Here is a 107546-nt window from a genome sequence, read left to right as displayed (position 1 = left end):
GACACACCCGCCCTGTTCCAGGGTGGCGAGGACGCCGACGTCGGCGAGGTCAGCTTCAACGCTCGCGCGAACTTCGAGGATGCGACGGAGGCGGACTACGTCCGTGTCGTCTCCTGTAACACGACCGGCCTCTCACGGGTCATCGCTCCCCTCGAGGAGGAGTACGGCGTCAAGAAGGTCCGTGCGACGCTGGTCCGTCGCGGCGGCGACCCCGGCCAGACCGGCCGCGGGCCAATCAACGACATCCTGCCGAACCCGGTCACCATCCCGAGCCACCACGGCCCCGACGTCAACACCGTCATGCCCGAGATCGACATCGACACGCTCGGCATGAAGGTACCCGCGACGCTGATGCACACCCACAGCCTCAACGTCGAACTCGAGACGACGCCCTCGACCGACGAGGTCTACGAGCTGCTCGACTCCCAGTCGCGGACGTTCGTCGTCCCCGAGGAGATGGCCATCGACGGCGCCGGCAAGCTGAAGGAGTACGCCATGGACGCCGGTCGCCCGCGCGCCGACATCTGGGAGAACGCAATCTGGGGCGAGTCCATCACGATGGAGGGCCCCGACCTCTACCTGTTCCAGGCCATCCACCAGGAGTCCGACGTCGTCCCCGAGAACGTCGATGCCATCCGCGCCGTCGTCGGCGAGACGGACAAGTACGACAGCATCGAGACGACGAACGAGTCGATGGGAATGGGACTGTAAAGGACAGAAAGTTTTTCACCTGACGGGGGCTAGCCCCTCCCATGCGCCGTGACGACCGTGACGAACCGTTCGACGACTTCTTCAGGGAGATCGAACGGATGATGAACGAGATGATGGGTGACCGGTCGGTAGACATGCACTACGACGGCGACGCGGGGTTCGGGGCTGATACACACGTAGACATCCACGAGACGGACGAGGAGATACGTGTCATCGCCGACATGCCCGGTGTCGAGAAGGAGAATATCAAACTCGAGTGCGACGGTGAAGCGCTCACCATCGGTGCCGAGAGCGAGCACCGACAGTACCACGAGCGTGTAGAACTCCCCACCCGAGTCGACGAACACTCCGCGACAGCGACCTACAACAACGGTGTCCTCGAGGTCGTCTTCGAACGAGCGGACACGTCTGCGGACATCGACCTGAACTGACGCCGCCGGTCGAGTAGAGACGGCATCACCACACTTCTTTCGCCCGCCGCCGAACCACGTCCGCGAGCCTGTCGTAGAACCCCGACTCGTACTTGTCGGCGTCGTCGATGGTCGGGCGCGCGTTCGTCTCGTTGACCAGGACGCGCTCGTCCGTCACGAGCAGGTCGACCCCGAGGAACGAGATGTCGAGCACGTCGGCCACGCGCTCTGCGAGCCGCCTGTACTCGGCGTCGAGGTCGACGGGTATCGCCTCGGCACCCCGGTGGACGTTGTGCTTCCACCGGCCGGCAGCCCGGTCGTCGTCGGACAGTCGGCGTTCGACCGACCCGACGTACTCTCCGTCGAGAACCATCACGCGGTAGTCACGCGCGTCGGGAACGTACTCCTGTATCAGGAACGACCGGTCACCGGTCGCGCGATAGTCGTGGACGAGGTCGAGGTAGTCCGTGACGCCGAGGAACGAGTCGAGGTCTGCGACCTTCGCGACGCCGACCCCCCGCGTCGTCGAGTTCGGCTTGAGGACGACCGGCCCGTCGAACTGCTCGAACGTAGCCGCCAGCTCGGACTCGTCGACCTGGTTCGAGACGAGTACCGAGTCAGGGACCGGAACGCCCGCCTGCCCGAGTGCAGCGAGCACACCCGCCTTGTTCCGCGACGTGAGCACGGCGTCCCTGTCGTTCAGCCACGGCACGTCGAGGAGCGCGTCGGCGACGCCGCCCTCCATCAGCCGACCGGGGTAGACGAAGCCGACGTCGAACTCGTCGGCCGAGAACGGCGCGGCCGCCGGCGTAAGGGGGACCACTCGCTCGTCGACCTGTACGTGATGAACGCGGACGCCACGCTCGGAGAGCGGGTCGCGCATGCGCTCGAACGTCTCCGCACGGTTCACGACGGCGAGGTCGACCATGCGATGGCGTTCGAGCGCGAAGCAAAAAACCGTCCGTTTACGCGGTCGGTCTGGCGCTTACGCGATGAGTTCTTCTTCGCCGCGCTCGACGACGATGCGGCACGGCGGCGACACCTTGTTGTACGCGCGACGCAGCGCGTCCTTGACGACCGGTGCCTGCTCGACCGTACACCAGCACGTGAACAGCCGGTCGCCCTTCTGACAGCGTGCGGCCGTGCCGACGATCTTCCCGAACGCCAGCCGCATCCCGTCGGAGACACGGTCCGCACCCGCACCCGTCGCCTGCTTGTTCTCGCGCAGGACCTGGTGGGGGAACTTCCGCAGGATCATGTAGTACGTGCCCTCGCCGAGCTCCTTGATGAGGTGGCGGTTCGCAGACAGCCGCGACGCCTCCATCGAGCCGTGGCGGATCTGACACTCCTCTTCGAGCACCAGCGAAATCTGAACCGGCCAGTCGTCGGGCTCCGAACTCGTGTCGCCCATCTTGTGCTGGGCGATCTTCGAACCGGGGATTCCTGTGATGTACTCTCGTCGTGTGTACGCGGGCTTGTCGATTTCCCGGTACATCGAGGCGGGTTTGTCGGACATGGTTATTACGGGAAACTGAGACCGACAGCGGGGTTAAAGCCTTCGAAGCGTCCGGGCCACTGCGTCCCAGCAGGTGCCAATCGAAAACGGGAGATAGAAGCAGGAGGACGGAGAGCCTACGTGTCAGCTCAGGCGGTCGAGTACGTGTTCCCGTTCTTACTGATGTAACCTTCCTTCGCGAGAGATTTCAGGACGCTCAGGAGTGCCAGCTTCTGCATTCCCAGCGAATCCTGTATCTCGTCGACAGTGGCCTCGTCAGCCACTGAGAGGAAGAAGTAGACGAGTTTGGCGCGCGGCGAAGTGATGGTTTCCGGGAGCGGCTCGAACGCGGACTTGGTGACGGACTGTTGGATGCTCATTGTGTATGTCAGGTCGCTTTTCTACAATATAAATCTATCCAGGGGTGAGTGGAATGCATTAATATGTCATTAATTGTCAATCGATACGCTGGAACATGCGTGTTGATGTTGTGCACACATCTACAGCTCGGTGTCTAGTGAGGACGAACCCTCCGACGCCGAGGGGAGAAATCACTGTTCGTGGGTGTACGGAACACGGACGGCGGCCGTGCAGCCACTCACGGCCGCCATTGTGAGCACGAGTCAGTGGTACACAGGAACCAACCGTGCGAACGCAAGGGAACGATTCGTGCGAGCACGTGCCACATGACCACTGCAATCTCAAAGACGGGTTTGTGTATAAAAATACTACGCACTGGCGCAATTTTCGTCCACCAATCCGAGTTTAATAAACATACTCTTCTAATTATCCACCCTATACAAACAGATTTGTAAAAATCGCTCGTTATCGGAGTGGAACTGTCTGTTCGTCAGGCCGGCTGCTCGGAGAGCTCCCGCTCTGGTGTACAGTCATCTGGAAGAATGTGCGGTTCGAACAGACGCCGATCGAAAGACCGAGACGGCTGTCGGACGATTACCGGGTGTAAAACGGTGTTGCTACAGAATTACAGGCGGGTGACGTTCGTCGCTCGCGGACCCTTCGGGGAGTCCTCGATGTCGAACTCGACCTCCTGTCCCTCTTCGAGGTCCGGGCCGCCGACGTCTTCCATGTGGAAGAACACGTCCTCGTCCGCATCCTCAGTGTCGATGAAACCGTAGCCGCCTGTGTCGTTGAAGAAGTCAACCTTCCCTTTTGCCATTGCTTTTGATTCAAGTGGCCGCCAACGGATAACCCTTCCGAAGGGGCTGCCACCCCCCAATCACGCGGAAAAGAAGGCTACAGCGGCGGCTCTGGGGAGTAGTTTCCGCTGAAAAGTCGCCCCGGATGGGGCCGACCGATGCGCTCCGATGCCGCAGGATTACCGCGAACCGGGGAACCGTCGCTCCGTGTGTTGACTCAGCCGATTACAGACGGGTGAGGTTCTTGGCACGGGGACCCTTGGGCGAGTCCTCGATCTCGAACTCGACCTCCTGGCCCTCCTCGAGGTCCGGGCCGCCGACGTCTTCCATGTGGAAGAACACGTCCTCGTCCGAATCCTCAGTCGTGATGAAACCGTAGCCGCCTGTGTCGTTGAAGAAGTCAACCTTACCTTTCGCCATTTCAAGTGAAAGGACGCACGGCAGCCCGTTAAGCTTTGCGAGACATGCACCATTCCGCTAGAATGGGTGAGGCGGAGGGTCAGAAGCCTCTGTTCGGCCGTCCGAACCCACCGAGCAGGGGATAACCGTTCTACGCGTGAGCGAACCGTCCCGCTTTCCGGACAGTCTGTGTACGAACGCGGCGACGAGCTATCTCGCAGCACCGGCCACCTCAGTCCCGGTGGAGATAGTGGAACGTCGCGCCGAGGACGAGACCGTAGATGAGGTGCCACGCGACCAGGGGGAGGGTGACGTGCGGAATCGATGTAGCCGGCGGCTGACCGACCGCTCCGAGCCAGATAGGCATGATGATCCCTGCACCGAATACCGCGAGGACCACCCCGTACACCATCCCCGCAGCGACCGACTTCCAGAGCCAGTCTCGCACACCGAAAAGACCGGGGTCAGCGAGTATCGCGGCGAATACGACGCCGAACAGCGCGCCGTGGAACAGGTGTGCCGCCCAACCGACCGCGAGACTCCCCTCGAAGCCGTACAGTCCGGCGATGGCTACACGGAGCGTTTCGAGCCGAACGAGCGAGATTGCGAGCCCCATCGCGAACGCAGCGAGCAGTCCGGAGACCGCACCTGCCTTCCACTCGAATCGAGACTCGAACAGGCTCTCGATGCCGACGCGTTGTTCCGGTTCGACGGGTGGACTGTCGGTGTGAGGAGTCATGGCTATCACGACGAAGGTATCGTGCTATACTTTGGCACTGTCCGCAGATAAGTAGTGGACGCACTGCGCTGATGTGTCCGTTCTTTCGAGACGCACGCCCGCGTACGGGGGGCTGTCCGTCTACGTTGTCCGTGAAAACGCCGTCGCCCGGAGTTGGTCGGGCGATGGCGGGCTCCGAGCGACGGAAGCCGCCGGACGGAGTACTGAAATCAGTCTGGTATCGAACCGTCAGTGACGACGGCGCGAGCTCAGAATCTTACGAGCGAACGACGTTCGTCGCGCGGGGACCCTTGGGAGCGTCCTCAATCTCGAACTCGACCTCCTGACCTTCCTCGAGGTCCGGGCCGCCGACGTCCTCCATGTGGAAGAAAACGTCCTCGTCCGCGTCCTCAGTATCGATGAAACCGTAACCGCCAGTGTCGTTGAAGAAATCAACCGTACCTTTCGCCATTGCGATTAGACGAACCCGGCCGACACTGATAACCCTTGTGTTGTTCGGGACGTCTCGTCAGCGCTTCCCGTAGATAGAAGACTCGGCCCCACCGAACGGGCCCTGAACACCCCAGCAGTGAGAACCAACGATCGGACACGGGTAGTTCTGCCGCTAAGACACACCGATTCTGATGGTGTATAGTAATAGAGCAATCGCATCATCAGGAAGCGGCCAAAAATCTCAAAACAGCGACTATCAAAGCTAATATTACCCTTTGGGTAACGTTCGACTGACCGGAGAACTACACGAAAACATGACAGGAGCGAGTACAGAAGGAGACAGTTCATTCCCGAAGTCGATGCGGCACAGGCAGATTCTGGACGTCGCCAAGGAACACCCCGACGCATCGATAGAGGAGATAGCGTCGCAAGTTCCGAGTGCGACGCCCGACCTGGTCGAGAACGTCTTCGACACGTATGGAGATCCCGCGGCCGATGCGACCGACGACGTGACCGAGGGCGACGCGGACGGCAACGCCCCGACAGGGCCGACTCCCACACCGGCCTCGACGGACCAGCCGACGGTCCACGGTGAAGGGTCGAGTGACGCCTCATCGTCCACCGGCAGCGGTTCTGGAACAGGTGACACAGACGAAAAAGCGGCCGACACCGACGACGCGGTTGCCGAAGGAGAGCCAGAGCGGTACCCCTCACCGGACGAACTCACGGACCGACAACGGGAGGTGCTGACGGTGGTCCTCGCCGAACCGGAGGCGACACAGCAGGAGATCGGTGACCAGCTGGACGTGACAGCCGCGACCGTAAGCAACCGCGTGAACAGCATCGACGGCTTCGACTGGAGCGAGCGTGCGTCGTTCGTCGACGCGGTCTTCGAGGCACACCCCGAGATTGCCGAAACCATGACTAGCGAATCCACGGCCGAGGCAGCATCGACCGACGAGAGCGAGACGGAACCTGCAACAACATCGTCGTCGAGTGACGACGAGGCGTCCACCGAGGCGGAGACCGACGTCGAGACGACGCTCGCGCGCCTGGACGCGCGCATCGCGGCCCTCGAAGACTCTCGAGCGCAGCCGGCGGCGGCCGGTTCAGCGGTGTTCGAGGACTCCGCGCTCGTCCACAAGGTCGTCCACGCCTGCATGGAGGCGGAGACGATATCGACTGAGGAGGAGCTCCAGATCATCAAGGGATTGCTGGAGTGAATCCCTCCGGTGCTCGAATGAGTCCGATGTCTGGACACTCTCGAAGTGAGACCTCATCGGCCTGCTACTGACTCCACTCGCGCGACGACGACGATTCACGGTTCTTCCGTCGGGAATAGAAGACACTCGAGCAGAAGTGTTCGGAAGAAGATGCCGCCTCCCGGATTTGAACCGGGGACATGAATCTTCAGTCGAGTGCTTCCCAGTCTTGCGCTAAGGCGGCGCATTTGGGGTCACCCGGCCTTGTCGCCCTCGGGTTCCGTGGATAGAAATGAACGCACGCAACCCAGAACTCCAGCCAATCAGCCCATCAGAAGCGAAAGAGATGTACCTTGACGCCCGTCGGAACGAAGTCTCCGACAGTACCCTTTCGGGCTACCACTACCGACTGAAACACTTCATCCGGTGGTGTGACGACGTCGCGGACGTCGAGAACATGAACGACCTCTCTGGACGAGACCTGCAACGGTTCCGGACGTGGAGACGCGACGACGGGGACCTGAAGCCAATCACTCTCGAAGGGAATCTCGATGCACTCAGGGTCTTCTTACGGTGGTGTGAGTCCATCGATGCCGTTCGAGACGGCTTACACGAGAAAATCATCATGCCCATCCTCAGTAAAGAGGAAGAACGGAGTCGGGCCATCCTTCGTGCTGAACGGGCCGAGGAGATACTGAAGTACCTTCGCCAGTTCGAGTACGCCTCACGGGGACACGTCGTTATGGAAATCCTCTGGGAAACGGGGATGCGTCTCGGGGCACTGCACTCCCTCGACGTTGGAGACTTCTACCCGGGCGACCAGTATCTCGGAGTCGCACACCGGCCCCAAACTCACACTCCACTGAAGAACGGAAACGAGGGCGAACGGTTAGTAGCCCTCTCTCCCCGGTTGTGCGAGGTCCTGAACGGGTGGATACAACGACGCCGACCAGACGTGAAAGACAAGTTCGGACGAGACCCACTCATTGCCTCGTCACAAGGTCGGGCTGCCAAGTCCTGCATCCGGGATACGGTCTATAAGGTGACTCGTCCGTGCTACTACGGCGACGAGTGCCCAGACGACCATGAAATCTGCCCAACCGGGTATGGGTCCTACAGCAAGTGTCCTCTCTCCGTCTCACCGCACGCTATCCGACGAGGAAGTATCACTCATCACCTCTCAAAGGACGTCCCGGAGAAAGTCGTCAGTGACCGGATGAACGTCTCCAGTGACGTTCTCGACAAGCACTACGACAGCCGGTCGGAACGACAGAAGGTCGAACAACGCCGGGGATTCCTCGACAATATCTAAAGACGGTCTCAACTTCACCAGTCGTCAGAGGTGGGGTGATATAAAATATAAAAAGGCCTACCCTATCCCTCCACTCGTAACCGGGTATTCACGCGGAGAGTCTGCCCTATCTGCGTGATGTATCCCGGCAGGGAATGGAACAGGTCTTATGTTCATTGGGTGACGTCTATTCCTAAGATGGCTGATGACCGACGGTTGACTACCGACCGATTTTATGGGGGGACAAGTCAGCGGCTTCACTTACTTGAAAAACTTCTTCGGTTCGTCTCTAACGCTTCTGGCGCAACCACCCGTTCAGAAGCAAAAGGCTGGGTTTTGGAAAACACTCGTGCTGAAAGCCCAGATGCGATTAACCACCATTTTGGGTTTTTGAATGCGATAGAACTCATCGACATCGACGATGACGAGATTTCTCTTGGAGAGAGAGGGCACCAATATCTGGAGACACCCGACTCGTCTGTTCTGTATGACGCGCTACAGTCGAACGTGATTGGATTCAATTCTATTCTCTCCCAGCTGCTGGAACGACCGATGACTGATGAAGACATCATGCACCACCTTCGAGACGAGTTTGAAGATGTCGAAATGGAATCCCCGGGTGTGGCAAGCCGTCATCGAGAGTGGTTGCAGGTCCTTGGGTACGTAGAACGGTCTGATGGGGTTAATCGTCTGACTGAAGATGGGCGCGGCGTGATTTCTGGAGACGGTTCGGTAGGCAATACCGACCGAGAGAAGGTGAGAGAACTGCGTAGTCATCTGTTACGGACGGATATGTCCTGTGTCTCCCCGGGTCGACAGTCCGTCACTGACGTCGTCTACGAGGCCGTAAAGGAGACGTATCCCAGTCTATGTGATGATGCCTATCTCTGTAGCGAAGCCCATGACACCGGACGTAAATCCCCTGAGTGGAAGCACGTCGTACAGGAAGCGCTTCAACAGTTAGCAGACAAGGATTCCAGCCGGATTCGTCGTGATGAGGAACGCGGCATATGGATGTTTCTTCCACGGTTTCAGCAAGGGAATATCTACCGGCGCAAAGAAATCCATGACGAGTTCGGTGGACAGCGACAGCGCGGTATTTCACCGTGCCGTGATGTCCCGGTCATCTTTCTCTTCACATCGTTCTCGGAGACCGACGAAGGTTACAGAGACACGATAGAAGAAGATGGAACAGTAGTCTATACCGGTGAAGGAACAGCAGGGGACATGACGTTCGACCACGGGAACAAAGCCATCAGAGACCACCGTGAGGACGAGAGAGAACTACATCTATTCAGAACTCTCGACGACGGTCAAGTGGAATACGTTGGTCAGTATCTCTGCACTGATTGGTTCCGAGAAGAACTCAGTGACTCCACGGGAACAATGCGAGATGCGATTCGGTTCGAACTATCCCCGCTGAGTCGTCTCGGTAAAACCGATGAAGTCGACATAGCCCCCGAATCACACACCCAGCAACGTGATACAACAACATCCGACGAACCTGACGAGGCAATCAAATTACCCCGTGGTAGCCGGACCACAGAACGTCGAGAGTTTACCAGTGAAGACGTCATCCGGAACGAGGCCTTGGTTCGTCAAGTCAAACGGATGCACGACCACAACTGCCAAATCTGCGGTGAGAAACGTCTTCAAGGCCCTGAAGACGGCTACTCAGAAGTTCACCATCTAATGCCTCTCGGGGAGGATGGACCGGACATACCCGAGAATGTGGTCGTTGTTTGTCCGAACCATCACGTCGACTTCGAGAACGGGATGATATCGATTGACCCACGCACCAAGGAAATCACCCACTTCTACGATTCTGAAATCAGTGGACGCGAATTGCTGGTTGAAGATGGGCATCAAGTGGGACCAGAGTACCTAGCATACAATAACCATGTAGTTGCCCATCCACTCCTCGAAGAACACCTCTGATAGCCCTATCACCGTGTTAGACTCCTATCCTACTAATTGATTTCATACCATTCGAATCCACACCGCAGATACCGAGTGTAAATCACCAAATTCCGAGGGTAGAGGGCTACTATCAGTCAAAGCCGGATGAGAGGCATTTCAATGTCGAAACTTCAGATGACTACAGTGCCCCCACTCGTCGGGCTTGAAGAAGAATCAGTTTGGCGTGGTCTTCTGCGTACTCTTCGCCCTTTCTTTCGGCTACCTTGTCGATTATCTGCTGTTCTTCGGGAGTCCTCTTTTGCTTGTCATCAGTCATTCGGTGTGTTTTCTCTTCCCATGGGGATGAGTCCACCGTAGCTGGTAATCTTCCCACACTATCCCCGTGCACACCTATACGACGTTTCTGACTGGTTCTTTGGAGTCTCAGTCTCTTTCAGACACCTCGGACGCGTTCCCATCAGCGTCGTATGCCAGAACCGAGATACCAATGTGTTCCGGAGGAACTGGGACGTCGTCGAGGTCGTTAGTCTCGTACTGCTTGACCTCTTCGTCAGGGTGTCCAGGGGACTTCCACCGGTCACGGTGAACAATCGAGTACTGTTTTTGTTGGGGGAGAAGGTCGTCATCCATCGAAATTATCTCCGGTCAACATTTGACTGGATAACCCTTAGTTCTCGGTCCCGTTCTGATAGCCCTATCAGAAGGCCTGGGAGGGGGTTTTGCCACACTCGTCATATACGAACTCTGATTAGGTGGTCGGTCCAGAGAGTCGAACCAATTCTGGGTGGTGCCGGAACCGATTATAAACGTATAGGGGACAACATTATTACTGCTGAGAATAATACTTCAAATGCGCTTTAGCCCGGCGACGTCCCCTCTTAGGGGCTTTTTGTCAAGATTCACTCCAAAGTGTTTAAGTCCATTTGGTCTAACTTGCAATTAGCAAGCAGCTGTGGGGCGTCGCCGGGCTAAGGCCGTTCCACAGTCCCCCTCGGCCATTCTGAGGCCGTGATAGAACTGAAACAAATGTACCCGTTAGAAGGGTGCAAAAACTGTATCCGTGGAAGGGTACGTAGGTGGGTCAGGCGAGAAGCTAATCTGTCGCCTATGGAAACCCTCGAAAGAGGCAATCAGTGATTATCTACACTACTGGGGATAATTTTAACGAGAATACCTGTATCATGTACGGCGCGTTATGGAGATATTGAGGTCGCGGTGGACTACCACGAAATAGAGGACAACAAACCCGTCTCAATATCGGTGATATGCGTAGGCGGTTATGGTACTAAGTACAGGGCAACGATATCCCTGTGGACCCCGTTCACTGCTTCTTGGATGGACTGTCTGAGTTGGGTTTCGGACGGAAAAAGAGTGACAAAACGGGTTTGACCATGGTGAATCTACGGCTTGACATGGGTCTGCATGCGACTCGTCGGCGTCTATGGGAGTAGTCGTAAGGGAACTGCAAAATCTGGTTAGACCCGGAGATATTAATTAAATACCCTGAAGGGGGGAGACTATGTCCAGTGTCTCTTCAGTCCGCACTATTCCCTCGACACAGGACCTAATTCTTCGCCAAGGTACTTCTCAGACCTCGTTGAAGTTTAGCAGAGTGTGTCCAGAACTCTCTAGCATTGTCATCGTCTCTTCTTCCGGTTTAGCCATAGTAACTATTGTTTGATAGTCGTCGAGATAGTCCGGCAAGAACGAAAGGATAGAGAGAACGTCACTCTCGTTCCCGGGGTCCATGTCGTTTGAAAGAGGCGAATCAATTGCGAACAACCTGAAGGGAAGGGATTCATCTCGTGAATTGGACAGGTGCTTTAACACTGCCGTGTGGAAAATAAGAGACTGTAGAGTTGCCTCAGCGGATTCCTTTTCTGCTTGTGATGATTTGTATCTTCGAGTCGGAGTGTGGACTGTGAAATGGTAGTTTTCGGGACCCTCAAATGATACTGAAGTGACCTCAGAGAAGAACCCCTCAGTAAGACAATTTTGTATTAAATATTCCATCTGGTCCTGTAATTGCATCTGAAGTTTTCTTCGTTGATTCTTCCTTTCAGAGTCGATAATCCCTGACAGACGTTCTAAGTACGACTTCCTGTCCTTGCGTCTATTTTTCATTTCCATAAGGTGTTCTTGGGCTTTCACCTCCCACTCAAGTTCGGTAATCTCAACACAAATGGTGTCAAGCCGCATATCCAGATTAACCGCTTCCTCTCGCAAAGTTCGGATTTCAGACTCTAATTCTTCGCGGCGTTCAATCTCTTTGTCTAAATCGCTTTCTTCAAGACGTTGTTCTACTTCTTCGATGTCTTTCTCAGTTGCCGAAATTCGAGAGTCAAGCTGCGAAATACGTGAGTCCAGGTCTGCTTCGTCATCAAGTAGTTCTTCGAGTTCTTGTTGCTGTTGTTCACGCCTCTCAGAGAGAGATTTAGGTGTCTGGTACTCCTTCTCCTTTTCAATTCTGTCCGCGGGCATATCCTTGCTGCAAAGAGGACAGCTGTGTTCATTCTTCAACCGGCGTCTTTGGTCTGCATCGACGTCATTCATACAGACCGGGCAGCGGTCAGGGACAGACAGCAAATCGTGTAATTCATCCGCAACTTCTTTGAGGTCGCCAGTGAGTTCATTGTCCTCGTATCGTTCTATTACTCGACGGACCTCTGCTAAGTCAGATATCAGTTCTGTACGTTGGCTTTTTAGGTCGGCCAACTTTGATTTCAGTGAACTCTTCCTAGAACGAAGTCGATTGAGACGTTCTTCTGAACCATCACCGGATTGTAAAGACTCCAGGTTTTCTCTCTTATCTGCAATTCTCGTGGCAATCGCTGCACGCCGACTCTTCAGTTCATTGCGTTCTTCACGCTTTTCGTCGAGTCTGTTTTGATATTCTTCAGATTTCCATTTGGCATCATCCATATGACCCCCGATACCACCCAACTTATCCATTCGATTGTCAACCGCATTGGAGACATTTGTGAGATAGATTCCAAACAAAATGTCAATGACTTCCGTTGAATTGCCTTTCCAGTTTATGAAATTCAAGAAGTCACGTGACATTAGGAAGAACAAAGACATGAAATCGTACACGTCGTAGTCCCGATTATATAGCGGAGAAATCCCGACTTTATTGAAAACCGTCTCGGGTTGGTCATGGCGGTCTTCAGGGACGCTAGAGTTGTCGATATCTTCTATCACAACCGGTTTGTCTTCCCCGTGAAGTGCCCCTCCTCGACCTTCTCGATACAGTTCCCTCTGAATCCGGGTTCGGGTGGTTCCAATCCACCAATCACCTTCCGTGAATAATCGCTTCTTTCCGGTCTGGATGATTCCAGTCATCCCATGTTTTTGCTTATCATCTGGAAGGCCCATGAGATTGTACTGAATTGCCCTAATGAGTGTGGTCTTTCCTAGGGCATTCTTGCCATATACAATGTAATCGTCCCCCCCGAAATGAACCTCAGCCTCGGAAAGATTATTGAACCCTCTAACCAAGAAATTGTCAAGAGTTACGGAACCAGAACCATATTCAACGTCATAATAATTATTGGAGACGAACTGTTTGAATTCCTCTTTGATGTCTTCTGGGAACTTCTCCTCTTTCTCAATCCGGTCATGGATGTCAGCAATAGGTTCTAACTTAGGCATTTGCCCGTTTCACCCCGTTGAACAAGTCCATTACCGGTCCCTCACTGTCGAGGCTAAAGATACGGGTTCGTCCTGTGAGTAACACACTACCGTTCCTGTTTTCATCAAATGAATTCAAACTTTTGACGTGCCTTTCGAGTTCACTGATTGGTTCTCCAGCCCACTCCTGTAGTACCTTCTTCTGACAAAGTGCCCACTCACGCAATAATATGCTTTCAGCCGTGTCGATTCTTCTAAAATTGTCGCGATAGCGGGTTACAATGAATTCGCCGGACAAACCCAATGACAAACGGAACGGTTGCTGTTCGTTTGGGTCTATAGACTCGTCAACGTGTTCATCCAGCAACTCTGATGCGATGAGTCTGTTCCGGTCTTGGGACAGTCTACTGGAATGGACCGTTGAATCACGTTTTCTGAATGTATACCGATAACCTGTGCGTTCCAACATTCCCAAGGTTGTTTTTTGTGGTTTGATAGAATGGTCCTCTCTATCAGAGAGAACATCATTTGTGAGGTAAGATAGATATTGTATACGGTCTCGGGATACACTTTCCTCGCCGGTTTGAGATTGGTAGTCAGCTATCAGCTTGAGAAGCATAACAAGGTCTACAATCTCGTCAAGCCTGTGCCTGACTTTCCAAGACTCGCGGAACGAACTCTCTATATCGAACTCCGAATTCCGCATTCTGGACACACATTCCTTGGGAACGTCCGTTTCTGAAATGATAGCCAGAACCCTGTCGTCACTTAGAACCTCATTGTTGAGGAACTCAAAGTATTCACTGTCCAGGTCGTAAGCTTCCTCATACTCGTCCAACATTTCGTCGTGTACTTCAGAAGCAACTTTGAGATACGCATCCAAGACATCTCCAGATAAGTCAAGGTCTTCCCCTACCCGCTGTATTGCCCGCCAAGCGTGTATCATATGATTGTCTCTTGTTGAAGTCTGGCTGCGATTTTCCAGTCCACACAGTGCTTAGACCGGCGGGGGTGGCAATCTCTGGTGAAATAGCTACGTAGAGATGTCTTAAGACTCTGTTCACTCTTCGTCACGAATATCTTGTGAGAGAGGTCGTCAATGTCTTCCAAATCAACCACCAGGTCAACCTCTTGGTTTGGCCAAACGATGATTTCGGCTTGTGGGGGGACCTTGTTCTGAATAAAACTGCGTAGTCTCAGCGAATCAAGAGAAAAGCAGTTGGCTTCGACCAGCCATACACTATTCTCCAAAGACACGACTTTGTCCTCAGCAGTCGCTTCGTTCAGGAGGTTATATCCGTGGCCATGCGGGGTATACGCGAAGTACTCCCCATATCCAGAAGCGTCCCCCAGGACTTCTTGAAGTAAATCCTCCAGTTCATAACCGAAGCATCGCCCCGTTTCACTAACTAGAAGTACACTCTCCCGGTGAAAAGAATAGTCAGAACGGGATTCGACTTTGTCTAGCGTCGGTGCAGGAGACATATGATGTGTTAGCCTATGATGACATTTCCAGTTTACTTAATTCCTTGCGAATTTCTGTATAGGTCGTGTAGTGGGAGTTCCAGTGTTTGCTGCGGTTCTCGTGACTCCCGGAAGTCCATCCAACCATTCTTCGTTGGTCTGAAGCAGTTAGTTGCTGGAACTCATCTAACCACTGTCTGAGAGATGTGTGAAGTCCTATTGTGTCCCTCATCGGTTCTTTTCTCAGTTCTTCCTCAATCTCTCTACCCAAAGCAAGCGTAGTAGCCCCAAGTTCACTGGCTTCACCCAAGTCGGCTTCTCGAAGGTTCTCTGTCACTCGGAGGAATTCAGAGACTGTTTCCTCTTTTTGCCTCTCTCTTTCAAGCGACCAAATAGTGAGGACATTAACTCCTGATAGGGCTATCAGATATAGTGAACTGATGACTATGCCTGCGAAGATGTCGTTGGTTTTTGGAACAATTTCCCCGGCGTATGGGTACACAAGTAAGAGATATCCGAGATAAGTTATCAATACGGAAAGCAAGTAGTACACCACTGCAGATGTTAGTATATATCCTCGTTCGTGGAGTTTCGGCGAGTAGGTGGATTGGCCGACCTTTGTGAGGGCGACAAATGACATTCCGAAGCTGAAAATCGAAGCAAGTACTGCGATGGTAGCGAGAAATCCCCCATCTAACCCGACAAATAGCTGAGGAGGTGTCTGAAGGGTGGATGCAAAGAAAAGAGGTATAGTCGCAACTGCAACCTCAGCGGCGAAAGAGACATTCCGACCGAAAGTCAGTCGCTTAATCATATGCTTGTTTGGTTTGCCATTCCTGAGATACCGTTACTCTTCTGAATCAAAGTGCCATACATTGCGTGGCGTAACTAAGACCAGCGAAACATATGCCGAATCAAAATTATAATAATCATTGAAGACGTATTATAATACGGAATACCAGAGGGTGACGCGGCGCGTCCGGTACCCGGTTCAAATCTCCATGCGAAAGTAGCGGGTTATCTGCCGAAACGTGGCGCTATACGGTCAATGTGGTCCGTACGGAAGAAAGATGCCGCCTCCCGGATTTGAACCGGGGACAGCTCGATCTTCAGTCGAGTGCTCTCCCAGTCTGAGCTAAGGCGGCTTACACTCCACACTCCGCCGATGAGACAAAAAAGGATTTCGATGTGACGCGGCTCCGGTGGCACGTACCACACCGCCGTCTGCGACTCAGAGCGAGCCTCGAAGCTCGCACTCACGGACCGTCTGTCCCGCGAGGCCGGTCTCCGTCTCTGAGACGACCTCGTAGCCGTGTTTCCTGTAGAACGAGAGCCCGACCTGATTCTCGGAGAGCACGGTGATAGACAGCTCCGAGAAGCCCCGCTCGCGCATCTCGTCCTCGACGCGTTCGAGTAACCGACTTCCGACCCGCTCACCCCACCAGTCCGGGTGAACGTAGATGGTCGCCAGTTCGGCCAGCTCGCCGTGGTCGGCCCGGTTCGCGGCCACGCCCGACGCGAAGCCGACCACGTCGTCGGCGTCGGCGACGAACACGTGTACGTCCGTCATCGTTACCCGCTCCGTGACCGGGTCGGTCGCGTACCACTCGTCGACCTGCCGGTCGACGGCTGCCGGGTCCAGAATATGGTCGTGAGCGGCGTGCCAGCTCTCCCGGGCCACTCGCTGTATACCGGGGACGTCGTCGAGGGCGGCAGAGCGGATGGTGACCTCGGTCATGCCCGAACCCTTGGAGGGGAGTACGAAAAGAGTGACGCCGCTCACCCACCCTCATGAATCGCTTGCGAGTGAAAGCTATCACAGCAACTGCTGGACGCTCGAAGCTCGAGTCGTAATGCTCCGAACACTCCGATCAATCGCTCGACAGGCTATCGACCTGGTCATCGCGGTCGTGACGTTCCCGCTGCGAGTGCTCCGGTCGCTGTTGTAGGCGAAAGGTGGGTGTTCGTCGTGTTCTCGAACTGGATAGAGTGGGGCTTCGTCGTCCGTTCTGGCTTCGGCGAAGAACTGATCGGCCCTGCCGGATTCGAACCTCGGTCGCTGTCGCTCCCTGCTTCGGATCCGTATGAGTCGACGATTCGCTCGTCGCGTTTGCGACTCGCAGAATCGATGGGCCCTGCCGGATTCGAACCAGCGATCACCCGGTTATGAGCCGGGGGCTTTGAACCAGACTAAGCTAAGGGCCCAGCATCTGCTGGTTTCACCCGATTCCTTATAGATATGACGAACCGGCACGTCGGCGGTGTCCGAGAATCGACGTGTGGGAGCCACGAAGCGATGGCTCTTCACAGGTAGGAAATTCCAGAAGCGCCGTCCCGAGAACGCGAAGCGTTCTCGTGGGCGCGGAAGACGCTTTGCGTCTTCCGCACGTCGCCGGACTACGTCCGGCGGGACGGAAAATCGCGAAGCGATTTTACGCCGTTGCCGGATTACATCCGGCAGGGCGCTGAACTCGTTCAGCGCCGTCACCAGGGCTCGAACCTGGGACCACCACGTTAACAGCGTGGTGCTCTACCAACTGAGCTATGACGGCTTACTGCAGTTACAGATAGCCCGGGCGATTATAAAGAGACTTTCGCTTTACGGCGGCGGTGTTTCACGGTATCCTCTCGCGCACCGACCATCGATACCCTTTCACCGGGGCGCCGCTAGCCGACGAGCATGAGCGACGACGCGTTCGAGGAGACGGTTTCTGCGGTTCGCGAGCGGGTCGACCCCTCGTCCGAGGAGCGCCGCCGACTCGGCGAGGTGGCCGACGAGCTGGTCGCCCGGGTGGAATCGGCGGTCGCGACGTACAGCGAGGGAGCGGACGTGATGCAGGTCGGGTCGACCGCCCGGGGGACGTGGATATCCGGCGACCGGGACATCGACGTTTTCGTGCGGTTCCCGTCGGATATCGACCGTGAGACGCTAGAGGAGTACGGACTGGCGGTCGGGCGCGAGGTCCTCCCCAACGGCCACGAAGAGTACGCCGAGCATCCGTACATCAAAGGCGAGTACGACGGCTTCGACGTCGACCTCGTCCCCTGTTTCCGGGTGCCCGAGGCGACGGACATCCAGTCCGCCGTCGACCGGACGCCGTTCCACAACGAGTACCTGCTCGAACACCTCGACGACGAGCTGGCCGCGGACGTCCGCGTGGCGAAGCAGTTCCTGAAGGGCATCGGCATCTACGGCAGTGACCTCCGGACCGAAGGGTTCTCCGGCTACCTCACCGAGCTTCTGATACTGGCGTACGGCGGCTTCCGGGAGTTCGTGAAGGCCGCCGCGGACTGGCAGCCGCCGGTCCACCACGACCCCGAGGGACACGCCGCCAGAGAGTTCGACGACCCGCTCGTCGTCATCGACCCGACCGACCCGGAGCGCAACGTCGCGGCGGTTCTCGCTGCCCGGAACGTCGCACGGCTCCAACATCACGCGCGAGTGCTGCTGTCGGACCCGGCACCCGACCAGTTCTTCCCGGCTCCCCTCGACCCGCTGGACGCCGCCACGGTCAGGGAGCACGTCGAGCGACGGGGGACGACACCTGTCGCGGTCCGGTTTACGCCCCCGGACGTGGTCGACGACCAGCTCTGGCCCCAGCTTCGGCGCTCGCTCAGAGGTGTCGCGAGCGAACTCGACCGGCGCGGCTTCGACCCGCTCCGCTGGCGGGCGTTCGCCGACGAGACGGCCGTGCTGTTCGTCGAGTGCGCGGTCGCCGAGCGACCGGCTATCGAGCGCCACGAGGGGCCGCCGGTCTACGTTCGGCAGCACGCGGCCGGTTTCTACGAGAAGTACGCGGGTTCGGACGACTACGGTCCGTTCGTCGACGGCGACCGGTACGTGGTCGAACGTGAGCGCGAAATCCGGACGCCTGCGGACCTGCTGGACTCCGTGCGCCTGTTCGACGTCGCACTCGGCGTCCAGGTCGAACAGCGGCTCCGCGATGGATACGAGGTACTCGTCGGCGAGGAGGTCGCGAAACTGGCAGGAGAGTTCGGAACCGAGCTGGCGGACTACTTCTCGCCGAGGCCGTGAGTCGAACTGACCTCGGCGATTCTCTCGCGGACGCTGTCCGAGGTCTCTTCGTCCGGGTCGATGGGCTGGCGGCCGTCGAAGGTCTCATGGACCATCGTGACGCCCTCCGCGAGTACGTCGAGGCCGTACCCGCCCTCTAGAACGAACGCGATAGGCATCCCGACGCGGTCGCAGAGGTCTCGCAGCCGGTCGGTGAACAGCGCGTATCCCTCCGAGGAGACCCGCATCCGAGAGATTGGGTCGTGGCGGTGGGCGTCGAAGCCGGCGCTGACGAGCAACAGGTCGGCGTCGAACCGCTCGATGGCCGGCTCGATGCACTCTTCGAACACCGAGAGGTAATCTGCCGTCCCGGCGCCGGCGGGGAGCGGGACGTTCATCGTCGCCCCTTCGCCGTCGCCCTCGCCTGTCTCCGAGACCGTACCAGTACCGGGGTAGAGGCCCTCCTCGTGAATCGACGAGAAGAACACGTCGCCGCGGTCGTAGAAGATGTCCTGGGTACCGTTACCGTGGTGGACGTCCCAGTCGACGATGGCGACCCGTTCGGTGTCACGTTCGTCGAGAGCGTACTGGGCCGCGACGGCGACGTTGTTGACGAAGCAGAAGCCCATCGCGTCGTCGTAGACAGCGTGGTGCCCCGGTGGGCGGCCGAGTGCGAACGGGGTGTCCCGACCCTGTTCACCGTCCAGTGCTTCGGTGGCTGCCCACTGAGCGAGACCGGCGCTCTGGAGGATGGCGTCCCAGGAGTCCTCGACGGCCGTGGTGTCGGGGTCCCAGTCGCCGCCGCCGTCCGCACAGAACTCGCGTAGCGATTCGACGTACTCGGCGTCGTGGACTGCTTCGACGGACGAGACGGCCACCGGTTCGGTGTCGACGTACTCGACCCCGTGTTTCCGCTTGAGCCCCTCGCGGATGGCGCGGAGCCGGTCCGGCGTCTCTGGATGCCTGGGGCCAGTGTCGTGGTCGAGACAGCGTGGGCTGTAACCGAATCTCATCTCATTCGAACAGGGAGAAGTACGTCTCGATGTCCTCACCCTTGATGGTTCGTCGGTCTGCGTGGCGCGCGAGCTTCGCCGCGGCGGCCGCGACGTTGTCGGCGTAGTCCTCGAGGATGTCGGCGAGTGCGACCCGGGCGTCCATCGAGACGCGGTAGGAGTCGTCGATGTTCAGGCGCGCGATTCGGTCGACCGGGGCGACGGGCAACTCCAGTTCGTCCTTGTCGATGGTCGCCTCGACACCGAAGTCCGACGCCATCAACGTCTTCCGGCCGTCCGCCGTGGCAGCCTCGGCAGCGTCCTCCGCGAGGACCGCACCGTGAGACTGGATCCGACGGGCGAGCTCCTCCGCAGCGTCCTGACTGACACGGAGGTCGCCAGCGTTCCGTCGAATGATGGAGTCCACCGGGGCGAACGGTAGCTCAACGCTCATACCCGAAACCCAGTCAGCCTGGCCCTTTGTAGTTTTCCGTAGACGCCGTCATCACCCGCGAAAAGAGAGCAGGCCGGCTCAGAACACGTCGTCCGCGTGAAGGGTTCCGTCGGAGACGGTCCCTCGCGCGGTGACTTCCTGACCGAGGTGGACGTCCGCGGTGGTCTCGACACTCATCGTCTCTTCACCGTTGTCGAGGATGACCGGGTTGCCCGCCTGGACGACGGTTCCGGTGAACTCAACGGCTTCCTCCTGCAGGGTCGCGGTCGCGCCACCGGACGAACCGGCGGAGGTGGTCTGCGTCGACGAGCGGGTGCTGTCACTACTGCTCGCGCCACCGTCGCCGTCGCCGCTGAAGGCGTCCAGCCCGGTCGTCTCCTGCGACTCGCCTGCGTCGTCTGACCCGGCGTCGGTGCTGGAGCCGACGTCGGCGTCGTCGTCGAGGACGGTCACGCTCGAACGCCAGCCGGCGGACGCTTCGAGGTCGTCCTGCCAGCCGTCCTGTATCTCGACGTCGGCGAAGGCGACGCGGTCGCCCGGGCCGATATCGTAGTCCGCCTTCTCGCCCCACATCGCCACGCGGATGTCGCCCGTGTCGTCCTGCACGCGGACGTTCCTGACCTGCCCCTCGGAGCCATCGTCGCGGTCGAAGGTTCGCTTCGGGTCGGCGGAACGGATGACGCCCGCGATATCGACCGTCTGGCCGATTTCGAGCGTCTCGATGGGCGTGCTCTCCGGCTCGTACTCGACCGTCTCGTCGAGCTCCTCGATCGCACCGCGCTCGCCGACGTGGAGTTCGAGCTGGCCGTCCCGCTCGCGGACGTAGCCGTCGACGACCTCGACTGAGACCCCGGTGTCCAGGTTCTCAGCCGTGTCGGCCTGCCCGTCCCACATGGTGACACGCAGGCGCCCGGTCGGGTCACCAAGCACGAGGTTCGACACCTTGCCCTCGGAGCCGTCGTCGCGGTCGAAGGTGCGGACCGGCTCGGTGTCGAGGACGCGACCCTTCAGGTTCACGTCGGAGAGACCGAGCGAGAGGTCGTCGATGCGGTAGGAGTCGCGGATCTCGACGTCGACCTCGGCGTCCTCGTCGACCTCGACCTCGTCGACGTTGACCTCGATACCGTTGTAGCCCTCCTTCGGGCGGCCCTTCACGCGAAGGACCTGCCCGATCTCGAGCTCTTCGGTCACGGCCTCGGCTTTCTCGTCCCAGAACGAGAGGCGGACCGTCGCGGTCTCGTCGGCGACCTCGACGTTGACGACGCGGCCGTCCGGGTCGTCCCCGTCGCGCTCGAAGGTTCTGACTTCGCCGATGGAGACGACCTTCGCGATGAACTTGGCCTCCTGCATCCCGGGGTCGATGTCGGCGATGCCGTTGACCTCCTTGTCCTCGAGCTCGTGAGCGATGAGCATCGCCGCCGTCTCGTCGTCGGCGAGCCCCCCCATCTGCTCGACCTTCGCCTCGACCGCCTCGCGGAACTCCTCCAGTGTGACCTCGTCGGCTTCGAGGTCTTCGTAGACGTCCTCTATCGCGCCCATAATCGTATCATTCCGCAGGGAATGGGCGCGCTTAAGCGTTGTCCTTGGCGAGAGAAGTGGCTCTCGGCTATCGATTTCGGTTGGTGTCTGAACTGGAACATCACCGCCGTTTGCCGCTCTCTCCTATAGAAACGTTAGCGTGATTTCGTCGTGACCGTCGCGCTCTCACCCTCGCGCTGGTGTTCGACGACGACCTCCGACGGGAGCCCGTTGGCGAACGCCAGCGACGCCGAGTACTCTATCGCGCCGATACACTGTGCACACGCGTCGCTGTTCTTCTCTGAGAGGCCGACCGTGACGGTGAGCGTCCCCGAGCTGGCGTCGAACGTGGCGTCCGCGATCGTCGCCTCGTGACACGGCGTCGGTGCCCGGATGCTCCCATCCACGGCGACGTCGCTGTTTCCGAAGGAGACACTGGCGTCGTCACCGCTCCCGCAACCGGTCTTGGTCGTCTCGATGGACTTCGAGTCGAGCGTCGGCGTCGGCTTCTCGGTCTCGGTCGGTGCGTCGGTTCCGTCTCCTCTATCTTCCGTTCCGTCACCGCCAGCACCCGGAGAGTCGGCGACACAACCCGCGAGGGCGCCGGTCGCAGCGAGGGCAGCCGTCCGTTTGAGCAGGGTCCGTCGATTCATACCTCCATCAACGCCCCCTTATTTCTAAACCCTTGCCCACGGTGAAAAGGAGTTTTTAGTTTGGGATGTTACCAGACGGCGTGGGTCGTGCCCCCAGCCATCGCTGGACGAACACATCGTAACCCTCTTATTGCAGTCGGCGGTACGTAGAGATGAGTCCTGATAGGGTAGTGGACTATCCTCTTGGCTTGCGGAGCCAGGGACCGGAGTTCAAATCTCCGTCAGGACGCTCACTTTGTTCGCGACCTGACGTGCCTCACACTCGTTACACTCGTGTGAGACTCCGTCAGGACGCTCACTTCGTCACCGACAACGAAGCCGACGGCTACACCGTCGATCAATAAGACGAACATACCCAGCGCAGGCACGCCGACAGTACGGTTCCCTCACTCCTCGAGTGTATCTGACTCGTCGTCAGGGGACTCGGACGGCTCGTCGGCCGGCCAGGGCGCGCGACGACCACGTGTCGGCGGGAGCGGGCGCGGGGTCGACGGCCGGTCACGCTGGACGTCGAGCCACTCGTCGTGGCATTCGCTGCAGTAGTTGCCGTGGTACTTGCCGGTCAGCTGGAATCGCGTGCCGCACGCGATGCACGTTCGCCTGTTCTCCATGTAGTGTCCTCCCCCCAAGAGCGCCACACCCGCCGTGTGCTGTGTGTCGTATGTTCTCTCGTGTCTATCAATATGGTAGCAAGTGATGTAAGCCTAGCGGGGAGCAGGTATCCCCGTCGTAAGCCTGTTTCGCGAGGGAATCGAGTATGCGGGGACTCAATAGTGCGCCTGAGCAGACAGTCTTTTGAGGACATGCCCCAGACTGGGTGACATGGACGACCACCTGCGGGCTGGGCTCGCGATATTCAACGCGGGCGACGTCCACGAGGCACACGATGCCTGGGAGGACCACTGGCTCGAGCTGGACGACGGGACCGATGACGAACGGTTGCTGCACGGTCTCATCCAGTTCACCGCGGCGTTCCACCACGCTCGCGAGCGGAACTGGGAGGGCTGTGTCGGTCTCGCGAAGAGCGCGTCGACGTACCTCCAGGACCTACCGGACGGCTACCGCGGGGTGGACGTAGCACGGACACGCCGTATCCTCCGGGAGCTGTACGGGGACCCCGAGGTGGTCGACCGGCGAGCTCTTCCGAAGCTCACACACTGTGGAGAGACGGTCACGCTCGACGACCTCGACTTCCCGGCGGCGGCCGTCGCCGCTCGGGTGTACGCCGGGGCAGGGCCGTACGACGAATCGGTGGTCGAGGCTGCCATCGAGTTCGCACGGGAGGACATCGCGACGGAGGCTGGCGGCCCGTTCGTCCCACTCGTCTTCGACTTCGCGAGCGACCCCGAGAACCGCGACCTCGTCTACCAGCGGCTCGACGGACACGTCTCGAAGCGCGAACATAGAGAGAGCGACGTCGACGGTCTGTTCGGGTAAGCGGTCGCTCAGGTAGGATGGTGTTACCGGTTACTCGGCGAACTCCGCCGAGTTGTCCTGCGGGTCGTAGCCCAGCACCTCGCGGGCGCGGTCGATGGAGTAGTACTTGCGGTCGTTGTCGGAGATGCCGTAGACGATCTCGTACTCGTAGTCGGCCCTGAGACAGCAGTCGAACAGGTGCGCACAGTCACGGTAGGAGAGCCACATCGCCTGGCCTCGCTCGTAGTCCTCGGGCGGGTGACCCTTGGTCAGGTTGCCGATGCGGACCGCGGCGAACGAGAGGTCGTGCATGTCGTAGAAGTAGCGCCCGAGCGTCTCGCCTGCCGCCTTACTGACGCCGTAGACGTTCTTCGGGCGGGGAAGTTCGGTCCCGTCGAGCCGGAAGTCGTCGTCGGGACGGTACATCTCCGGGGTCCGTTCGTCGGTCTCGTACGCCCCGACTGCGTGGTTCGAGGAGGCGAAGACGACCTTCTCGACGCCGGCGTCGACCGCGGCCTGGAGGACCGCGTGGGTCCCGTCGATGTTGTTGTTGAGCACCGAGTTCCAGGGTGCCGACGGGCGGGGGTCACCCGCGAGATGGATGACGGCGCCACAGCCGTCGACGGCCTCGCGAACCGCGTCCTCGTCCGTGATGTCGGCGACGTAGAAGTCGCCCGGATACTCCGCCTCGTTCGTCGGTGGGTCACGGTCGAGCAACCGCCACTCGTACTCGTCCGCGAGGTCGCCAAGTATCGCGGTGCCGACGTGGCCGCTTGCGCCGGTGAGCAGTACGGGGTCGTCCATTCGGTCGATGAAACGGTAGGGGATGGTAAGTAGGATACGGTTCTGTGCCGGAACCAGCCGCGTCGCGGGCGGCATGTGTATCCAAGCAGGGCGTACTTTCGGCCACTGTGCTAACCCCCCTCACATGGAGGCACCCCCATCCTGTCGCGTCTACGTCGGCACAGACGACGGACTGTTCGTTCTCGACGTCGCTGACGACGGCGTCGACCGCGTCGGTCGCTCGCTCGCCGGAGAGACGGTTCGCGAGGTGTCGGTCCACCCGGAGGACCCTGCGGTCGCCATGGTCGGCTGTGGCCTGCGTGGGTCGGGCCTCCATCGGACGACCCGAGCCGGTGACAGAGCCCGACAGGTCGGTTTCGGGGACGAGTGGGTGTGGGGCGTCACCCGGGACCCCACGGACCCGGACGCCGTGTTCGTGGGGACCGAACCACCGGGACTGTACTACGGCCGGCCCGGGGAAGGATTCGAGCAGGTCGCCGACCTCGACGGCCTCCCCTCGCGAGACGACTGGAGCTTCGGTCACGACCCGTTCCAGGCGGGCCACGTCCACGGCGTGAGCGTCGAGGGCGAGACCGTCGTCGCCGCCGTCGAACAGGGCGCCGTGGTCTTCTCGACCGACGGTGGCGAGACGTGGGACGACGCATTGCCGGGAGTCGACGCACACGACACGGCCATCGTCGACGGACGAGCGCTGGTCACGGCCGGAACGGCGAACGGGTCGACCGGTGGCCTGTACTGGGCGGAGCTGTCCGACCTGTCCGACTGGCACACCCTCTCCCGGTTCGAGGAGATGTGCGTCGAGGAACTCGTACGGGGCATCGACGGCCGGCTCTACTTCGACGGGATGCACGAGACCGGCGAGACCGATACCGGCATCTGGTCGAGTGACGACGGTGGACGGACCTGGACGAGTGCCGGGGTGATTCCCCCGACGGACGTCGACGGCTGCAACTGTCTCGACACTCACCCAGAGTCGAAGTGTGTGCTCTTTCACTCCACCCAACGGGCCTACGACTGGCGGCTCGTCGTCAGTCCGGACCGGGGTGCCACGTGGGAGGAGATCGGGCCGACGCTCCCGCGGATACGGACCGTGGACGCGGTCTCGCTCCCGTGACGACACGTCTCGACAGTCGTTCCCTGGAGATCTCGAGAGTCACCGGTCACGTCCCATCACCACACCGGAAACGAGACCGAAACCCGAACGGCCTTCCTCTTTCGTTCCCAGCACACGACCATGACGCCCACGGAGCGTGAGACGGCCTGTTTCGAGGCGGGCATCAAGTTCGGAACGCTGTACCACCAGTTCGCTGGCACGCCTGTCAGTCCCGAGAGCGCGTCGAGCCTCGGCCGAGCGATGGAGGAGGCAATCGAGAACCAGCCGTTCTGCGCCGACGTGCAGGTCACGATGCGGACCGACCGAATCAGTGAGGAACTCGCCGGGCAGTCGGCCGAGTACACCGAGTTCACCGGCCGATTCGCGGACGTCGAGATGACCATCCAGTACGAGGGAACGACGGTACGGACGAGCATGGCGATGGACGGCGACTACCCGATGATGCGCGTCGACTCGGTCGAGGGTGAGTGAGGTCGGGCTGCCGTCACCGAACGGAATCCTTTCGATTTCCCTTGAATCCTTTCGATTTCCCTTCGCTATACTCGGGGGAGACGGTCCGAGGTAGCTGATTTCACTTTCACTTTCAGGCAGGTACTTAACCTTCCCCCGTCCTAATCGGTAGCCATGAGCCAATCCACCCTGCAAGACGACGACCTGTTCGGCGAGGCGGCCACCGAGATGCGAGCGGACGTCGAGGCGTCTCTCGAGAAAGCGTGGGCGGAACTGCCCGACGCCGACGACGTCTGGGAGACCGATGCCGGGAACGTCCTCGGCGTGCTCAACGGTCTCCGCTCGGCACTCGACGTGGGCGACGCTCAGGACCACCTTCGCGACGCGAAGAAGTGGTTCATGATGGGCCAGCGGGCCGATGCCTTCGAGGACGCGGACGATCTCGAGGCGGAGATCGAGGACCTCGAGTCCGTCATCGAGGACATCGGCTCGGCCAGCGAGCAGGTCGGTGAACTCACCGCGACCATCCCCGGCCTGCGGAGCACGCTCGAGGAAGCGGGTGCCGCGGCCGAAGAAGACGCAGACGAGAGCGACGACGAAGCAGAGGCCGCCGCTGACGAGGAAGACGCCGCGGCCGACGACGCGACCGCAGACGACTGAACGGGCCGCCCCGCTACCGAGATGGCCTACCGCGCTCGAATCCGCTCGATGAGGACGAGCAACTTCTCTACTGCGTCGTCGAGCACGGCCTCTCCTCGCTCTGCGCTCGCCGAACTCGGGTCGCCGACGTTGCCGCTCTCTGCGAACTCGGCGAAGTCGTACGCGACGTTGACGCCGGATATCCACTCGCCGAACCGTTCGCCAGCGCCGGCTGCGGCCTCCTGGTACCTGTCCTCGTGAATCAGCCCCGCGTCGATGGCCTGGACGACGCTCGTCTCGATGGGACCGCCGTGGCCGAGTCCGGCGAGTAGGTCCGAATCGACCGTGTCGAACCAGGTGTACGGCACCGCGTACGCAGTCTCGTCGCGAGTGATGCGAGCACAGACCTCGCGGACCGCCGCCGCGTTGCCCCCGTGGCCGTTGACGACTACGACGTGTTCGAAGCCGTGGTGCGCGAGGCTCTCTATCGTCTCGCGGACGTACGCGCGGAAGGTGTCCGTCGAGACCCAGAGCGTCCCGTCGAACTGCCGGTGTTCCTCCGCGACGCCGACGTTGACGACAGGCGCGACGACGAGTTCGCCGTCGCCGTCGTACTCGTCGGCCGCGCGGGCGGCGATCTCCGCGGCACTCATCGCGTCCGTCCCGAGCGGCGCGTGGGGCCCGTGTTGCTCGGTGCTGCCGACGGGCAGTATCGCGGTGTCGCTCTCCACGTCACGGACGTCCGTCCACGTGGCTTCGGTGAGCTGCATGCTTCGGCCGACGGCCGCATCGCTAATCAGCACACCGTTGTCGTCAGAAGAGAGGCCGCCTGTTCACCCGGACCAGCCACCGCCGATATCGTCCGTGACGTGGCTGCGCCACAGCTCGAATCCGGCGTCACAATGGTCGCTCTCGTCCAGGTGGTCGATGAATCCCGCACCGGGGTCGGTGAGCGCCGCATCGCAGAACGGACAGGTGTTCGGGTCGCTCCACGTCGGCGTCGGGGCAGAGTCTGTGGCCTGTGACATACTATAGCTGTTCGAAAGCACCACATATCAATGTGGCCACTAATGTATTAGGATATGGGGCAATACCTTATATTACCCTAGAGAGCGCGTCCGCTCTCCGGTCTACGACCGGGCGGGCATCACAGAGGAACGACTCGACTGTACCGACACCGGGAACCGTCTTGGCTCGCGGCCCAAGGATATTGGGGTCCCGAATTTCCGAGATGCATCCCGCCCTCTTGCGATTTTGCGCGAGTAGATAGGCCCTGGTTTTTATACTAAGTGGCCGAAGGTTCTGGTATACCACAGAACGTGGCGACGGCCCCACCCATGACGAACGATACCCTCCACGACACGAACGCCGCAGGTGAACGGCAGCCAGGACCGGCCGAAACCGAGAAACAGGAACTCGAGACGGTCGTCGAGCCGACCCCCCGTGGTGCGGAGGTCACCGTCTACCCCAGTGACGTCGACGAGGACGAACTCGTCACGACCTGGCTCACGGCCGACGAGAACGCCGTCGTCGACCTCGAGGAGTGGTGCTGACTCATCGAGTCGTTTGGTCGACGTGCGGCCGCATCGCGCGCACGAGCGGCTCGACCGGCTCCTCCGGACCGAGCGCGAGGAACACCGCTTCGTCGTCCCTGTACAGCCTGAACAGCTTCAGGTAGTCCATCGCGGTCGTGATGTGCTCGACTCGGTTCGCCATCGGGAACAGGTTCCCGACGAGCGTGTTCGCCTCCAGCAGGTCCATGTGGACGTGCGTGTGTATCTTCTTGAAGTGCGTCGCCATCTGTTCGCGATCCTTGTACATCGCGATCGTCTCGTCTGCGACGTAGAGCGGATGGAAGTCCTCGACCGTGTATTCGACGACTGAGTAGACCGTTCCCTGCGCGGTCTTCCGGGCGGTACGAACCGCGCTATCAGCGTCGAACGAGACGAGGCGGGACTCGTTGCGTATCGGCACGCCAAGGGCTACGAAACCGCTCACGATAGGTGTTCTTGCCGACCCGTCGCCGACCGACCGAAGACCGCAGGAGAGAACTGATCCGAGACGTCGCCGTCAGTCGTCGAGTTCGGTCCGGGCCTGACGTTGCTGGGCTCGTTCGATGAACTCCTCGGGCAACTCGTCGATCTCGCCGGCCTGTACGCCCCAGAGATGCGCGTAGAGGTCGTCGTTCTCGAGCAGTTCTGCGTGGGTCCCCGCTTCCGCGATGCGACCGTCCTCCAGGACGAGTATCTGGTCGGCGTCCTTGATTGTCGACAGCCGGTGAGCGATGGCGAATGTGGTCCTCTCGGCGGCGAGCTCGTCGATGGAGCGCTGGATGAGCATCTCGGTCTCCGTGTCGACGTCGGAGGTCGCCTCGTCGAGGACGAGGATGTCCGGGTCCTTGAGGATGGCACGGGCGATGGAGAGGCGCTGTCGCTGGCCACCCGAGAGCTTCACTCCACGCTCGCCGACCTCGGTATCGTAGCCGTCGGGCAGGTTCTGGATGAAATCGTGTGCCTCGGCCATCTTGGCGGCCTCGACGACCGCCTCACGGGAGGCGTCGAAGGTGCCGTAGGTGATGTTCTCCTCGACGGTCCCGTAGAACAGGAACGTGTCCTGCGAGACGTAGCCGATGCGTCGACGCAGACTCGGGATGGTCACGTCGCGGAGGTCCTGCCCGTCGATTTCGATGGCGCCCTCGTCCACGTCGTACATCCGGAGCAGGAGCTTCAGAACGGTGGACTTGCCGGCTCCGGTCGGCCCCACGAGTGCGAGCGTCTCGCCGCCGTCGACCTCGAACGAGATGTCCTCGACGATGGTCTCTTCCTCGTCGTATCCGAAGGTCACGCCGTCGTAGACCACGTGTCCGTCTTCGACCACGAGGTCGTCCGCGTCTGGGTCCTCCTCGATGCGCGAGGGTTCGTCCATCAACCCGAAGATGCGCTCGGCAGAGGCCTGTGCCCGCTGGAGCATGTTGATGATCATCCCGAACTGGGCCATCGGCCAGATGAACTGCTGGGAGAGGAGGATGAACCCGACGAACTCGCCGATAGAGAGGTTACCGGTGAAGAACCACGGGGCGGGCTGGCCGTTGGCCGTCGCCAGAGCCCACGTGCCGCCGATGAAGAAGGTGACGACGAAGCCGACGCCCGCGAGCACGCGAAGCGCGGGGAAGAACTTGATTCGAGTGTCGATAGCGTCCCAGTTCGCGTCGAAGTAATCGTGCGAGACGTCGTCGACACGGTCGGACTCGAAGTCCTCGGTGTTCGAGGTCTTGATGACCTGCACGCCGCCGAGGTTGTTCTCCAGTCGCGAGTTCAGCTTCCCGACCGACGACCGGACGTCGGCGTACTTCGGCTGGATGGTCTGGACGAACTTGTAGGTGAACAGTCCGATGAGCGGGACGACCGTCGTCGTCACCAGTGCGAGCTGCCAGTTCCAGTAGAAGAGGATACCCGCGATTCCGAGTACCATCACCGAGAGCCGGAACGCGGAGTTCATGCCCTCGTTGAGGAACCGTTCGAGACGGTTGACGTCGTTCGAGAGGATGGACATCATCTCGCCGGTCTGCTTGTCGGCGAAGAAGTCCATGTTGAGCCGCTGCATCTTGTCGTACGTGTCGGTCCGGATGTCGTGCTGGATGTGCTGGGCGAAGGAGTTCCAGCCCCAGTTGCGCGTCCAGTGGAATGCGGCGCCGCCGAAGAAACCGAACGCGATGAGGGCAGCGGACAGGGCGAGCTGTCCGGGTGTGTCCTGCGGCAGCCACGACTGCGGGACGAACGGGATACTGAAAGCCCGGTCGCCACGGAGCGTCGCGTCGATGGCCAGCGTGAGCACGACCGTCGGGATGAGGTCCAACAGCCTGGCCACGACGCTTGAGACCAGCCCGACGACGAACGCGAACTTGTTCCGGGACCCGTACTCGAAGAACAGTCGCTTCATGGCGTTGTCCGCCTGCTCGCGCTGTTCTTCGAACGGGTCGTCGTCTTCACCGGGAATGTCCATTGCTGTGTTGCTAGGGAGTCGAGGTGAAAAGACTTGTTACGAATCGAAATACCACGGCCGCCAAGTGAGGTCTCGACTGGAGGACGGACTTGGCCCGGCTACTTCCAGAGCTACCGGAGCTCGTGGAACGCTACCTGACACTCGGGTGAGCAGAACGCTCGCTTCGGTTCCTCGACGAACCGGGGAGTTCGGACGAAGTCGCCACCGTCGACGGTCTCGACCGGTCGTGACTGTGAACTGAGCAACAACACGGAGTCCGCGACGGCCGTAACTCCCTCCGCCGCCACGTCCGCCGCCATCGCCTCGGCGGTCGTCCCGCCGCGTTCGGCCGTCGCGAAGAAGCCGCCACCATCGAACACCGTCCGGCCACAGTCGGCACACCGAACCTCGGCCGCATCCACTGACACCATAGCGGATTGATTGGTTGCGGCGGATAAAGGTATGAGCCGGTTATCCGGAGTCGAGCGCGGGGTTCAGGACCGAACGACCCGTTATTCCGGAGTGTCGAGGGTCGCATCACGTGGCTTCCGGTGACGTTCGGAGCCGTCGCCGACTCACACCTGTCGCGACTCGATCTCGACGTCGATATCGGCTGTGGCGAGGTCTTCTCGGATTCGTGCTCGAAGCGGGTCCGGCACGGTGTTCCTCCCTACCGGAACCGCGGTCTTCCCGTCGCCTTTCACCTTCCAGTAGAGCACACAGTCACTTGGCGCGTAGTACTCGATGCTGTAGCGGTCACCCGCCCCCTGGTAGTGGACGCGGGCCGCGAAATCGTCAGCCTGCCAGCCGTCGAGTTCTGCCAGTCGGTCCACGGCGTCGACCATATCGGCAGTGCGCGGGGGGTTCGGGTAGTCGTTGCGGTCTCTCGACCGGCTCCTCACTCGTGGTAGGTGACCTCGACGTGGTCGCCGACGTCGATGCCCGTCTCGTTCGTGTAGCCGCGAGGAACCTCGAGCACGTACTGCCCCCGTCCGGAGGCCGTTATCTCCTCACCGTCCTCGCCCGGTTCGGGTGCGGGGACGTGGTGGATGCTGGTGATGCGGCCGTCGGGTCCGACGAACACGATGTCCAGCGGGAAATCCATTTTCCGCATCACGTAGGTCATCTCCCGTTCGCTGTCGTAGACGAACCACATCCCCCGACCGTCGGCCAGCGATTCGTGGTTGCTCAATCCCGTGTACCGTTCCTGTCGCGTGTCGGCGACCTCGACCTGGATGGTCGCCAGTTCCGTCCCGTTCTCGTCGCTGACGACGACGGTCCCCTCCGAGTGGACGTCCTCGCCGGGAAGCTCCAGCCACCCGGCGTAGTACGCCAGGCCGACGGCGGTAAGGAGGACGACCGCGACCGCGACGAGGTTGAGGGCACGTTCTCTGTCCACACGTAGCGTAACCGCGTGACCATCAAAAGGTAAGCGTTATTCCGACCCGTCGGAAATTATCGACTGCGGGGTGGTGGTCTAGTTGGTCATGACGCTTCCCTTACAAGGAAGAGGTCGCCGGTTCGACTCCGGCCCACCCCACTGTTCTCTCGCCGTTCCCACTCGAGCGACGCGTTCAACCGAGCCGCAGCGCGGCGATCCACCAGAACGGGCGCCGCCGTCCCTAGGTAGGTAGCCAGTCACATGATACCGAGACACACTTAAGGGCTAGCGTGATAGCCATGTCGGAGATGCCAGAGTACTACGTCACCGTGGATGGCGACGAGTTCGAGGGACCGTTCGAGAGCCGGAAAGACGCGAAGAAACGCGCGGACCAACTCAACACGAACGAGGTCGGCGGGCGGTATACCGTCACCTCGAAGTAACGAATCCTCTTGCTCGTCGCGGCCCTAGAACGGTCATGAGTCTCCAGACCATCCAGCGGGACGAGCGTATCTGGGACGATCCAGAGCGCTGTCCGTTCTGTGGTGGGCCCGTCTCCGACGGCGGAGCGGGGTTCATCGACCACATCCGACTCTCGCCCGAGTGCGAGATCCGGTTCAAGCGGTGGCGGGACCGCGTCGCCAACGACGTGCCCGGGGAGTGGGCAGGCTGACCGGACTCCCGACGTCACCCGGTTTCTGCAGGTATCGAAGACGCTCCTCGTTCAGGTATCGGAGACGCTCCCGTTGGTCGCTGCTCGGCTCACGGCTCGCTTCGCTCGCCGTTCGCGTCTCGAGGTTCTCGCTCGCTGTCGCTCGCTCCAAACCTCGCTTCCTTCACGAGTCGCGCCGCTCCTCGTTCAGGTATCGGAGACGCTCCCGTTGGTCGCGTCTCCCGTTCCGACCAAGTTTTCACTCTCACCCTCGACACTCGTCACATGGACGAGCGAATCCACGAGCACGCCGAGGTGCTCGTCGACTGGAGCGCGCAGGTGGAGGAGGGAGACAACGTCGTGGTCAACGTGAGCGAAGGCGCTCACGAGCTGGCCGTCGCCGTCGCGGCGAAGCTCGGCGAGCGCGGCGCGAACATGACGACGCTGTACGGGTCGGGCGAGGTGAGCCGTGCCTACCTCAAAGCGCACGACGGCGACTTCGACGAGGACCCGGCCCACGAACTCGCGCTGTACGAGAACGCGGACAGCGTCCTTCGGCTCGGTGGCGGCCGGAACACGAGTGCAAGTGCAGACGTCCCGGCCGAGATCCGCCAGGCGGCGAGTCGCGCCTCCGGTGGCATCCGCGAGGCCTACATGGACACCGACTGGGTCTCGACCGTCCACCCGACCCGGTCGCTCGCCCAGCAGGCCGGGATGGCCTACGAGGAGTACCAGGACTTCGTCTACAACGCGGTCCTGCGCGACTGGGAGGAGCTCGCCGACGAGATGGCCCAGATGAAGGACATCCTCGACGCCGGGAGTGAAGTCCACATCGTCAAGGAGAAGACGGACATCACGATGTCCATCGAGGGCCGAATCGCGGTCAACTCCGCCGCCTCCGTCGCCTACGATTCGCACAATCTGCCGAGCGGCGAGGTCTTCACCGCCCCGTACGACACCGAGGGCGAGGTCTACTTCGACGTCCCGATGACGTTCCACGGGAAGAAGGTCCGCAACGTCCACCTCACGTTCGAAGACGGCGAGGTGGTCGACTACAGCGCCGACGAGAACGAGGAGGTCCTGCAGGAGATACTGGAGACCGACGAGGGCGCTCGCCGTCTCGGTGAACTGGGCATCGGCATGAACCGCGGCATCGATCGCTTCACCGACAGCATTCTCTTCGACGAGAAGATGGGGAACACCATCCACATGGCCGTGGGCCGCGCCTACGACTCGAACATCCCCGAGGGCGAGGAGGGCAACCAGTCCGCGGTCCACGTCGACATGATCACTGACATGAGCGAGGACTCGTACATGGCAGTCGACGGTGAGGTCGTCCAGCGGAACGGAATCTTCCGGTGGGAGGACGGATTCCAGGCGAACTAACTCGGGTCGTCGTCCGTCTACGGACCCCGTCTCCGGCCGGCAGGGGAGAAAATGGCGACCTACCGGCCATCTGCACCGGTCGGTCTTCCGTCGGGACCGACACCGCCCCGGCTAATCGCCCGTTTGCTTACTGAGCACCGCCAATGGAACATGCTGTACCGATATAGACAGTAAATAAGCGACCATTCGTCAAGTATGCTGCACGCCTCCATACAGAGCGTAACATGTCGCAAACGACTGTCGTCCTACAGGTAGATTACACAGGTATCGTACAGGAGATGGTGAGGGACGTGGTTGCGTTCTTACCGAACGTCATCGCCGCGCTCATCATCCTGGTCGTCGGGTGGGTCGTCGCCCGGATCGTCGGTTCCGCTGTCACGGCCGTCGTCGACAAGGCCGAGGTAGACAGACAGGTGTTGAAGACTCCGCTCGGACGGATGCTGGGTGGAACCGAACGAGCAGTCTCGAGAGCGTTCGGTAGCCTCGCACGGTTGTTCATCTACGCCCTGACGCTACTGGCAGCGACCGAGGTGCTCGCCATCCCGACACTCTCGGAGTGGGTCGCCACCGCGACGTCGTACCTGCCGTCGTTCATCGCCGGTATCGCCGTCATCGTCCTCGGCTTCGTCGTCGCCGACTTCATCGGTGACGCCATCCGCCGGACCAAGGCGGCGACCGAGGAATCGCGCTACACCGGTCTGTTCGCGACCGCGACGCGGATGTTCCTCTACTTCACCGCGGTCGTCATCGGTCTCGATACGATGGGACTGGACGTCGCCATCCTCTACGTGTTCGCCCAGGCAGCCGCGTACGGTCTCGGTGCGGCACTCGCCATCGGGCTGGGCATCGCGCTCGGCTGGGGTGGAAAGGACTACGTCGCGAGCCACATCGACGGCTGGATGAGCCGCGGCAGCACCGGCCCGACCACGCCCGCCGCCGGGATGCAGCCCGACGGTGGTGACCGGCTCGACGACCCCGCCGACGACTGATACTCGTCCGCGGATTGCGGTTCCCCTTTCTTCGGGATGCGTCTCACCGACCAGCGTCGCCACTCAGGGAGTGTACTGTGGCAGAGAGGAGTAAGCCCCCTTCTGTTCGGCCCGGCATTCGGCTAAGCGTCTACTCCCTCGTCCGGGCTACCTTACGGGGTAGACTTGCACCGGTGAGGATTCGCCGTTCCATCCGTTCTCTCCCGTCGACGTTCTGTGGGTCAACTCCCTTCCCTCACGGGTCGGTTCGCGCACGTCATCACTCGGGGAGAGCGGTATCGTTTCTGTTCCAGAGCCAGCGGTCTCCCGCTCCGGACTTGCGCCCGGTCACCTGCCCAGACGGTGGGGGGACTTTCCTCGCGAGCGTGCCGGTATCCGGCACGGGTACACGCCCGAAGGCGTGCCGCGGCAGCCAGGCTCTCTCTACCATCGGAACGTAGCCGGGGTCGAGGTTTAAAAATCCCGGTCGCCGTCGCGCGTCGGATGAAACGAAAGCGTTCAAGGGTCCGACCCCCCATTCGTACTGTATGTCACAGGCACAGAGCGTCCACTTGTCGTACGACGACGGGGCGCGAGCCGTCGAACTGGCGCGAGAAGCCGTCGAGGGGTTCGTCCTCAACGGCCGTCGTGAGCAGCCAGGAAGTATGATCGACGCCTTCTACAACCGAACCGGGGCGTTCGTCCGCCTCGAATCCACCCGGGGGCGAGGAAGCCTCCGTGGGTGTGCCGGTGGCTACGAGTCCACTGAACAGCTGGGGCACGTCATCGTCGACGCTGCCATCGAAGCCGCGAGCGAAGACTCCTGCGGCTCCGAGGTGACCCCCAGCGAACTCTCGAACCTCACCGTCTCCGTCTGTTGCGTCTGCAACGTCGTCCTGACCGACGACCCCGTCGCCGACATGGAGCTCGGCCGCCACGGCGTCGCGATCGACGCTGGCAGCTCGACAGGCTGGCTCTACCCCACGGTACCGGTCGAACACGGCTGGTCCGAAGCGGAGTACCTCGACCGTGTCTGCCGGAAAGCCGGCCTCCCGCCGACGGCGTGGCAGGACGACGACGTGGTCGTCTCCCTGTTCGAAGGACAGATATTCCGCGAGCGCACGCCGGAAGGCAGCGTTCAGGAACTGACCGAATAATCGAGGCCCCTTCTCGCCGACCTACTCGAAGCCGACCAGCTCTGCGTCTCGCGCGGCGTTCGCCGCCGCTTCGTCGAGGTCGAACCCGCGGACGAGTTCGCCGTCCCGAAGGAGTGGCTCCATCAGGGCATCACCCTCGTCCGGGCCCGGTCCATCCGCCAACGCAACCGCGTGGCCGCCGTTGGGCGTCCGGTAGACCTCCTTGGTTCCCGAGAGCTTCCCGCGCTTGGCGGCCGGCTCGCCGTCGACCTCGACGAGGTCGAGCGCGAAGTCGACCGGGTTCGCGTTCGTGACGTAACTCCCGACGCCGAAGCCGTCGGCGAGGTCTCTGAGTTCCCGGAGCGTCTCGGGCGTCAGGCCGCCACTGACGAACACGTCCACGTCCTCGTGGCCGCGCGCTGCGAGCTCCCACTGGACCTCGCGGACGATGTGTCGGAAGTCGCCGCGGCGGGAACCGGTGGTGTCGAGCCGGACGCCGTCGAGGTCGTCGCCGAGCTCGGCCACGGCGCGGAGCACCTCGTCGACCTCGTCGGTGTAGGTATCACAGAGCGCGATACGCGGGACCGACGCCGGCACGGATTCGTGGAAGGCTCGCCAGGCCTGCTCCTGATTCCCCTTCCCCATGCAGATCATGAGCGCGTGAGGCATCGTCCCGCTGGCCTCTCGTCCGATGACGTCGCCCGCGGCGACGTGTGAGAACCCGTCGAAGCCCGCGACGAGTGCACTGTACTCGACCGTCGCGGCGATTGCGGGATGGACGTGGCGCGCACCGAACGAGAGTACCTTCGAGTCGGGAGCGGCGCGACGAGCCTGCAGCGCTCGCGTCGCGAATCCACTCGCCTGCGAGAGAAAGCCGAGGAGAGAGGTTTCGAGTCTCGCGAACTCGAGATACTGTCCTTCGATTCGCATCACGGGACCGCCGTCGAACAGGCGGCCCTCGGGGATGGCGTCGACGTCCACGTCGTAGCCTTCGAGCAGTCGCGCGGCGTTCTCGAGCCCCGCGAGGACCTCGAACTCGCCGGTGGGGAACTGGTCGGCCGTCACCTCTGCGACGACGGTCGGGTTCCGCCCGGCGTGTTCGAGGGCACGTTCGGTGCGCTCGAAGTAGGCGTCCGTCGCGCGGCCCTCGCGGATGGCCGCGGCCGGAATCGTGTCGAACGGGTCGTCCATACATCGCCTCACGGGTAACAGGGGATAAAGCCCACCGAGTCGGGACAGACGTCGCGCAGAGCGCGAGGCCGGTCGGTCCGGTCACCCGGCAGTCGAGGCGAACCGAGCGCCGTCGACTGGTCGCGCATCGGACCCGCTCCGAACCGAACCGTTGCTCGTCGTTCCCGCACCGGCGTGGACCTCGGAGAGGGCGCCCACCGTCGGAGCGTTCACGATGACGACCGTCTTTCCGCGCTGGACGACGGAGAAGGCGTCACCGAACTCCTTCCGGTCGGGGATACGGTAGGTGTTCGGTCGGCCGTCAACGGGCCGTGCACCGCGATACTCGAGCAGCCGCCGGTAGGCGTCGGCGAACTGGCGAGCGTCACGCTCAGAGTCCCACGCCGTCTTCCAGACGTACCCGGTCTCACCGGTCTCGGCCGACGAGTCGTCGACGTACGGGAGGAGTCGGTCCCCGTCCCAACCGGTCGTCGCCTCGGCTGCGTAGTTGTACGGGTCCGTCTTCGCGAGTTCGCCGCCCTCGACGTTGAAGTGCTTCCGGTAGGGAATCACGACGTTCTGGGCCGTGCCGGTGCGCTGGGTCTTCTCGTACGAGGGGTACCACAGCATGACGAACAGTCCAGCCTCGCCGAACGAGGCGTGGTCGGTCGGACCCCGGACGTCGAGTGGGTGCCACGACCCGGAACTCGAGTCCTCGATTCGGAGGTCCCTCGGCTGGTCCGACCCGTACTTCTCGGGATGGATGGTCTGTTCGGTGCTCGCCGGCGGGTTCTCGTACACCGCGTTGACGTTCTCCCAGCCACCCTCCTCCTTGATGTCCTTCACGAAGACGACGCCGTCGCTGTACGGCTGGAGCTGGACCTGGTACATTGCGAGGTTTAGGTCCGGGCTGCCACCGCCGCTCTTCCCGCCGTCGTTCTGTGGCATCAGACAGTCCCAGCCGGCCTCACACCGCTGTTCGTAGAGCTGGTCGACGTAGTTGCCGTCGCCCTCGATGATGCCGTCTCGAGCGTTGTGGAGTTCGGTCGTGGACTGGTTGTAGCCGGAGATGTTCCACCGCTGGTCCTGCAACGCATGGAACAGCTCCTGTGCCAGCGTCACCTCGTCCATCTGGGGCGTCTCCGAGTCGGAGACGATGACTATCTCGCCGTTGCGCGGCGAGTAGAAGCCCTGGACGCCACCGGCCATGTTCGCCTGGCGGGCCGCGACGGCGTCTTTCGACTCGTTCACAGCGAACAGCGCTTCCCACTTGACGTTCTGGTGGAGCCGATCACGGGGAGACGTGTTCCCCGCGGAGAGCAGTTCGCGGTACTCGGCGCGGGAGATGACCCGCACCGGGACCTGTCTCTCGAACTCGACGCGACGGATCTGTTCGACCCGGGCCATACCTCTGGCGACGACTCGGTCGAGTTCGGTCTGGTTCAGGCCGTCGCTCCGGTCGACGTCGACGCTCTCGTTGTACCAGTAGCCGGCCTCCCAGCCGAGCTGGTCGCTCTCCGGATCGGCCGCGGCGCTACCTGAGCTGCCCCTCGTCTGGCTGTCGGTGCCTGCCGGTGCCGTCGGTCCGTCCTCGGTCGAGTCGGATACGGTCCCCCCGCAGCCCGCGAGGAGGAGCATCAAGACGACGAGTCCGGTCGCGAGTCTGCTCACAGTGAACCGTTGTCACGCCTGGCGCAAGAGCGATGGGTCGATGTCGTTAGGCTCCGGGGCAACCGCTATGGGAGCGTCCGCCGAACCGTCGCACATGGAGTTCGCGTCAGATAAGACCGCGGTCGTCGTGGTGGATATGCAGAACGGGTTCTGCCACCCGGACGGAAGTCTCTACGCACCGGGTAGCGAGGCGGTGGTCGGGCCGGTCGCGTCGCTGGTCGAACGCGCTCACGACGCCGGGGTCCGCGTCGTCTTCACGCGCGACGTCCACCCGCCGGGACAGTTCGACGACGCCCACTACTACGACGAGTTCGAGCGCTGGGGCGAGCACGTGCTCGAAGGCTCGTGGGAGGCCGAGCTAGTGGACATCCTCACAGTGGGTGAGCGAGACCACGTCGTGGAGAAGCACACCTACGACGCCTTCCACGAGACGGAGCTGGACGGCTGGCTCTCGGCACGGGGTATCGACGACTTGCTGCTGTGCGGAACGCTGGCGAACGTCTGCGTCCTCCACACGGCCGGGAGCGCGGGACTACGAGACTACCGGCCGGTGCTCGTCGAGGACTGCATCGGTGCCATCGAGGACGACCAGAAAGAATACGCGCTGGAGCACGCCGAGTGGCTATTCGGCGAGGCCGTCCAGAGCGACGACGTCGAGTTCTCGGGCTGACAGGCGACACACGCCGAACCCGTCCGGCGGTGTGTCGCACACCCGCCGTGTTCACCGGACGGCCGTGTTCACAGGATGCCCTCGTTGGCCGCCGGACCGTACTTGAAGTGTCGGGTGTCTCAGCCGATTTCGAGGACCGTCAGGTGACTCAACCACTCTCGAGGATCGTCGGGTCGTCGGTCTCGCGTATCTCGACCGTGACGTTGTCCCCGACCGATAGCCCGTGTCCGTCGCCGACTATCTTCGCGCCGAAACCGTCGTCCTGCGCGGCGAACAGCGAGAGGCCCGTCACTCGCGTCCCGTTCGCGTAGACGGCCACGTTGCCCCAGTCGACGGTTCGAACCTCTCCGGCTGTATCGGTGCCAGAGACCGCTCCGACCGGCGTGCCCAGAAACGAGACGGCGTCTCCAGCCGAGGCAGCGTCTCCGTTCTCATCGTCGCACAGTAGGCCGCCCCCGTCGTAGTGCCGCAGGCCACCGTCGAGGACGCCGCCCCCGTCGGCCGCGATTCCGACGAATCGCTCGTCCGGGGCGGGATGTGCCGGCGAGTCGAGCACCGCGTACGTCTCGCCCGTCTCGACGACTGTTCCCGTTCCGTCCCAGTCGAGGGATTCGACTGCGGCGTCGACCGAGAGCGGGAGCGACCCCCTCGCCCGGAGCTGGTTCTGGTCGGCGTGCCGGAACCCGACGTGCAGGTGGTCGCCGACCCAGGGTGCGAAGAAGCCGGCGCGGACGGTCGTCCCGAGCGTGTCGCCCGGCTCGACCCGGTCACCAGGCGCGACGGCCGGGTCGACGTGCATTATCCTGGCGACGAGTGCATCGGCGTCGACCGGAGACGCACAGGCCAGTCCCGGCGTCGCCTCGACGTCGACCGCCACGGTAATCAGGTGGTCCTGTTCTGGCGCGTACGATTTCGACGGAGCCCGCACAGAGTACGTGTCCACCACTTCGCCAGCGACTGGACTGGGTGCGGGGGCGTCCCGGCGCTGGTCCAGGTACAGGTCGACCGCGCGGCCAGCGTCGTGTGCGGGGTACGGCGAGTTGTACAGTGAGAACCGCGGATAGCGGACCAGCAGGTCCGTACCGAGAGTGACGGCCATCGGCTGCGATTGGGACCGCACCGGTTTAGACGCGTCGCCCCGAAGCGAGGACGATGCGCGTGGTACGTGGACGGGCACCGACCGTCGCCGAGGACCGGGACGTGACCCGCCGACTGCTGGACGAGGTCGCCGAGGGTGACGAGCCGGCCGTCCGAGTCTGGGCCCCACATCGGCAGCTCGCCTTCGGCCGTCGGGACGCACACGAAGACGGCTACGAGGCCGCGAGAGTGGCCGCCGAGGAGCACGGGTTCGAGCCGGTCGAACGGAGCGTCGGCGGACGGGCGGTCGCCTACGACGGAGAGACGACGCTCGCGTTCGCCCGGATAACCCACATCGACGATATGCGACGGGGGATGGACGAACGGTACGAGGCGCTCACGGTCGACGTCCAGCGGGCACTCAGCCGCCTCGGTGTCGCCGCCGAACGGGGCGAGCCCGCCGACAGCTACTGCCCGGGCCGCCACTCGCTCCAGTGCGAGGGCAAGCTCGTCGGCATCGCCCAGCGCGTCAGGCGAGGGGCTGCAATCACGTCGGGCGTCTGTATCGTCGCCAATCACGAGGAGCTCGCGAGGGTACTGGACGCGGTCTACCGGGCACTCGGCGTCCCGTTCGACCCCGATTCGGTGGGAAGCGTCGAACGTGCGGGCGGGACGAGCGACGTCGACACTGTCCGCGAATCGCTCGAAGACGCCCTCGTTGAGGACGTCGTCGGGAAAGGCGAACCGGCCCGGGTCGAGCAGTTAGACGCCTGACTTCGAGGGGGTACGGCGGTCAGCAGCCGGGGTCAGCGGACGGTCTGTTCGCGTTCCTGGTCGGTGTTCGTCCGGACGACCGGGAATAGTGCGCTGACGCTAGCGCCGTCGACGCGGTCGTCGTCGAACTCGAGGGCGCCACCGACGTGCGTCACCCCGAGATGCGCGAGCCAGAGGCCGAGACCGCTGCCGTGCTTGAGCGGAGTCTCTCGGCCCTCATTGAGGACTGCTCGCTCGTGCTCCGGGATTCCGTCCCCGTCGTCCATCACGGTGACCGTGCCCCAGCCATCGTCCGACTCGATGACCAGGTCGACGGCTGGTCGGTCGCCGTGTTCGATTGCGTTCTCGATGAGTTCCTTGATTCCTAATCCGACGCTCTCGTGGACGTAGAGCCCGCCCTCGCTCCGGTCGTCGACCGAGATCGCCGCGTCGGGGTGGTCCTCTTCGAAGTTGGCACGGAGCCGTTCGAGAAACAGGTTCAGCGGTAGCGACGGCTGACCCGGGTCACGTTCCAGTAGTCTGCGTATCCGCTTGACCTTGCCCGTCTTCGCCTCCCAGTCCTGCCCGATATCCCGAATCTCACCCGCAAGGGAAGCCACGGCCTCGGATTTGGCGGCCCGTTCGAGTTCGGTGGCGAGCCCGAGCAACAGCGTCAGGTCGTTTCTGAGGTTGTGGCGCATGAGCCGATTGAGAATCTGAAGTTGCTGCTCGCGGGTCTTCCGGTCGGTCACCTCGTGGACCAGCGCCGTCAGATCGTTCACCGACTCCGTACTGGTGCAGTTCTCACGCGCGCGGAGTTCGAACCACCGTCGCTCACCGTTCGGGAGCGTCAACAATAGTTCGTCCTCGAAGACGCCGTCTGACTCGGCGACGGACGCTACGAGCGTGTCGACGTCGAGTTCCAGACCGGGTGGGACATCGTCGTCCGCAGCATCGGCCTCGGACAGTTCGAACACGTCCGTCGCCCCCGGGCCGAAGGAGAGCGCACCCGCGGTGAGGTCCCATTCGAGTAACCCCGTACCCGTCCCTTCCAGGGCGAACCGGAGCCGGTCGTGTGCGTCTGCCACCCGGTTGGCCTGGTCGATACGCGCGAGTGCGGCCTCCAGGTAGCGGGCGACGATGTTCGCGAACGCGACGTCCGCCCGGTCGAACGCGTTCGTCTCGGTGTCGCCGACGACCAGGACACCGAAGGACCCCAGGGGGATGATTACCTCTGCACGAATCGGCGTGTCCGGGTTGTGGACGGCCGTCTCCTCGCGAACGTCCGAGTAGACGGCTGGCGTACCCTCCTGGAACCGCTGCCACACGAGACTGTCGCCGGCCGCTGTGAAGGTCGGTATCTCTCCGACCGTCTCGTACGCGCCTACAGTGGCGAAGACCGGCGCGAGCGCGGTGGCAGCTTCGTCGTACTCCCATATCGCTGCGATGGGCATATCGAACACGTCGGAGACGGCCTCGACGGTCAGCTTGCAGGCGGCCGCCGCGTCGTCCGTCCCGATTATCTCGTGGATTATCTCGAGGAACGAGAGGAGTTTGCGCTCTCGGTCACGGAGGCGCCGTTCGCGGTCCAGCCTATCGAGGGCAGTCGTGGCACTCACCGCGAGCAGTTCGACCAGTTCGAGGTCCGTCTCGTCGAAACCCTCCCGCGCCGTCGTCAGAACGCCCACGACCCCGTGGTCGCCCAGGGGGGCGTGGATGCTGGCGCTAGCGTAGTCGGTGTTATCGATGGTCTCGACCCTGTCGTCGACGACGACCGGCGCACCCGAGGTGAACGCCCGCACCGGGGCGGCCGACTCGTCCAGCGAGTACCTGCTGGCCGACCCGATGGTGTGTCGGTCCTCGCCGAGCGCCGTCGGGACCAGCGACTCGCGCTCTTCGTCGTACAGTCGGACGCTGGTGATGGTGTAGCTGAGCACCGATTCGAGGGCGTCACACACAGCCCGCGCCACACCACCCGGCGAACCGGCGGTGAACAGGGTCTGTGACGCGTCGTGCAGCCGAGTGACTGCGGCTTCCCGGGCCCGGCGTCGGGTGACGTCGATGTAGACGGCGTGGGTTCCCGCCGCTCTCTGGCGTGGAGTCGCCCGGAGCAGCGTGTTGACGACCGTTCCGTCCTGACGAAGGAGGTCGCGGTTCTCGTTCTCGAATCGGCCAGCCAGTGCCCGGTCGTAGCCGCCGCTTTCGAGCTCTTCCACCGACTCGGTGGTGTAGATCGTCGTGAGCGGCTCGCCGACGAGTGACTCGCGGTCGTACCCGAGAACCTCGACGACCTCGTCGTTGACCGACTCGATGACCGGCCCTTCGTCGGTGGTCCGGGTACAGACGTAGAGCGCCGGCACGTCCGCTACCGGATTGTTCGTGTTCGTCATCGGTACTCGGACGACCCCCGGCGCCCAGCCATACTGGTTTGTGGTTCAACAGACCCGGTCAAGACTCTATTGGCCGCCCTCGCTCCCGCCAGGACGCCACGGAGCTGCCACGGTGCCGACAACGGGAGACTTAGGGTCCCGTCCCTCCCACCGTCTGGTATGCGCATCGGCAACGCCACGCTGCCGGACGGGACGACAGCTGACGTCGACGTGGAAGACGGGACCATCACCCAGCTCGGCGACCTGGGCGGGGAGTACGACGTGGACGCCGATGGGAAGTTGCTCTTCCCCGGCGCCATCGACGCCCACGTCCACTTCCGCCAGCCGGGCTACGGCCACAAGGAGACCTGGGAGACCGGCTCGCAGAGCGCCGCCGCGGGCGGCGTGACGACCGTCGTCGACCAGCCGAACACGAATCCGCCGACCACGACCGGTGCCGCCTTCGACGAGAAGGCGGAGTTCGCGGCCGCCTCCCTCGTCGACTGGGGCATCAACGGCGGTGTCACGGAATCGTGGGACCCCGACTCGCTGTTCGACCGACCCCTGTTCGCGCTCGGCGAGGTGTTCCTCGCGGACTCGACCGGCGACATGGGCATCGAGGAGGAGCTGTTCGCGGACGCGGTCGGCCGCGCCGGCGAGCAGGACGTGACCGTCACGGTCCACGCCGAGGACGCCGACCTGTTCGACGAATCGGCCAAAGACCGGATGGACGCCGACGCCTGGTCGACCTACCGGACCGCGAAGGCCGAGGCCGCCGCGGTCGAACGGGCCTGCGAGGTCGGCTCGACGTTCGACACCGACATCCATATCGCCCACACCTCGACGCCCGAGGGCGTGGACGCGGCCGCCGCGGCCGGGGCGACCTGCGAGGTCACACCGCACCACCTGTTCCTCTCACGCGACGACCTCGACGAACTGGGGACGTTCGGCCGGATGAACCCGCCGCTCCGCAGCGAGGCCCGCCGCGAGGCCCTGTTCGAGCGACTCGCCGACGGTACCGTCGACATCGTCGCGACCGACCACGCGCCACACACACGCGAGGAGAAGGACGCGAGCATCTGGGACGCGCCCTCGGGCGTCCCGGGCGTCGAGACGATGGTCCCGCTCCTGCTCGAGGAAGCCCGGAAGGGAACCCTCAGCTACGAGCGCGTCCGCGACGTGGTCGCGGCCCGTCCCGCGGAGATATTCGGTCTCGACTCGAAGGGGCGCATCGAGGAGGGCATGGATGCCGACCTCGCACTCTACGACGTCGAGAACCCGCGCGAGATCCGCGGCGACGACCTCCACTCGAAGTGTGGCTGGACCCCGTTCGAGGGGAAACAGGGGGTCTTCCCGGAGTGGACGATGGTCCGCGGCGAGGTCGTCTGGCACGAGGCGGACGGCTTCGGCGAGGCCGTCGGCGAGAACGTGCGGGAGTGACGAGCCGGTTCGACGAATCGGCCGGAGAACGGTATTTCAGACGGTCAGTTCACAGCGTCAGCGCGACGAGCAGCACGCCCAGCAGCGCGAAGAACGCTCCAGTCCCGCGGTAGACGGCCTGTCCGGTACCCGACATCCGGACGTGCCGGCCGACGAGTGCGTTCTGGAAACGGAAGAGTCTCGCGGGGTAGCGGACGTGGAAGTACGCGAGACCCCAGAGGAGAGCAGCGAGGAGGATTCCGAGCGGGTTCATACTCCACCGTCGGCGACGCCCCGGTGAAAGTCTTGTGCTACAGTACGTTCTGCTGAACTGTATCGAAACAGCCACAGACGGCATGAAACAGCTGAATCGGCGTTTCGTCAGATGCCGAACACGAGCGCCGCGACGAGCGAGCTGCCAGCCATCACGCCGAGGCCGAACCCGCCGATGCGCGCCATCGCCCGACGTGACTTCCGCTCAGTCCAATCGGTCGGATTGTCGAGTTGCTTGTTGCGAACCTCGACCGCGTCGGCGACCATGATGGAACCCGACCAGCCGAGCAGACCGAAGCCGAACGCGAGGACGCCCAGCGAGAAGACGAGGTCGACGGCGGCGCGTGGGGTGCGTCCGAGTGCGACGGCGAGCGGGAGTGCGACACCACCGACGGCGGCTCCGACCCCCAGCGCGCCGGCGACGAGTCGAGCACGGACGCGCCAGCCCGCCCACGTCCCGTCCCGTGACCCGGCCGATGGACCGCCGTCACCCTCCGTTCCGCCGCCTGCGTCCATCAGTCGACCGTCTCGCGCATCCGTGGGTCGAGCGCGTCTCGCATGCCGTCACCCAGCAGGTTGAAGCCGAGGACGGTCAGCGCGAGGAACAGCCCCGGGAAGAACGACATCCACCAGAGGCCGGTCTGCAGGCCGTTCGTGACGCCGTTCGAGAGCATCAGCCCCCACGACGGCGTCCCAGCCTGAGCCCCGAAGCCGAGGAACGACAGCGCTGCGATGTCGATGATGGCCAGCCCGAAGTTCAGCGTGGACTGGACCGTGATGGGTGCCAGCGTGTTCGGGAGGACGTGCCTGGCGAGCACCCGGACGTCCTTCGCCCCGAGCGCCTCCGTCGCTTCGATGTACTCGTCTTCGAGCACCTTCAGCGCCGCACCCCGGACGACGCGGGCGAATCGAGGTGTGTAGACCAACGTCAGGGCGATGACCGCCTTCCACATCCCCGCACCGAAGATGGCGACGAGCGCCAGCGCCAGCAGCAGCGACGGGAACGCGAGCAGCACGTCCATCGTCCGCATGATGACGTTGTCCGTGACGTCGCCGTAGTACGCGGCGAGGATACCGAGCGTGATGCCGAGCGCGGTCGAGATGCCGACCGTGATGGTGCCGAACTTCATCGCGATCCAGGCACCGTACAGCGTCCGCTTGAAGATGTCACGAGCCGCCGCGTCGGTCCCGAAGAACATCTCGGTCATGCCGAACGGACCGCCGGCCCAGCCTGGGGCTGCCCGGTCCGGAATGGCCGTCCCGAGCTGTGAGGACTTGATGGCGCCGAGGTCGTAGAAGACCCGGGCGTAGAGGCCGACGAGCAACATCCCGAAGATGATGCTCAGGCCGATGAGCGCCAGGCGGTTCGACAGCAGTTCCGAGAGGAACGGCGAGTTCTGTAACCGCGTCACGAAGCCACGTTCCTCGGGAACGTCCGCGTTCTGTGTTTCAGTGCTCATGTTATTGCTGGATTCTGGGGTCGAGGTAGCTGTAGGTGATGTCGACGCCGAGGTTCACGAGCGTGAACAGCAGCGCGAACGTGAGGACCGTCCCCTGGACGAGCGGGTAATCGGAGGCCCCGATGGCCTGGACGAGCATCGTCCCGATGCCACCGATACCGAAGACCGTCTCGGTCAGGACCGCGCCGCCGAGCAGCGTCCCGAACTGGATACCGATGACCGTGATGACGGGAATCATCGCGTTGCGGAAGCCGTGTTTCATCACGGTTATCTTCGAACCCTGGCCCTTGGCCCGGGCGGTCCGCATGTAGTCCTGCCGGATGACCTCCAGCATCGACGAGCGCATCATCCGGGAGACGAGCGCCATCGAGTAGACGCCGATGGTCACCGCCGGCAGGAACAGGTGGTGAACCGCGGAGAGCCACGCGTCGAGGCGGCCGAGCAACAAGGCGTCGATCGTGATGATGCCCGTGAGCGGGAGCTGCATCCCGAACAGGATCCAGTGGTCGTCGAGGAACAGCGTCGACCCGATGCGGTTGCCGGCCGGGAACAGGCCGAGCCACGCCGAGAAGAACAGGATGAGCAGTGGCCCGGACCAGTAGATGGGGACCGAGATACCCGCGAGCGCGCCGATACGGGTCGTGTGGTCGGTGAGCGAGTCCTGTTTCACCGCCGAGAGGATACCGAGCGGGAGCCCGAGGAGCAGACCGATGGCCTGCCCGTAGAGCGCCAGCTCGATGGTGACGGGGAGCTTGTCGACGAGGACCTGCTTGACCGGCTGGCCCTTCGCTATCTGGTAGGACTGGCCGAACTCGAACTGCGCGGCGTCCACCAGGAAGCGGCCGTACTGGACGTACAGTGGGTCGTTCAAGCCGAGGCTCTGCCTGAGCTGTTCGACCTGCTGGGTCGACGCCCGCTGCCCGAGGATGATACGGGCCGGGTCGCCCGGTGCGAGGTGCAGGATGGCGAAGACGAGCGACGCCACCCCGAACAGCACCGGGACCAGCAGTAACAGCCGTTTCAAGACGAACCGCTTTGAGACCATCTGTCAATATTTGCGCAGCGACTTGGTAAAAAAGCTCCGTGTCCCGAATCGTCAGAGGACGTGGAGACGGCGGAGAGAGCCGTGTCAGACGGTCTTTAGGTTCCGCTGCGTCAGTTCAGCTCGACGGTCTCGAGGAACGGGCCGCCGACGGAGCTGACCGTGTAGGAGTCGGACTTGACCTTGTTGCTCACGGCACGGAGCGTCTGCGCGTAGTCGACGAAGACCCACGGGGCCTCCTCGCGTGCGATGCCGTTCGCCTTCTTGTACAGCTCCTTGCGCTTGGCCTCGTCGTAGGTCTGCTGTGCCTCACGAACCGTCTGCATGTACTCCTTGTTCGCCCAGCCGGAGACGTTGAGGGTGCTGTAACCCTCGGTGTCGAAGCTGACCCAGTCCTGGTCCTCCGGGACCTTGCTCATCTCGACCTTCGGGTCGAGCAGGACGTACAGGAAGTTGTCCGGGTCGGCGTTGTCGGTGTACCAGCCGAGGAAGCCGGCGTCGTGCTTGCCGGCGTCGGTGTAGTCGAGGTACGAGGAGAACGTCGAGAACTGGTTGATCTTCACCGAGAGGCCGATCTTCTCGAGGTCGGACTTGACCTGGTTCGCCGTCTCGATGGGGCTCGGGTTGTAGCCACGCGGGTTGGAGAACGTCGCGAGCTCGAACGAGAAGTCGGTCTTACCGGCCTCCTCGAGCAGCGACTTCGCCTTGTCGGGGTCGTGCGGGTAGGGCTCGAGCGAGTCGTCGTAGCCCATCACACCCTCCGGAAGCGGCTGGGTCGCCTGCTTCGCGAAGCCCTCGTATATCTGGTCGACGATGGCCTTCGTGTTGATGGCGTAGCTGATGGCCTGGCGGACCTTCTTGTCGCGGAACTCCTCCTTCCGCGCCATGTTGAACGCCATGTAGCCGATGTTGATACCGCTCTTGGACTTCAGAGAGGCACCGTCGCTGTTCTCGACCTGCTTCGACGACTGCGAGTCGAGGTTGTCCGTGATGTGGGAGTCGCCGTTGATGACGTCCTGCACGCGGGTCGAGTTCTGCTTGATGGTCTTGAAGACCACGCCACCGACCTTCGGGCCGGTGCCCCAGTAGTCGTCGAACGCGGCGAGCTTGACGCGCTGGTTCGAGTTGTCCAGCTCGTCGAACTTGAACGCACCCGTGCCGACGGGGTCGGTCCCGAGCTTCGTCTGGTCCGAGAGCGACTCGATCTGCTTCTTCGAGAGGATGGCCGCGGCGAACATCGCCAGGTTCCGCATGAACGGTGCGTACTTCTGGGTCAGCTCGATCTTGAGCTCGTAGTCCTTGCTGGCGTCCATGCTCTTGACCCAGTTACCGAAGGTGAACGGGCCGTAGCCGGAGCGGTTCTCGTCGCCGAGGTAGTACTCGTACTCCGAGTCGACGAACCGCTGGATGGTCGCCTTCGCGTCGGCCGCCGTGAACTCCTCGCCGTTGTGGAACTTGATTCCCTCTTTGAGCTGGAGGGTCGCCGTCGTGCCTTCGAGGTTCCACTCCTTCGCGAGTCCGTCGGTGAGCTCGCCGCCGCTACCCGGCTTGAACCGGATGAGCTGGTCGAAAATCTGGTTCGTGACCTTCGCGACCTCACCGCTCGTCGTCTGCTGCGGGTCGTAGTTCGTCGGGTGGTCACCACGGGCGTACACGAGTGTACCGCCACCGCCACCACTGTCACCCGAGAGCGAACCGAGACACCCGGCCGTCGTCGTCGCCGCGATCGTCGCGGTCCCTGCCGCTTTGAGGAAACTGCGCCTGTTTACCGAATCACGTGCCATAGCGCCGTATGGCACCACTTTGCCAATAAATATACCGATAGTTTGGGAATCAGAATCAATGGTAAAACGAGATTCACCCAACGGTGTTCGATTGTGACCATTACTGTCCAGGGTAGGAGTTTCAGCTGAGCACCAATGGTAGACAGTAGCGCACGTCACCAGTGCTAACGGTACAGGAGGTTAGATACCTGCTACCGCCTGAAAGACACATCGACCGAACGAAAGAGGATGGCTTGTAGCGACAGAGAGCGTCCGACAGAGTCACCGGATAGTTCCCGGTGTCAGCCGCAGTCGCGACCGTCGTTGTCCGTCACCGATACAGGTGGCAGGCCGTCTGGTGGACGCCGTCGTCCAGGTCGGGATCCTCACGCTCGCACGGCGTCGAGAACCGCTCTCTGAGCAGTTCGGTCGCGGTCTCCCAGTCGCCCGCAGCGAGCGACTCACACGCCTCTTCGACGATGGTTCGGACCTCGCCGCTGGGTGGTTCCTCGAACTCGCGGTCGATGAGCGACCGGACGACGGCCTGCTGGTCGGCACCGCCGTCGGTCGCGGCCTGCATCGGTTCCTCGAGGTCGTCTTCGTCGGCGGCCACCTCCTCGCGGACGACACCGACCGCGATATCGCGTTCTTCCACGCGTTGACGGAAGTCCATCGCCGCCCGGAAGCTCTCCTGGTCGACGTCGAGGTCCGCCGGCGGGATGACCTGCGGACAGCGGGTCCGGAACGAACAGCCCGACGGCGGGTCGATGGGACTCGGGACGTCGCCCTTCAGGATGATGCGGTCGTCGGTGTCCACCCGCGGGTCCGGGACCGGAATCGAAGACAGCAGTGCCTGCGTGTACGGGTGTTTCGGCTCGTCGAACAGCTCCTCGGTCGGGGCGGTCTCGACGACCTGTCCGAGGTACATCACGGCCACGCGGTCGCAGATGTGCCGGACGACCGAGAGGTCGTGTGCGATGAACAGGTACGTCAGCCCGAACTCCTCCTGGAGGTCCTCCATGAGGTTGAGAATCTGGGCCTGCACGGAGACGTCCAGCGCCGAGACCGGCTCGTCGGCGACGATGAAGTCCGGGTCGACGGCGAGCGCGCGGGCGATACCGACGCGCTGGCGCTGGCCCCCCGACATCTCGTGCGGGTAGCGGTCGAACTGGGCCGGTTCGAGCCCGACCGCCTCCATCAGTTCGGCGGCGCGCTGACGGCGTGCGTCCCGTGCGGACTTGCCGCCCGTGTCCTCGGGGAGCCCGTGTATCTTCAGCGGCTCCATGATGGTCTGTCCGACCGTCATCCGCGGGTCCAGTGAGGACAGCGGGTCCTGGAATATCATCTGCATGTCCCGCCGCTTCGCCCGGAGTTCGCGACTACCGAGCCCCGTGACGTCCTCGCCAGCGAAGACGACGGTCCCGTCCGTCGGTTCGAGCAGCTGAAGGATGGTCCGGCCCGTCGTCGACTTCCCACAGCCGGATTCGCCGACGAGGCCGAGCGTCTCGCCCTCGTACACCTCCAGGTCGACCCCGTCGACCGCCTTCACGGTCTGTGGCTCCTTCGAGAGCCACTTGTCGAGCAGGTCGTCGGCCCTGGAGAAGTACTTGTGCAGGTCCTCCACCTGCATCAGGGGCTCTCCGGTGAACGTCTTCGACTCCGATGCGACCGATTCCAGGTCCTCGCCGTACTGGCTCTTGTCGAAGTCGTCGAGGACGCATTTCGCGCGATGGTCGACGTCCGCGGGCCCGTGCTGTTTGAACGGTATCTCGCCCGAGGTACACTCCTCTTTCGCCCACGGACAGCGCGGCGCGAAGTGGCAGCCGGTGGGCATGTCGATGAGGTCCGGGACGTTCCCCTCGATGGGGGTCAGCCGGTCGGAGTCCTCGGTGGGGATGGACTCGAGCAGCGCGTACGTGTAGGGGTGCGATGGGTCGTGGAATATCTCGTCGACCGGACCCTCCTCGACGATTTCACCCGCGTACATCACGGCGACGCGGTCACAGGTCTCCGCGACTACGCCGAGGTCGTGCGTGATGAACAGGACGGACATCCCGATGTCGTCCTGCAGTTCGTTGATGAGGTCGAGAATCTGGGCCTGGATGGTCACGTCGAGCGCCGTCGTCGGCTCGTCCGCGATGAGCAGCTGCGGCTGGCAGGCGAGCGCGATGGCGATGAGGACGCGCTGGCGCATCCCGCCGGAGAACTCGTGTGGGTACTCGTCAATTCGGGATTCGGGTTCGGGGATGCCGACGGCGTCGAGGATGTCGATGACGTCGTCGACCACCTCGTCGTCGAGGTCGTTGCCCGGGAACACCTCCCGGACGGCGTTCAGCCACGAGTCCTTGCGCTTGCCACCGTACCGGTGCAGACGCAGGCTCTCTGCGACCTGCTCGCCGACGGTCATCGCGGGGTTGAGCGAGGTCATGGGGTCCTGGAAGATCATCCCCATGTCGCCGCCCCGGATGTCACGCATCACGTCCTCGGGGGCCTTCGTGAGCTCGATGTCGTCACCGGAGACGAATGAGTCAGCACGCGAACCGTACTTCTCACGGAGCTCGCCCGCGAGGTCGGCATCGTGTATCGTCACGGTACCGCCGGCGATCTCACCGGGCTCGTCGACGAGCTGCATGGCCGAGAGCGCCGTGACGCTCTTTCCTGACCCGCTCTCGCCGACCAGGCCGACGGTCTCACCCTCGCGGATGGTGAGATCTACACCGTCGACGGCTTTCACCGTACCACGTTCTGTCCTGAACTGCGTTCGCAGGTCGGACAGGGACAGGAGGTCGGTCATTGTGTCCATGTGGCCGCCAAATGGGGAAATACCTTTTCACATATGACACGAACTCTCAACCCTCGAAGGGAAACCTTTTGTCGCTTCCTGACTGGCCCGGGAGTATGGAAGGACTGGACGACGACGCGGTAGACGAGGCGAAGCAAGCGATGGGCGTCGCCGACCGGGTCATGCCCGCCTGGGAACAGGTCGTCTCGGATATGGAAGCGACCGCCGAGGAGTACCGCGACTCGGGCTGGACCGCCATCGAGTGCCACCCCGGCGACGTGGCCATGCTCACCGAGGGCGACCGAACCGGCCTCGACGTCCTGCTGCCCGACGACGAGTTCGACGAGTTACAGGCGTCGTACGAGGCGGACGATTCGTTCGACGAGGTCGAGGTGTTCCGCGCCACGCAGGCAGGGATCCTCTTCGCCGTCGCCGCACTGAAGAACGAGACGACCGAGACGACGCTGCTCGTCCCCCTTTACTACGACACCGACCGGGCACAGGAGTTCATCGAGATGGTCCACGACGAAGGAGAGCTCCGGCTGCACCTGCGGCCCCTCGACGAGCGACAGGTCGTCACCTTCACCCAGCACGACCCCGCCCCGTTCCTCCCGGGCGAATCGTAGTCGAGGACGACTCCCGGCGGCACCGCCCCGCCACCGCGACGATCGTCGAGCGGCCCGAGGGTTTTCGTACTCAGACCGGCTTTGTTCAGACAAGGAGATGACACAGAAAGAACGAGAGTACCGGTTCCTGCTCGAGATCGGCTGGCGTGTGTTCCTGCTCGGCGTCTTCGGCTTCGGCTTCTCCAGCGTCGTGTTAGGTAACCTCCCCATCGTCCAGGTCGTCTCGCCGGATCTCCCCGGTGCCCTGGTAAACGCCGGGCGGCTCGCCACCCTCGCTGTGATGCTCGCCTACCTCACCTTCCGACTGAAGGAGTACGAGGCGGAGACTACGGCCGTCGAGGCGGCAAGTGACCGAGTGAACGACGCGAACCGTTCGACCGACGTCGGCACCGCCGGGGACGCCGACCGGCCAGGCGGGCCGGAGAAGGCGGACTGACCGGAGACTCCGACCGGGCCGAACCGGGCGACCGCTGCTACGTCTCTTCTTCCTCGCGCAGCTCCGAACTCGCCTCGCGCACTTCCCGCATCACGGACGAGATACGCTCTTCGGCCTCCAGTTCTTCCTCGACAGAGAGGTTGACACCCTCGACTTCCAGCAGGAACTTCGCGACCTCGGTCGCCTCGTACATCACGTCGTCCAGCTCCTCCGCGGTGAAGAAGTCACACATCGCGCCGTAGAGGAACGTCGCGCCCGCGGTGCGGATCTTGTCCTTGAACGCGGAGCGGGCCTGGTTGACGGCCTGCGGCGTATACGTATCCGTCATGAAGGGGACGAGTTCGGGCAGGTTCTCGCCAATCTTCGTCATCTCGACGCCGGTCTCGGTCCGGAAGTCGGAGCAGAGGCGGGCGATCGCCCACTCGCGCGCCGTGATGTAGGTCCGGTCGCGGAGGAACTCGTTGACGCGGTCGTACTGTGCGCCGTCCATCTTCTTGAACCGGTCGTACTTTGCCACGTCCTCGGGCACGTCGAGGGTGTCCTCGTCCGGGACGCCGGGCATCGGCTCGTCCGCAGCTGATTCGGAATCAGTCGTGTCGACCGACGCTTCGTCGGCTGACCGCTCCGAACTCGCCCGCTGCTCGGTCTCCGAGGCTTCCCGTGTCCCCTGCTGCTCGTCGTTCGGCTCTATCTTCCCACCCGGCTCTGTCTGTCGGTCGCCCGTATCGTCGGGAGACTCCTCGCGTGCCGGGCCCTCGTCCGGCTGCTGCTCGCTCATTGGCAGGGCGTCTGTCGGCGACCGGGAAAAAGCTTCGCTGCTCGCTCGTCGCGCGACGGGCACGCCGTCGCATCACTCCTCCTCGCAGCCTCCACCCGCGCCTTCAAGTACCATCCGGCGGCCAACGAGGGCATCGTCTGAGAACGGCCGTCCGGCGAACACGGCGGGTGTGCGACACACCGCCGGACGGGGAGCTGCGTGTCGCCTGTCAGCCATCACCGGTATCGGCCACGAGTAACTCCTACGAACAGCCGACGGACCGCCGGGGCCGGTTCACGCGTGAACCTAGCCAGTTACCCACAATCATGTCCAACGATAACAGAGGACATGCACCGACGTGAACTCCTCAAGACGACTGCCAGCGCACTCGCCGGGACGGTCACGCTGACCGGCGCCACCGCAACCGCCGCCAGCGGTCAGTTCTCCGACGCCTACCTGAACGGCTACCACTACAGGAAGTACGTCCCGACCGAGAAAGCGACGAGCCCGGCGCTCGTCGTGATGCTGCACGGCTGCTCGCAGGAGCCGGGCGAGTTCGCCCGTGCGACCCGGATGAACGAGGTTGCCGAGCGCGAGGGGTTCGTCGCCATCTACCCCGACCAGTCGTCGTTCGCCAACTCGTTCGATTGCTGGAACTGGTTCTACGACTACAACACCGAGCGCGGTTCGGGAGAGGGAGCCATCATCACGGACATGGCCACACACGAGGTGAGCGACGAGTCGCTCGACCCGGACAGTGTCTACGTCGCCGGCTTCTCCGCCGGTGCAGCGATGGTCCCGAACCTGCTCGCGGCCTATCCAGACGTCTACGCCGCGGGCGGGGTCCACTCCGGGCTCGAGTACGACGCCGCCGATAACTCCAGCGAAGCGACCTACGCCATGACCTGGGGTGGGCCTGACCCGTACCTCAAGGGCGAACAGGCCTACGACGCGATGCAGTACAACGGAGTCGTGGGACGAGTGCCGACCGTGGTCTTCCACGGTACCGACGACACGACAGTCTACCCGGTCAACGGTGACCAGGTGACGGTACAGGCCATCGAGACGAACGACCTGGCGAGCGACGGTCTCGACGACGGGAACGTCGATACGGCGGCGGAATCAGACGTGTACGGAAGCACTGGCGGCTACGACTGGCGACGCCGGCGCTTCGGCGACGACTCGGGGACGACGCTCGTCGAGTACTGGGAGGTCGAGGGGATGGACCACGCCTGGGCCGGCGGTGCTCCGGGTGAGGCCTACACCGCCCCGTCCGCACCCGACGCGTCCGATGCGCTCTGGTCGTTCTTCTCGCGCTGGTAGTCCGTGTCGAACTTGACTTCGGCGACCGACTCCCACGAGTCTTCGTCGACCACGACGAGCCCCGAGTCACTGAAGACGTACAGGTAGTCACCGAGATAGGCCGCTCGCGTCGCCGGCGATGCCGTCTCGACGAACGCCTTCTTCGAGAGGTCCTCACCGAACACGTAGCCGCCGCGTTCGGTCGGCAGGAAGAACACGCCGTGGTCCGCGTCGTAGAGGAACGCGTGGTGGCTCCGGGCGACAGCCGACCAGCGAGCGTCGAGCACTCGCGATTCGACGACCGTCGGGTCGTCCGGGTCCGTCACGTCGAAGACGGTGGCCTTCACGCGTCCGTCCTCCTGACCGATACCGAGCATCCTGTCGTCCGAGAGCGGATGCAGGTAGCGCGAGAAGCCGGGCAGCTTCACCTCGCCGCGAACCTCGGGGTTCGCGTGATCCGAGAGGTCGATGGTGTAGAACGGGTCTATCTCCCGGAAAGTGACGACGTAGGCCGAGTCGTCCATGAACCGCACCGAGTAGATATGCTCGTTGACGCCCATGTCCCGGACCGAACCCGCAATCGTGAGGTCCTCGTTCAGGGTGTAGAGGTCGTTCGTCGAGTTCGCACCCCAGGGGTCGACCGTCGTCGCGATTCGGAGCCTACCGTCGTGTTCGTCCATCGCCCACTGGTTCAGCGGGCGGCCCGGGACCTGCCCGGTCGCCACCACCGAGAGCGAATCGTCGTCGATAGCCACCTTGACGATGCCCGACTGGAGCAGTTCGCGTTTGTGGGCATCCACGTAGGCGCGGTAGCCTTCGTACAGCCGCTGCTGCAACTCGACGCGCTTCTCGGCCGGCTGTCGAGCGAGCCAGTCCTGTACGGCAGCACCGAGTTCGACCTGTCGGGCCTGCGGCGAGAGGTCGTAACTGTCGAGTTCGTCGAGCCGAGCCCTCGCCTGCGAGTCGAGCAGGTCGGACGACCGGAGGTAGTCTCCGAACGTCGCCGCGTAGTCGGGCTGCTTCGTGTAGGTAAGGTAGACCGCGTCGTTCGAAACGTACGTCGCCGACTGGCCGTAGGTCCCGAGGAAGGTCACCGAGTCGAACGTCTCCCCGGAGTGCGGGTCGACCACCGCCGTCGTGTAGGTCACGCTCGCACCGGTCTGGCTCACCGGATGATAGATGTCGGTGCAGGGAACCCCGGGTCCGCCAGCGAAGGGCTGAATCGGGCACGGGTTCGATAGGTCGACCCCCTGTCGGAGCACGAGGACCAGTCGGCCGTCGAGGAGCCGGGCCGATTCGACCCGCGCGTTCAGGTCCGTCTGCCAGCGCTGTCGCGGCGACGACCGGTCGGAGACGTCGAATCCAGTGATCGACTGCTGCCCGACCACGACGAGGGTCTCGTCGACGAGCAGGAGCTTCCCGGACGCGTAGACGTTCTGGACGACGGCGGGCGCGGCCGGGTCGCTCGTGTCGAGAACGCGGGCCTCGCCACCCGGAGCCCAGTAGCCGTAGCCGGAGGCGTAGTACATGGTTCGCCCGTCGGGAGCAACCTTCAGCTGGTCCGGCTCGTCGATACCGGCTTCCTGGACGTTCGTCCCAGAGACGCGCGGCCCGTCGCCCCCGTCACCGCCGGCGCTGCCGCCAGCCTTCGAGCCCGTACCGGCCGTCTGCGCTCCGTCCGCGGTGGCTTCCGCCACGGCCGGACGACCCATCGTCGCACCACCGAGGAAGACGCCGCCACCGTGTGACTGTGCTCGCCGGACGTACGAGACGAACGCAGCTTCGGAGTCGAATTGCGAGAGTTCGGCCGACCCAGTCGTCGACGGGCCGTCGTCCGGTACCGTCGAACCGGAGCCGACGCCGAACCCGTCGGTCAGTACGACGCCGGCCCCGACGGCCGACGCGACCAGAACGACCGCCAGAACGAGCGCGGGGAGGGAGGAATCCATACCGTATCCAGGACGTTCGAGATAATGGCAGTATCCCAACCTCAAACTGCGATTTTAGCTATCCTCGGCGCGTATACCCCCGAAACCGGGCCGGAGGGTTCTCCCGTCGAACCGGGAGCGGTTCGTTTCGCAATAGGGGGCAGGGTTCCTGCGCCGGGGTAACGGTTTTCACCCGTGCGAGCACACTGAGCGACATGAGAGTGCTGCTCGGCATCGAGGGAAGCGACGAGTCGATGCTGACACTGGAGAAGACGATAGAGCGAGCGAAACAGGCGGGCGACGAACTGACCATCCTGGTCGTCGAGAAGGACGAGGCCGCGCGGTCGCAGTCGGAGGTTGCAGAGCGCGCCCAGACACTGGTCGAAGAGGCGCAGCTCGATGCGGAGGTACGCACGGCGACCGGTGACCCAGGAAGTACGCTCGTCGACGTGGCCGAACGCGAGGAGTTCGACCAGCTCGCAATCGGAGGCGGTACCCAGAGTCCCATGGGAAAGATTCGGCTCGGTCCCATCACCGAGTTCGTCCTGCTCAACGCGAACACCACCGTCAAACTCGTGCGATGAGTAACCAACGAGTCTACCCGGAAGAGCCCGCAGGACCGTTTCCGACTCCACCGCGGTCGTTCCAGGACCGCGATGGACGCGACATCGACTTGGTCGCCGCCGACGAGAGTGACATCGACGACGTGACCGAGATGTACGTCGCGTTCGACCCGGCGGACCGGGCCCAGGGGATTCCCCCGACTGGAGAGGACCGCGTTCGCGACTGGCTGGACGTCATACTCGGCGACGGGGTCAACCTCTGCGCACGCCACGATGACCACGTCGCCGGACACGCGACCCTCGTTCCGGACACCAGCACGTTCGACACGGACGAGGTGGCGTACGAGCTCGCAATCTTCGTCCTCCAGGACTACCAGCGCGCCGGCATCGGCCGGGAGCTCCTCACCACGCTGCTCGGCTACGGAAAAGCGGAGGGCGTCGAGCGGGTCTGGCTCACCGTCGAGCGCTGGAACACGGCCGCCGTATCGCTGTATCGGGACGTCGGCTTCGAGACCTGTGGGTCCGAGAGCTTCGAACTGGAGATGGCGCTGTTGCTCTGAGGTCGCCCGTCAGACCGACAGGAGCGGCTGGCTGGCGTAGAGGAGCACGTACTCTGCAGCTTTCGCGAGCACGTCGCCCGAGTCGCTGGTGAGTGGCTCGCGGGGGACCACGATGAAGTCGGCCTCGAGTTCGTCCGCGGTGTCGAGGATGACGCTCCCCGGATGCTGGGTCTTCCGCTTCGTCGAGAAGCCGTACGCCGTCGAGTTGTGCAGCGGCACGCCGCTGGCCCCGGCGAGACCTTCGACGTCCTCGATGAACGACTGGGCGTCGGCCGCCACGTCGGCGCGCTCGATGGCTCCTTCTTCGATGCCACGGACCACGTCCTGACCCACGACGTAGACTGCGTGGACCGTCGCGTCGTACTTCTCGGCGACCGCCACCGCGTACTCGACCGCGGTGACGGACTCGTCGCTCCCGTCGACCGGGACGAGGACGAGTTCCACGGACAGGGACTCGGTCATACTGTCTCGTGCGTCGAGGTGAACCAAAAGCGTGCCCCTGTTCGCACGGCCGGTTCGGGGGGTTCGACCTAGAGGAGCCCCCGGAGTCGTCGAACCTCCGAGAGCAGGAGCACGATTCCGGGCACGTAGACGAATGCGGCCAGGCCTCCTGGCGAACCTGCGAATCCCAGAAGCCGGCCGTACCACGGGAGGACTAGTAGCCGTTCGCCGAGTACGGCCCCCGGTGAGACCACCCACGCGTCCGGCTGGTCGGTCGCGTCGCCGCTGGTCACGAATCCGTCAGCTCTGACGGCGACGATGCGGTGGGTGATTCGGCGACCGTCCTGGACGAACGTGATCACGTCGCCGACCGCGTAGTCCTCGGTCTGTTGCACCACGACGAGCGAACCGACCGGCACCGACTCGCCCATGCTATCGCTCGCGACCACGTAGCTACCGACACCGGGAGCCAGCGCGGCGACCGCGTGTAGGCAGAGTGGGGCGAGCAAGATGGCGGCCACCAGCAGGGGTAGTCGTTCGAACAGCCACGATGCGGGTCGTTCAGTCATAGACGATGGTGTTGTCGGTCGAGTTGTCGGCGTCCCGGAGGGAGCCGTACCGTGCGGTCATGACGAAGTCGATGTCGATACCGTCACCCGCACCGACACCGGCGAGCAGGTCGGCCTCGCCGGACAGTCGAACCTGGAGGTCGACCGGCGAGCCGGAGACCGGGGGCGAGAGCGACGAGAGGTTGTCCGCCGTCGACCCGAGTACCAGGTCTTTGAGGTCGACCCGCCCGTTCCCGTTCTCGTCGACGACCGCGGTCCCGACGAGGTCCGTTCCATCGTAGACGAACTCCTGGACGACGACGGTCTGGGCCGTCTTGTCGAGGTTGTCCGGAGACCCGAGCGTCGAGTCGTTCTCCGTGAACGTGGTCTCGATGACGAGCGTCGACGGCGACGCAGACCCGGTGACCGACACTCGAAGGGTGTTCGTCACCGACGTCCCGCCCCCAGTCGCGTGGTCGTAGTCGGCCCAGGAGCGGGAGAGTCGGTTCGCGTCCGTCTCGTCGATCGTGGAGTCGTGCGTCGCGGGACCGATTTCGGACAACGAGAGGTCGAACGTCGCTCCGGTGATGGATCCGTCGGAGTGAGCCGTGTCGACGAAGGAAGCGACGACGACCGGAGTCACGCCGACGGCGACGGCGACAACCACGACTGCAAACGCGCCGCGATACATCTATCCACTCTCGTCCTGTTCGAGGGTGACCGTCACGACGACGTCGATACCGTCGGCCATGTAGTCCTCGTCGGCCCCCGTCAGGTTCCCGGCGGTGTTGCCATCGACGACGAAGGACGGGTCGTCGTCGGACGCCAGCGTCACCGAGATGACGAGATACCGCTCGGCGGTGCCACCGGCCCCTGGACCGGGCAGGTCGGTCTCCGGGAGCGCCTGCGTCATCACGTCCTCGAGGTCGATGATTCCGTTTCCGTTTCCGTCGGTGACACCCGTTCGAAGGTCGCGAGCCAGGGTCCCGTTCGCGTACCGGTACTCGAACGACGTCACCTCGACGAGCGTCGCGGTCTCCGTCGCGTTCAGCGCCGCGTTCAGGTCGGGGTCGGTCGGCTCCGTCCCCGAATCGTTCTCCGCCACCGAGACGTCTACCGAGACGTTTCCGGGAGTGAGCGAGCCCGAACTCGTGATCGTATAGTTGTAGCTCGTGGTCGCGTTCGGGCCGCCGTCATCGATGGAGAACGCCGCCGGAACCGTATCCGCTCCGTCGAGCTTCAGGTCCATCGTTCCGCCCTGAATCGGGTTCTTGTCGCTCGTATCGGCGTCTTCGAACGTCGCGTAAGTGACGTATCCGAGGCCCGTCGCCAAGACTCCGATGACGAAGAGGGAGAACAACACCTGGCGAGTGACGGTACCCCTCGTAAGCGCGCGCAGACGGAACATAGCAGAAGGATGTCACCCACCGACGGAAAGTCTGATTCCTGTCGGTATAGGCCAATAGATTCACGACTTCCTATAGGTATAGGTAGACCGATGCCCGTGGTCCTCGTCGCCGGTGGGTCGCCCGCTCCCAACGCGGCTGCTCGATTGCGCCGAACCGCTCCTACGCTGACCGTGCGTGTCGCACGGACCGAACGCGCCGCACTGCAGCACGTGCAGAGCGGAGCCGTCGACTGTCTCGTGGTCGTCTATCCCGGTGTCTCGGACCCCGGTGGCCTCCTCGCCGCCGCCGTGTCGGCCGGAGCTGGTGGCGTCTGCTGGACCCGGTCCCCGTCGGCCGACCTCGCCCGCCGCGTCGCCGCGAGCGGAGCGACTTACGTGCCCGAGGACGACTGGAACGAGACTGCCACGGTGCTCGAGTCCGTCCGAACACAGGCCAGAGAGCGTACGCGGAGCGAAAGAACCGGGTGGGTTGGCGGGGACGGACCGGTCGGCCGGCGTCCGCTGGCCGACCAGCTGGCGTCGGTCGAGCGGACGATCGTCGATGCCCTCGTCGAGCGCGTCGAACCGACCGAACTCCGTCGGGTTGTCTGTGAGTCCCTCACGGCGCTCGAATCAGTCGCGGTGAGCTGGGCGGGCGTCCACGACGAGGAGATGGACGCCATCCGGGCGAGCCAGTGGGCTGGCCTCGATGGCGGCTACTGTGCGACCGACCAGCTTCCGACGGCCGCCGGTGGCCGAGACTCGTCTATCGGGGAGCGACTGCTCGACGGAGAGGTCGTCACCGTGCGCGACATCGCGGAGGGGACACTGTCCGAGAGTCGAACCGAGAGGTCGCTCGCTCGCGGCTACCGAAGTGCCGTATTCGTGCCGCTGATGGACGACGGTGTCTGCCACGGTGCGGTCGCGGTGTATGGAACGAAGGCCGGGCAGTTCGACGAGAGAACCCGTCAGTCGTTCCGCCGACTCGGCAGGACGGTCGGCTTCGCCCTCGCGAACCTCACGCATCACTGGGCGGAGCCGACCGGGACGATAACCGAACTCGAGTTCCGGAGCAGTGACGAACGCGTTCTGGCCGTCGAACTCTCGCGAACGTTCGGCTGCACGGTCGAGATTCGGGGTCTCTCGCTCTCGGGGGGGTCGCTGACTATCTTGCTCTGGATCGAGGACGCGGACGCCGAAGACGCGGCTGCCGTCGCCATGGAACGAAGCGACGTCCAGTCCGCCACGTCGGTCGTCTCCACCGAGCACGGGTCCATCCTCAAGGTCGACAGCGACGACCAGTTGCTCACGGCGTTCCTCGCGGACCAGGGGATGGTCCTCAGGCGGGTGACCGCCACAGCTGGCGTCGCAACCGCGGTCATCGAACTGCCGGCCGATGCCGACGTTCGAGCCGTCGCCGAGGCAATCGATGAGGCGTATGCGGATACGAAGCTACTGGCGCGGCGGGAGCGGACGACCCGACTGACGCCGTGGGAGTTCCGTGCGCAGGTCGAAGAGACCCTCACCGACCGGCAGTTCGAGGTCCTCCAGCTCGCCTATACGGCCGGCTTCTACGACTGGCCCCGTGAGGCGAGCGGGGAGGACCTCGCACGGTCACTCGGCGTCTCCCAGCCGACGTTCCTCGAGCACCTTCGGACGGGTGAACGAAAGCTGTTCGAGCAGTTCTTCGACGAGAACCGGCGGGTGTACGTGGCCGACGAGTGACCGTCTCACGACGGGACCACGCCGAATCCGTGTCGAACGGCGGAGCCCGCCGCCGAGAACGGAATTGAGTACGCGCCCGGTTCTGGCGGGCGCAGTTTTATCCCCAGTCGGGGGAAACGTGAGGGCATGTTCGACACCGTCGTCATCGCAACCGACGGCTCCCAGAGCGTCAGACGAGCCGTCACGGTCGCGCTCGACCTCGCGGAGCGGTTCGACGCCACCGTCCACGCGCTCTACGTGGTCGACGCCTCCGAGGTCGAGTCGTCGCCGGAGTCAGTCCGCGACCAGTTCCGGGCGGCCCTCGAAGAATCCGGCGAGGAGGCACTCGAATCGGTCCGAGGCTCGACGACCAGGGACGTCGTCTCCGCCGTCCGTGAGGGACGTCCAGCGGCCGAGATATGTGCCTACGCCCGCGAGGTCGACGCCGACGTGGTCGCGACCGGTACGCGCGGAAGGCACGGTGAGAACCGCTTTCTCATCGGGAGCGTCGCCGAGCGCGTCGTCCGCACCTGCGACCGTCCCGTGCTGACAGTCAGACAGCTGCAAGAAGACAGCGATTGAACAGCTCCCGGTTGCCCCAGCGGAATCGATCACGAGATGCTGCTGTACGGGCGGGTTGGAAAGCGCTGCCCCGGCCGTATGACTATTAGTTTACCAGTCCGATGAGCCGGTATGTCTCGGCAGTGGCTCGACCGGTACCCCTGGTCTCCCATCGCAGTCTATGGTTTCCTTGTGGTCGGGTTCTCACTACTTCACCTCTTCTCCCACGGGCCGATTCACCCGCCGCTCGTCGCCGAGTCGGCCCTGCTCGCGCTCCTCGGGTCAGCCATCCTGTACGGGAGCTGGCGGCTCACGCGACTGGAACTCGACGCCGTTCGGGCCGTCAGCGTGTTCTCGACGACCATCGCGTTCGGGGTGGTTGGACTCGTCGTCGCAGCGGTCCTCGCGGCGATGCAGCAGGTTCAGGGGGCCGGTATCGTCCACTTCCCTGCCCTGCTCATCGGCGGCTCCAGTGCGACGGCGGCCATCGGTATCGCCGTCGCCGAGTTTCGAGAACACCTGCTGTCTGAACGCGCCAAGCTGGAGCACAAGAAAATCGCGGTCGAGCAGCTGAACGACCGCCTCACGGTACTGAATCGCGTCCTCCGTCACAACCTCAGGAACGAGATAACCCTCATCCGCGGCCTCGCCCAGACCGGGGTCGGGACGACGACCGACTCCGAGATACGCGAGGCGCTCGAGACCATCGACGAGCAGGCCACCAAGATAGCGCGGTTGAGTGAGAACGCGAAGCGGCTCAAACAGCTCTGGGAGGAGGACGACACCACCAGACTCGACCTCGCAGCGATAGCCAGAGAGAGCGTCGAGGTGGTCCAGCGCGACTACCCGGACGCGACCATCGAAGTGAACGTTCCAGAGACCGCGACCGTCAGCGGACACTTCCGTCTGGGCTTCGGCGTGACCGAAGCCATCCGGAACGCGGTCCGTCACACCGACCCGTCGACGCGGGTCCAGGTCGACGTGACCAACCTGTCCGATGGGTCCGTAGAGGTCCGCATCGTCGACTCAGGAGCCGGCATCCCTGCTGACGAGCTCGAGCCGCTCGAACTCCGGGCCGAGGACCAGCTGACCCACGGCTCCGGCCTGGGGCTGTGGCTCGTCTACTGGAGCGTCGAGCGCTCCGGCGGAGAGCTCACGTTCGAAGAGAGAGAGCCGCAGGGGACCGTCGTCAGGATGCGATTCCCACCGGCCTGAGTCACGACACCGGGTCGGACGACAGCCGTCCGCCAGCGAACCGGCGGTTTCTTCCGCGCGGCGGGGAACTAGCGGTACATGCACGAAGAGCTCATCGACGACGAAGAGATGCCGCTCGCCCGGAAATCCGTCCTCCCCGGGACCGGCTTCTTCGTCCCCGACGAGGTCGAAGAGGACCGGGAAGAGCGCGAGGTCGCAGACGCCCTCGAGGGACACGACGTCGCCGTCGTCGCCGACCCCGACGCCGACGGGCTGGCCTGCGTCGCACTCGTCCGAGAGGCGTTCGGCGAGGCCGCGCTCGTCCCCGCCGGTCCGCACGAACTGGAAGACAAGCTCGAACTCGTCGCCGAGTACGGAGCCGAGGGCATCACCGTCTTCGTCTGTGACCTCTGCCCCGACCGGTTCGAGTGGGTCGAAGACGAACTCGCCGCACTCGTCGAGAAAGCGGGGACGATCCGCTGGTTCGACCACCACCAGTGGAAAGACGACGTCGCAGAACAGGTCCGCGAGACGGGCGTCGACCTCGTCGTCGGCGACAGCGAGGAGGAGTGCACCGCCGACGTGGCGCTTCGCTCCATCGACTACGAGTTCGGCGAGCAGTTCGCCGAGCTCGCCGCCGTCACCCGCGACCACGACCTCTGGCTCCGCGAGGACCCCCGCTCCGACGACATCGCGGACCTCGCCTACTGGAGTGACCCCGAGGAGTACGTCGACATCGTCGCCGAACACGGCGTCGACCTGCCGCCCGAGGCCGAGGAACTCCTCGCCGAGCGCCGCGTCGAGAAAGAGGCGCTCATCCAGAAGGCGGTCGAACGGGGCGAGATTCGGGAGATAGAGGGCTGGAAGGTCGGCGTCACCTACGGCCGCTGTTCGCAGAACGAGGTCGCCGAGGCCTTCCGCGAACAGGGTGCGGACGCCACGGTCATCGTCAAACCCGCCGGCTCCGCGAGCATCCGTGGAACGGACAACTTCGAGCGCTGCCACGAGGTCGCCGGGCAGGTCAACGGCGGCGGTCACCCGAAGGCCGCCGGCTGCAAACCGCCCATCTACGGGGACATGCTCGACTACGCGCACCACTGGACGACCCGCGGCTCGACGTGTAAGCAGGTCATCCTCGACGCGTTCCGGAACCTGCCGGACGAAGACGGGGAGGACGAGGGCGTCGAGACGGAGCTATAGGCGGGCAGGAAGCCGCGTCCGCACTGCACTGACTCATCCGAGGCGCGATTCGACCGTTCTCCGCGACGGCAGTCCACCGCGAGCCCCGGCTCCGGTACAGTTCTCGGAAGCCACGGCTGCGGCGAACCGACCCGCCTCCGGCGCAGTCAGTTCACGAAGCACCCACGCATCGACCAGCCCTGCGGAGAACGCGTCTCCCGCACCGGTCGTATCCACGACGTCGATGTCGAACGCGGGCACCTCGTGGACCGAGCCCGTCTCGTCGAGCAACAGCGCCCCGTCCTCGCCACGGGTCAGTGCCGCTCGTGAGACGCCACGCTCGCGCAACTCGACGGCCGCCTCGCGGCCGGTACAGCCGAGGTAGGATTCGATAGGGACCTCGCTCGAGACGAAACAGTCGACGACGGGAAGGAGCGCATCGATTGTCTCCTCACCGGTCCCGCGTCCCTCCAGTTCCGGGAGCGGACCAGCCAGGTCGAAGACGAGCGGCGGGAAGTCGTCTCCTTTCGTCGTCGCGTCGGCTTCCGGTGTCCCAGCCGCCGCTTCGACCAGCGTCGAAACGGCGGCGTCTGGCGCGTAGGCACTGGTGAAGACGACGTCAGCGTCTCGGCAGTAGTCGAGGTCGGCCGCGGAGAGACGCAGGTTCGGGACGCTGTCGCCGCCCGCGACGATCATCCGTTCGCCCGAATCGTCCCGCAGAATCATCGTGTAGCTCGACGGCTCGTCACCGCGCTGGACGTGAGACGCAGCGATACCCCTGTCGGCGAGATCTTCGAGGACACGGTCGCCCGACTCGTCCCGGCCGACCCGGCTGACGACGCCTGTCGCTCTGCCGAGTCGGGTCAGTCCGGCTGCAACGTTCGCCGCGACCCCACCCACGGCGAGGCGTTCGTCGCGGGCGAACGCGCCGCCGTCCGGTTCCGGCAGGTTCGTCACCGGGTAGATGCGGTCGAGCAGCGCGCTCCCGACCGTAACGACCTGCGGTGACTCGACGACCTTCGACGACCGGTCCGCTCCAGTCGACATCCCCTACCGCTCGCCGGCGACCCACTTGTGGCTGTACGCCGTCTCGCAGGTACAGCGGGCGTAGGCGTGGATGACGTCGCCCTCGGCGTAGAGACCGCCGACCTCCTCGTTCTGGTCCTCTGCGAACGCGAAGACGTAGTCGACGCTCCCGTCGTCGCACTCGGGGCAGTCGCCACCGGTCAGGTCCTCGTTGATCGTCCCCTCGGTGTCCATCGCCTCCTGTGCGAACGCCATCGCATCGGAGCCGGTCCCGATGGTGAACGCGTTCCGGCCGCTGTCACCGTCGACGACGATGACGATGCCGTCGTCGGTCCGTTCGCCGTACTTCTCCAGTCGGCCGATGTCGTCGACGAACGAGTCCGCGAGGTACAGTGCGACGTCGTCGGTCAGCTCGCCGGCGAGGAACTGCGCACGAGGTGAATCGCTCATGGTCGCCATTGCTCGTCGCGAGGTAAAAAGAACGCGAGTCACGGGCGTGGGAAGTGCCCGCGAGCCCGCAGAAGGGAATCGAGCCGACCGGGTTGGTCGTGTGTTGCCTTCGGGATACGCCACTGGGCCGTCCCGATTCCGCGTGTTGCCTGCGTTGGGTGTGGGATACACCACTTCGCACCGCACTGCATCGCACTGCACCGCACCGCATCGCACTGCACCGCATCGTTCGTCTGCCTGTACGGAAAGTCCGGGTCGGAGTCTACGAACGCATCCGCGTCGGACGCGTCGTGCGGCCGGCACCTCCGGTCGATCTCACCGGCGCATCCCCGGTCCGGAGTGGACCGGAGGTAGATGCGCCCGTAGACCGTGACTCGGAGCGGGTGTCAGCCGCGTTTAGACTGCTGCGTAGTTCTTACCCGTGAGCGTATCCGGGACGTTGACGCCGTAGATCGTCGTCGCACCGGACTGGTCGACGAGCCTGACGGTGGCTTCCTCGCCCTCGTTCAGCACGTCGATGTTGTTCAGGTTCACGCCGATGACGACGCGGTCAGAGGAGTTCTCCAGAACCGCCGTGCTCGTCCCTGCGGCGAGTGCCGTCTCCGGCGAACCGGAGTCGGCGATGATGAACGAGTCACCGTTACCCGAGTAACTGCTCGCGCTGAACGTGAGCGTCTCGGATGCATCGTCGCTGGTGAACTCCACCGTTGCGTCCTCGAGGTCGATGGTGTCCGAGCCTGCGGACTTCATGACCGTGAAGTTCAGGTAGTCGACCGTGTCCGAGCCGGTAACGTTACCGACTGCGGACACCACGGTGATCTGGTTCGAGACCTGGGCCTGCGAGTCCGCGCCCGTGTCGGACGCCTGGGACTCGAGCAGCCCAGCCGTGTTGATGAGCACCCCTGCCGCGACCGCCGCGACGAGCACCATCGCGATGAAGATGATCAGCGTGCCGATACCGACCTGACCGCGGTCGTCGTTGTTTGCGATTGCGTCGAACATGTTTCAGACCTCCACGAAGGTTTCACCGGAGATGGTGTCTGGGACGTTGACGCCGTAGACCGTCGTCGCACCCGACTGGTCGACGAACCGAACGGTCGCGTCCTCACCTTCGGCGAGCTCGTCGTTGATACCGGTCCCCGAGGAGAGGTCAAGAGTGATCTTGATGCGCTCGCTCGAGTCGTCGAGCACCGGGTTCGCGTCACCCGAAATGACTTCGGTCGTGAAGTTCGACGAGTCAGCTGCGGTGTCGTTGTAGGCCAGCGACACCCGTTCGGAGTCCGAGAGATACTCGATGGTGGCATCTGCCAGATCGAGGTTACCCGCACCCGCGGACTTCTTGACCGTGAAGTTCAGGGTGTCGACGTCCCCGTCGGTCCCGACGTCCTCACCGACTGCCGTGACCACGTCTATCTGATTCGAAACCTGTGCCTGCGAGTCCGCGCCCGTGTCGGACGCCTTGGACTCGAGCAGCCCGGCCGTGTTGATGAGCACGCCGGCCGCCACTGCGGCGACGAGCACCATGGCAATGAAGATGATCAGGGTGCCGATGCCCACCTGGCCGCGTTCGTCGTTTTCTGTAATGTCCACTATCATTGGTTGCCTGTTGGGGATGCGCCCCAGTTACCCGGTTGAACCACGTTACTATCAATGCCCGTAGGATTTCAGAGGCCGATTCGGCGCTCGACTCACGGCTCGATACGAGCAGGATAGTGGCGGGTCATTTCGTACCGTAGTCTATCGGTTCTCTCGTCGAGTCCGGGAATCGTCAGCGGTCGCTAGCCGTCGGAACAACCAGTATAACTACCAGAAACCTTACTTTAGCTCGAGTCCGCTCGCGTCGAGCAGTAGCGACAGCGTCTCCTCCGGTTCCAGCTCGTCGTCGAGCTGGCCGGCGTACCAGCGGAGCATCCGTTCGAACACCTCGCGGATGTCGTCCGACGTCATCGTCTCGTGTGCGATGCCGTCGTCGGTCTTCACGGTCAGGTCCACACCGTATCGCGCGCTCGACTCGCCAAGCACATCGGCGGGTGCGGGCGACCCCGTGGTCGCCTGCGGCCCGTCGGCGTCGGCGGCTTCGTCGACGTCTGGGATGATCGTCGAGTCGGCGGCCGAAAGACGGGCGTCGCCACCGTGTGGCGTCTCGGAACGGGCCGTCCTCGCGGAGACGACCAGGCGGTTCTCGTCGAGGGCCGTTACGTGGTCCTCGTCGAGCGCCAGGTCCTCCGGCGAGAGGATCCCGTCCGAGCGTGCGTCTGCGTCGTTCGTGCGTTCGTTCATGTGTGGTCTCTGTGCCCCGGAGGGCACCGTGTACCGTACCGTCAGACTTTGACGAACTGTTCGTCGGAGATAGTGGCCGGGACGTTGACGCCATAGAGCGTCTTCGCGCCCGACGCGTCGACTATCTGCAACATCGCCTTCTCGCCTTCCGGCAGGTACTGTCCTTCTACCGCGCTATCAGTGACGTTGATGGTGACGCGAATGCGGTCAGACCGGTCGTTCAGCGTCGTGCTCGAGCCGCCGCCCATATCGGTGAGCGAGACGGCGGAGTCGTTGGACGACAGCGTGACGGCTGCCGTGTCCGAGACCCACTCGAACGAGGCCTTGGTCAGGTCTATGTCGCCGGCACCGGCGGCCTTCATCACGGTGATGTTTACCGTATCGACTCCGGTGCCGTTCGCGTTCACTTCACCGGTCGCCGAAACGACGGTGATGTGATTCGAGACCTGGGCCTGGGCGTCGGAACTCGTGTCCGACGCCTTCGCTTCCAGCATTCCTGACGTGTTTATCAGCACGCCAGCTGCTACTGCGGCGACCAGGACCATCGCGATAAAGATGATCAGAGTGCCGATTCCGACCTGCCCGCGGTCACCATCTTGTATATCCGTTACGTTCATCGGTATTTCACCCCGTGTATGTGGCTCACTCGTGCCCACATGGGCACGACCGTTTCACATGGCCCGACAGGGCCTACCGGTAGCTCGCTCGGGAGTCTCGCGCGAGACTCACCGCTCGAGTACCGCATCGTTCGTCGTTCCCCGTTCCGGGGTGAGCCGATGTTTCGCATCACAGCGTGGGGAGCAGTCCCCGAGTCCACAGTCGGGGCACCGTCCTATCAAGACCCGTATGGCTTCGGCCGTCGATTCGGTACTCGACTCACGGCTCGAAACGCCCGCCGAGTCGGTCACCGAAGCCGTGTGAGCCACTATAGGGTCGTCCGACGAACCCGCATACAGTGACTGCTCGATGTACCGTGACCGACGACAGTACCGCACTGGGCCGCGAGCGCGGCATCGAACTACGACGGCGGAGGGCCTGACGAGATGGGACTGAAAGAGATACTCACCGAGTTTCTGAGCTCGGGTGGCGACCGCCAACCGGTCGACAGTACCGAGAGCGAAGACGGCGAAGACGACGACGAAGCGCCGGAGGCGACCGAGCCGATGTTCGACGTTCCGCTCGAGGACCTCGACCAGGAGGAACAGATCGAGAGCCTCGAGCACCGCATCGACGGGCTCGAGGACAGTCTCGACAGCTCGACGGGACAGCTCGAGACGATACAGGGCTCTCAGCAACAGGTCGCAGAGCGGATGGAGGAGATGAACCAGACGGTCCGCCAGCTACTCGGCATCTACGACCAGCTGACCGCGAACGCAAACCCATTCGTCGCGGCGAACCAGCAGCCTGGACCATCGTCCCAGGAGCAGGACGGCTTCGGCGTCGTCTCCCCGGAGGAGCAGGCCACCGTCCCGGTCGCGGCCGGCGGACGAACCGACCAGCCGATGTCCTTCGACGACCTGAAAGGTGGGTCGGAGACGGAGGTGCCGGTCGAGACGCCGGACGACCTGGCGGACGCCCCGACGGAGAACGAACCCGAAGACGACGAGACGGACGAGGGACCTGACACCTTCATCTCCGCCGAGGGAGACGGACGCGATGCGACCCTTCCCGACCTCCCCGACACGTTCGCGACCGACGTCATCGTCTTCGAGTGGATGACGGAGCTCGTGACGACCGCGGGCCCATCGGCGGCGCTCCGGGCGATCTCCCACTACGAGGAGGTCGGCTGGATCTCGCCGGCGGTGAAACGTCACCTCGAGAACGTCCTCTCCGCACCCGACCTCGACATGATCGTCGACCCGACGCGCGACCCCGCGGAACTGACCGGCGACGACCACGCAGACAGCTACGAGTACATCATGAAGCTCGACGCGGTGCAGCGCTCGATAACGAACGACTGACCATGGGATTCAGCACCAGCGGCTCGGCGGCCATCCTCTTCGTGGGCGTGCTCGTCACGCTCACGACCGTCTACCCCGTCGTGGAGACGGCCCACGAACGGGTGACGACGGCGACGGACGAACACGACGACCGGGTGCTCGACAGACGGAACACCGACATGAACGTGACCAACGTGAGCTACAACGCCTCGACCGATACCCTCGTCGTCAACGCCACGAACACCGGCTCGCGGACGCTCTCGGTGGACGAGACCGACCTGCTGGTCGACGGGGCGTTCCAGACCGGCTATACGGTCCGGGTCGACGGCCAGGCCGGCCGGACCATCTGGGTTCCGGGCGAACAGCTCCAGTTCGAACTGACCGGCGTCACGGCGACGCCGAACCGCGTCAAACTCGTGACCGAGTTCGGCGTGGCGGAGACGGTGACGGAGGTCTGAGATGGCGAGCGTCTCCGTCTCCAGTCTCATCATGTTCATCGCGGCGATGCTCATCGCGGTCAGCGTCGCGGGGACGATGGTGACCAACGTCGGGCAGGTGAGTAGCTCGATAGACGCGAAGAGCGCCGACGCGGCGAAGCAGATAGACACCGAGGTCGAGGTCATCTCCGACCCCGGCAGTTCGGCGGTCTACGACGGGAGCAACACTGTCACGCTCCTGGTGAAGAACACCGGGAGCACCCGTCTTCCGGCCGAGACCGACGAACTCGACGTGCTCGTCGACGGCCAGTACGTCGCGGACAGCGACCGGACGCTGACGGTCGTCGACGGGAGCGAGTGGCGCTCGGGCAACGTCGCCCAGCTGGATCTGACCCGCAACCTCTCACCCGGCGCCCACCGCGTCGTCATCGTGGTCAACGGCGACAGGGAGGTGTTCGAGTTCTACGTATGAGTCTGAACGGCTACTTCTCGCTCGGCCTGACCGACGCAGACCGTGTCAACCACGCCTTCGGGGGCGGTCTCCCGGAGGGTGCAATCGTCCTCGTCGAGGGCGTCGACGGCGCGGGAAAGTCGGTCCTGAGCCAGCGCATGGCCTACGGTATCGCTTCGGAAGACGCCTACGTCGGCTACGTCTCGACCGAATTGGCGGCTGGCGAGTTCGTCAAGCAGATGCACTCGCTCTCGTACGACGTGGTCGACCAGCTCCTCTCAGGGAAGGTACTGTTCCTCCACGCGGACGTGGACACGCACCGCGGGGGCGAGCGCCGCAAACTCCTCTCGCGGCTGACCCAGCCGAGCGTGCTCTGGCAGGGCGACGTCGTCGTAGTCGACGCGTTCAGTGCCTTCTTGCGCAACGACCCCGAGTTCGACGCCATCACCACCGCGGGCGACGAGGACCACAAGATGGAGTCGATCCTGACGTTCCTGCAGGGGATGACCCGTAAGGGGAAGACGGTCGTCCTGACCGTCGACCCCGAGGCCGTCACCGAGAAGGCGCTGACGCCGATTCGGAGCGTCGCGGACGTCTTCCTCCAGATAGACACCGAGACGGTCGGCCAGGACATCCGGCGCACCATCCGGGTTCGTCGGTACGCCAACATGCGCGACCCGGTCGACGACTCGATCGGGTTCAACGTCCAGCAGGGCCGTGGACTGACCATCGTGAACCGGACGGTGGCCTGAGATGGCGGAGTACGGCACCGCCAGGATGACGTCCGAACTCCAGGAGGCGGCGGCGGAGACGCACTACCTCCAGACGCACCTCGAAGAGTTCCACGATGAGTTCGGGGAGTACCCGTCGCTCGTCCCCGACCCGGGCGACTACAAGTCGAAGCGGCCGAACGTCTGTTACCAGGTCAGCGAGGACGTGTACGTCCACGTCTACGGCGACATCGGCATCGACACGCGCTACTACTGCATCGAGCCCCAGCTCACCGACGCCCAGCGGGACGTCTACGCGCGGGTCCGCCAGCGCATCCTCGACCGGTCCGTGACCCGGCCCGCACCATCGGCGAACGAGGAGTTCGAGGCACACCTCGACGACCTGCTCGACGAGGTCGTCTCCGTCGGCGGCGCCATCAGCGGGCTCGGTGGCTCGTTGCGGAGCAGTATCACGGTCGACCGGGGAACCTACGACGCCATCCGATACCACCTCCAACGCGACATCGTCGGCCTCGGCCCGCTCGACCCGGTCATGCAGGACCCGGAGAACGAGGACATCCACGTCATCGGGCCGCACCAGTGCGACATCGACCACGGGACGTACGGGATGGTCAACACGAACGTCGACTTCGGCTCCATCGACGCGTTCCAGAACTGGATTCGGAACATGGGCGAGCGGATGGACACCCCGGTCAGTGACTCCCATCCCATCATCGACTCGACGCTCCCCGACGGCTCGCGTATCAACATCATCTTCTCGGACGACGTCTCCGTCAAGGGGCCGTCGCTCACCATCCGCCAGGGTGAGGAGATTCCGCTCTCCATCTTCCAGATAACGAAGTGGGGGACGCTCTCGCCCGAACTGGGCGCGTACCTCTGGCTCTGTCTGGAGAACGAACAGACCGTGTTCGTCGTCGGCGAGACTGCGTCCGGGAAGACGACGACGCTCAACGCCTCGCTCTCGTTCATCCCGAGCGACGCGAAGATCTACACCGCGGAGGACACCGCGGAGGTCAAACCGCCCCACGACACCTGGCAGCAGCTGCTGACGCGTGAGGGCTCGGGTGACGACGGCGCGGACGTCGACATGTTCGACCTCGTCGCGGCCGCACTTCGTTCGCGCCCCGACTACATCATCGTGGGTGAGGTCCGTGGGGCGGAGGGACAGATGGCGTTCCAGGCGGCCCAGACGGGTCACCCGGTGATGCTCACGTTCCACGCGTCGGACATCGTCTCGATGATACAGCGGTTCACCGGCGCCCCCATCAACGTCCCCGAGACGTTCATGGACAACTGCGACGTTGCGCTGTTCCAGAACCGGGTCAAGCAGGGCGACAAGGTCCTGCGGCGAGTGACCAGCGTCCAGGAGATAGAGGGCTACTCCGACTACGAGGGTGGCGTCGTCACGCGGCAGGCGTTCAACTGGGACCCCCGCGAGGACAGCGTCGACTTCACCGGCCGGAACAACTCCTACGTCCTCGAAGAGCAGATCGCGGAACTGCTCGGCTACCAGGACACCCGGAAGATATACGACGAGCTCGACCGCCGCGCCAAGATAATCGAGCGCGCCATCGAGGCGGATATCCTCGGTTACCACGAGGTGAACGAGTTCATCGCCGACTACCAGCGCGACGGGCTCGAGGGAATCCCCATCGACACCGTCGGCCTCGACACGACCATCTGACTGTACAATGTCCACCGCGAGCCAACCCGGCGACGTGAACGCCCTGCTCTCCTCGATACGGGAGGCCTACCGGCGGATGGAGATGCCGGTCCAGACGTACCTGCTGGTCATCGTCTTCCCGACGGTCGTCTTCGCCGTCGGGAGCGTGGCCGCCGTGGTGGCGCTGTCGCTGCCGATGGTCGTCGGGGGACCGCTCGTCCTGCTCGGACTGTTCTCGGTGTTCGGCGCGCTCGTCTACCCGAAGGCGGTGCAGGACCGCCAGCGCAAGCAGGTCCGCCAGCGGTTCCACCTGTTCCTCACGCACATCACCGTCCTCTCGATGACGAACATCAACCGGGTCGAGATATTCCGGACGCTCGCGAGCGAGGAGGAGTACCAGGCGCTCGCCGAGGAGATGGGTTTCCTCGTCGCGCTGGTCGATACGTGGAACCAGAGCCTCGACGACGCCTGCCGGATGCGGGCCCGGCAGGTGAACTCGCCGCTCCTGTCGGACTTCCTCGAACGGCTGGCCTACACCATCGGGGGCGGCCAGGAGATAAGCGAGTTCCTCATCGACGAACAGGAGAGCATCATCCAGCAGTTCGTCATCCGGTACGAGGCGGACCTGAACAAGCTCGACGTGATGAAGGAGCTGTACCTGTCGATGATGCTTTCGACCGCGTTCGTCCTGGTGTTCTCCATCGTCCTGCCGGTCCTCATCGGTATCGACCCTTCGCTGGCGGTCGGTGGGGTCATCGGACTGTTCGTCGTCGTCCAGGGCGGATTCGTCTACGCCATCCACGCCATCTCTCCGTACGACCCGGTCTGGTACATCCGGGAGACCGCAGGCGACTTCCCGCTCCAGCGGGTCCGACTGTTCCTCGTGGTCGGAGGCGGCCTCTCGTTCGTCTCGTTCGTCGCGGTCGGAGCCATCCTGCTGGGCTACACGCCGCTGGCCAGCGACGTCCTCCCACTGCCGGTGATGGCGGCGATTCCGGTCACGCCGCTGGCCATCCCTGGCTGGCTCGTCCGGCACGAGGAGAAGAAGGTCAAGAACCGCGATAGCGAGTTCCCGAGCTTCATCCGGGCGCTCGGTGCGGTCGAGTCGGTCAAACAGACCTCGACCGGGAACGTGCTCGAGTCGCTCCGCAAGAAGGACTTCGGGGCACTCACCCACAACATCGACAACCTGTTCAAGCGGCTGAACGTCCGCATCGACTCGAAGCGGTCGTGGGACCTGTTCGCCGCCGAGACCGGCTCCTACCTCATCCAGAAGTTCGGCGACATGTACGTCGAAGGGCGGCACATGGGTGGTGACCCGAAGATGCTCGGACAGGTCATCTCTCGCAACCACGGCGAGGTCCAGAAGGTCCGCGAACAACGTCAGCAAGCGACGACGACCCTCATCGGCGTCCTATACGGACTGACGGCCGCGTCGGTCTTCTCGTTCTTCGTCGGGCTGGAGGTCGTCGAGCTGTTGATGCGCATCACGGCCGACATGGACCTCAGCGCCAGCCAGATGAGCTTCCTGCTGTCGACCGAGCAGTACGACATCGGCGTCATCGAGTTCCTGCTCATCCTCACCATCGTCCTCAACGCGCTCGTCTCGTCGATCATGATTCGCGTGACCGACCGCGGTCACATGATCAGCGGCTACGTGCACTTCGTGGCGCTGACGTGGACCGGTGCCATCACCGCCGAGATAACCCGATACGTCGTCGACGCACTCATCACGGTGTGACCCGGGTCTGCTGCCGATCCGCTGCAGTCGACTGGTTCACGCCCCGACTCAAGGTTCGATATCGGCCCAGTACTTAACCCGATACCGCGCTACCGTTGCGATAGGAGCGACCCCCCGATGACACTGACCACCGACAAACCGTATCTCGCCTCCGTCTCGCGGAGCCCCGCAGGGATGGCTGCGACGATGCAGTGGGCGCGGTACCTCGGGGAGACGTTCGGCATCAACGGCGCACTCAACAGTCTCCGGTACTACGAGGACCTCGGCTGGATATCCGACGATGTCCGCCGCGAGATGATCGCGTACATCCGCGGACTCTCGATAGCCGAGACTCACCACAAGAAGTACGACGAGCCGGAGACGCTCGACTATCCCCTCGAGTCGATGTCGGGGACGCCGTTCAGCACGCACGCACAGTCGCTGGAGTACGTCTCCAGAATCGCGGAGGCGGACCTGGAGGAGCACCTGATGCTCGCCCGGCTCGCCGAACAGCAGGTCGACAATGAACGCGAGGACGGGGGGCGACGGGAGGAAGCACTGGGCGCGATTGGCTACGACTGAGAGAATTAACATCTTTCAGATAATTTCCCATTTTGAGTCCCAATAGCCACCAGAGATATCCAGAGATTATTCCAACAGTATCAGCCATATAGAGACAATTTTCACGAGTTTAGGCATTCTTCGTTCACCGCCCAATACCGGCCACCACACTTATGTCATAGAACTGCGGTTGGCCGATTGACTTATTACGGAATCGTACAATGTACCCAATAGTATCCGGTCGGGACATCGAGGCTTCTGGTGGAGGCCTCTGTGGGGTGCCGACGGAGAAGGTCAGAAGGTGACGACATGTACGAGAAGCCAGATTCGCAGTCGGTCTTCAGTAGCCTTTCGGCTGCTGCATCCGACGGCAACGACGACGACGAACCGTACCAGCTTACCATCGGCTCCGCAGAGAAGGTCGACGAGAAAGCCGTCGAGCGCGAGCTCGACGAGATGCTCGCCTCCGTCGAGGAGGCGCTGCCGACGAACCACGCCGAGTTCAGCGAGGAGATCATCAAGGAGAACCTCGACGAGATCTTGCTGATGCTCATCTCGCTCCGTGGCGAGACCCACGGCAAGGAGCTAATCTCGGACCTGACCCGACTGTTCGGCGCACAGCTCAGTCCCGGCACCGTCTATCCGAGCCTGCACGACCTCGAAGACGAGGACGTGCTCCTGATGCACAAGAAGGTGCGCACGAAGGAGTACTCCATCGCCGACGAACCCGCGGTTCGCCAGACGGTCGAGCGCACGATGCTCCAGCACCTCGCGTTCGGTTACCTGCTCTACTCCTTCCTCCCGCGGCTCTAGCTATCGAGGTCCTCGGCGATGGACGCAAGACTATCGCTGGGTTTCTCCAGGGCGGCGTAGAACTCGCGGTCTCCCGGTGCCCGTAAGCCGTACTGGAACCCCTCCTCGATGACGTCGACCAGCACCGACCCGCCAGCGGAGCGGCCGTGTTTCTTGCACCACTCGGCGAGTCTGTTCTCACCATTGCGGTCGCGTGCAGCGTCGGGTGTGTCGAAGATACCGCTCACGACGAGTCCGTCGCTCGTGAGGTGTGACTCGAAGTGCGCGAACCGCTCCTTGCCGTCGAGGACGAACCGGACGGTCTCGCCTTCGGGGAAGGAATCTGCTTCGTCCGCGGGGAGTTCGATACGGAGTCGGTCCATCGCGCCGTGGCGCTGGAGTTTCGCTCGCACAGTGGGCACTGCGTCAGAAGAAACGCGGTCAGCCATACCTAACAGTGGACCGTCACGGTGGATGTACCTGTCGCTCGAAGCGTCGTCTCTGTAGAAGTTGTCGTGGGCCGCGGGCGCGCGCCGAGGGAGTGACCCTCAGGAGTCCTACGACGCGCCCGGGACGGACCCGTGGACCGTGGTTACTCTTCGTCTGCGTCTTCGTCGTCGCCGGCGAGGCCGAGGAGCTCCTCGACGGTCTCGTCGCCGACGGAGACGACCTTCGCGTTGACCTGGCTGGTCTCGTCGGAGATGACGCGACCGCGCAGGGTCAGGCGCTTGCGCTCGCCCGGACGGTCCGGCTTGTAGCCGACGGAGCGCTCCTTCATCAGGACCTCCTTGAGGTTCGGGCCAGCGATGTCCTTGCGCATCGGTCGGCCGGCGTCGTCGGAGCCGCCCGTGATCTCGAGCGTGCAGCCGTCGAGGCCGACGGCGGCGCCGTCGACCGTGTCGCCGATCTCCTTGTTGATGAATCGGTTCGCGTCCTGTTCCTCTGCTTCGAGCGCGTACGTCGCGCCCGTCTCGGGGTCCGCAACGACGACGTTGAAACTCGCCATAGTGAGTGAGAGTGGTCGGGCGTCGTTCAAAACTCCGTCGAATCCACCCCGAACGATAAGTCGCCCCACGAACAAAGGACCTCCATGGAACCCGGGCAACTCGAACTCCGCCTCGAGCGCGAGTTCGGCGGTGAGGCACACGTCGTGGTTCGGCAGGCGGTGGACCTGCGGGATTCGGGCAACTACCACCGAGACGCGGGCCACGAACTGACAGCGGAGGTGGTCGTGAACAACCTCCGCGATGCCCCGCGAGGGAACGCCACAGAGCGGTGGAACTGGTGGCTCGGGTCGCTCGCGCTCGCCTACGGCGACGAATACCAGCACTTCACGGTTCGTCAGAGTCCGCGAGAGAACGGGCAGTTCTGAACCGAGGCGGTTCTGCGGTGAGCGGAGGACCGGGCTTCGACACACCGCCGAAGCGACGAACGGAAACCGTTCCAGTCGCTAGCCGGGACCAGATGCAGTTACGCTTCCTCGGCGGTGCGGGCGAGATCGGCCGCAGCGCCGTCCTCGTCGACGAGTCGCTCCTCATCGACTTCGGGATGGCCTCGGGCAACCCGCCGCAGTACCCCGTCGAGACGCCCTCCCCGGACGCCGTCGTCGTCAGCCACGGCCACCTGGACCACGTCGGGGCGCTTCCGGCCCTCCTCTCTGGGTCGGAACGGCCGCCCATCCACTGGACGCCCCCGACGGCCGAGCTGGCGCAGGTGCTCGGGAAAGACACGCTGAAGCTGATGGGCGGGACCTACGACTGCCCGTTCACGGAGGCCGAACTCCGCCGCATGACGCAGGTCTCGGAGACGCACGGCTACGAGGAACCGTTCGAGGCCGCGGGCTACGAGGTGACGTTCTTCAACGCAGGTCACATCCCCGGCAGTGCCCACGTCCTCATCGACGACGGCGACACCCGGCTGCTCTACACCGGCGACTACCACACCGAACAGCAGCGCCTTCTGGCGGGGTCCAGCGCCCGCCCCGACGCCGACGTGGTCGTCACGGAGGCGACCTACGCCGACACCCACCGCGAGCCCCGCGCCGACATCGAGCAACGCTTCGCCGAGAGCCTCAAGTCGACGCTCTGGGAGGGCGGCACCGTCGTCGTTCCCGCGTTCGGCATCGGCCGCACGCAGGAGGTCATGTGCATCTGCGCCGCCCACGACGTGGAGTGCTACGTCGACGGGATGGGCACCCGGGTCGCCGAGGTCTTCCGTCGGTACCCCGAGTTCCTGCGCGACGGCGACGAACTCAAACACGCGATGGGCCACGCCCGGTTCGTCACCGGCGGCCGTGGCCAGAAGAAGCGCATCGCGAAGCAGAGCACCGTCATCGTGACGACCTCGGGGATGCTCCAGGGCGGTCCCGCGATGACCTACGTCCCGGAGATTCGCGACCACCCGGTGAACAAGATCGCCTTCACCGGCTACCAGGTCGAGGGGACGCCCGGACGAGAGCTGCTCGACCAGGGTCGCGCCGAGATCGACGGACGGGTGATGCCCGTCAGCGCCCGTACCGAACAGTACGACTTCTCGGCCCACGCGGACGCCGACGCCCTGCGGGAGTTCCTCGATTCGTACCGGGAGACGCCCATCCTCGTCAACCACGGCGACGACTGCGCCGGCTTCGCCGCCGAGCTTCGAGCGGACGGCTTCGAGGCGAGCGCGCCGGTGCTGGACGAGACGGTCGAGGTGTAGGGTCCCCACGGCTCGCGGGTCGGGGACGACTGCCGCCGTCCAAAGCTACTCCCAGCAGGCTGTCGAACCCCGCCACATGGAGTACACACGACTCGGCGACACCGGTCTCGAAGTCTCAAGGTTCTGCCTCGGCTGTATGAACTTCGGCACGGAACAGCCGTGGATGAACCACGACCGCGAGCAGTCGCTCGAGGTCATCGACCGTGCCAGAGAGCACGGCATCACCTTCTTCGATACGGCGAACGCCTATTCGACGGGCGAGAGCGAGGAGATCCTGGGCGAGGCGATCGCGGAGTACGACCGCTCTGCGCTCGCTATCGCGACGAAGGTCTACTTCCCGATGCGCGACGGGCCGAACGCCGGCGGGCTCTCGCGAAAGCACGTCCTCGACCAGGCACAGGCGAGCCTCGACCGGCTCGGAACGGACTACATCGACCTCTACCAGATTCACCGTTGGGACGACGAAACGCCCATCGAGGAGACGCTCTCGGCGCTCGACCACCTCGTCGAAGAAGGCGTCGTCCGGTACGTCGGCGCGAGCACGATGCCGGCCTGGAAGTTCATGAAGGCGCTTCACGCAGCAGACGTCGAGAACCGGGAGCGGTTCGTCTCGATGCAGTGTGAGTACAACCTCGTCGACCGGCACGAGGAGGCGAACGTCCTCCCGGCGTGTCGGGACCAGGACATCGGCGTCATCCCGTGGTCGCCGCTCGCAGGCGGGTTCCTCGCGGACAAGTACGAGCGCGGTGAGGACCCCGAATCGGGCCGGGCCGCGACGGACGAGTTCACCCGTAAGCGATTCAGCGAGGAGGGCTGGGCAGTCCTCGACGTGGTGCGCGAACTCGCCGACGAGAAGGACGCGACTCCGGCACAGGTCAGCCTCGCCTGGCTCTTGCACAAGGAGGTCGTCGACGCCCCCATCGTCGGCCCGCGGACCACCGACCAGCTCGACGACACCGTGAGGGCGCTCGACGTCGAACTCACCGACGACGAGATCGACCGCCTCGAGGCACCCGTCACCCCGGTCTGGAACCCCGACATCGGCGACGTCTGACGCCGCGAGAACTGCGCGACCGCCACACGCACGGGGAGGAATTATCTCGACGACGACCCTCACCTGCTGTATGGCCTTCGACCCCGACCGCGTCTCCACCGTCACGTTCGACTCCTACAGCACCATCGTCGACGTCGACGCCGCAGAGAAAGCGCTCGCGGCTCGCGTCGACGACCCCGAACCGGTCTCGCGGCTCTGGCGAGCTCGCTCGCTGGAGTACACCTTCGTCGGCAACCACATCGACGAGTACGCGCCGTTCTACGAGGTCAACCGCGACGCGCTCCAGTACGCGCTGGACGCCCACGGGGTCGACGTGAGCGAGGACGAGCGCGACGAGATTCTGTCGGTCTACCACGAGCTGGACGTCTTCGACGACGTGCGCGAGGGCATCGAGCGACTTCGTGACGGCGGCTACGACACCTACGTCGTCTCGAACGGGAACCCCGAGATGCTCGAGTCGATGGTCGACCACGCCGACATCGGCGACCTGCTCGACGGCGTGGTGAGCGCCGACGAGGTCGAGACCTACAAGCCCGATGCGGAGCTGTACCGCCACGCCGCGGCCCGAACCGGCACGCCCATCGACGCTATTGCCCACGTCACGGCGGCGTGGTTCGACGTGATGGGCGCCCGGCACGCCGGGATGCAGGGCGTCTGGGTCGACCGGAAGGGGAATCCGTGGGAGCCGTTCGACGGCGAGCCGGACCTGACCGTCGAGACGTTCTTCGAACTCGCCGAGGAACTGGGCGTCTGAGTCGTCTCTGCCCCCGTCCACGGAGCGTCAATCGAGCCGCGCCCGTACCGCGTCCGCGAACGTCCCCGCGGCCGCCGGCACCGTGTCGAAGAACAGCGACGGCTCGACCAGTTCGAGCTCGACGAGGACGAACGTGCCGTCGACGTCGACGCCGTCGACCCGGGCGTAGAGCGGCGTCTGGCCCAGTTCGTCGAGTGCAGCGTCGAACGCCTCGGTCGCCTGTCGGACCAGTGCGTCGCTCGGCTCGGCAGCGGCGTAGCTGCCGCCGTAGTGTTCGTGGACCCGGAACTCGCCGTCGCCGGGCTCTTTCAGGACCGCGTGAGAGTACTCGCCGTCGGCGAAGACGAACGACCACTCGCCCTCGGTTATCTCGGGGACGAACCGCTGGACGAGCAGGTCGGCGGTCGCCTGGAGCGAGTCGAACCGTTCCTGGTGAGAGTCGGCGCGCGACCGGTCGGTCCGCCAGGTGTCCGCGCCGCCGATGCTGACAGCGGGCTTGACGACCGCCTCGCGCCAGTCGTGCTCGTCCAGGACGGCCTCGAGGCTGCGCTGTTCGCTCCCGCGGACGTAGGCCGTCGGGACGGTCTCGACGCCACGGGCCTCGAGGTCTCGCAGGTAGAACTTGTGCGTGTTCCAGTGGATGGTGCTCGGCGCGTTGTAGAGGGGCACCTCGCGGTCGGCGAGCGAGTTGATCCAGCCCGAGAACGCCTCGACCTGCGTGTGGTAGTCCCAGCACGAGCGGACGACGACCGCGTCGTAATCGGTCCAGTCGACGCTCTCGTCGGTCCAGACGGCCGGGTCGACGGCCACGCCCCGGTCGGAGAGCGCGGCGGCGAATCGCTGGTCGGCGGCGGTCAACTCGGCGTACTCGGCGCTGGTTGCGAAGGCGACCCGGGTCATCGTTCGAGCCATCGAGAGCGAGCGAGATAACTCACACGGAGGGTGCAGAAAGCGTGTAGAAGTCGGAGACAGCTGAGAACGTGGGGACTGACGCCAGCCAGTCGGGAAGACGCGTCGGCAGCCACGGCGCGTGGTGAACCAGGCGCCTCGGCTCGACTACGCGTACCGGTTGATGAGGTCGGCCGTGAGCTCGAGGACCTCCTGCTGGACCTGTTCGGAGCGGCCGAAGTCGCCGCTCGCCTCGGCTTCGCCGATGTCTTCGATGTGGTCGATTATCTCGTCGACGTCGCGGCTGTGCAGGATGCGCCCCTCGGCGACCATCTCCTGGTCGACCGACAGCGGCGTGTTCGGGAAGAACGACACCGCGGGCTTGTCCATACAGGCCGCCTCGCGTGCCATCGTCCCGGACCCGGTCAGCATGCAGGTCCCGTGCCAGGCGAGTTCGAGACCGTCGAGGGCCTCGTCGGGCGTGTAGACCCGGTCGTCCGGGTACTCGTCTGCGTGCTCCTCGTCGCCGCGGCCGCGCGGCAGGTAGACGACGTTGTAGCCCAGGTCGACCAGCCGGTCGAGCAGGTCTGGGACGAGCGAGCGCTCCGTGTCGACGTAGGCCGCACCGAGGGCCTCCGGCCGGATGGTGACGAACTCGTCGAACGGGAGCTTGTCGGTGAACTCGGGGTCGGGCTCGAACTGGGCGACGTAGAGGTCCTCCTTGTAGCCGTCGTAGGTGTGGATGGACTCTGGGTCGGCGCCCCAGCGAGTGAGCTCTTCGACCTCGAAGGCGGCCGGGACGACGTTGTGGGTCGCCTGCGCCTCGAAGCGGTTGTAGAGCTTCTCGAAGGTCAGCCCCTCGATGTGGGCGGTGATGTCGTTGTCCGTGAAGTGGATCGACGGGATGCCGCGGGCCTTCGAGGCGAGGACGCACATCGCGTTCCGCGAGGAGAGCGAGACGTCCGCCTTCGGGGCCTGGATGGTGCACTGGCTCGTCCGGAGCGGGATGCCGATCTTCCGGAGGAACGTGTTGTCGAAGTCCCGACCGAGGACGTCGGCGTCCATGCCGAGTTCGCGGGTCAGGTCGACCGTCTCCGTCTTCTCCCGGACCGTCACGGTCGAGTCGATGCCGTCCAGGTTGGACAGCAGCGAGTGGAAGAAGAACGGATGGGACGGACTCACGAGGTCGACCCACACGTTCGCGGGCGGTGGCGATGCGTCTGTGTCGGAACTGCTGAAGGGGTTCATGATGCTCATAGTCGGACGAAGGTGGTCTCACTGCGCCACGTCTCGGGGTCGAGGATTGCCTTCGTGTCGATAACGACGCTGCCAGCCATCCGGGACCGGACCGACTCCGGCGAGAGGTCTGCGAACTGCGGGTGGTCGGTCGTCACCACGAGGGCGTCTGCGTCAGAGAGCGCGGCGTCCTCGTCGAGCACGTCGAAGACGGTGTCGTCGACGAACGGGTCGTGGACCTGGACCGTGGCGCCCGTCTCGGCCTGGAGCTCCTGGACGAAGCTCAGGCCAGGGCTCTCGCGCGTGTCCGCGACGCCGCCCTTGTAGGCGAGGCCGAAGACGGCGACGGTCTTGTCGTCGAGCGAGCCGAGTTCGTCCTCGAGCAGCCCGCGGACGTAGCCCGTCATGCTGTCGTTGACCTCGCGGGCGTGGGTGATGAGGTCGACCGAATCGGAGCCGTGGCCGAAGAACCACGGGTCGATGGGCAGGCAGTGGCCGCCGACCCCCGGTCCGGGCAGGTGGACGTTCACCCGCGGGTGCATGTTGGCGTGCTCGATGGCCTCGCGAGCGTCGATGTCGTAGTCGTGGGCGACCTTCGCCAGCTCGTTCGCCAGCGCGATGTTCGTGTCGCGGTAGGTGTTCTGGGCGAGCTTGACGAACTCGGCGACTGTGGGGTCGTCGGTCGTCGCGACCTCGCTCTCGACGAACGTCTCGTACAGCGCCTTCGCCCGCTCGGCGGACTTCCGGGTGACGCCGCCGACGATGCGGTCGTTGCCACGAAGTTCGCTGATGGTGTTTCCCGGCAGGACCGTCTCGGGGCTGAAGCAGAGGTCGTAGTCCTCACCGGCCGTCAGCCCGGAGCTGTCGAGAATCGGTCGGAGCGTGTCGGTCGTGGTCGTCGGCGGGACGGTCGATTCGAGGATGACGAGGTCGTCCTCGCGGAGCAGGTCGGCGATGGTCTCGCCGGCCGCCTCGACGAACGCGAGGTTCGCCTCCTTCGTCTCGTCGTCGAGCGGGGTCGGGACGCAGACGATGTGGACCTCGGCCGCCTTCGGCTCCGTGTCGACCACGAGCGAGCCGTCCTCGATGACGCCGCGGACGAGCTCGGTGAGGTCGTCCTCGTCGACGAACACCTCGCCGTTCCGGAGGGCCGAGACCTTGTCATCGTCGACGTCGAAGCCGTGGACCTCGTGGCCCGCGTCGGCGAGAATGGCGGCCGTCGGCAGGCCGATGTAGCCGAGGCCGTGGACGGTGACGGTCGTCATCGGGCGGTCACCCCCGTGACGGGCGCGACCTCACGGTCGAGGACGAGTTCGAGTATCTGGAGCGCGGCGTCGCCGTCGCCGAGCGGGTTGTCCCAGTCGCCCTCTTTCGCGTGCATCTCGCGGGCGGCCTCGACGATGGCGTCCGGGTCCACCCCGGCGAGCTGGTTCGCCCCGACGTCGACCGTCTCGGGTCGCTCCGTATTGTCGCGGAGGGTGACACAGGGCGTCCCGAGCACGCAGGCTTCCTCCTGGACGCCGCCGGAGTCGGTGAGGATTATCTCGGCGCGCGACTGCAGGTGGATGAAGTCGAGGTAGTCCTGTGCGTCGATGGTCCGGATGTTGTCCGGTACCGCAAGGTCGAACTCCTCGAGCATGTTCTCGGCTCGCGGGTGAACCGGGTAGACGAGTTCGATGCCGAGTTCGTCTGCCGCTCGACTCGCGCCCTGCAGGAGCGACTCGAAGCGGTCCTCGTCGTCGACGTTGCCGGCCCGGTGGGCCGTCAGCAGGCCGAAGCGCTGGTCTTCGAGCCCGAGCTCGGCGAGCACGGTGCTCTTCTCTGCGGCGATCTCCTGGTTCTGGAGGAGCGCGTCGACCACCGTGTTCCCGGTGACGTGGATGCGCTCGTCGTCGATTCCCTCGTCGAGCAGGATGATTCGCGACTCGTTGGTCGGCGCGAACAGGTAGTCCGCGACGTGGTCGGTGACGATGCGGTTGTGTTCTTCGGGCATCGAGCGGTCGTAGCTCCGGAGCCCGGCCTCGATGTGACCGATCTCGATGTCCATCTTGCTCGCGACCATCGCGCCGGCGACGACCGAGTTCGTGTCGCCCTGGACGAGGACGGCGTCGACGTCCTCGTCCTCCAGGACGGACTCGAGTTCGATCATCATCTCACCGGTCTGCGTGCCCGCCGGTTTCGAGCCGACACCGAGGTTGTAGTCCGGCGTCGGGAGTTCGAGCTGGTCGAAGAACACCTCGTCGAGCTCCTCGGAGTAGTGCTGGCCGGTGTGGACGAGCGTGTACGGCACGTCGTTCGCCTCGCACGCCTTCACGACCGGCGCGAGCTTGATTATCTCCGGCCGGGTCCCGAGGACGATGGCGAGTTTGGTCTCCGACATCAGCCTCGCACCCCCATCTCGTTCCCGGTCGGCTGGACGGCACCGGAGGGTGTCCGTCCGTCGAACCGACCATCCGTGACGGAGAGCGAGCGTGATTCACCGCCGCGGGTGACTGGCTGTGGCGTCATTTCGTCGTTCGACGCTTTCTCGACTGCCCCCTTATTACGTGACGACCGTTGAATCGACGAGGTACCGACTAAACCGGTATCCCCTGCTTTAACCGGTATGTAAGCCGGAGAGACCCACTCGTACCGCGTCTTCCCGCACAGTCACAGCCCCGAACCGCTCTGGCCGTCCCTCCGGAACGAAACGGTCGCAGAAACCGCCGATTCACGGCCTTATGCACCGATTAAACGCCCCGTAAGCCGTCGAAACGGTCGTTCGAGTCGACCCTTTCTCACGGAAACTATCTTTGCACTGTCAGTCGATTGTGGACATATGACAGCCCCGTTCGTCGTCGTCGGTGGAGACGCGGCCGGCCTCAGCGCCGCGAGCAAGTACACGCGCGAACAGCCCGAGCGTGAGGTGGTCGTCTTCGAGAAGGGAGAATGGATATCCTACTCGCACTGCGGGATGCCGTACTTCGTGAAGGGCGAGGTCGACAGCCTCGACGACCTGCTCTCGTTGTCGCCCGAGGAGGTCGAAGCGCGCGGCATCGACCTCCGGCGCAAGCACGAGGTCGTCGGAGTCGATACCGACGCGAAGACCGTCACGGTCCGGAAACGCGACGACACCGAGTTCGAACAGCCCTACGGCGACCTGCTCGTCGCGACCGGTGCCCGCGCGCTGACCGACCCCATCGACGGCGCGGAGCTCGACTGCGCCCTCACCATGCACGGCCTCGACTCGGCGGCCAAGACGCGGGCCGCGCTGCTCTCCCCCGACGCCGACGTCCTCGCCGACGTGGGTGGCGAACGGTACGTCGACACGAACGAGGTGAAGCGGTACGGGAAGCTCGAGCCCCCAGAGACCGTGGCCATCGTCGGCGGCGGCTACGTCGGCATCGAGATGGCCGAGGCGTTCGCCGCTCACGACCTCGATGTCCACCTGTTCCAGCGCGGCGAGCACGTCCTTCCGCCGTTCGGCGAACCGGTCGCAGAGCGCGTCGAGGACCACCTCCGCGAACAGGGCGTCACGCTCCACCTCGGGAGCGAGGTCTCGCGGCTCCGCGGTGATTCGGGTGGGAGAGTCGAGGCGGTCGAGTTCGACGGGAAGGCCATCAAGGTACAGCTCGCACTCGTCGGCATCGGCATCCGACCGAACACGCAGCTACTGGAGGGAACCAGCGTCGAGCTCGGCGATTCCGGTGCCGTCGCGGTCGACGACTTCGGTCGAACCAGCGTCGAGCACGTCTACGCCGCCGGCGACTGCGCCGAGATGCGCCACGCGGTCACTGGCGAACCGACCTGGGTCCCGCTCGGACTGACTGCGAACCGGGCCGGTCGGGCCATCGGCCAGACCGTCGCTGGCGACCCGGAACCGGTCGGCGACGTGGCTGGGACGGCCGTCGTCAAGGCGTTCGACCTGGAGTGCGGCAGGACGGGCATCACCGACCTGGACGAGGCTCGCGATGCCGGCTTCGACCCCGTCTCTGAGACCATCACCGACAGTTCCCGGTCGGGCTACTATCCCGGTGCGGCCGAAACGACCGTGACGCTGGTGGGTGACCGGGAGTCCGGTAACCTGCTCGGCGGAACCATCGTCGGGACGGACCGCGCCGCCATCCGCATCGACATCCTCGCGATGGCGCTGGAGCGCGGTGCGTCGGTCGCGGACCTCGAACGGGCCGACCTCGCCTACGCGCCCCCGTTCTCTCCGGTGTGGGATCCGGTATTGACGGCGGCGAAGGTGTTGCGAGGCGAGCTGTAGGCGGCCCGCTGTGCGTGCCCGCTCGTCTCCTTTAATCCCCTACGGCGCCTACTGCACTGCGGATGGTGACGATAGCAGAGTTCGCCTTCGAGCCGAATTCGTTACCGCTCAGTGTCATCTTCGATTCGTTCCCCGATGCGACCATCGAACTGGAACGTGTCGTCCCGACGGGTGACCGGCTCGTCCCCTACTTCTGGATTCGTAACGTGGACAAAGCGGACGTCACTGCGCTGTTCGACTCCAACTCGGACATCTCGAACGTGAAGCTCGTCGACGTCGTTGGCCCAGACGCCCTCATGCGAGCCGAGTGGGAGAAAGTAGCCGACCAGGGCGTCCTGAACGGAATATTCCACTCCGAGCTCTCGCTACTCTCGGCGACGGGGACCAGGGACGAGTGGCGATTCGACGTCCGGGCGGAGGCCCACGAGTCGATAGGTACCTTCCAGACGTATCTACAGCGAGAGGGCATCCCGGCCCGTCTCGGTGGCATCCACACCCTCGCTTCGGCCGGCGAAGAACGCGACTTCCTGACGGAGACGCAGCGAGAAGCGTTGCTCCTGGCGTTCGAACGTGGTTACTACGCGTCTCCGCGGGAGGTGACACTGGAAGAGATCGCGGCGGAACTGAGGATATCGCGGCAGGCTCTCGCCTCACGGCTCCGACGCGGGACGAATCGGCTCATCGCCCGGACAGTATCCGATTCCGACGGGACCGGCCCGTTCGACTCTTAAGGATGTTACATAGTAAACAGTCGGGCCTGATACTGGGTATCTCATACTGGGTGTAGAGATGGATGGATAAAACGGCAGGGACACGGACGGCGCCAGACCCATTCGGCAGCCACGACGACCGACTGATACGCGTCCTCCACGTCGACGACGATTCGCACATGGTGACACTCGTATCGACATTCCTGACGCGGGAGAGCGACAGTCTTGACGTCCATTCCGTGACGAGTGCCGAAGAGGGGTTGGCGTTGCTTCGCGAGCACCCGTTCGACTGCATCGTGAGCGACTACCAGATGCCCGAGATGGATGGACTGGAACTCCTCTCCGAGGTCCGCGAGTCGTCGCCCGACCTGCCGTTCATCCTCTTCACCGGGAAGGGGTCGGAGGAGATCGCCAGCGACGCGATCACTGCCGGCGTCTCCGACTACCTCCAGAAACGCGGTGGGAAGGACCAGTACGCACTCCTCGCGAACCGCATCGAGAACCTGGCCAAACAGTACCGGTCACAGCAGGCACTCGTCGAGCGCGAAGAGCGGTATCGACGGCTGACCGAAACAGCTCCGTTCGCCATCGTCACCGTCGACGACGAGGGTCTCGTCCAGTTCACGAATCCGGCCGTCGCGGAGATATTCGGCTATACGGAGGCGGAACTGATCGGTGGACCCCTGCTTCGACTGGTCGACGAACGCTCGGCCACCGCGTTCGAGGACGCACTCGACCGGCTTCTGACCGGTGGTTCCACGGGCGGGGCCGAGACCGAGACCGTGAGCTGGGAGGGGATAGCGGTCACGGGACGACACGCCGACGGTCGCGTGGTCGAATCGACCGTCGGATGTTTCGCGTTCGAACACGACGGCACCGTACAGGTGACCTTCGTCATCAGCGACGTCACCGACGAGGTTCGACGAGAGCACGAGTTCCGCGCCGTCTTCGAACGGGCGTTCGACGCCATGGTCATCGCGAACGACGAGGGGGAGTTCGTCGAGGTGAATCCCGCAGCATGCGAGCTGTTCGGGCTACCGGAGTCGGAACTGCTCGGTCGGTCGATACGGGGGTTCGCGAGTCCGGAGTTCGACTTCGAGGCCGAATGGGCGTCGTTCCAGGCCGCCGACCATGACCGCGGCCGGTTCGACCTCGTCCGGCCAGACGGGCAACGGCGGATCGTCGACTACGCCGCGACGCGGGAGATAGTCCCGGGGCGACACCTCTCGATACTCCGTGACGTCACCGACCAGCGTACCGACGCCTGACCGTGGACCGGCCGCCGCATCCCAGTTCTCCCCTTCAGTCGAACACGTACTCGACGCCGGTGAGCTCCACCGAGGTCTCCCACAGCCGTTCCGCGTCCTCCTGGTCGTACGACTCCGAACTCGACCGCTGGACCTCCGGGTACCCCCGCATGTTCATGAGTCCGCCCGGGCCGACGTACTCGCCGCCCTCGATTCCGGGCGCCGTCGCCGCGTAGAGCATCGGCAGCGCCCCCTTCGCGGCGGACTGCGCCAGCAGCGCGTTGGCCGCCTGCATCCCGAGCAGTCGCAGTCGCGACCCGGACTGCTCCGGCCCGCGGCGCTGGAGGTTCGTCGCGGCGTAGCCGGGGTGGCAGGCGACGCTCAGCACGTCCGAGATACCGGCGTCGCGGAGTCGTCTGTCGAGTTCGTAGGCGAAGAGGAGGTTCGCCAGTTTGCTCTGCGCGTAGGCGTCCCACTCGTCGTAGTCTCGCTCGCCGTGCAGGTCGTCGAAGTCCATCTCGCCGCGCTCGTGGAGCCCGCTTGACTGGGTGACGACGCGGGTCTCGCCCTCCGTCTCGCGGAGGATTCCGAGCAGATGGCCCGTCAGCGCGAAGTGGCCGAGGTGGTTGACGCCGAACTGCAGCTCGAAGCCGTCGGCCGTCTCCTGACGCGGGAGGGCCATCACGCCCGCGTTGTTGCAGAGGAGGTGGAGTTCGTCGTAGTCGGCCCGGAACTCGTCGGCGAACGTCTGGACCGAGGCGAGGTCCGCGAGGTCGCACTGGCGGACGTCGAGGTCGGCGTCGGGGTGGTCGGCGCGGATTTCCGTGGCGGCGTCCTCGCCCCGTTCGACGGTCCGGCAGGCCATGACGACCGTCGCTTCCTTCGCGGCGAGCGCCTTCGTCGCCTCGAAGCCGAGGCCGCTGTTCGCGCCCGTGATGACGGCCGTCTTGCCGGACTGGTCCGGGATATCGGCCATCGTCCATTTCGTCATGTCCGAGTGTTTGGTGCGAGTGTATGTCAAACGTCTGTTCGGAGGTATTCATAGAGAGTATTCTTCATGTGTTGGAGCGAAGGCGAATTGGTCAACTATTTATTATGAGGTCGTGTGAAATTCCCGAGGATGGCAATCAATGGGAACCGAAACTGTTGCGTTGTCGATACTGTTCACAGGCATCGAGATTTTTTAACAGCGGTAACAAAGAGCGCGACTAGTAAGCGGGATTTGGCTGCAAACCTCAGCGTCTCAGAGAAGACGATATATCGCCGGAGCCGCGAGCTTCGGGAAAACGGACTCGTTCATCGGACCAAGGATGGTTTCATACTTACAGAACTCGGTCAAAAGTGCATCGGTGCGTACCAAAATCTGGAACAGGTGACTGGTTTCTTTTCAGAATACACTCCTATTACTGAGAGTACCGTTTTTGGGCACGAACTGCCGAACTGGCTCATTTCGTCTGGAGAGATTACTCGTCCAGACAGCGGTACGATGAAAGAGTACGAAATTCTCCAGCGACGCTTCAAAGAAGCAGATTCAGTGTGTGGTGTAATCGGCGTCGCTCGATTGTCTCTCGCATCAGCGACGGATACCCTCCAGCGAGAACACGTCGATGCGTCTTTCGTAATCGGAGATACGATCTCCCAAAGCTACCGTAGAGAGTTGCTCCACGACTGCGAAGGAGAGGATTCCCCACGTCTGGAGTTGCTCGATTCGGAGCGAGATGGGGAGATCAACCTGCTCATCTTCGAGGGAGCAAGTTGCACTACGCTGTTGCTGTTCTACGACACTGGTGGCAACCTCCGATTCATATTCTTCGACGAGAGCAATTTCGCCTTCCAGTGGGCCAAGGACGTATATTCGAAACTTGCGGCTGAAACCGGCGAGAACTAGGTCAGCCCCACACTAAGACAAATTCTCTCAAACAGGAATACAATCAAGATAGGCTACTGTTTTTAATACCCAACCCCACCGGCTGTCCATTTTCCTCTTTATCGTCAATATGGACACTAAATAGGTATAATATCTGTCACAAAGTAACTCAATATGCGTATGACATCACAATGGATAGAGGTCGACGAGACCGGCAGCGGTACTGTAGAGGATCCTTTCCGTCCAGCAATCGATTCTTCCCAGAATTTCAGCGGTGTTCACGACAAAGCGAACGGCAAGTTCATCGTCCGCGTCGACGACCCTGATTCGGATGGCACGAGCCTACAGTCCGAGTCGATGAGTGTGTCGTCTAGCAGTGGAGCCGTGTCATTGACTGACGGTGAAGCCGCAGAGCGCCTCAATTCGGTTCTTGGAGAAGACCGCGAGCCGTCCGAGTGGAACGACAGCTACTCCACTGGAAAATAAGTATGGACGAGAGGAAACAAGCTGATTCACAGCACAAAACGTCACGTCGACAGGTGCTGAAGACGATTGGCGCATCGACGATTGCACTGGCTGGTGGCGCGGTTGGAATGTCCAGCATGAGTTCCGTCGCCAGTGCGAACCCGAGTACGTACGTCCTCGAAGATTTCGAGTACGGCGATTTGAGCAGTTACTCGTTCCAGTGGAACGGAGAAAGCGACCACGCGAACATCGTCTCCAGTCCGGCGTACAACGGACAGAAAGCCCTGGAGATTGCTGACGACAGCGCGAACCTGACTCGGACTGATATTCAGACGAGTTCTGACAATCAATACTCGGTTCGGTTCCGTGGCTCTGCCATCGGCCTATTCAGCTACGGCCTGCAAGACGCGAACAACCACTATGGTCTCCGTGTCAATCCGAACACGGACAACATCAAACTGATTCTCAAAGAGTCTGGGAGCTACAGCACCCTCGCACGGAAGTATCCGAACTTCTCTATCGAACCCGACGTTTGGTACGAACTGACCGTCGACTGGGAGTCGGACGGAACGCAGACGTTCGGCATTCGTGGCGGCGGGAACTACGCCGAAATCACTGCGACCGATACCACCTTCTCCTCCGGTGGTATCGGATTCCACGCCTTCCCCGGCAGTGGGAACAGCGTGTACTTCGACTACGCCCGTCACAAGGAACAGCTACCGGACGACATGGTAATAGAGAGTTTCGAGTCGAACGATCTCTCGGATTATGCATTCGGGTACGGTGGCTCCGCTGCTGAGTTGGTCGGTGAACCCACGTACACCGGGTCTCAGGCAGTGCGTTTCTCCGGCGACCACACCCACATGGTCCGGACCACTGGCTTGAGCCACACTCCCTGTACTGGAGAAGGGTTCACCTATCACGTCCGAGCCGAATCCGGGTCGCCAACGATCCTGTGCCATTACTTCGTGCAGGACCTCGACAACCACTACAGCATTCGGTTGAATTACGAGAACGATAGTCTGCAGATGTACAAGCGGACTGATGGGAGCTACAGTACGATTGGCCGGAATTATCTGGACTTTACATTAGATCAAAACAGCTGGGTTGAGTTGCAAGTGCGGGTAAATGTACGTTCTGAACATGAGCTAAGTGTGACACAAGGTCGCAATGCAGAGAGATTTACTTGTACGGAGTCAGCTTGGAGTTCTGGCGGAATCGGCTTCCACTCTGTCGTGGGAGATAGTGAATCGATTGTTGTTGACCGAGCGACACATGATTACCGGTCACTCACTTCCACTGAATTGTCTGAGGCACGTGGTCCTATTGAATCCTCACAACAAATGAATTTAGTAACTTCTGAACTCGCCGATCGTGGGTTCAGTGTGGAAACGTCAGGGTGCGTAGGAAAGCGAGTTGCTAAATCTTACTGTCACGTTGTAGATGGGGTCGAATACAAGTGTAATCATTCGACTCCTGACGACAACAAAGCAGTACTTGTTGGGTATAATCGAGGAGACAATCAATTTGTCAAATCGGTCTCTCAGAAAAGAGGCGAACCAAACGTTCACATCATGAGTACCAAAAACACTGTAGAAAATACTGAAGAAGGAATCGCTATGATGCACTCGCTCAACGGAGGTTCGAACTAATGTCTGGAGGATCGTACGATTTTCCACACTTAGAACATGTCGGTTCAGTAGATTACGGCGAGACACCCCTTTGCCAATTTGTCGATGAGAACGAAATAGGGGTACTCGTAATAGGAGGTGTGTCTCTCATTAGTAACCCAGTTTTTTCAGCAATAGGAGTGGCTTGGTATGTCGGTAGTGGAACCTGCATACTAGATGATTGGCTATCAGAACAGGACTACGGATGCACCAACGTGACGATAGAGATATACAAAAGAGTGGGAAACCTTCCTCTAATTGAGGATGACCTACTTGATAATATAATTGCACCAACCCGGTTTGGTGTTCCCGTTTGTAACGGTTCAGTCGTTGCATCTGCAGAGCAACTGGCAAAGGATTTAGACCCCTACGTAACCCCGATTGTTGATTTGGTAGCAAAAGAGTACATAGATCTTGGTGAAAGCATTTTTTCGGGGCCAGATATTGTACTTTGACCTATGGAACACAGAAAGTTGAGCCGAATACTCACCGCTATTACTGTGATAGCGGTGCTCATTATCGCATTAATCACTACTGATGCGTATCTCTCAGGGTATTCGAGCGTCCCTGGATATGACGACCCTCTCTATCTCACTCTCGTCTGGGTGTTGGTCCTCGCCTTCGCGTATAAATGGTATCGACTATGAACATCTGCTGGCCATAACCGGCCGCCATCCGGCAGAACACGCAACCCACACGGACACCTTTCCGTCTCGCACCCGAGACACCACACATGCCCATCCAGAACCAGTCCGACACGTTCGCGCTCGACGGCGAGACCGAGGTCAGCCGCCTCGGCTTCGGCGCGATGCGCATCACGGGCGAGGACGTCATCGGCCAGCCGGACGACCCGGAGAACGCCCACGACGTGCTCCAGACAGCGGTCGACCTCGGCGTCGACTTCATCGACACGGCCGACTCCTACGGCCCCGGCGTCTCCGAGCGACTCATCGGCGAGGCGCTCGACACCCGGCGCGACGACCTGACCATCGCGACGAAGGGCGGCCTCCTTCGGAACCGCGACGGCGACTGGCTCCCCATGGGCGACCCGGACTACCTCCGGAACGCCCACCTCTGCAGCCTGGACCGCCTCGGCGTCGACTGCATCGACCTGTACCAGTACCACCGCCCGGACCCGGAGACCGACTTCGAGGAGTCCATCCAGGCGCTCGCTGAGCTGCAGGACGACGGCGTCGTGAAGCACCTCGGCGTGAGCAACGTCTCTGTCGAACAGCTCGACACCGCCCGCGAGCACGTCGACGTCGCCACGGTCCAGAACCGCTACCACGTCGCCTACCGGGAGGAACAGGACGTGCTCGACGCGTGCGAGGAGTACGATATCGGCTTCATCCCGTGGTACCCGCTCGGCGCGGGCGACCTGGACGAGGTCGGCGAGGACATCGACGCCGTGGCCGAGGCCCACGACGCGAGCCGGTACCAGATAGCTCTCGCGTGGCTGCTCCACACCTCGGACGTGACGCTGCCGATTCCGGGCACCTCGAGTCTCGACCACCTGGAGGACAACGTCGCGGCGTCGGCTATCGACCTGTCCGACGAGGAAGTGTCGCGGCTAGATGGGGCGATGTGAGGACGGGAGGCAGTCCGCGAGTCACGACAGAAACGAGAGACATCCCCGTCGCCTCGCTCTCCTCCCCAGCCGACTCGGTGCTCTCCGCTTCGCTCCTCGCCCCTCGCGCGGCTACCGCTCGCAGCCTCGCCCCTCACGCCGCTACCGCTCGCAGCCTCGCCCCTCACGCCGCTACCGCTCGCAGCCTCGCCCCTCACGCCGCTACCGCTCGCAGCCTCGCCCCTCACGCCGCTACCGCTCGCAGCCTCGCGCAATCGCTCGGCTGCTCTCAAGCACGGGCTGCTCGCAAGCACGCGCCAGAGGGGTCGAATCCACCCCATCGCCGAATGTCAGTTGCATCACCCATCGCCAGCCATACATTCAAACCCCACCCGAGAGTAGCGCCGGCCATGCAGGCAACCGGCGTCGTGGCGATAATCGAGAACCAGTTCGTCGCCTGGTTCGGCCACAGCGCCCTGCTCTGGGGACTGTTCGGTGGGGTCGTCATCGCCGGGATGAACATGTTCGGGGCGATGCTGGTCTTCGTCTGGAAGGACCCCTCCGAGCGGGCGCTCGATGCCGCACTCGGCTTCGCCGCCGGCGTGATGCTCTCGGCGAGCTACACCAGCCTCATCCTCCCGGGCATCGAGTTCGCCGGCGGGAACCTCGTGCCCGTCGTCGTCGGCTTCTTCCTCGGCGTCGCACTGCTGGACCGGGCCGACGCCTGGGTACCACACGTTCACGTCGCCATCACCGGCAAGAAGCGGCTGGAGGGACGAGGTGACGACGCCCGGGTCGCCTCCGTCCTGCTGTTCATCGTCGCCATCACGCTGCACAACATGCCCGAGGGGCTGGCCGTCGGCGTCGGCTTCGGCTCTGCGGCCATCGACCCCGGAGCGACCGTCGACGGGAAGAGCGCTCTCGGAAACGCGCTCTCGCTGATGCTCGCCATCGGCATCCAGAACATCCCCGAGGGGCTGGCGGTCTCCGTCGCGGCCATCAACGCCGGGCTCGGCAAGCGGTTCTACGCCGCGTTCGCCGGCATCCGCGCTGGCCTCGTCGAGATTCCGCTCGCACTGTTCGGCGCACTGGCCGTCTCGCTCGCGACACCCATCCTCCCGTACGCGATGGGCTTCGCGGCGGGTGGGATGTTGTTCGTCATCAGCGACGAGATCGTTCCCGAGACCCACGCCAGGGGGCACGAGCGAATCGCCACGCTGGGGACGATGGTCGGCGTGATGGTGATGCTCTCACTCGATGTCGCTCTCGGGTGAACCGACGAGCGAACGGATTCGCCACACTGACACCCTCTCGTGTGGCTACGCCACACATCCTCAGACGATCTTTTTGGTCCTCCAGCCCCGACCACCAGATATGACGCGAACCCGTACCGATTCGGGCTCCCAGCGCGGCCGCTCGAAGTGGACGCTGTACTGTCCAACCTGTGGCCACGCCGCCGCAGTCGACGGCGACTGGGACCGCGAATCCCGCACGTCCGGGACGGCCTACGTCTGCCCCGAGTGCGAATCGACCGTGACGGTCCGCCGGTCGTTCGACGAGGACGACACGGGCGAGACCCCGCCGGTCATCACGCACTGAGCCGACGTCCCCCGGTTTCTTCTCCTCTCGCCACCTTCTCGAACCTGTGGCACTCGCTGGCATTCACCACGTCGCGCTCTCGGTCCCAGACATCGTGGCCGCCGAATCGTTCTACTGCGAGCTGTTCGACGCCGAGGTGCTGTTCCGCGAAGGGACGTTCGACGGCGAGTTCGGCGCAGTTCCCGAGGAGCTCGACTGGCCAGCAGCCAGAGACGCCGGGGTCGAACCCGGCATGAGCTTCGTCGCCCGTGACGACGTCGCGCTGGCACTGGCACAGGACCCGGACGTTCCCGACGGCGGCCCCGTCGACCACCTCGCGGTCGCCGTCGACCAGTCCGACCTCGGGCCGCTCTGCGAGCGTGCTCGTGCCCTCGACTGTGAGGTCGACCGGCGCGAGACGGTCGCCTTCGTCACCGACCACTACGGCATCGAGTGGGAACTGAACGCGAGCGACCCGCCGCCGGAGACGCCGTTCGAGACGCTGGACGTCTGATGGCGAATCGACGGACGGACCCGAAGAATCAGAAGCGATCCGCCTATTCGTTCGCTTCCGCCTTCTCGGCGTACGTCTCCAGGGCGCCGGCCAGCGTCCTCGCCTGGTCAGGCGAGAGCGCGAGTTCGTCGACGTGCGCCGGAAGCTCCTCCTCGGTCATATTATCGAGTTCCGTCTGGAGCAGGACCGTCCCGTCGTCGTCGGTCGTCACGTTCGCGACGGCGAAGCCATCCTGGACGAACCCGTGCCCGCGGGCTTCGGCGTCGACGAGGTCGAGCGTGGTGTAGGCGTTCACCTTCAGCAGTCGGTCGGCCATGGTCGGTCTCAGGGGACGAGGCGACTAAGGCGCTCCGCTCGCCGCGGACTTTCAGCCGTTCCGTGGTAAGACCCCGACCGTCACCGCCACGGCCGAGCCGGCGGTGAAGGGCTCATACCCACACGTCGCCTCTCTCCCGTATGGTCTCTCTCACGACGGCCGCCACGCTCCTCGTCGGCTTCCTCGGACTCGTCCTGCTCGTCAAGGGGGCACAGACCGCCGTGGGAGCATCCATCCGGCTCGCGAAGCACTACGACGTGCCGGACGCGCTGGTCGGTGTGACCATCGTCGCCATCGGGACCAGCCTGCCGGAGGTCGGCGCGAACGTCATCGCATCGTTCGGCATCCTCTCGGGGACGCTCGACCCGGCCGTGGCCTCCGCGACGGTACTTGGCGGTAACATGGGGTCGACCATCACGCAACAGCTGTTGTTGTTCGGTATCTTCCTGTTGGGCTTCGGCCACTACCATCCGAGCGCCCGCTTCGTCCGCTGGACGCTCCTCCCGATGGTCGCCGCGTCCATACTCGTGCTCGTCCTCGCACTCGACGGCCACCTCTCACGGGCCGAGGGCGGCATCCTACTCGTCGGCTACGCAGCGTACACCTATCACGCGATTAGCACCCGAGAACGGAGCGCGGTACCACCCGAACCGGCGAGTCGTCACGTCTGGCGGGACGTCGGAATCACCGTCCTCGGTCTCGCGGCGGTCCTCGTCGGTGCGTTCGTCGTCCTCGAGGTCGTCGAGACCGTGGTCGACCAGCTGGCGCTCGGCGGGTCGATGATCGGCCTCGTCACCATCGGGCTGGCTGCCGCGCTTCCAGAGCTCTCGACGGTGCTCGAAGCCCTGCGACGGCGGACGCCCGACCTCGCAATCGGGACGCTCGTCGGGAGCAACATCGTCAATCCGCTGCTCGCCATCGGCCTCGGGAGCGCCATCTCGACCTACCAGGTTCCGGAGGCCGTCGTCGTCTGGGACCTGCCGGTCCGGGTCGTCGCCGGAGTCGGCATCCTCGCCTGGCTCCGGTTCGTCTCCGGGGGGAGCCTCGGTCGGCGCGAGGGACTCTACCTCGTGGTCGCCTACCTCGTCTTCGTCAGCGGACGGCTGTTGCTGTTCGCCGGGCAGTGACGCGAAAGGAGAAGGCGGCAGACGGTCAGCGGGTCAGTCGTCAGCCTGCGAGTAGGGCGTCCCGTCCGGGGCGGCCGGAGCCGGGCTCGACGCCATGTCGTCGTCCTCGGCGTACGGGTACCAGGTCCGCTTCGTGTTGTGCATGAAGGGGTCCTCGTAGTCCGTCTCCTCGGGTTCGACGAGTTCCGCGAGTTCGTCGGCGTCGCGGTCCGCGACGAAGGCACGGAAGCTCTCGTCGCCGTCGCGCTGCTCCTCGAAGTTCGCGAGCAGGTTCGCGATGGCGCCCGGAACTTCGTCGGCCGGCACGCGCTCGGTGACCCACTCCGCGAAGTGCGGGTCCTCGCCGAGGCCGCCACCGAGACCGATATCGAGGGCTTCGACCGGTTCGCCGTCCTTCCGGGTCTTCATCCCGCGCAGGGAGATGTCCGCGATCTGGGGCTGGGCGCAGGAAGCCGTACAACCCGACAGGTGGATGTGGAAGTCCTCGACGCCGTCGGGGAGTTCGACGTTCTCCTTCAGCCAGCGAGCGTAGCGGACCTGTCGGTTCTTCGTCTCGACGATGGAGAGCGAACAGAACTCGGTGCCCGTACAGGCGATGGAGCCGCGCATGAACGGGTGCGGGTCCGGCGAGTAGTGCTCGAAGACCGGTGCAGAAAGCAGGTCGTCGAGGTTCTCCTCGGGCACGTCCGTGAGGATGATGTTCTGGCGCTGGGTCAGCCGCGCCTCGCCGGAGGCGTACTCGTCTGCGGCATCTGCCATCGCGATGACGTCGTCCGCGCCGACGCGGCCGACGAGACAGTTCAGACCGACGTAGTAGTTGCCGTCGTCCTGCTCGTGGATGCCGACGTGGTCGTGGTGGCCGCCCTTCGCGTAGCCGGCGTTGTAGGTGTACTCCGAACGGAGGTCCTCACCCGCGGTGTGCAGCTCGAAGTCGACGAACTCCTCCTGAAGCGTCTCGCGGAGCTTCTCGGTGCCCCACTCGTCGACGAGGAACTTGATTCGGGCGTTGTACCGGTTCTCACGGTCGCCGTACTCTCGGAACAGCAGGGAGATACCACCGGCGACGTCCGCGACCCGCTCGGGCGTCGCGAACACGTCGATGCTCCGGGCCAGGCGCGGCTCGTTTCGGGAGAGACCCCCGCCGACGCGGATGTTGTATCCCTTCACGCGTTCGCCGTCGATCTCCTTCGTCGCCGGCTCGAGCGCGAGGTCGTTGATGTCGCCCTGGCCACAGCCTTCGCGGCAGCCGGTGACCGAGACCTTCCACTTTCGGGGCAGGTTCGAGTGCTCTTCGTTGCCTTTGAACCGGTCGTTGAGCTCGTGGATGGTCGGCAGAGCGTCGACGTGCTCGTGTTTGTCCTTGCCGGCGACGGGACAGCCGACGATGTTGCGCCACGAGTCACCGCAGGCCTGGAGCGTGGTGAGCCCAACCGATTCGAGCTCGTCCCAGATGGCGGGGACGTCCTCGATGTTGATCCAGTGGAGCTGGATGGCCTGTCGCGTCGTCACGTCGGCCCAGCCGTTCCCGAACTCGGGATTCTCGGCGGGACCCTGCGAGTACTCCTTCGCGACCTCGCCGATCTTGCGGAGCTGGCCAGGTTCGAGCACGCCGGCCGGCGGCCCGATGCGCATCATGAAGTAGGACTCCTGGCCCGCTCGCTGGTGGTACAGACCGTACCACTTGAAGCGCTCGAACCAGGCGTCGCGCTCGTCTTCTGGGATCGAGTCCCAGCCCTCCTCGGCGAACCGCTCCATATGGGCGCGGATGTCCGTGCCGTAGACCTCGGACTTCCACTCCTCTACGTCGGTCGGCATGGGTACGTCTAGACGGTCCAGTCCTATACCCGCACGTGCCGCGTCAGGTAGCCCCGGTACTCCCCACTACCGGAAGCATTTGCCGGGTTCAAGCGTCGCCCGGACGCGCGACGGGTCGAACGGCGAGAATTCGCCGTCTCTGACCCGTCCGACCGGAAGCCAGTCGACGAATCCATCCGTACCGCAGTCGATGCACTGACCCACGGCTCGGACCTCGACCTGATCACGGTCGACGCCGACGTCGGTGAACGCCTCGAGGACGACGTGGGCCGTCTCGCACTCGCAGAAATCTGTGACGGCGAGCGGCCAGATATCGCTGTTCGGCACCTGCCGACGGTTGTTGACGCTTATCCACGCCCCGTCGTCGAGGACTCGCAGTTGCGTGGCCATACCCCCCTGTACGAACTCGTCACTTCTCCCTTCTTCGACACTCGCAAGGGTGCTGGCTGTCGGTGACGGGCTTTCGAGAGCGAACCGCATGACTGCGGCCCATTTCGACCGGGAGAGGGCGTGCTAGATAGCGGCACCTACATCCGGTACCACCGAGCGCCGGATACGATTGTGTCGGCAGCGTGGGTTAAGCCAGATGCCCTCCTAGGGAGGCGTGATGACAGACGAGTCGACGACCGACCGCCAACACGTCTCAGCTGACGTCGCTCCCGAGCTCTACGAACAGGAGGACGAACGATGACACGCCAAAAACACGACGCACGGGACGACGAAGAGCAGCCAGAGAGCGAGGGTGAGACCTCGCGGAAGCACCGACACGACGAGCACCTCCGCGACGTCGAGGTCGGTGCCGGCTGTACCGAAATCTGGGAACACCTGTCGGACCAGCGCGACGAGGAGTGACTCGACCCGCACACAGCAGCGGGGAACTTTTGCTTGATGCCGTGTAACGCTCGCATATGACAGACGACCCGTCACCCCGGGCCGGCCGTGAATCCCCGGTCGGTGCGCCGGTCATCCGGGGCGACCCGTCGGTGACAGGCGAGCACGCGCAGGAGGCAGTCGAGTTCGATCCCGACGACCCCGAGAGCGTCCAACAGGCAGCAGACACGGTAAGACGCTTCGCCGAGAACACGGTCGGTGGGACCGATACCGTGTACATGCTCCGCGGCGCAGCCGCCTGCGCAGCTCTCGTCCGTGGGGTCGGTTCCTACAAGACGGCCGCCGAGCGCGCCGGTGGCCCCGCCACCGTCTCCTTCATCCGCAAGTGGGCCCGCGTCCACGACCTTCCGCACTCCATCCGCAGACACGTCGCGATGGGCCACATCGCGCCCACGGCGGCCAAACACATCGCTCGCGTCGACGGCGAGAACCGGTTCCACCTCGCCTGGGCGGCCCTCGACGGCGACCTGACCGTTCGCGAGGTCCGTACCATCGCGAGCGCCATCAACGACGGCGTCCCCGCCGCAGAGGCGCTCGCCGAGCACGACGTCACCCTCGGCGAACTCACCGTCACGCTCCCGCCAGACGAGTACCGCGAGCTCCGCCGTTTCGCCGCCATCGACAGCCGCTCCGTCGACGAGGTCGTCTCGGACGCGCTCGACGAGTTCCTCTGAGAAGCCGCCCTTACTCCGCGCCTCGCCCACCGCGACAGAACCGCGCTGCAGCGTCGGCGATGACACCAGCCGCCGCCACGACCTCCTCGAAGTCTATCGTCTCGTTCGGGAAGTGCGCCTGCTCGATGCTTCCCGGTCCGAACAGCACCGTCGGGATGCCCGCCGCCTCGTAGTGCCGACTGTCCGCCCCGTAGGTCGCACCCCGCGGTTCTGGGTCGAACCCGTTCGCGCTCGCCGCCGCCTGCATCGCGGTGACGACCGGCGTCTCGAGGTCGACCTCCGCCGCCTCGAACTGGATGGAGAACCGCTCGAAGGTCGGCGGGTGCTCGCGAAGCCAGTCCCGCTCCTCGACGACGCTCGCCAGTCGTTCCTCGAACTCGGCTTCCACGTCGGCGACCGTCTCCCCTGGCGCCACACCGATGCGGACCTGTGCGACCAGCTCGTCCGGCACCGCAGACGCCCAGTTACCCGCCCGAACCGTCCCGAAACAGACCGGCCACTTGACCGGGAACTGCTCGTACAACGGGTGCGTGACGCGCTCCTCTCGCTCCGCTTCCAGCTCCTCGAAGGCGTGTCGGATGGCCTCGAAGTGCGGCAGGACCGACTCCCCCCGCCAGCGAGTCGCCGCGTGGGCCGACCGACCCTCGATGCGGAGTTCCTTCATCACGCTTCCCTCTACGGCCGTCACGACCTCCAGTTCGGTCGGCTCCGCGATGATGGCCGCGTCACGGTCGAAGGGGTACGGGTTCGACAACGCCGCAGCCGCCGCGCCGATGCCACCCTCTTCCTCGCCGGCGACCGACTCGACCACGATTCGACCGTCGAACGCGAGCTCACCTTCCGCCGCCAGTTCTGCAACGTGTCGCGCCGCGAAGACACAGGCAGCCAGCCCCGACTTCATGTCCGCCGCACCACGCGCCGTCACCTGCGAACCGTCCCACACCGGCTCGAAGGGGTCGCTGTCCCACGCACCCTCCGTCACTGGCACCACGTCGACGTGCCCGTTCAGGACCAGCGTCGGCCCAGCGTCCGCGTCCCCGACCTCGACCACCCCTGCGACGCTCGGTCGGTCGGCCGTCTCGATGACGGCCGGGTCGTCCGGGAACGACGGATGCCCGGCCAGTTCCTCGGGGTCGGCCTCCCACTCGTAGGTCTCGAACCCGAACGACTCGAACCGTTCGCGCATCCAGTTCTGTGCCTCCGCCTCGGCGCCACTCGTCGTGTCGAATCGCAACAGTTCCTCGAGGAAGCGTCGAAGCTCCGCCTCCCAGGTCTCGGCGAACTCGTTCATGGCTACGGCCACGCCGTCAGCCGGTAAAGACTCCTCGACATTCCGTTCGGAACGATACTCATTTAACCATCCCCCAGTCAATTATCGAATGCAAGGGCCGGTAGCTCAGTTCGGCAGAGCGTCTGGCTTTTAACCAGACGGTCGGGGGTTCAAGTCCCTCCCGGCCCGTATTCTCACGGCGAGCAACTTCGCGAGCCGTGAGTATCGGACGACGGGAGGGGCTTGAACCAGGGAGCGGCGTAAGCGTCAGCGAACGGAGCGACCGTGGTTCAAGCCCCTCCCGGCCCACTCCTGCGAGGAACGGATGTGATGAGCGGAGAGGCCACTGCGAGGAACGAGAACTGGTGACCGAATCGCGAACAGAACTCGACGGCTCATCGACCGACGAGACGAGACGAAAGACGACGAGAAAGCAGCTTACGACTTCCGGGGCAGGAACGCCATCGACACCAGCAGCGTCAGGGCGACACCTGCAGTGATGATGACTCCCCACAGCCCGTTCTCACGCGCGTGGAACCGGTGTTCCTTCTCGACCGCGTGGTGGAGCGCCTTCTGTCCCTCTTCGCCCTTGGCCAGGTGAACGGTCTCGCCGTTCGGGAAGTGCGCGGCGTACTTGACGCCGTTGAGGGTCACGTTGGCGTTCTGGCCGAAGGTGACCTCGTTCTCCTTGGGCGCAGTCCAGGTGAACTTCACCGACTCGTTCGTGGCGTTCACCGTACTCTGGTTGCCCTTGAACTGCATCTGGTTCGACAGCGTGAGCGTCTGCGTCTGGATGGAGGAGTTGTTCGAACTCGCAACGAACTCCTCGACCGTGACCGCCTGACGGTCGCTCGTGTTCGGCTCACTGTCGATGTACTGCTTGCCGTCGACCCACTTCGGCGAGTACGCGTCCGAGGGTTCCCAGCGGAGCGTCACCTCGCTCGGCGAGGAGGTGTTCGCGATGAACGCCCGGTAGGTCTTGTTCTGGTAGGTGACCGTCGAGTTGTTGGTCCACGTCTCTGAGAACTGCGCCGAGTCGTTCACCCAGATGAGCTTGGCCGTGTACGTGACACCGCCGCCACCGCCACCGTGCCCGCCACCACCTGAAGACTCGGTCGCCGAGATCTCCGTCGTGTTGTACGTGCGCCCGTCGACCGTGAACTCCGTGCCCTTCTGGAGCGTCTGGTCAGGGTTCTCGATACCGACCTTCGGGGCTTCGGCGGTCTCCATCACCACGAACGCCCCGCCGATGAGCACGAGGAAGATAGCGGCATACGCCGCTGCTGCTCGTCGTTGCATAATCGAGGCGAAGTACGCCCGGGGTATAACGGTTACTAACTGGAAACGGCGGACCACGGGCGCTTGCTGCCGCTCGCAGTCTGCAGCGGCGGTGCAGTCTTGTGTGTCTCCACCCAACGGGATGGTATGTCTCTGTACGATGCCGTCGCCGACCTCGACCTGCACGTCGACGACTGCCGACTCACCCGTCACGAGCGCGAGACGTCCAGCGGCTTCACCAGGGTCAGCACCGTCGTCGAGCTCCACGGTGACGGCATCGTCGGACGAGGTGAGGACGTGACCTACGATACGCCCGACCACGATGCCTTCCTCGAGGCGGGCGCACCGTCACTCGCGGGCGCGTACACGTTCGACCGGTTCTCCGACAGCCTCGACGACGTCTCACTCTTTCCACAGCCCCCCGAACGAGAGACCGCACGGCACTATCGCCGGTGGGCCGTCGAGAGCGCTGGACTCGATCTCGCACTGAAACAGGCCGGAACCTCGCTGGCGGCTGCACTCGACCGAACGTACGACCCGGTCCGGTTCATCGTCAGCACGCGCCTCGGTGAACCACCGTCGTTCGACCGGATCGATGCGATCCAGCGCGTCTTCCCGGACGCAGAGTTCAAACTCGACCCCACCTCCGACTGGGACGAGGAACTCTGTGCGCGCCTCGCGTCGACCGATACCGTCCGCGTGCTCGACCTCAAGGGCCTCTACGAGGGAACCGAAGTCGATCAGACACCGGACCCCCAACTCTACCGCCGCGTCATCGACGCGTTCCCGGATGCCGTCGTCGAAGATCCTGCCTTCACCGACGAGACGCGTTCACTCTTCGACGGCCATGAACACCGCGTCAGCTGGGACTATCCCATCACGGGAGTCGAGAGCGTCGAAGCACTTCCCTTCGAACCCAGCTGGCTCAACATCAAACCCTCCCGGTTCGGCACCGTCGAGTCGCTGTTCGAGACCATCGAGTACTGCGACGCTCACGACATCTCCATGTACGGTGGTGGCCAGTTCGAACTCGACGTCGGCAGACAGCACATCCAGGCCCTCGCGTCCCTGTTCTACCCCGAAACCGCGAACGACGTCGCGCCAGGTGGATACAACGACGAAGCGCTCGAGGACGGGTTAGCGACGAGTCCACTCGTGCCGCCGGAAGAACCGCTCGGTCTCGACTGGGAGTGACAGTGCAGCCGCTATGTGTGCGAAAATCGGAGAAAGCCAAGGGCCGGATTTGAACCGGCGATGGGCGGCTCTGCAGGCCGCTGCGTTCGGCCGGACTCTGCCACCTTGGCGCAATCTATAGTACTGCACTCTCGCGTTTAAACGTAGCGATACGCGACACGTTACGTGCGTACGGCGTCGCCACTCGCGAGCTGTAACGACGAAAAGCCACAGAGAGCGATGACTCTCTGCGGCTCGATGAAAGTATGAATGGTGGGCGGCGAACGAATTTTCCCAGAGGCTCGCGCACTCCAGTACTCGCTCGAACGCTGGCGAGCTTAACTTCCGTGTTCGGAATGGGTACGGGTGGCAACCTCGCCGCTATGGCCGCCCTAACGCCGACTCGCG

The 107546-nt window shown here is 63.6% G+C and carries 116 protein-coding genes, 8 tRNA genes, 1 rRNA gene, 1 other RNA gene and 1 pseudogene (1 of these 127 running past the window's edge); 58 read left to right on the top strand and 69 right to left on the bottom strand.

The features are described 5' to 3' along the window. Positions 1-711, top strand: partial view of a type II glyceraldehyde-3-phosphate dehydrogenase gene (locus ACSC1Y_RS10385; RefSeq protein ID WP_435334771.1) — the 3' portion only. Its footprint begins 303 nt before the window's first position; only the last 711 of its 1014 coding nucleotides appear in the window; the start codon falls outside the window, past its left edge; it ends in the stop codon at positions 709-711. A 41-nt stretch (positions 712-752) separates the two neighbouring features. Beyond that, the gene (locus ACSC1Y_RS10380) at positions 753-1142 is read left to right on the top strand and encodes an Hsp20/alpha crystallin family protein (protein WP_435334770.1); all 390 of its coding nucleotides are present in this window, start codon (positions 753-755) and stop codon (positions 1140-1142) included. Between the two features lie 25 nt (positions 1143-1167). On the opposite strand, the gene ACSC1Y_RS10375 is transcribed toward ACSC1Y_RS10380, so the two are convergent. The 7 genes from ACSC1Y_RS10375 to ACSC1Y_RS10345 form a co-directional block, all read right to left on the bottom strand. Then, complete coding sequence (locus ACSC1Y_RS10375) at positions 1168-2049, bottom strand: ATP-grasp domain-containing protein (protein ID WP_435334769.1); 882 nt, start codon at positions 2047-2049, stop codon at positions 1168-1170. A gap of 57 nt (positions 2050-2106) precedes the next feature. Continuing rightward, positions 2107-2637 carry a 50S ribosomal protein L16 gene (locus tag ACSC1Y_RS10370; protein ID WP_435334768.1) on the bottom strand — a complete coding sequence of 177 codons (531 nt, stop codon included), beginning with the start codon at positions 2635-2637 and terminating at the stop codon, positions 2107-2109. Between the two features lie 128 nt (positions 2638-2765). Beyond that, on the bottom strand, positions 2766-2996 hold the full coding sequence (locus ACSC1Y_RS10365; RefSeq protein ID WP_435334767.1) for a TrmB family transcriptional regulator: 231 nt from the start codon (positions 2994-2996) through the stop codon (positions 2766-2768). 605 nt (positions 2997-3601) lie between these two features. Then, entirely contained in the window at positions 3602-3796 is a 195-nt protein-coding gene (locus tag ACSC1Y_RS10360; RefSeq protein WP_435334766.1) for a cold-shock protein, read from the bottom strand. Between the two features lie 205 nt (positions 3797-4001). Further along, a complete protein-coding gene (locus tag ACSC1Y_RS10355; protein WP_435334765.1) occupies positions 4002-4196 on the bottom strand; it encodes a cold-shock protein in 195 nt (64 codons plus the stop codon). A gap of 211 nt (positions 4197-4407) precedes the next feature. After that, the gene (locus ACSC1Y_RS10350; protein ID WP_435334764.1) at positions 4408-4914 is read right to left on the bottom strand and encodes a histidine kinase; all 507 of its coding nucleotides are present in this window, start codon (positions 4912-4914) and stop codon (positions 4408-4410) included. Between the two features lie 256 nt (positions 4915-5170). Further along, on the bottom strand, positions 5171-5365 hold the full coding sequence (locus ACSC1Y_RS10345; RefSeq protein ID WP_435334763.1) for a cold-shock protein: 195 nt from the start codon (positions 5363-5365) through the stop codon (positions 5171-5173). A 295-nt stretch (positions 5366-5660) separates the two neighbouring features. On the opposite strand from ACSC1Y_RS10345, the gene ACSC1Y_RS10340 reads away from it, so the two are divergent. After that, entirely contained in the window at positions 5661-6569 is a 909-nt protein-coding gene (locus ACSC1Y_RS10340; protein ID WP_435334762.1) for a sigma factor-like helix-turn-helix DNA-binding protein, read from the top strand. A 151-nt stretch (positions 6570-6720) separates the two neighbouring features. Here the strand turns inward: ACSC1Y_RS10340 and ACSC1Y_RS10335 are convergent. Then, positions 6721-6792 (bottom strand) — tRNA-Phe (locus ACSC1Y_RS10335). Between the two features lie 48 nt (positions 6793-6840). Between ACSC1Y_RS10335 and ACSC1Y_RS10330 the strand changes: the two genes are divergently transcribed. Continuing rightward, positions 6841-7860, top strand: a complete 1020-nt coding sequence (locus tag ACSC1Y_RS10330; RefSeq protein ID WP_435334761.1) for a tyrosine-type recombinase/integrase — start codon at positions 6841-6843, stop codon at positions 7858-7860. A gap of 177 nt (positions 7861-8037) precedes the next feature. Continuing rightward, positions 8038-9777, top strand: coding sequence for an SRA domain-containing endonuclease (locus ACSC1Y_RS10325; protein WP_435334760.1), 1740 nt, complete (start codon positions 8038-8040; stop codon positions 9775-9777). 160 nt (positions 9778-9937) lie between these two features. Here ACSC1Y_RS10325 and ACSC1Y_RS10320 read toward each other — a convergent pair whose 3' ends face one another. The 10 genes from ACSC1Y_RS10320 to ACSC1Y_RS10275 form a co-directional block, all read right to left on the bottom strand. Further along, positions 9938-10075, bottom strand: coding sequence for a hypothetical protein (locus ACSC1Y_RS10320; RefSeq protein ID WP_435334759.1), 138 nt, complete (start codon positions 10073-10075; stop codon positions 9938-9940). Between the two features lie 107 nt (positions 10076-10182). Continuing rightward, positions 10183-10389, bottom strand: coding sequence for a hypothetical protein (locus ACSC1Y_RS10315; RefSeq protein WP_435334758.1), 207 nt, complete (start codon positions 10387-10389; stop codon positions 10183-10185). 957 nt (positions 10390-11346) lie between these two features. Then, positions 11347-13410, bottom strand: coding sequence for an AAA family ATPase (locus ACSC1Y_RS10310; protein WP_435334757.1), 2064 nt, complete (start codon positions 13408-13410; stop codon positions 11347-11349). Next, positions 13403-14335, bottom strand: a complete 933-nt coding sequence (locus ACSC1Y_RS10305) for a hypothetical protein (protein ID WP_435334756.1) — start codon at positions 14333-14335, stop codon at positions 13403-13405. The genes ACSC1Y_RS10310 and ACSC1Y_RS10305 overlap by 8 nt, the downstream gene beginning before the upstream one ends. Continuing rightward, positions 14332-14874 (bottom strand): hypothetical protein, encoded by a 543-nt coding sequence (locus ACSC1Y_RS10300; protein ID WP_435334755.1) that lies wholly within the window; start codon positions 14872-14874, stop codon positions 14332-14334. Before ACSC1Y_RS10300 ends, ACSC1Y_RS10305 begins: the two co-directional genes overlap by 4 nt. Before the next feature lie 13 nt (positions 14875-14887). Next, on the bottom strand, positions 14888-15667 hold the full coding sequence (locus ACSC1Y_RS10295; protein WP_435334754.1) for a hypothetical protein: 780 nt from the start codon (positions 15665-15667) through the stop codon (positions 14888-14890). 257 nt (positions 15668-15924) lie between these two features. Next, positions 15925-15998 (bottom strand) — tRNA-Phe (locus tag ACSC1Y_RS10290). An 86-nt stretch (positions 15999-16084) separates the two neighbouring features. Next, on the bottom strand, positions 16085-16591 hold the full coding sequence (locus tag ACSC1Y_RS10285; protein WP_435334753.1) for a GNAT family N-acetyltransferase: 507 nt from the start codon (positions 16589-16591) through the stop codon (positions 16085-16087). 391 nt (positions 16592-16982) lie between these two features. Next, positions 16983-17058, bottom strand: a tRNA-Ile gene (locus ACSC1Y_RS10280). 274 nt (positions 17059-17332) lie between these two features. Then, positions 17333-17405: transfer RNA gene (locus tag ACSC1Y_RS10275), tRNA-Asn, on the bottom strand. A 128-nt stretch (positions 17406-17533) separates the two neighbouring features. Between ACSC1Y_RS10275 and cca the strand changes: the two genes are divergently transcribed. Further along, positions 17534-18889, top strand: coding sequence for a CCA tRNA nucleotidyltransferase (gene cca / locus ACSC1Y_RS10270; RefSeq protein ID WP_435334752.1), 1356 nt, complete (start codon positions 17534-17536; stop codon positions 18887-18889). Here cca and ACSC1Y_RS10265 read toward each other — a convergent pair. The 4 genes from ACSC1Y_RS10265 to ACSC1Y_RS10250 form a co-directional block, all read right to left on the bottom strand. Further along, complete coding sequence (locus tag ACSC1Y_RS10265) at positions 18868-19881, bottom strand: histone deacetylase family protein (protein ID WP_435334751.1); 1014 nt, start codon at positions 19879-19881, stop codon at positions 18868-18870. The genes cca and ACSC1Y_RS10265 overlap by 22 nt on opposite strands. Before the next feature lies 1 nt (position 19882). Then, on the bottom strand, positions 19883-20314 hold the full coding sequence (locus tag ACSC1Y_RS10260; RefSeq protein WP_435334750.1) for a histone family protein: 432 nt from the start codon (positions 20312-20314) through the stop codon (positions 19883-19885). 78 nt (positions 20315-20392) lie between these two features. Next, positions 20393-21853, bottom strand: coding sequence for a single-stranded DNA binding protein (locus tag ACSC1Y_RS10255; RefSeq protein ID WP_435334749.1), 1461 nt, complete (start codon positions 21851-21853; stop codon positions 20393-20395). 134 nt (positions 21854-21987) lie between these two features. Next, positions 21988-22485 carry a hypothetical protein gene (locus ACSC1Y_RS10250; RefSeq protein WP_435334748.1) on the bottom strand — a complete coding sequence of 166 codons (498 nt, stop codon included), beginning with the start codon at positions 22483-22485 and terminating at the stop codon, positions 21988-21990. 156 nt (positions 22486-22641) lie between these two features. Here ACSC1Y_RS10250 and ACSC1Y_RS10245 point away from each other — a divergent pair. Further along, positions 22642-22714: transfer RNA gene (locus tag ACSC1Y_RS10245), tRNA-Arg, on the top strand. A 157-nt stretch (positions 22715-22871) separates the two neighbouring features. Here the strand turns inward: ACSC1Y_RS10245 and ACSC1Y_RS10240 are convergent. Continuing rightward, complete coding sequence (locus ACSC1Y_RS10240; protein ID WP_435334747.1) at positions 22872-23096, bottom strand: DUF7564 family protein; 225 nt, start codon at positions 23094-23096, stop codon at positions 22872-22874. Between the two features lie 211 nt (positions 23097-23307). Here ACSC1Y_RS10240 and ACSC1Y_RS10235 point away from each other — a divergent pair, with 211 nt between their 5' ends. Next, positions 23308-23922, top strand: a complete 615-nt coding sequence (locus ACSC1Y_RS10235) for a DUF309 domain-containing protein (RefSeq protein WP_435334746.1) — start codon at positions 23308-23310, stop codon at positions 23920-23922. Positions 23923-23952: 30 nt separating this feature from the next. On the opposite strand, the gene azf is transcribed toward ACSC1Y_RS10235, so the two are convergent. Continuing rightward, entirely contained in the window at positions 23953-24705 is a 753-nt protein-coding gene (azf, locus tag ACSC1Y_RS10230) for an NAD-dependent glucose-6-phosphate dehydrogenase Azf (RefSeq protein ID WP_435334745.1), read from the bottom strand. Between the two features lie 124 nt (positions 24706-24829). Here azf and ACSC1Y_RS10225 point away from each other — a divergent pair, with 124 nt between their 5' ends. The 3 genes from ACSC1Y_RS10225 to ACSC1Y_RS10215 all read left to right on the top strand — a co-directional run bounded on the left by ACSC1Y_RS10225 (position 24830) and on the right by ACSC1Y_RS10215 (position 26929). Further along, complete coding sequence (locus ACSC1Y_RS10225; protein ID WP_435334744.1) at positions 24830-25819, top strand: WD40/YVTN/BNR-like repeat-containing protein; 990 nt, start codon at positions 24830-24832, stop codon at positions 25817-25819. A 120-nt stretch (positions 25820-25939) separates the two neighbouring features. Beyond that, a complete protein-coding gene (locus tag ACSC1Y_RS10220; RefSeq protein WP_435334743.1) occupies positions 25940-26290 on the top strand; it encodes a dihydroneopterin aldolase family protein in 351 nt (116 codons plus the stop codon). A gap of 153 nt (positions 26291-26443) precedes the next feature. Next, entirely contained in the window at positions 26444-26929 is a 486-nt protein-coding gene (locus ACSC1Y_RS10215) for a DUF5790 family protein (protein ID WP_435334742.1), read from the top strand. A gap of 26 nt (positions 26930-26955) precedes the next feature. On the opposite strand, the gene ACSC1Y_RS10210 is transcribed toward ACSC1Y_RS10215, so the two are convergent. Continuing rightward, positions 26956-27678, bottom strand: coding sequence for a creatininase family protein (locus tag ACSC1Y_RS10210; protein ID WP_435334741.1), 723 nt, complete (start codon positions 27676-27678; stop codon positions 26956-26958). Positions 27679-27741: 63 nt separating this feature from the next. Next, entirely contained in the window at positions 27742-27936 is a 195-nt protein-coding gene (locus ACSC1Y_RS10205; RefSeq protein ID WP_435334740.1) for a DUF7501 family protein, read from the bottom strand. A gap of 309 nt (positions 27937-28245) precedes the next feature. Between ACSC1Y_RS10205 and ACSC1Y_RS10200 the strand changes: the two genes are divergently transcribed. Beyond that, positions 28246-28461 (top strand): DUF7511 domain-containing protein, encoded by a 216-nt coding sequence (locus ACSC1Y_RS10200; RefSeq protein ID WP_435334739.1) that lies wholly within the window; start codon positions 28246-28248, stop codon positions 28459-28461. Between the two features lies 1 nt (position 28462). Here the strand turns inward: ACSC1Y_RS10200 and ACSC1Y_RS10195 are convergent, their stop codons facing one another. From ACSC1Y_RS10195 to ACSC1Y_RS10175, 5 genes are all read right to left on the bottom strand, one after another. Then, positions 28463-28882, bottom strand: a complete 420-nt coding sequence (locus tag ACSC1Y_RS10195) for a hypothetical protein (protein WP_435334738.1) — start codon at positions 28880-28882, stop codon at positions 28463-28465. Positions 28883-28978: 96 nt separating this feature from the next. Then, positions 28979-30910 (bottom strand): ABC transporter ATP-binding protein, encoded by a 1932-nt coding sequence (locus ACSC1Y_RS10190; protein ID WP_435334737.1) that lies wholly within the window; start codon positions 30908-30910, stop codon positions 28979-28981. Between the two features lie 110 nt (positions 30911-31020). Continuing rightward, positions 31021-31320, bottom strand: a complete 300-nt coding sequence (locus tag ACSC1Y_RS10185) for a hypothetical protein (protein ID WP_435334736.1) — start codon at positions 31318-31320, stop codon at positions 31021-31023. 144 nt (positions 31321-31464) lie between these two features. Beyond that, entirely contained in the window at positions 31465-31734 is a 270-nt protein-coding gene (locus ACSC1Y_RS10180; protein ID WP_435334735.1) for a DUF7538 family protein, read from the bottom strand. 53 nt (positions 31735-31787) lie between these two features. Continuing rightward, positions 31788-32288, bottom strand: a complete 501-nt coding sequence (locus tag ACSC1Y_RS10175; protein WP_435334734.1) for a DUF192 domain-containing protein — start codon at positions 32286-32288, stop codon at positions 31788-31790. A 67-nt stretch (positions 32289-32355) separates the two neighbouring features. Between ACSC1Y_RS10175 and ACSC1Y_RS10170 the strand changes: the two genes are divergently transcribed. The 5 genes from ACSC1Y_RS10170 to ACSC1Y_RS10150 all read left to right on the top strand — a co-directional run bounded on the left by ACSC1Y_RS10170 (position 32356) and on the right by ACSC1Y_RS10150 (position 35297). After that, positions 32356-32429: transfer RNA gene (locus ACSC1Y_RS10170), tRNA-Val, on the top strand. Between the two features lie 149 nt (positions 32430-32578). Then, positions 32579-32713 carry an RNA-binding protein gene (locus ACSC1Y_RS10165; RefSeq protein WP_435334733.1) on the top strand — a complete coding sequence of 45 codons (135 nt, stop codon included), beginning with the start codon at positions 32579-32581 and terminating at the stop codon, positions 32711-32713. Positions 32714-32748: 35 nt separating this feature from the next. Next, positions 32749-32943, top strand: a complete 195-nt coding sequence (locus tag ACSC1Y_RS10160) for a DUF7501 family protein (protein ID WP_435334732.1) — start codon at positions 32749-32751, stop codon at positions 32941-32943. A gap of 264 nt (positions 32944-33207) precedes the next feature. After that, positions 33208-34308, top strand: coding sequence for an aminopeptidase (locus tag ACSC1Y_RS10155; protein ID WP_435334731.1), 1101 nt, complete (start codon positions 33208-33210; stop codon positions 34306-34308). A 224-nt stretch (positions 34309-34532) separates the two neighbouring features. Further along, entirely contained in the window at positions 34533-35297 is a 765-nt protein-coding gene (locus ACSC1Y_RS10150; protein WP_435334730.1) for a mechanosensitive ion channel family protein, read from the top strand. Positions 35298-35376: 79 nt separating this feature from the next. On the opposite strand, the gene rnpB is transcribed toward ACSC1Y_RS10150, so the two are convergent. Further along, an RNA gene (gene rnpB, locus ACSC1Y_RS10145) (RNase P RNA component) lies at positions 35377-35725 on the bottom strand. A 99-nt stretch (positions 35726-35824) separates the two neighbouring features. Between rnpB and ACSC1Y_RS10140 the strand changes: the two genes are divergently transcribed. Continuing rightward, positions 35825-36433, top strand: a complete 609-nt coding sequence (locus ACSC1Y_RS10140; RefSeq protein WP_435334729.1) for a TIGR00296 family protein — start codon at positions 35825-35827, stop codon at positions 36431-36433. Positions 36434-36454: 21 nt separating this feature from the next. On the opposite strand, the gene ACSC1Y_RS10135 is transcribed toward ACSC1Y_RS10140, so the two are convergent. After that, positions 36455-37603, bottom strand: a complete 1149-nt coding sequence (locus tag ACSC1Y_RS10135) for a nicotinate phosphoribosyltransferase (RefSeq protein WP_435334728.1) — start codon at positions 37601-37603, stop codon at positions 36455-36457. Between the two features lie 81 nt (positions 37604-37684). Continuing rightward, positions 37685-39253: an Hvo_1808 family surface protein gene (locus ACSC1Y_RS10130; RefSeq protein ID WP_435334727.1), complete on the bottom strand. Its 1569-nt coding sequence runs from the start codon at positions 39251-39253 to the stop codon at positions 37685-37687. A gap of 94 nt (positions 39254-39347) precedes the next feature. Here ACSC1Y_RS10130 and ACSC1Y_RS10125 point away from each other — a divergent pair, with 94 nt between their 5' ends. Then, positions 39348-39923 carry a cysteine hydrolase family protein gene (locus ACSC1Y_RS10125; protein ID WP_435334726.1) on the top strand — a complete coding sequence of 192 codons (576 nt, stop codon included), beginning with the start codon at positions 39348-39350 and terminating at the stop codon, positions 39921-39923. A gap of 148 nt (positions 39924-40071) precedes the next feature. On the opposite strand, the gene ACSC1Y_RS10120 is transcribed toward ACSC1Y_RS10125, so the two are convergent. Next, complete coding sequence (locus ACSC1Y_RS10120) at positions 40072-41022, bottom strand: DUF8155 domain-containing protein (RefSeq protein WP_435334725.1); 951 nt, start codon at positions 41020-41022, stop codon at positions 40072-40074. Between the two features lie 53 nt (positions 41023-41075). Between ACSC1Y_RS10120 and ACSC1Y_RS10115 the strand changes: the two genes are divergently transcribed. Then, positions 41076-41774 carry a lipoate--protein ligase family protein gene (locus ACSC1Y_RS10115; RefSeq protein ID WP_435334724.1) on the top strand — a complete coding sequence of 233 codons (699 nt, stop codon included), beginning with the start codon at positions 41076-41078 and terminating at the stop codon, positions 41772-41774. 32 nt (positions 41775-41806) lie between these two features. Here ACSC1Y_RS10115 and ACSC1Y_RS10110 read toward each other — a convergent pair whose 3' ends face one another. Beyond that, positions 41807-44143: a GAF domain-containing protein gene (locus tag ACSC1Y_RS10110; RefSeq protein WP_435334723.1), complete on the bottom strand. Its 2337-nt coding sequence runs from the start codon at positions 44141-44143 to the stop codon at positions 41807-41809. A gap of 159 nt (positions 44144-44302) precedes the next feature. Here ACSC1Y_RS10110 and ACSC1Y_RS10105 point away from each other — a divergent pair, with 159 nt between their 5' ends. Then, positions 44303-45562, top strand: coding sequence for a dihydroorotase (locus tag ACSC1Y_RS10105; RefSeq protein ID WP_435334722.1), 1260 nt, complete (start codon positions 44303-44305; stop codon positions 45560-45562). A 49-nt stretch (positions 45563-45611) separates the two neighbouring features. On the opposite strand, the gene ACSC1Y_RS10100 is transcribed toward ACSC1Y_RS10105, so the two are convergent. From ACSC1Y_RS10100 to ACSC1Y_RS10075, 6 genes are all read right to left on the bottom strand, one after another. Continuing rightward, positions 45612-45815, bottom strand: a complete 204-nt coding sequence (locus ACSC1Y_RS10100; RefSeq protein ID WP_435334721.1) for a hypothetical protein — start codon at positions 45813-45815, stop codon at positions 45612-45614. Positions 45816-45922: 107 nt separating this feature from the next. After that, complete coding sequence (locus ACSC1Y_RS10095) at positions 45923-46330, bottom strand: DUF7268 family protein (protein WP_435334720.1); 408 nt, start codon at positions 46328-46330, stop codon at positions 45923-45925. Further along, positions 46330-47274, bottom strand: a complete 945-nt coding sequence (locus tag ACSC1Y_RS10090; protein WP_435334719.1) for an ABC transporter permease — start codon at positions 47272-47274, stop codon at positions 46330-46332. Before ACSC1Y_RS10090 ends, ACSC1Y_RS10095 begins: the two co-directional genes overlap by 1 nt. A gap of 1 nt (position 47275) precedes the next feature. Then, entirely contained in the window at positions 47276-48319 is a 1044-nt protein-coding gene (locus tag ACSC1Y_RS10085; RefSeq protein WP_435334718.1) for an ABC transporter permease, read from the bottom strand. Positions 48320-48429: 110 nt separating this feature from the next. Next, positions 48430-50100, bottom strand: a complete 1671-nt coding sequence (locus ACSC1Y_RS10080) for an ABC transporter substrate-binding protein (protein WP_435334717.1) — start codon at positions 50098-50100, stop codon at positions 48430-48432. 310 nt (positions 50101-50410) lie between these two features. Then, the gene (locus ACSC1Y_RS10075) at positions 50411-52873 is read right to left on the bottom strand and encodes an ABC transporter ATP-binding protein (protein ID WP_435334716.1); all 2463 of its coding nucleotides are present in this window, start codon (positions 52871-52873) and stop codon (positions 50411-50413) included. 104 nt (positions 52874-52977) lie between these two features. On the opposite strand from ACSC1Y_RS10075, the gene ACSC1Y_RS10070 reads away from it, so the two are divergent. Further along, positions 52978-53487, top strand: coding sequence for a DUF7529 family protein (locus tag ACSC1Y_RS10070; protein WP_435334715.1), 510 nt, complete (start codon positions 52978-52980; stop codon positions 53485-53487). 97 nt (positions 53488-53584) lie between these two features. Further along, on the top strand, positions 53585-53923 hold the full coding sequence (locus tag ACSC1Y_RS10065; RefSeq protein ID WP_435334714.1) for a hypothetical protein: 339 nt from the start codon (positions 53585-53587) through the stop codon (positions 53921-53923). Positions 53924-53960: 37 nt separating this feature from the next. On the opposite strand, the gene ACSC1Y_RS10060 is transcribed toward ACSC1Y_RS10065, so the two are convergent. Beyond that, positions 53961-54701 carry a DUF5806 family protein gene (locus tag ACSC1Y_RS10060; RefSeq protein WP_435334713.1) on the bottom strand — a complete coding sequence of 247 codons (741 nt, stop codon included), beginning with the start codon at positions 54699-54701 and terminating at the stop codon, positions 53961-53963. Positions 54702-55028: 327 nt separating this feature from the next. Between ACSC1Y_RS10060 and ACSC1Y_RS10055 the strand changes: the two genes are divergently transcribed. Then, complete coding sequence (locus ACSC1Y_RS10055) at positions 55029-56003, top strand: extracellular catalytic domain type 1 short-chain-length polyhydroxyalkanoate depolymerase (RefSeq protein ID WP_435334712.1); 975 nt, start codon at positions 55029-55031, stop codon at positions 56001-56003. Here the strand turns inward: ACSC1Y_RS10055 and ACSC1Y_RS10050 are convergent. Then, positions 55940-57931, bottom strand: a complete 1992-nt coding sequence (locus ACSC1Y_RS10050) for a beta-propeller domain-containing protein (protein WP_435334711.1) — start codon at positions 57929-57931, stop codon at positions 55940-55942. The genes ACSC1Y_RS10055 and ACSC1Y_RS10050 overlap by 64 nt on opposite strands. Before the next feature lie 194 nt (positions 57932-58125). Between ACSC1Y_RS10050 and ACSC1Y_RS10045 the strand changes: the two genes are divergently transcribed. Together ACSC1Y_RS10045 and ACSC1Y_RS10040 are read left to right on the top strand one after the other, a co-directional pair. Beyond that, on the top strand, positions 58126-58494 hold the full coding sequence (locus ACSC1Y_RS10045) for a universal stress protein (RefSeq protein ID WP_435334710.1): 369 nt from the start codon (positions 58126-58128) through the stop codon (positions 58492-58494). After that, a complete protein-coding gene (locus ACSC1Y_RS10040; RefSeq protein WP_435334709.1) occupies positions 58491-59033 on the top strand; it encodes a GNAT family N-acetyltransferase in 543 nt (180 codons plus the stop codon). Before ACSC1Y_RS10045 ends, ACSC1Y_RS10040 begins: the two co-directional genes overlap by 4 nt. Positions 59034-59042: 9 nt before the next feature. On the opposite strand, the gene ACSC1Y_RS10035 is transcribed toward ACSC1Y_RS10040, so the two are convergent. From ACSC1Y_RS10035 to ACSC1Y_RS10020, 4 genes are all read right to left on the bottom strand, one after another. Further along, positions 59043-59495 (bottom strand): universal stress protein, encoded by a 453-nt coding sequence (locus tag ACSC1Y_RS10035; RefSeq protein WP_435334708.1) that lies wholly within the window; start codon positions 59493-59495, stop codon positions 59043-59045. Positions 59496-59563: 68 nt separating this feature from the next. Beyond that, positions 59564-60043: a signal peptidase I gene (locus tag ACSC1Y_RS10030; protein ID WP_435334707.1), complete on the bottom strand. Its 480-nt coding sequence runs from the start codon at positions 60041-60043 to the stop codon at positions 59564-59566. Further along, positions 60036-60713 carry a hypothetical protein gene (locus ACSC1Y_RS10025; protein ID WP_435334706.1) on the bottom strand — a complete coding sequence of 226 codons (678 nt, stop codon included), beginning with the start codon at positions 60711-60713 and terminating at the stop codon, positions 60036-60038. Before ACSC1Y_RS10025 ends, ACSC1Y_RS10030 begins: the two co-directional genes overlap by 8 nt. Further along, complete coding sequence (locus ACSC1Y_RS10020) at positions 60714-61430, bottom strand: hypothetical protein (protein WP_435334705.1); 717 nt, start codon at positions 61428-61430, stop codon at positions 60714-60716. It abuts the gene before it with no gap. Between the two features lie 90 nt (positions 61431-61520). Between ACSC1Y_RS10020 and ACSC1Y_RS10015 the strand changes: the two genes are divergently transcribed. From ACSC1Y_RS10015 to ACSC1Y_RS10000, 4 genes are all read left to right on the top strand, one after another. Continuing rightward, positions 61521-63134, top strand: coding sequence for a bacterio-opsin activator domain-containing protein (locus ACSC1Y_RS10015; protein ID WP_435334704.1), 1614 nt, complete (start codon positions 61521-61523; stop codon positions 63132-63134). A 126-nt stretch (positions 63135-63260) separates the two neighbouring features. Then, a complete protein-coding gene (locus tag ACSC1Y_RS10010) occupies positions 63261-63695 on the top strand; it encodes a universal stress protein (RefSeq protein ID WP_435334703.1) in 435 nt (144 codons plus the stop codon). Between the two features lie 111 nt (positions 63696-63806). Further along, positions 63807-64889, top strand: coding sequence for a sensor histidine kinase (locus tag ACSC1Y_RS10005; RefSeq protein ID WP_435334702.1), 1083 nt, complete (start codon positions 63807-63809; stop codon positions 64887-64889). Between the two features lie 78 nt (positions 64890-64967). Then, the gene (locus ACSC1Y_RS10000; protein ID WP_435334701.1) at positions 64968-66068 is read left to right on the top strand and encodes a DHH family phosphoesterase; all 1101 of its coding nucleotides are present in this window, start codon (positions 64968-64970) and stop codon (positions 66066-66068) included. Positions 66069-66101: 33 nt separating this feature from the next. Here ACSC1Y_RS10000 and ACSC1Y_RS09995 read toward each other — a convergent pair whose 3' ends face one another. From ACSC1Y_RS09995 to ACSC1Y_RS09970, 6 genes are all read right to left on the bottom strand, one after another. Beyond that, positions 66102-67094: a carbohydrate kinase family protein gene (locus tag ACSC1Y_RS09995; RefSeq protein ID WP_435334700.1), complete on the bottom strand. Its 993-nt coding sequence runs from the start codon at positions 67092-67094 to the stop codon at positions 66102-66104. A 3-nt stretch (positions 67095-67097) separates the two neighbouring features. Then, a complete protein-coding gene (locus tag ACSC1Y_RS09990) occupies positions 67098-67523 on the bottom strand; it encodes a DUF5807 family protein (RefSeq protein WP_435334699.1) in 426 nt (141 codons plus the stop codon). 396 nt (positions 67524-67919) lie between these two features. Then, positions 67920-68525, bottom strand: a complete 606-nt coding sequence (locus ACSC1Y_RS09985) for a flagellin (RefSeq protein ID WP_435334698.1) — start codon at positions 68523-68525, stop codon at positions 67920-67922. Between the two features lie 3 nt (positions 68526-68528). Further along, a complete protein-coding gene (locus ACSC1Y_RS09980) occupies positions 68529-69119 on the bottom strand; it encodes a flagellin (RefSeq protein ID WP_435334697.1) in 591 nt (196 codons plus the stop codon). A 219-nt stretch (positions 69120-69338) separates the two neighbouring features. Then, entirely contained in the window at positions 69339-69803 is a 465-nt protein-coding gene (locus ACSC1Y_RS09975) for a DUF7500 family protein (RefSeq protein ID WP_435334696.1), read from the bottom strand. A gap of 41 nt (positions 69804-69844) precedes the next feature. Continuing rightward, a complete protein-coding gene (locus ACSC1Y_RS09970) occupies positions 69845-70420 on the bottom strand; it encodes a flagellin (protein ID WP_435334695.1) in 576 nt (191 codons plus the stop codon). Between the two features lie 426 nt (positions 70421-70846). On the opposite strand from ACSC1Y_RS09970, the gene ACSC1Y_RS09965 reads away from it, so the two are divergent. The 8 genes from ACSC1Y_RS09965 (at position 70847) to ACSC1Y_RS09930 (ending at position 78119) form a co-directional block, all read left to right on the top strand. After that, the gene (locus tag ACSC1Y_RS09965) at positions 70847-71764 is read left to right on the top strand and encodes a FlaD/FlaE family flagellar protein (protein ID WP_435334694.1); all 918 of its coding nucleotides are present in this window, start codon (positions 70847-70849) and stop codon (positions 71762-71764) included. A gap of 2 nt (positions 71765-71766) precedes the next feature. Beyond that, complete coding sequence (gene arlF / locus ACSC1Y_RS09960) at positions 71767-72201, top strand: archaellum stator protein ArlF (RefSeq protein WP_435334693.1); 435 nt, start codon at positions 71767-71769, stop codon at positions 72199-72201. A 1-nt stretch (position 72202) separates the two neighbouring features. Beyond that, entirely contained in the window at positions 72203-72652 is a 450-nt protein-coding gene (arlG, locus tag ACSC1Y_RS09955) for an archaellum stator protein ArlG (protein ID WP_435334692.1), read from the top strand. A 2-nt stretch (positions 72653-72654) separates the two neighbouring features. Beyond that, a complete protein-coding gene (gene arlH, locus ACSC1Y_RS09950) occupies positions 72655-73383 on the top strand; it encodes an archaellum protein ArlH (RefSeq protein WP_435335158.1) in 729 nt (242 codons plus the stop codon). 1 nt (position 73384) lies between these two features. Continuing rightward, positions 73385-75046 carry an archaellum flagellar ATPase motor FlaI gene (gene flaI, locus ACSC1Y_RS09945; RefSeq protein ID WP_435334691.1) on the top strand — a complete coding sequence of 554 codons (1662 nt, stop codon included), beginning with the start codon at positions 73385-73387 and terminating at the stop codon, positions 75044-75046. A 7-nt stretch (positions 75047-75053) separates the two neighbouring features. After that, positions 75054-76766, top strand: a complete 1713-nt coding sequence (arlJ, locus tag ACSC1Y_RS09940; protein WP_435334690.1) for an archaellar assembly protein ArlJ/FlaJ — start codon at positions 75054-75056, stop codon at positions 76764-76766. 117 nt (positions 76767-76883) lie between these two features. Next, positions 76884-77327, top strand: coding sequence for a FlaD/FlaE family flagellar protein (locus ACSC1Y_RS09935; RefSeq protein WP_435334689.1), 444 nt, complete (start codon positions 76884-76886; stop codon positions 77325-77327). A 288-nt stretch (positions 77328-77615) separates the two neighbouring features. Beyond that, positions 77616-78119 carry a PadR family transcriptional regulator gene (locus tag ACSC1Y_RS09930; protein ID WP_435334688.1) on the top strand — a complete coding sequence of 168 codons (504 nt, stop codon included), beginning with the start codon at positions 77616-77618 and terminating at the stop codon, positions 78117-78119. Here the strand turns inward: ACSC1Y_RS09930 and ACSC1Y_RS09925 are convergent. Both ACSC1Y_RS09925 and ACSC1Y_RS09920 read right to left on the bottom strand, forming a co-directional pair. Further along, complete coding sequence (locus ACSC1Y_RS09925) at positions 78116-78547, bottom strand: DUF7112 family protein (protein WP_435334687.1); 432 nt, start codon at positions 78545-78547, stop codon at positions 78116-78118. The genes ACSC1Y_RS09930 and ACSC1Y_RS09925 overlap by 4 nt on opposite strands. A gap of 143 nt (positions 78548-78690) precedes the next feature. Beyond that, positions 78691-79104, bottom strand: coding sequence for a 30S ribosomal protein S6e (locus ACSC1Y_RS09920; RefSeq protein WP_435334686.1), 414 nt, complete (start codon positions 79102-79104; stop codon positions 78691-78693). 72 nt (positions 79105-79176) lie between these two features. Between ACSC1Y_RS09920 and ACSC1Y_RS09915 the strand changes: the two are divergent. The 4 genes and pseudogenes from ACSC1Y_RS09915 to ACSC1Y_RS09900 form a co-directional block, all read left to right on the top strand. Then, positions 79177-79470 (top strand): annotated as a pseudogene (locus ACSC1Y_RS09915) (WNWW family protein); the annotation flags it as partial. A gap of 92 nt (positions 79471-79562) precedes the next feature. Further along, the gene (locus ACSC1Y_RS09910; RefSeq protein WP_435334684.1) at positions 79563-80795 is read left to right on the top strand and encodes an MBL fold metallo-hydrolase; all 1233 of its coding nucleotides are present in this window, start codon (positions 79563-79565) and stop codon (positions 80793-80795) included. A gap of 76 nt (positions 80796-80871) precedes the next feature. Beyond that, positions 80872-81849: an aldo/keto reductase gene (locus ACSC1Y_RS09905; protein ID WP_435334683.1), complete on the top strand. Its 978-nt coding sequence runs from the start codon at positions 80872-80874 to the stop codon at positions 81847-81849. 70 nt (positions 81850-81919) lie between these two features. Continuing rightward, entirely contained in the window at positions 81920-82603 is a 684-nt protein-coding gene (locus tag ACSC1Y_RS09900) for a haloacid dehalogenase type II (protein WP_435334682.1), read from the top strand. A gap of 27 nt (positions 82604-82630) precedes the next feature. Here ACSC1Y_RS09900 and ACSC1Y_RS09895 read toward each other — a convergent pair whose 3' ends face one another. From ACSC1Y_RS09895 to ACSC1Y_RS09875, 5 genes are all read right to left on the bottom strand, one after another. Next, complete coding sequence (locus tag ACSC1Y_RS09895; protein ID WP_435334681.1) at positions 82631-83503, bottom strand: ATP-grasp domain-containing protein; 873 nt, start codon at positions 83501-83503, stop codon at positions 82631-82633. Between the two features lie 156 nt (positions 83504-83659). Next, the gene (locus tag ACSC1Y_RS09890; RefSeq protein ID WP_435334680.1) at positions 83660-84739 is read right to left on the bottom strand and encodes a DUF354 domain-containing protein; all 1080 of its coding nucleotides are present in this window, start codon (positions 84737-84739) and stop codon (positions 83660-83662) included. A gap of 5 nt (positions 84740-84744) precedes the next feature. Next, a complete protein-coding gene (locus tag ACSC1Y_RS09885; RefSeq protein WP_435334679.1) occupies positions 84745-85992 on the bottom strand; it encodes a nucleotide sugar dehydrogenase in 1248 nt (415 codons plus the stop codon). Further along, on the bottom strand, positions 85989-87107 hold the full coding sequence (gene wecB, locus ACSC1Y_RS09880) for a non-hydrolyzing UDP-N-acetylglucosamine 2-epimerase (RefSeq protein ID WP_435334678.1): 1119 nt from the start codon (positions 87105-87107) through the stop codon (positions 85989-85991). The genes ACSC1Y_RS09885 and wecB overlap by 4 nt, the downstream gene beginning before the upstream one ends. Continuing rightward, a complete protein-coding gene (locus tag ACSC1Y_RS09875) occupies positions 87107-87235 on the bottom strand; it encodes a hypothetical protein (protein WP_435334677.1) in 129 nt (42 codons plus the stop codon). The genes wecB and ACSC1Y_RS09875 overlap by 1 nt, the downstream gene beginning before the upstream one ends. A gap of 310 nt (positions 87236-87545) precedes the next feature. On the opposite strand from ACSC1Y_RS09875, the gene ACSC1Y_RS09870 reads away from it, so the two are divergent. The 3 genes from ACSC1Y_RS09870 (at position 87546) to ACSC1Y_RS09860 (ending at position 90954) form a co-directional block, all read left to right on the top strand. Continuing rightward, the gene (locus ACSC1Y_RS09870; protein WP_435334676.1) at positions 87546-88976 is read left to right on the top strand and encodes an FAD-dependent oxidoreductase; all 1431 of its coding nucleotides are present in this window, start codon (positions 87546-87548) and stop codon (positions 88974-88976) included. Positions 88977-89038: 62 nt separating this feature from the next. Further along, the gene (locus ACSC1Y_RS09865; protein ID WP_435334675.1) at positions 89039-89707 is read left to right on the top strand and encodes a helix-turn-helix domain-containing protein; all 669 of its coding nucleotides are present in this window, start codon (positions 89039-89041) and stop codon (positions 89705-89707) included. 62 nt (positions 89708-89769) lie between these two features. Then, positions 89770-90954, top strand: a complete 1185-nt coding sequence (locus ACSC1Y_RS09860) for a PAS domain S-box protein (RefSeq protein WP_435334674.1) — start codon at positions 89770-89772, stop codon at positions 90952-90954. A 34-nt stretch (positions 90955-90988) separates the two neighbouring features. Here the strand turns inward: ACSC1Y_RS09860 and ACSC1Y_RS09855 are convergent, their stop codons facing one another. Continuing rightward, the gene (locus ACSC1Y_RS09855) at positions 90989-91924 is read right to left on the bottom strand and encodes an oxidoreductase (protein ID WP_435334673.1); all 936 of its coding nucleotides are present in this window, start codon (positions 91922-91924) and stop codon (positions 90989-90991) included. Between the two features lie 129 nt (positions 91925-92053). Here ACSC1Y_RS09855 and ACSC1Y_RS09850 point away from each other — a divergent pair, with 129 nt between their 5' ends. The 8 genes from ACSC1Y_RS09850 to ACSC1Y_RS09815 all read left to right on the top strand — a co-directional run bounded on the left by ACSC1Y_RS09850 (position 92054) and on the right by ACSC1Y_RS09815 (position 98594). Continuing rightward, entirely contained in the window at positions 92054-92821 is a 768-nt protein-coding gene (locus ACSC1Y_RS09850) for a hypothetical protein (protein ID WP_435334672.1), read from the top strand. Positions 92822-92980: 159 nt separating this feature from the next. Continuing rightward, the gene (locus ACSC1Y_RS09845; protein WP_435334671.1) at positions 92981-93286 is read left to right on the top strand and encodes a hypothetical protein; all 306 of its coding nucleotides are present in this window, start codon (positions 92981-92983) and stop codon (positions 93284-93286) included. A gap of 2 nt (positions 93287-93288) precedes the next feature. Continuing rightward, on the top strand, positions 93289-94917 hold the full coding sequence (locus ACSC1Y_RS09840; protein WP_435334670.1) for a hypothetical protein: 1629 nt from the start codon (positions 93289-93291) through the stop codon (positions 94915-94917). Further along, on the top strand, positions 94917-95390 hold the full coding sequence (locus ACSC1Y_RS09835; protein WP_435334669.1) for a hypothetical protein: 474 nt from the start codon (positions 94917-94919) through the stop codon (positions 95388-95390). Before ACSC1Y_RS09840 ends, ACSC1Y_RS09835 begins: the two co-directional genes overlap by 1 nt. Before the next feature lie 278 nt (positions 95391-95668). Further along, on the top strand, positions 95669-96523 hold the full coding sequence (locus tag ACSC1Y_RS09830) for an aldo/keto reductase (RefSeq protein WP_435334668.1): 855 nt from the start codon (positions 95669-95671) through the stop codon (positions 96521-96523). Between the two features lie 407 nt (positions 96524-96930). Then, positions 96931-97776: a ZIP family metal transporter gene (locus ACSC1Y_RS09825; protein ID WP_435335157.1), complete on the top strand. Its 846-nt coding sequence runs from the start codon at positions 96931-96933 to the stop codon at positions 97774-97776. 100 nt (positions 97777-97876) lie between these two features. After that, a complete protein-coding gene (locus tag ACSC1Y_RS09820; protein WP_435334667.1) occupies positions 97877-98101 on the top strand; it encodes a DUF8106 domain-containing protein in 225 nt (74 codons plus the stop codon). 46 nt (positions 98102-98147) lie between these two features. Next, positions 98148-98594, top strand: a complete 447-nt coding sequence (locus ACSC1Y_RS09815) for a VOC family protein (protein WP_435334666.1) — start codon at positions 98148-98150, stop codon at positions 98592-98594. 43 nt (positions 98595-98637) lie between these two features. Here the strand turns inward: ACSC1Y_RS09815 and ACSC1Y_RS09810 are convergent, their stop codons facing one another. Further along, positions 98638-98910, bottom strand: coding sequence for a DUF6360 family protein (locus ACSC1Y_RS09810; RefSeq protein WP_435334665.1), 273 nt, complete (start codon positions 98908-98910; stop codon positions 98638-98640). 140 nt (positions 98911-99050) lie between these two features. Between ACSC1Y_RS09810 and ACSC1Y_RS09805 the strand changes: the two genes are divergently transcribed. Further along, entirely contained in the window at positions 99051-100037 is a 987-nt protein-coding gene (locus ACSC1Y_RS09805; protein ID WP_435334664.1) for a sodium:calcium antiporter, read from the top strand. Positions 100038-100070: 33 nt separating this feature from the next. Here ACSC1Y_RS09805 and ACSC1Y_RS09800 read toward each other — a convergent pair whose 3' ends face one another. Together ACSC1Y_RS09800 and ACSC1Y_RS09795 are read right to left on the bottom strand one after the other, a co-directional pair. After that, positions 100071-101852: a nitrite/sulfite reductase gene (locus ACSC1Y_RS09800; RefSeq protein WP_435334663.1), complete on the bottom strand. Its 1782-nt coding sequence runs from the start codon at positions 101850-101852 to the stop codon at positions 100071-100073. Between the two features lie 66 nt (positions 101853-101918). Further along, on the bottom strand, positions 101919-102242 hold the full coding sequence (locus tag ACSC1Y_RS09795; RefSeq protein WP_435334662.1) for a DUF8134 family protein: 324 nt from the start codon (positions 102240-102242) through the stop codon (positions 101919-101921). Positions 102243-102539: 297 nt separating this feature from the next. Here ACSC1Y_RS09795 and ACSC1Y_RS09790 point away from each other — a divergent pair, with 297 nt between their 5' ends. Both ACSC1Y_RS09790 and ACSC1Y_RS09785 read left to right on the top strand, forming a co-directional pair. After that, positions 102540-102704, top strand: coding sequence for a DUF8595 family protein (locus tag ACSC1Y_RS09790; RefSeq protein WP_435334661.1), 165 nt, complete (start codon positions 102540-102542; stop codon positions 102702-102704). Positions 102705-102760: 56 nt separating this feature from the next. Continuing rightward, a complete protein-coding gene (locus tag ACSC1Y_RS09785; protein ID WP_435334660.1) occupies positions 102761-103417 on the top strand; it encodes a DUF7119 family protein in 657 nt (218 codons plus the stop codon). Between the two features lie 10 nt (positions 103418-103427). Here ACSC1Y_RS09785 and ACSC1Y_RS09780 read toward each other — a convergent pair whose 3' ends face one another. After that, positions 103428-104708, bottom strand: coding sequence for an ArgE/DapE family deacylase (locus ACSC1Y_RS09780; RefSeq protein WP_435334659.1), 1281 nt, complete (start codon positions 104706-104708; stop codon positions 103428-103430). Positions 104709-104802: 94 nt separating this feature from the next. On the opposite strand from ACSC1Y_RS09780, the gene ACSC1Y_RS09775 reads away from it, so the two are divergent. After that, a tRNA-Lys gene (locus ACSC1Y_RS09775) sits at positions 104803-104876 on the top strand. A gap of 249 nt (positions 104877-105125) precedes the next feature. Here ACSC1Y_RS09775 and ACSC1Y_RS09770 read toward each other — a convergent pair. Further along, complete coding sequence (locus ACSC1Y_RS09770; RefSeq protein WP_435334658.1) at positions 105126-105986, bottom strand: DUF8231 family protein; 861 nt, start codon at positions 105984-105986, stop codon at positions 105126-105128. Between the two features lie 126 nt (positions 105987-106112). Between ACSC1Y_RS09770 and ACSC1Y_RS09765 the strand changes: the two genes are divergently transcribed. Further along, entirely contained in the window at positions 106113-107159 is a 1047-nt protein-coding gene (locus ACSC1Y_RS09765) for an enolase-like domain-containing protein (RefSeq protein ID WP_435334657.1), read from the top strand. A gap of 34 nt (positions 107160-107193) precedes the next feature. Here the strand turns inward: ACSC1Y_RS09765 and ACSC1Y_RS09760 are convergent. After that, positions 107194-107269: transfer RNA gene (locus ACSC1Y_RS09760), tRNA-Cys, on the bottom strand. 141 nt (positions 107270-107410) lie between these two features. Beyond that, positions 107411-107533: ribosomal RNA gene (gene rrf, locus ACSC1Y_RS09755) — 5S ribosomal RNA — on the bottom strand. Positions 107534-107546: the final 13 nt, after the last annotated feature.

Source organism: Haloarchaeobius lipolyticus (genome assembly GCF_051208015.1).
Lineage (GTDB): Archaea > Halobacteriota > Halobacteria > Halobacteriales > Natrialbaceae > Haloarchaeobius.
This window is presented reverse-complemented; position numbering and strand designations above follow the sequence as displayed.

Excerpts from the sequence above, each read along its gene's own strand:
- wecB (WP_435334678.1), bottom strand. The coding sequence starts at position 87,107 with ATGTCGGAGACCAAACTCGCCATCGTCCTCGGGACCCGGCCGGAGATA.
- ACSC1Y_RS10000 (WP_435334701.1), top strand. The coding sequence starts at position 64,968 with ATGCACGAAGAGCTCATCGACGACGAAGAGATGCCGCTCGCCCGGAAA.
- ACSC1Y_RS10300 (WP_435334755.1), bottom strand. The coding sequence starts at position 14,874 with ATGTCTCCTGCACCGACGCTAGACAAAGTCGAATCCCGTTCTGACTAT.
- ACSC1Y_RS10325 (WP_435334760.1), top strand. The coding sequence starts at position 8,038 with ATGGCTGATGACCGACGGTTGACTACCGACCGATTTTATGGGGGGACA.
- ACSC1Y_RS09820 (WP_435334667.1), top strand. The coding sequence starts at position 97,877 with ATGACGCGAACCCGTACCGATTCGGGCTCCCAGCGCGGCCGCTCGAAG.
- ACSC1Y_RS10340 (WP_435334762.1), top strand. The coding sequence starts at position 5,661 with ATGACAGGAGCGAGTACAGAAGGAGACAGTTCATTCCCGAAGTCGATG.
- ACSC1Y_RS10210 (WP_435334741.1), bottom strand. The coding sequence starts at position 27,678 with ATGCAGCTCACCGAAGCCACGTGGACGGACGTCCGTGACGTGGAGAGC.
- ACSC1Y_RS10070 (WP_435334715.1), top strand. The coding sequence starts at position 52,978 with ATGGAAGGACTGGACGACGACGCGGTAGACGAGGCGAAGCAAGCGATG.
- ACSC1Y_RS09975 (WP_435334696.1), bottom strand. The coding sequence starts at position 69,803 with ATGAACGAACGCACGAACGACGCAGACGCACGCTCGGACGGGATCCTC.
- ACSC1Y_RS09920 (WP_435334686.1), bottom strand. The coding sequence starts at position 79,104 with ATGGCGAGTTTCAACGTCGTCGTTGCGGACCCCGAGACGGGCGCGACG.
- arlF (WP_435334693.1), top strand. The coding sequence starts at position 71,767 with ATGGGATTCAGCACCAGCGGCTCGGCGGCCATCCTCTTCGTGGGCGTG.
- ACSC1Y_RS10190 (WP_435334737.1), bottom strand. The coding sequence starts at position 30,910 with ATGGACATTCCCGGTGAAGACGACGACCCGTTCGAAGAACAGCGCGAG.
- ACSC1Y_RS10250 (WP_435334748.1), bottom strand. The coding sequence starts at position 22,485 with ATGAATCGACGGACCCTGCTCAAACGGACGGCTGCCCTCGCTGCGACC.
- ACSC1Y_RS09980 (WP_435334697.1), bottom strand. The coding sequence starts at position 69,119 with ATGATAGTGGACATTACAGAAAACGACGAACGCGGCCAGGTGGGCATC.
- ACSC1Y_RS10260 (WP_435334750.1), bottom strand. The coding sequence starts at position 20,314 with ATGAGCGTTGAGCTACCGTTCGCCCCGGTGGACTCCATCATTCGACGG.
- ACSC1Y_RS09910 (WP_435334684.1), top strand. The coding sequence starts at position 79,563 with ATGCAGTTACGCTTCCTCGGCGGTGCGGGCGAGATCGGCCGCAGCGCC.
- ACSC1Y_RS09830 (WP_435334668.1), top strand. The coding sequence starts at position 95,669 with ATGCCCATCCAGAACCAGTCCGACACGTTCGCGCTCGACGGCGAGACC.
- ACSC1Y_RS10345 (WP_435334763.1), bottom strand. The coding sequence starts at position 5,365 with ATGGCGAAAGGTACGGTTGATTTCTTCAACGACACTGGCGGTTACGGT.
- ACSC1Y_RS09890 (WP_435334680.1), bottom strand. The coding sequence starts at position 84,739 with ATGAACCCCTTCAGCAGTTCCGACACAGACGCATCGCCACCGCCCGCG.
- ACSC1Y_RS10365 (WP_435334767.1), bottom strand. The coding sequence starts at position 2,996 with ATGAGCATCCAACAGTCCGTCACCAAGTCCGCGTTCGAGCCGCTCCCG.
- ACSC1Y_RS09795 (WP_435334662.1), bottom strand. The coding sequence starts at position 102,242 with ATGGCCACGCAACTGCGAGTCCTCGACGACGGGGCGTGGATAAGCGTC.
- ACSC1Y_RS09810 (WP_435334665.1), bottom strand. The coding sequence starts at position 98,910 with ATGGCCGACCGACTGCTGAAGGTGAACGCCTACACCACGCTCGACCTC.
- ACSC1Y_RS10075 (WP_435334716.1), bottom strand. The coding sequence starts at position 52,873 with ATGACCGACCTCCTGTCCCTGTCCGACCTGCGAACGCAGTTCAGGACA.
- ACSC1Y_RS10380 (WP_435334770.1), top strand. The coding sequence starts at position 753 with ATGCGCCGTGACGACCGTGACGAACCGTTCGACGACTTCTTCAGGGAG.
- ACSC1Y_RS09805 (WP_435334664.1), top strand. The coding sequence starts at position 99,051 with ATGGTCTCTCTCACGACGGCCGCCACGCTCCTCGTCGGCTTCCTCGGA.
- ACSC1Y_RS09930 (WP_435334688.1), top strand. The coding sequence starts at position 77,616 with ATGTACGAGAAGCCAGATTCGCAGTCGGTCTTCAGTAGCCTTTCGGCT.
- ACSC1Y_RS10220 (WP_435334743.1), top strand. The coding sequence starts at position 25,940 with ATGACGCCCACGGAGCGTGAGACGGCCTGTTTCGAGGCGGGCATCAAG.
- ACSC1Y_RS10005 (WP_435334702.1), top strand. The coding sequence starts at position 63,807 with ATGTCTCGGCAGTGGCTCGACCGGTACCCCTGGTCTCCCATCGCAGTC.
- ACSC1Y_RS10200 (WP_435334739.1), top strand. The coding sequence starts at position 28,246 with ATGACGAACGATACCCTCCACGACACGAACGCCGCAGGTGAACGGCAG.
- ACSC1Y_RS10255 (WP_435334749.1), bottom strand. The coding sequence starts at position 21,853 with ATGGGCGCGATAGAGGACGTCTACGAAGACCTCGAAGCCGACGAGGTC.
- ACSC1Y_RS10315 (WP_435334758.1), bottom strand. The coding sequence starts at position 10,389 with ATGGATGACGACCTTCTCCCCCAACAAAAACAGTACTCGATTGTTCAC.
- ACSC1Y_RS09800 (WP_435334663.1), bottom strand. The coding sequence starts at position 101,852 with ATGCCGACCGACGTAGAGGAGTGGAAGTCCGAGGTCTACGGCACGGAC.
- ACSC1Y_RS10205 (WP_435334740.1), bottom strand. The coding sequence starts at position 27,936 with ATGTCACAGGCCACAGACTCTGCCCCGACGCCGACGTGGAGCGACCCG.
- ACSC1Y_RS10135 (WP_435334728.1), bottom strand. The coding sequence starts at position 37,603 with ATGGACGACCCGTTCGACACGATTCCGGCCGCGGCCATCCGCGAGGGC.
- ACSC1Y_RS09895 (WP_435334681.1), bottom strand. The coding sequence starts at position 83,503 with ATGACCCGGGTCGCCTTCGCAACCAGCGCCGAGTACGCCGAGTTGACC.
- ACSC1Y_RS10310 (WP_435334757.1), bottom strand. The coding sequence starts at position 13,410 with ATGCCTAAGTTAGAACCTATTGCTGACATCCATGACCGGATTGAGAAA.
- ACSC1Y_RS10375 (WP_435334769.1), bottom strand. The coding sequence starts at position 2,049 with ATGGTCGACCTCGCCGTCGTGAACCGTGCGGAGACGTTCGAGCGCATG.
- flaI (WP_435334691.1), top strand. The coding sequence starts at position 73,385 with ATGGCGGAGTACGGCACCGCCAGGATGACGTCCGAACTCCAGGAGGCG.
- ACSC1Y_RS10090 (WP_435334719.1), bottom strand. The coding sequence starts at position 47,274 with ATGAGCACTGAAACACAGAACGCGGACGTTCCCGAGGAACGTGGCTTC.
- ACSC1Y_RS10295 (WP_435334754.1), bottom strand. The coding sequence starts at position 15,667 with ATGATTAAGCGACTGACTTTCGGTCGGAATGTCTCTTTCGCCGCTGAG.
- azf (WP_435334745.1), bottom strand. The coding sequence starts at position 24,705 with ATGGACGACCCCGTACTGCTCACCGGCGCAAGCGGCCACGTCGGCACC.
- ACSC1Y_RS09995 (WP_435334700.1), bottom strand. The coding sequence starts at position 67,094 with ATGTCGACTGGAGCGGACCGGTCGTCGAAGGTCGTCGAGTCACCGCAG.
- ACSC1Y_RS09935 (WP_435334689.1), top strand. The coding sequence starts at position 76,884 with ATGACACTGACCACCGACAAACCGTATCTCGCCTCCGTCTCGCGGAGC.
- ACSC1Y_RS10035 (WP_435334708.1), bottom strand. The coding sequence starts at position 59,495 with ATGACCGAGTCCCTGTCCGTGGAACTCGTCCTCGTCCCGGTCGACGGG.
- ACSC1Y_RS10025 (WP_435334706.1), bottom strand. The coding sequence starts at position 60,713 with ATGTATCGCGGCGCGTTTGCAGTCGTGGTTGTCGCCGTCGCCGTCGGC.
- ACSC1Y_RS10115 (WP_435334724.1), top strand. The coding sequence starts at position 41,076 with ATGCGCGTGGTACGTGGACGGGCACCGACCGTCGCCGAGGACCGGGAC.
- ACSC1Y_RS09905 (WP_435334683.1), top strand. The coding sequence starts at position 80,872 with ATGGAGTACACACGACTCGGCGACACCGGTCTCGAAGTCTCAAGGTTC.
- ACSC1Y_RS10065 (WP_435334714.1), top strand. The coding sequence starts at position 53,585 with ATGACACAGAAAGAACGAGAGTACCGGTTCCTGCTCGAGATCGGCTGG.
- ACSC1Y_RS09990 (WP_435334699.1), bottom strand. The coding sequence starts at position 67,523 with ATGAGCGATTCACCTCGTGCGCAGTTCCTCGCCGGCGAGCTGACCGAC.
- ACSC1Y_RS10100 (WP_435334721.1), bottom strand. The coding sequence starts at position 45,815 with ATGAACCCGCTCGGAATCCTCCTCGCTGCTCTCCTCTGGGGTCTCGCG.
- ACSC1Y_RS10030 (WP_435334707.1), bottom strand. The coding sequence starts at position 60,043 with ATGACTGAACGACCCGCATCGTGGCTGTTCGAACGACTACCCCTGCTG.
- ACSC1Y_RS10355 (WP_435334765.1), bottom strand. The coding sequence starts at position 4,196 with ATGGCGAAAGGTAAGGTTGACTTCTTCAACGACACAGGCGGCTACGGT.
- ACSC1Y_RS09870 (WP_435334676.1), top strand. The coding sequence starts at position 87,546 with ATGACAGCCCCGTTCGTCGTCGTCGGTGGAGACGCGGCCGGCCTCAGC.
- ACSC1Y_RS09885 (WP_435334679.1), bottom strand. The coding sequence starts at position 85,992 with ATGACGACCGTCACCGTCCACGGCCTCGGCTACATCGGCCTGCCGACG.
- ACSC1Y_RS10330 (WP_435334761.1), top strand. The coding sequence starts at position 6,841 with ATGAACGCACGCAACCCAGAACTCCAGCCAATCAGCCCATCAGAAGCG.
- ACSC1Y_RS09835 (WP_435334669.1), top strand. The coding sequence starts at position 94,917 with ATGTCTGGAGGATCGTACGATTTTCCACACTTAGAACATGTCGGTTCA.
- ACSC1Y_RS10125 (WP_435334726.1), top strand. The coding sequence starts at position 39,348 with ATGGAGTTCGCGTCAGATAAGACCGCGGTCGTCGTGGTGGATATGCAG.
- ACSC1Y_RS09865 (WP_435334675.1), top strand. The coding sequence starts at position 89,039 with ATGGTGACGATAGCAGAGTTCGCCTTCGAGCCGAATTCGTTACCGCTC.
- ACSC1Y_RS09765 (WP_435334657.1), top strand. The coding sequence starts at position 106,113 with ATGTCTCTGTACGATGCCGTCGCCGACCTCGACCTGCACGTCGACGAC.
- ACSC1Y_RS09840 (WP_435334670.1), top strand. The coding sequence starts at position 93,289 with ATGGACGAGAGGAAACAAGCTGATTCACAGCACAAAACGTCACGTCGA.
- ACSC1Y_RS10045 (WP_435334710.1), top strand. The coding sequence starts at position 58,126 with ATGAGAGTGCTGCTCGGCATCGAGGGAAGCGACGAGTCGATGCTGACA.
- ACSC1Y_RS10015 (WP_435334704.1), top strand. The coding sequence starts at position 61,521 with ATGCCCGTGGTCCTCGTCGCCGGTGGGTCGCCCGCTCCCAACGCGGCT.
- ACSC1Y_RS10060 (WP_435334713.1), bottom strand. The coding sequence starts at position 54,701 with ATGAGCGAGCAGCAGCCGGACGAGGGCCCGGCACGCGAGGAGTCTCCC.
- ACSC1Y_RS10080 (WP_435334717.1), bottom strand. The coding sequence starts at position 50,100 with ATGGCACGTGATTCGGTAAACAGGCGCAGTTTCCTCAAAGCGGCAGGG.
- cca (WP_435334752.1), top strand. The coding sequence starts at position 17,534 with ATGAGCGACGACGCGTTCGAGGAGACGGTTTCTGCGGTTCGCGAGCGG.
- ACSC1Y_RS10040 (WP_435334709.1), top strand. The coding sequence starts at position 58,491 with ATGAGTAACCAACGAGTCTACCCGGAAGAGCCCGCAGGACCGTTTCCG.
- ACSC1Y_RS10240 (WP_435334747.1), bottom strand. The coding sequence starts at position 23,096 with ATGGAGAACAGGCGAACGTGCATCGCGTGCGGCACGCGATTCCAGCTG.
- ACSC1Y_RS10150 (WP_435334730.1), top strand. The coding sequence starts at position 34,533 with ATGTCGCAAACGACTGTCGTCCTACAGGTAGATTACACAGGTATCGTA.
- arlG (WP_435334692.1), top strand. The coding sequence starts at position 72,203 with ATGGCGAGCGTCTCCGTCTCCAGTCTCATCATGTTCATCGCGGCGATG.
- ACSC1Y_RS10020 (WP_435334705.1), bottom strand. The coding sequence starts at position 61,430 with ATGTTCCGTCTGCGCGCGCTTACGAGGGGTACCGTCACTCGCCAGGTG.
- ACSC1Y_RS10215 (WP_435334742.1), top strand. The coding sequence starts at position 26,444 with ATGAGCCAATCCACCCTGCAAGACGACGACCTGTTCGGCGAGGCGGCC.
- ACSC1Y_RS10055 (WP_435334712.1), top strand. The coding sequence starts at position 55,029 with ATGCACCGACGTGAACTCCTCAAGACGACTGCCAGCGCACTCGCCGGG.
- ACSC1Y_RS10235 (WP_435334746.1), top strand. The coding sequence starts at position 23,308 with ATGGACGACCACCTGCGGGCTGGGCTCGCGATATTCAACGCGGGCGAC.
- ACSC1Y_RS09965 (WP_435334694.1), top strand. The coding sequence starts at position 70,847 with ATGGGACTGAAAGAGATACTCACCGAGTTTCTGAGCTCGGGTGGCGAC.
- ACSC1Y_RS10180 (WP_435334735.1), bottom strand. The coding sequence starts at position 31,734 with ATGGTCGACGCCGTGGACCGACTGGCAGAACTCGACGGCTGGCAGGCT.
- ACSC1Y_RS10155 (WP_435334731.1), top strand. The coding sequence starts at position 33,208 with ATGGACGAGCGAATCCACGAGCACGCCGAGGTGCTCGTCGACTGGAGC.
- ACSC1Y_RS09900 (WP_435334682.1), top strand. The coding sequence starts at position 81,920 with ATGGCCTTCGACCCCGACCGCGTCTCCACCGTCACGTTCGACTCCTAC.
- ACSC1Y_RS09770 (WP_435334658.1), bottom strand. The coding sequence starts at position 105,986 with ATGCAACGACGAGCAGCAGCGGCGTATGCCGCTATCTTCCTCGTGCTC.
- ACSC1Y_RS09790 (WP_435334661.1), top strand. The coding sequence starts at position 102,540 with ATGACACGCCAAAAACACGACGCACGGGACGACGAAGAGCAGCCAGAG.
- ACSC1Y_RS10095 (WP_435334720.1), bottom strand. The coding sequence starts at position 46,330 with ATGGACGCAGGCGGCGGAACGGAGGGTGACGGCGGTCCATCGGCCGGG.
- arlJ (WP_435334690.1), top strand. The coding sequence starts at position 75,054 with ATGTCCACCGCGAGCCAACCCGGCGACGTGAACGCCCTGCTCTCCTCG.
- ACSC1Y_RS09970 (WP_435334695.1), bottom strand. The coding sequence starts at position 70,420 with ATGAACGTAACGGATATACAAGATGGTGACCGCGGGCAGGTCGGAATC.
- ACSC1Y_RS09985 (WP_435334698.1), bottom strand. The coding sequence starts at position 68,525 with ATGTTCGACGCAATCGCAAACAACGACGACCGCGGTCAGGTCGGTATC.
- ACSC1Y_RS10050 (WP_435334711.1), bottom strand. The coding sequence starts at position 57,931 with ATGGATTCCTCCCTCCCCGCGCTCGTTCTGGCGGTCGTTCTGGTCGCG.
- ACSC1Y_RS09845 (WP_435334671.1), top strand. The coding sequence starts at position 92,981 with ATGACATCACAATGGATAGAGGTCGACGAGACCGGCAGCGGTACTGTA.
- ACSC1Y_RS09855 (WP_435334673.1), bottom strand. The coding sequence starts at position 91,924 with ATGACGAAATGGACGATGGCCGATATCCCGGACCAGTCCGGCAAGACG.
- ACSC1Y_RS10265 (WP_435334751.1), bottom strand. The coding sequence starts at position 19,881 with ATGAGATTCGGTTACAGCCCACGCTGTCTCGACCACGACACTGGCCCC.
- ACSC1Y_RS10185 (WP_435334736.1), bottom strand. The coding sequence starts at position 31,320 with ATGGTGTCAGTGGATGCGGCCGAGGTTCGGTGTGCCGACTGTGGCCGG.
- ACSC1Y_RS10140 (WP_435334729.1), top strand. The coding sequence starts at position 35,825 with ATGTCACAGGCACAGAGCGTCCACTTGTCGTACGACGACGGGGCGCGA.
- ACSC1Y_RS09850 (WP_435334672.1), top strand. The coding sequence starts at position 92,054 with ATGGCAATCAATGGGAACCGAAACTGTTGCGTTGTCGATACTGTTCAC.
- ACSC1Y_RS09780 (WP_435334659.1), bottom strand. The coding sequence starts at position 104,708 with ATGAACGAGTTCGCCGAGACCTGGGAGGCGGAGCTTCGACGCTTCCTC.
- ACSC1Y_RS10105 (WP_435334722.1), top strand. The coding sequence starts at position 44,303 with ATGCGCATCGGCAACGCCACGCTGCCGGACGGGACGACAGCTGACGTC.
- ACSC1Y_RS10110 (WP_435334723.1), bottom strand. The coding sequence starts at position 44,143 with ATGACGAACACGAACAATCCGGTAGCGGACGTGCCGGCGCTCTACGTC.
- ACSC1Y_RS10120 (WP_435334725.1), bottom strand. The coding sequence starts at position 41,022 with ATGGCCGTCACTCTCGGTACGGACCTGCTGGTCCGCTATCCGCGGTTC.
- ACSC1Y_RS10160 (WP_435334732.1), top strand. The coding sequence starts at position 32,749 with ATGAGTCTCCAGACCATCCAGCGGGACGAGCGTATCTGGGACGATCCA.
- ACSC1Y_RS10320 (WP_435334759.1), bottom strand. The coding sequence starts at position 10,075 with ATGACTGATGACAAGCAAAAGAGGACTCCCGAAGAACAGCAGATAATC.
- ACSC1Y_RS10350 (WP_435334764.1), bottom strand. The coding sequence starts at position 4,914 with ATGACTCCTCACACCGACAGTCCACCCGTCGAACCGGAACAACGCGTC.
- ACSC1Y_RS10010 (WP_435334703.1), top strand. The coding sequence starts at position 63,261 with ATGTTCGACACCGTCGTCATCGCAACCGACGGCTCCCAGAGCGTCAGA.
- ACSC1Y_RS10165 (WP_435334733.1), top strand. The coding sequence starts at position 32,579 with ATGCCAGAGTACTACGTCACCGTGGATGGCGACGAGTTCGAGGGACCG.
- ACSC1Y_RS10305 (WP_435334756.1), bottom strand. The coding sequence starts at position 14,335 with ATGATACACGCTTGGCGGGCAATACAGCGGGTAGGGGAAGACCTTGAC.
- ACSC1Y_RS10085 (WP_435334718.1), bottom strand. The coding sequence starts at position 48,319 with ATGGTCTCAAAGCGGTTCGTCTTGAAACGGCTGTTACTGCTGGTCCCG.
- ACSC1Y_RS09875 (WP_435334677.1), bottom strand. The coding sequence starts at position 87,235 with ATGACGCCACAGCCAGTCACCCGCGGCGGTGAATCACGCTCGCTCTCC.
- ACSC1Y_RS10370 (WP_435334768.1), bottom strand. The coding sequence starts at position 2,637 with ATGTCCGACAAACCCGCCTCGATGTACCGGGAAATCGACAAGCCCGCG.
- ACSC1Y_RS09785 (WP_435334660.1), top strand. The coding sequence starts at position 102,761 with ATGACAGACGACCCGTCACCCCGGGCCGGCCGTGAATCCCCGGTCGGT.
- ACSC1Y_RS09925 (WP_435334687.1), bottom strand. The coding sequence starts at position 78,547 with ATGGCTGACCGCGTTTCTTCTGACGCAGTGCCCACTGTGCGAGCGAAA.
- ACSC1Y_RS09860 (WP_435334674.1), top strand. The coding sequence starts at position 89,770 with ATGGATAAAACGGCAGGGACACGGACGGCGCCAGACCCATTCGGCAGC.
- ACSC1Y_RS10285 (WP_435334753.1), bottom strand. The coding sequence starts at position 16,591 with ATGACCGAGGTCACCATCCGCTCTGCCGCCCTCGACGACGTCCCCGGT.
- ACSC1Y_RS10225 (WP_435334744.1), top strand. The coding sequence starts at position 24,830 with ATGGAGGCACCCCCATCCTGTCGCGTCTACGTCGGCACAGACGACGGA.
- ACSC1Y_RS10360 (WP_435334766.1), bottom strand. The coding sequence starts at position 3,796 with ATGGCAAAAGGGAAGGTTGACTTCTTCAACGACACAGGCGGCTACGGT.